General features: G+C 37.9%; 109 protein-coding genes (1 of these 109 only partly in view). 87 read left to right on the top strand and 22 right to left on the bottom strand.

What is annotated here, in order from left to right:
• The 17 genes from ACH6EI_RS15370 to ACH6EI_RS15290 form a co-directional block, all read left to right on the top strand.
• Positions 1 to 157, top strand: the final stretch of a protein-coding gene (locus ACH6EI_RS15370) for a DUF3870 domain-containing protein (RefSeq protein WP_098112817.1). It extends 185 nt beyond the left edge of the window; the window shows 157 of its 342 coding nt (coding positions 186-342); its start codon lies beyond the left edge, outside the window; it ends in the stop codon at positions 155 to 157.
• A 225-nt stretch (positions 158 to 382) separates the two neighbouring features.
• On the top strand, positions 383 to 1,318 hold the full coding sequence (glaH, locus tag ACH6EI_RS15365) for a glutarate dioxygenase GlaH (RefSeq protein ID WP_028413735.1): 936 nt from the start codon (positions 383 to 385) through the stop codon (positions 1,316 to 1,318).
• A 28-nt stretch (positions 1,319 to 1,346) separates the two neighbouring features.
• Positions 1,347 to 2,564 (top strand): L-2-hydroxyglutarate oxidase, encoded by a 1,218-nt coding sequence (lhgO, locus tag ACH6EI_RS15360; protein ID WP_034264638.1) that lies wholly within the window; start codon positions 1,347 to 1,349, stop codon positions 2,562 to 2,564.
• A gap of 265 nt (positions 2,565 to 2,829) precedes the next feature.
• Complete coding sequence (locus tag ACH6EI_RS15355) at positions 2,830 to 4,260, top strand: sigma-54 interaction domain-containing protein (RefSeq protein WP_051137090.1); 1,431 nt, start codon at positions 2,830 to 2,832, stop codon at positions 4,258 to 4,260.
• A 369-nt stretch (positions 4,261 to 4,629) separates the two neighbouring features.
• Positions 4,630 to 5,778, top strand: a complete 1,149-nt coding sequence (locus ACH6EI_RS15350) for an acyl-CoA dehydrogenase family protein (protein ID WP_028413733.1) — start codon at positions 4,630 to 4,632, stop codon at positions 5,776 to 5,778.
• A 54-nt stretch (positions 5,779 to 5,832) separates the two neighbouring features.
• Positions 5,833 to 7,458 (top strand): long-chain-fatty-acid--CoA ligase, encoded by a 1,626-nt coding sequence (locus tag ACH6EI_RS15345; protein WP_034264635.1) that lies wholly within the window; start codon positions 5,833 to 5,835, stop codon positions 7,456 to 7,458.
• Complete coding sequence (locus tag ACH6EI_RS15340; protein WP_108674610.1) at positions 7,448 to 8,329, top strand: 3-hydroxyacyl-CoA dehydrogenase family protein; 882 nt, start codon at positions 7,448 to 7,450, stop codon at positions 8,327 to 8,329. Before ACH6EI_RS15345 ends, ACH6EI_RS15340 begins: the two co-directional genes overlap by 11 nt.
• A 49-nt stretch (positions 8,330 to 8,378) precedes the next feature.
• Positions 8,379 to 9,236: a 3-hydroxyacyl-CoA dehydrogenase family protein gene (locus tag ACH6EI_RS15335; RefSeq protein ID WP_028413730.1), complete on the top strand. Its 858-nt coding sequence runs from the start codon at positions 8,379 to 8,381 to the stop codon at positions 9,234 to 9,236.
• A 30-nt stretch (positions 9,237 to 9,266) separates the two neighbouring features.
• On the top strand, positions 9,267 to 10,415 hold the full coding sequence (locus ACH6EI_RS15330; protein ID WP_028413729.1) for an acyl-CoA dehydrogenase family protein: 1,149 nt from the start codon (positions 9,267 to 9,269) through the stop codon (positions 10,413 to 10,415).
• A 23-nt stretch (positions 10,416 to 10,438) separates the two neighbouring features.
• Positions 10,439 to 11,626 carry a thiolase family protein gene (locus tag ACH6EI_RS15325; protein WP_108674611.1) on the top strand — a complete coding sequence of 396 codons (1,188 nt, stop codon included), beginning with the start codon at positions 10,439 to 10,441 and terminating at the stop codon, positions 11,624 to 11,626.
• 22 nt (positions 11,627 to 11,648) lie between these two features.
• Positions 11,649 to 12,812: a thiolase family protein gene (locus ACH6EI_RS15320; RefSeq protein ID WP_108674612.1), complete on the top strand. Its 1,164-nt coding sequence runs from the start codon at positions 11,649 to 11,651 to the stop codon at positions 12,810 to 12,812.
• A gap of 28 nt (positions 12,813 to 12,840) precedes the next feature.
• Positions 12,841 to 13,623 (top strand): enoyl-CoA hydratase/isomerase family protein, encoded by a 783-nt coding sequence (locus ACH6EI_RS15315; protein WP_051137089.1) that lies wholly within the window; start codon positions 12,841 to 12,843, stop codon positions 13,621 to 13,623.
• 18 nt (positions 13,624 to 13,641) lie between these two features.
• Positions 13,642 to 14,046 carry a PaaI family thioesterase gene (locus ACH6EI_RS15310; RefSeq protein WP_028413725.1) on the top strand — a complete coding sequence of 135 codons (405 nt, stop codon included), beginning with the start codon at positions 13,642 to 13,644 and terminating at the stop codon, positions 14,044 to 14,046.
• A 16-nt stretch (positions 14,047 to 14,062) separates the two neighbouring features.
• Positions 14,063 to 14,824 carry a 3-oxoacyl-ACP reductase FabG gene (gene fabG / locus ACH6EI_RS15305; RefSeq protein WP_108674613.1) on the top strand — a complete coding sequence of 254 codons (762 nt, stop codon included), beginning with the start codon at positions 14,063 to 14,065 and terminating at the stop codon, positions 14,822 to 14,824.
• Between the two features lie 364 nt (positions 14,825 to 15,188).
• The gene (locus ACH6EI_RS15300; RefSeq protein ID WP_397377572.1) at positions 15,189 to 16,466 is read left to right on the top strand and encodes an MFS transporter; all 1,278 of its coding nucleotides are present in this window, start codon (positions 15,189 to 15,191) and stop codon (positions 16,464 to 16,466) included.
• A gap of 150 nt (positions 16,467 to 16,616) precedes the next feature.
• On the top strand, positions 16,617 to 17,600 hold the full coding sequence (locus tag ACH6EI_RS15295) for an NAD(P)H-dependent flavin oxidoreductase (protein ID WP_034264623.1): 984 nt from the start codon (positions 16,617 to 16,619) through the stop codon (positions 17,598 to 17,600).
• Between the two features lie 16 nt (positions 17,601 to 17,616).
• Positions 17,617 to 19,227: a long-chain-fatty-acid--CoA ligase gene (locus ACH6EI_RS15290; protein WP_226313287.1), complete on the top strand. Its 1,611-nt coding sequence runs from the start codon at positions 17,617 to 17,619 to the stop codon at positions 19,225 to 19,227.
• A 59-nt stretch (positions 19,228 to 19,286) separates the two neighbouring features.
• Here the strand turns inward: ACH6EI_RS15290 and ACH6EI_RS15285 are convergent, their stop codons facing one another.
• Together ACH6EI_RS15285 and ACH6EI_RS15280 are read right to left on the bottom strand one after the other, a co-directional pair.
• Entirely contained in the window at positions 19,287 to 19,412 is a 126-nt protein-coding gene (locus ACH6EI_RS15285) for a hypothetical protein (RefSeq protein ID WP_013056562.1), read from the bottom strand.
• Between the two features lie 65 nt (positions 19,413 to 19,477).
• A complete protein-coding gene (locus tag ACH6EI_RS15280; RefSeq protein ID WP_013056563.1) occupies positions 19,478 to 19,900 on the bottom strand; it encodes a CBS domain-containing protein in 423 nt (140 codons plus the stop codon).
• Positions 19,901 to 20,120: 220 nt separating this feature from the next.
• Here ACH6EI_RS15280 and ACH6EI_RS15275 point away from each other — a divergent pair, with 220 nt between their 5' ends.
• From ACH6EI_RS15275 to ACH6EI_RS15245, 7 genes are all read left to right on the top strand, one after another.
• On the top strand, positions 20,121 to 20,585 hold the full coding sequence (locus ACH6EI_RS15275) for a hypothetical protein (protein ID WP_028413721.1): 465 nt from the start codon (positions 20,121 to 20,123) through the stop codon (positions 20,583 to 20,585).
• A 584-nt stretch (positions 20,586 to 21,169) separates the two neighbouring features.
• On the top strand, positions 21,170 to 22,108 hold the full coding sequence (locus tag ACH6EI_RS15270; RefSeq protein ID WP_108674866.1) for a cytochrome ubiquinol oxidase subunit II: 939 nt from the start codon (positions 21,170 to 21,172) through the stop codon (positions 22,106 to 22,108).
• Between the two features lies 1 nt (position 22,109).
• Positions 22,110 to 24,077 carry a cytochrome aa3 quinol oxidase subunit I gene (qoxB, locus tag ACH6EI_RS15265; RefSeq protein ID WP_108674615.1) on the top strand — a complete coding sequence of 656 codons (1,968 nt, stop codon included), beginning with the start codon at positions 22,110 to 22,112 and terminating at the stop codon, positions 24,075 to 24,077.
• Position 24,078: 1 nt separating this feature from the next.
• Entirely contained in the window at positions 24,079 to 24,678 is a 600-nt protein-coding gene (cyoC, locus tag ACH6EI_RS15260) for a cytochrome o ubiquinol oxidase subunit III (protein ID WP_108674616.1), read from the top strand.
• The gene (gene cyoD / locus ACH6EI_RS15255) at positions 24,679 to 24,975 is read left to right on the top strand and encodes a cytochrome o ubiquinol oxidase subunit IV (RefSeq protein WP_033578712.1); all 297 of its coding nucleotides are present in this window, start codon (positions 24,679 to 24,681) and stop codon (positions 24,973 to 24,975) included. It begins immediately after the preceding gene.
• A 150-nt stretch (positions 24,976 to 25,125) separates the two neighbouring features.
• Positions 25,126 to 25,620: a universal stress protein gene (locus tag ACH6EI_RS15250; RefSeq protein WP_026106550.1), complete on the top strand. Its 495-nt coding sequence runs from the start codon at positions 25,126 to 25,128 to the stop codon at positions 25,618 to 25,620.
• A 351-nt stretch (positions 25,621 to 25,971) separates the two neighbouring features.
• On the top strand, positions 25,972 to 26,856 hold the full coding sequence (locus ACH6EI_RS15245) for an SDR family oxidoreductase (RefSeq protein WP_108674617.1): 885 nt from the start codon (positions 25,972 to 25,974) through the stop codon (positions 26,854 to 26,856).
• Between the two features lie 44 nt (positions 26,857 to 26,900).
• Here ACH6EI_RS15245 and ACH6EI_RS15240 read toward each other — a convergent pair whose 3' ends face one another.
• Positions 26,901 to 27,803, bottom strand: coding sequence for a COX15/CtaA family protein (locus ACH6EI_RS15240; protein WP_014460550.1), 903 nt, complete (start codon positions 27,801 to 27,803; stop codon positions 26,901 to 26,903).
• 391 nt (positions 27,804 to 28,194) lie between these two features.
• Here ACH6EI_RS15240 and ACH6EI_RS15235 point away from each other — a divergent pair, with 391 nt between their 5' ends.
• From ACH6EI_RS15235 to ACH6EI_RS15225, 3 genes are all read left to right on the top strand, one after another.
• Complete coding sequence (locus ACH6EI_RS15235) at positions 28,195 to 29,631, top strand: NAD(P)-binding domain-containing protein (protein WP_108674618.1); 1,437 nt, start codon at positions 28,195 to 28,197, stop codon at positions 29,629 to 29,631.
• A gap of 37 nt (positions 29,632 to 29,668) precedes the next feature.
• Positions 29,669 to 29,995 carry a Na-translocating system protein MpsC family protein gene (locus ACH6EI_RS15230; protein ID WP_014460548.1) on the top strand — a complete coding sequence of 109 codons (327 nt, stop codon included), beginning with the start codon at positions 29,669 to 29,671 and terminating at the stop codon, positions 29,993 to 29,995.
• Positions 29,996 to 30,250: 255 nt separating this feature from the next.
• A complete protein-coding gene (locus tag ACH6EI_RS15225) occupies positions 30,251 to 31,627 on the top strand; it encodes an NCS2 family permease (RefSeq protein WP_049164121.1) in 1,377 nt (458 codons plus the stop codon).
• Positions 31,628 to 31,706: 79 nt separating this feature from the next.
• Here ACH6EI_RS15225 and ACH6EI_RS15220 read toward each other — a convergent pair whose 3' ends face one another.
• Positions 31,707 to 33,041 (bottom strand): ArsB/NhaD family transporter, encoded by a 1,335-nt coding sequence (locus tag ACH6EI_RS15220; protein ID WP_013082773.1) that lies wholly within the window; start codon positions 33,039 to 33,041, stop codon positions 31,707 to 31,709.
• Between the two features lie 456 nt (positions 33,042 to 33,497).
• Here ACH6EI_RS15220 and ACH6EI_RS15215 point away from each other — a divergent pair, with 456 nt between their 5' ends.
• From ACH6EI_RS15215 to ACH6EI_RS15160, 12 genes are all read left to right on the top strand, one after another.
• A complete protein-coding gene (locus tag ACH6EI_RS15215; RefSeq protein ID WP_033578716.1) occupies positions 33,498 to 34,490 on the top strand; it encodes a thiamine pyrophosphate-dependent dehydrogenase E1 component subunit alpha in 993 nt (330 codons plus the stop codon).
• Positions 34,491 to 34,508: 18 nt separating this feature from the next.
• Positions 34,509 to 35,543: an alpha-ketoacid dehydrogenase subunit beta gene (locus tag ACH6EI_RS15210; RefSeq protein WP_028413711.1), complete on the top strand. Its 1,035-nt coding sequence runs from the start codon at positions 34,509 to 34,511 to the stop codon at positions 35,541 to 35,543.
• Positions 35,544 to 35,568: 25 nt separating this feature from the next.
• Positions 35,569 to 36,795 (top strand): dihydrolipoamide acetyltransferase family protein, encoded by a 1,227-nt coding sequence (locus ACH6EI_RS15205; RefSeq protein ID WP_108674619.1) that lies wholly within the window; start codon positions 35,569 to 35,571, stop codon positions 36,793 to 36,795.
• Between the two features lie 16 nt (positions 36,796 to 36,811).
• Entirely contained in the window at positions 36,812 to 38,191 is a 1,380-nt protein-coding gene (lpdA, locus tag ACH6EI_RS15200; RefSeq protein ID WP_108674620.1) for a dihydrolipoyl dehydrogenase, read from the top strand.
• A gap of 264 nt (positions 38,192 to 38,455) precedes the next feature.
• The gene (locus ACH6EI_RS15195; RefSeq protein WP_108674621.1) at positions 38,456 to 40,333 is read left to right on the top strand and encodes a sigma-54-dependent Fis family transcriptional regulator; all 1,878 of its coding nucleotides are present in this window, start codon (positions 38,456 to 38,458) and stop codon (positions 40,331 to 40,333) included.
• Between the two features lie 128 nt (positions 40,334 to 40,461).
• Positions 40,462 to 40,644: a hypothetical protein gene (locus ACH6EI_RS15190; RefSeq protein WP_176544759.1), complete on the top strand. Its 183-nt coding sequence runs from the start codon at positions 40,462 to 40,464 to the stop codon at positions 40,642 to 40,644.
• 145 nt (positions 40,645 to 40,789) lie between these two features.
• Positions 40,790 to 42,004, top strand: coding sequence for a cystathionine gamma-synthase family protein (locus ACH6EI_RS15185; RefSeq protein WP_028413707.1), 1,215 nt, complete (start codon positions 40,790 to 40,792; stop codon positions 42,002 to 42,004).
• Positions 42,005 to 42,236: 232 nt separating this feature from the next.
• The gene (locus tag ACH6EI_RS15180; RefSeq protein ID WP_028413706.1) at positions 42,237 to 42,809 is read left to right on the top strand and encodes an HTH-type transcriptional regulator Hpr; all 573 of its coding nucleotides are present in this window, start codon (positions 42,237 to 42,239) and stop codon (positions 42,807 to 42,809) included.
• Between the two features lie 194 nt (positions 42,810 to 43,003).
• Positions 43,004 to 44,101, top strand: a complete 1,098-nt coding sequence (locus ACH6EI_RS15175) for a GerAB/ArcD/ProY family transporter (RefSeq protein ID WP_108674622.1) — start codon at positions 43,004 to 43,006, stop codon at positions 44,099 to 44,101.
• A complete protein-coding gene (locus ACH6EI_RS15170) occupies positions 44,088 to 45,611 on the top strand; it encodes a spore germination protein (RefSeq protein WP_108674623.1) in 1,524 nt (507 codons plus the stop codon). The genes ACH6EI_RS15175 and ACH6EI_RS15170 overlap by 14 nt, the downstream gene beginning before the upstream one ends.
• The gene (locus ACH6EI_RS15165; RefSeq protein ID WP_226313289.1) at positions 45,611 to 46,771 is read left to right on the top strand and encodes a Ger(x)C family spore germination protein; all 1,161 of its coding nucleotides are present in this window, start codon (positions 45,611 to 45,613) and stop codon (positions 46,769 to 46,771) included. Before ACH6EI_RS15170 ends, ACH6EI_RS15165 begins: the two co-directional genes overlap by 1 nt.
• A gap of 87 nt (positions 46,772 to 46,858) precedes the next feature.
• Complete coding sequence (locus ACH6EI_RS15160; protein WP_323874009.1) at positions 46,859 to 46,987, top strand: DUF3231 family protein; 129 nt, start codon at positions 46,859 to 46,861, stop codon at positions 46,985 to 46,987.
• 631 nt (positions 46,988 to 47,618) lie between these two features.
• Here ACH6EI_RS15160 and ACH6EI_RS15155 read toward each other — a convergent pair.
• Both ACH6EI_RS15155 and ACH6EI_RS15150 read right to left on the bottom strand, forming a co-directional pair.
• Entirely contained in the window at positions 47,619 to 48,758 is a 1,140-nt protein-coding gene (locus ACH6EI_RS15155; protein ID WP_108674624.1) for a hypothetical protein, read from the bottom strand.
• 900 nt (positions 48,759 to 49,658) lie between these two features.
• Positions 49,659 to 51,089, bottom strand: a complete 1,431-nt coding sequence (locus tag ACH6EI_RS15150; RefSeq protein WP_028413700.1) for a hypothetical protein — start codon at positions 51,087 to 51,089, stop codon at positions 49,659 to 49,661.
• A gap of 376 nt (positions 51,090 to 51,465) precedes the next feature.
• Here ACH6EI_RS15150 and ACH6EI_RS15145 point away from each other — a divergent pair, with 376 nt between their 5' ends.
• Positions 51,466 to 51,816 (top strand): VOC family protein, encoded by a 351-nt coding sequence (locus tag ACH6EI_RS15145; protein ID WP_028413699.1) that lies wholly within the window; start codon positions 51,466 to 51,468, stop codon positions 51,814 to 51,816.
• A 61-nt stretch (positions 51,817 to 51,877) separates the two neighbouring features.
• Here ACH6EI_RS15145 and ACH6EI_RS15140 read toward each other — a convergent pair whose 3' ends face one another.
• A complete protein-coding gene (locus ACH6EI_RS15140; RefSeq protein WP_025751972.1) occupies positions 51,878 to 52,969 on the bottom strand; it encodes an AI-2E family transporter in 1,092 nt (363 codons plus the stop codon).
• 110 nt (positions 52,970 to 53,079) lie between these two features.
• On the bottom strand, positions 53,080 to 53,274 hold the full coding sequence (locus ACH6EI_RS15135) for a twin-arginine translocase TatA/TatE family subunit (RefSeq protein WP_047751147.1): 195 nt from the start codon (positions 53,272 to 53,274) through the stop codon (positions 53,080 to 53,082).
• Positions 53,275 to 53,793: 519 nt separating this feature from the next.
• Here ACH6EI_RS15135 and uxaC point away from each other — a divergent pair.
• The 17 genes from uxaC (at position 53,794) to ACH6EI_RS15050 (ending at position 75,377) form a co-directional block, all read left to right on the top strand.
• Positions 53,794 to 55,215, top strand: coding sequence for a glucuronate isomerase (uxaC, locus tag ACH6EI_RS15130; RefSeq protein WP_397377561.1), 1,422 nt, complete (start codon positions 53,794 to 53,796; stop codon positions 55,213 to 55,215).
• 47 nt (positions 55,216 to 55,262) lie between these two features.
• Positions 55,263 to 56,645 carry a glycoside-pentoside-hexuronide (GPH):cation symporter gene (locus ACH6EI_RS15125; RefSeq protein WP_108674626.1) on the top strand — a complete coding sequence of 461 codons (1,383 nt, stop codon included), beginning with the start codon at positions 55,263 to 55,265 and terminating at the stop codon, positions 56,643 to 56,645.
• Positions 56,646 to 56,747: 102 nt separating this feature from the next.
• Positions 56,748 to 57,761 (top strand): LacI family DNA-binding transcriptional regulator, encoded by a 1,014-nt coding sequence (locus ACH6EI_RS15120; RefSeq protein ID WP_099330862.1) that lies wholly within the window; start codon positions 56,748 to 56,750, stop codon positions 57,759 to 57,761.
• A gap of 117 nt (positions 57,762 to 57,878) precedes the next feature.
• Positions 57,879 to 59,342 carry a tagaturonate reductase gene (locus tag ACH6EI_RS15115; protein WP_099330863.1) on the top strand — a complete coding sequence of 488 codons (1,464 nt, stop codon included), beginning with the start codon at positions 57,879 to 57,881 and terminating at the stop codon, positions 59,340 to 59,342.
• A gap of 12 nt (positions 59,343 to 59,354) precedes the next feature.
• Complete coding sequence (locus ACH6EI_RS15110; protein ID WP_034264545.1) at positions 59,355 to 60,845, top strand: UxaA family hydrolase; 1,491 nt, start codon at positions 59,355 to 59,357, stop codon at positions 60,843 to 60,845.
• 42 nt (positions 60,846 to 60,887) lie between these two features.
• Positions 60,888 to 62,285, top strand: coding sequence for a glycoside hydrolase family 28 protein (locus ACH6EI_RS15105; RefSeq protein ID WP_397377557.1), 1,398 nt, complete (start codon positions 60,888 to 60,890; stop codon positions 62,283 to 62,285).
• Positions 62,286 to 62,895: 610 nt separating this feature from the next.
• The gene (locus ACH6EI_RS15100; RefSeq protein WP_108674627.1) at positions 62,896 to 64,845 is read left to right on the top strand and encodes a beta-galactosidase; all 1,950 of its coding nucleotides are present in this window, start codon (positions 62,896 to 62,898) and stop codon (positions 64,843 to 64,845) included.
• Positions 64,846 to 64,940: 95 nt separating this feature from the next.
• Positions 64,941 to 66,305 (top strand): glycoside-pentoside-hexuronide (GPH):cation symporter, encoded by a 1,365-nt coding sequence (locus tag ACH6EI_RS15095; protein ID WP_108674628.1) that lies wholly within the window; start codon positions 64,941 to 64,943, stop codon positions 66,303 to 66,305.
• 117 nt (positions 66,306 to 66,422) lie between these two features.
• Positions 66,423 to 66,668, top strand: coding sequence for a DUF2164 domain-containing protein (locus tag ACH6EI_RS15090; RefSeq protein ID WP_013082790.1), 246 nt, complete (start codon positions 66,423 to 66,425; stop codon positions 66,666 to 66,668).
• 242 nt (positions 66,669 to 66,910) lie between these two features.
• Positions 66,911 to 68,407, top strand: a complete 1,497-nt coding sequence (locus ACH6EI_RS15085; RefSeq protein WP_108674629.1) for a CoA transferase — start codon at positions 66,911 to 66,913, stop codon at positions 68,405 to 68,407.
• Positions 68,408 to 68,751: 344 nt separating this feature from the next.
• Positions 68,752 to 68,949 carry an IDEAL domain-containing protein gene (locus ACH6EI_RS15080; RefSeq protein ID WP_108674630.1) on the top strand — a complete coding sequence of 66 codons (198 nt, stop codon included), beginning with the start codon at positions 68,752 to 68,754 and terminating at the stop codon, positions 68,947 to 68,949.
• Between the two features lie 226 nt (positions 68,950 to 69,175).
• Positions 69,176 to 69,595 carry a universal stress protein gene (locus ACH6EI_RS15075; RefSeq protein ID WP_028413689.1) on the top strand — a complete coding sequence of 140 codons (420 nt, stop codon included), beginning with the start codon at positions 69,176 to 69,178 and terminating at the stop codon, positions 69,593 to 69,595.
• Positions 69,596 to 70,142: 547 nt separating this feature from the next.
• Positions 70,143 to 71,519, top strand: coding sequence for a sensor histidine kinase (locus tag ACH6EI_RS15070; RefSeq protein ID WP_047751142.1), 1,377 nt, complete (start codon positions 70,143 to 70,145; stop codon positions 71,517 to 71,519).
• A gap of 1 nt (position 71,520) precedes the next feature.
• Positions 71,521 to 72,201, top strand: coding sequence for a response regulator transcription factor (locus tag ACH6EI_RS15065; RefSeq protein WP_047751141.1), 681 nt, complete (start codon positions 71,521 to 71,523; stop codon positions 72,199 to 72,201).
• Between the two features lie 119 nt (positions 72,202 to 72,320).
• A complete protein-coding gene (locus tag ACH6EI_RS15060) occupies positions 72,321 to 72,653 on the top strand; it encodes a metal-sensitive transcriptional regulator (protein ID WP_013056612.1) in 333 nt (110 codons plus the stop codon).
• Positions 72,654 to 72,667: 14 nt separating this feature from the next.
• Positions 72,668 to 72,874 (top strand): copper chaperone CopZ, encoded by a 207-nt coding sequence (copZ, locus tag ACH6EI_RS15055; protein WP_013082796.1) that lies wholly within the window; start codon positions 72,668 to 72,670, stop codon positions 72,872 to 72,874.
• An 85-nt stretch (positions 72,875 to 72,959) separates the two neighbouring features.
• Complete coding sequence (locus ACH6EI_RS15050; RefSeq protein ID WP_108674631.1) at positions 72,960 to 75,377, top strand: heavy metal translocating P-type ATPase; 2,418 nt, start codon at positions 72,960 to 72,962, stop codon at positions 75,375 to 75,377.
• Between the two features lie 137 nt (positions 75,378 to 75,514).
• Here the strand turns inward: ACH6EI_RS15050 and ACH6EI_RS15045 are convergent, their stop codons facing one another.
• Positions 75,515 to 75,943 carry a YhfM domain-containing protein gene (locus tag ACH6EI_RS15045; protein ID WP_033578736.1) on the bottom strand — a complete coding sequence of 143 codons (429 nt, stop codon included), beginning with the start codon at positions 75,941 to 75,943 and terminating at the stop codon, positions 75,515 to 75,517.
• 228 nt (positions 75,944 to 76,171) lie between these two features.
• Between ACH6EI_RS15045 and ACH6EI_RS15040 the strand changes: the two genes are divergently transcribed.
• The 4 genes from ACH6EI_RS15040 to ACH6EI_RS15025 all read left to right on the top strand — a co-directional run bounded on the left by ACH6EI_RS15040 (position 76,172) and on the right by ACH6EI_RS15025 (position 79,165).
• Positions 76,172 to 76,729, top strand: coding sequence for a YdhK family protein (locus tag ACH6EI_RS15040; RefSeq protein ID WP_034264504.1), 558 nt, complete (start codon positions 76,172 to 76,174; stop codon positions 76,727 to 76,729).
• Positions 76,730 to 76,941: 212 nt separating this feature from the next.
• Positions 76,942 to 78,237: an MFS transporter gene (locus ACH6EI_RS15035; protein ID WP_033578738.1), complete on the top strand. Its 1,296-nt coding sequence runs from the start codon at positions 76,942 to 76,944 to the stop codon at positions 78,235 to 78,237.
• A gap of 287 nt (positions 78,238 to 78,524) precedes the next feature.
• Complete coding sequence (locus tag ACH6EI_RS15030; RefSeq protein ID WP_033578739.1) at positions 78,525 to 78,704, top strand: hypothetical protein; 180 nt, start codon at positions 78,525 to 78,527, stop codon at positions 78,702 to 78,704.
• A gap of 140 nt (positions 78,705 to 78,844) precedes the next feature.
• A complete protein-coding gene (locus ACH6EI_RS15025) occupies positions 78,845 to 79,165 on the top strand; it encodes a 2Fe-2S iron-sulfur cluster-binding protein (RefSeq protein ID WP_048021341.1) in 321 nt (106 codons plus the stop codon).
• Between the two features lie 224 nt (positions 79,166 to 79,389).
• Here the strand turns inward: ACH6EI_RS15025 and ACH6EI_RS15020 are convergent, their stop codons facing one another.
• Positions 79,390 to 79,956, bottom strand: a complete 567-nt coding sequence (locus ACH6EI_RS15020; protein ID WP_033578741.1) for a peptidoglycan-binding domain-containing protein — start codon at positions 79,954 to 79,956, stop codon at positions 79,390 to 79,392.
• A 551-nt stretch (positions 79,957 to 80,507) separates the two neighbouring features.
• Between ACH6EI_RS15020 and ACH6EI_RS15015 the strand changes: the two genes are divergently transcribed.
• Both ACH6EI_RS15015 and ACH6EI_RS15010 read left to right on the top strand, forming a co-directional pair.
• Positions 80,508 to 81,500, top strand: a complete 993-nt coding sequence (locus ACH6EI_RS15015) for a YibE/F family protein (RefSeq protein WP_034264529.1) — start codon at positions 80,508 to 80,510, stop codon at positions 81,498 to 81,500.
• Entirely contained in the window at positions 81,497 to 82,279 is a 783-nt protein-coding gene (locus ACH6EI_RS15010; protein ID WP_028413678.1) for a YibE/F family protein, read from the top strand. Before ACH6EI_RS15015 ends, ACH6EI_RS15010 begins: the two co-directional genes overlap by 4 nt.
• A 168-nt stretch (positions 82,280 to 82,447) precedes the next feature.
• Here the strand turns inward: ACH6EI_RS15010 and ACH6EI_RS15005 are convergent, their stop codons facing one another.
• Positions 82,448 to 83,149, bottom strand: a complete 702-nt coding sequence (locus tag ACH6EI_RS15005) for a hypothetical protein (RefSeq protein WP_033578742.1) — start codon at positions 83,147 to 83,149, stop codon at positions 82,448 to 82,450.
• 72 nt (positions 83,150 to 83,221) lie between these two features.
• The gene (locus ACH6EI_RS15000; RefSeq protein ID WP_224980083.1) at positions 83,222 to 83,908 is read right to left on the bottom strand and encodes a hypothetical protein; all 687 of its coding nucleotides are present in this window, start codon (positions 83,906 to 83,908) and stop codon (positions 83,222 to 83,224) included.
• Positions 83,909 to 84,198: 290 nt separating this feature from the next.
• On the opposite strand from ACH6EI_RS15000, the gene ACH6EI_RS14995 reads away from it, so the two are divergent.
• From ACH6EI_RS14995 to ACH6EI_RS14980, 4 genes are all read left to right on the top strand, one after another.
• A complete protein-coding gene (locus tag ACH6EI_RS14995) occupies positions 84,199 to 84,549 on the top strand; it encodes an ArsR/SmtB family transcription factor (protein ID WP_033578743.1) in 351 nt (116 codons plus the stop codon).
• Positions 84,550 to 84,564: 15 nt separating this feature from the next.
• Complete coding sequence (locus tag ACH6EI_RS14990) at positions 84,565 to 85,863, top strand: arsenic transporter (RefSeq protein ID WP_108674632.1); 1,299 nt, start codon at positions 84,565 to 84,567, stop codon at positions 85,861 to 85,863.
• A 265-nt stretch (positions 85,864 to 86,128) separates the two neighbouring features.
• Entirely contained in the window at positions 86,129 to 88,282 is a 2,154-nt protein-coding gene (locus ACH6EI_RS14985) for a DNA topoisomerase III (protein WP_108674633.1), read from the top strand.
• A gap of 117 nt (positions 88,283 to 88,399) precedes the next feature.
• Positions 88,400 to 88,798 (top strand): PaaI family thioesterase, encoded by a 399-nt coding sequence (locus ACH6EI_RS14980; protein ID WP_098626762.1) that lies wholly within the window; start codon positions 88,400 to 88,402, stop codon positions 88,796 to 88,798.
• Between the two features lie 4 nt (positions 88,799 to 88,802).
• On the opposite strand, the gene ACH6EI_RS14975 is transcribed toward ACH6EI_RS14980, so the two are convergent.
• Positions 88,803 to 89,429: an NUDIX hydrolase gene (locus tag ACH6EI_RS14975; protein WP_098999862.1), complete on the bottom strand. Its 627-nt coding sequence runs from the start codon at positions 89,427 to 89,429 to the stop codon at positions 88,803 to 88,805.
• Between the two features lie 139 nt (positions 89,430 to 89,568).
• Between ACH6EI_RS14975 and ACH6EI_RS14970 the strand changes: the two genes are divergently transcribed.
• The gene (locus ACH6EI_RS14970; protein WP_226313324.1) at positions 89,569 to 90,258 is read left to right on the top strand and encodes a DUF421 domain-containing protein; all 690 of its coding nucleotides are present in this window, start codon (positions 89,569 to 89,571) and stop codon (positions 90,256 to 90,258) included.
• Positions 90,259 to 90,377: 119 nt separating this feature from the next.
• Positions 90,378 to 90,557: a hypothetical protein gene (locus ACH6EI_RS14965; RefSeq protein ID WP_108674634.1), complete on the top strand. Its 180-nt coding sequence runs from the start codon at positions 90,378 to 90,380 to the stop codon at positions 90,555 to 90,557.
• Positions 90,558 to 90,580: 23 nt separating this feature from the next.
• Here ACH6EI_RS14965 and ACH6EI_RS14960 read toward each other — a convergent pair whose 3' ends face one another.
• Entirely contained in the window at positions 90,581 to 92,098 is a 1,518-nt protein-coding gene (locus ACH6EI_RS14960; RefSeq protein ID WP_098626763.1) for an alpha/beta hydrolase, read from the bottom strand.
• A gap of 256 nt (positions 92,099 to 92,354) precedes the next feature.
• On the opposite strand from ACH6EI_RS14960, the gene ACH6EI_RS14955 reads away from it, so the two are divergent.
• The 4 genes from ACH6EI_RS14955 (at position 92,355) to ACH6EI_RS14940 (ending at position 97,581) form a co-directional block, all read left to right on the top strand.
• Complete coding sequence (locus ACH6EI_RS14955; protein WP_033578749.1) at positions 92,355 to 93,266, top strand: AEC family transporter; 912 nt, start codon at positions 92,355 to 92,357, stop codon at positions 93,264 to 93,266.
• Between the two features lie 125 nt (positions 93,267 to 93,391).
• Entirely contained in the window at positions 93,392 to 94,891 is a 1,500-nt protein-coding gene (gene zwf, locus ACH6EI_RS14950) for a glucose-6-phosphate dehydrogenase (RefSeq protein WP_176344177.1), read from the top strand.
• A gap of 149 nt (positions 94,892 to 95,040) precedes the next feature.
• A complete protein-coding gene (locus ACH6EI_RS14945) occupies positions 95,041 to 96,096 on the top strand; it encodes a tartrate dehydrogenase (RefSeq protein WP_098112512.1) in 1,056 nt (351 codons plus the stop codon).
• 273 nt (positions 96,097 to 96,369) lie between these two features.
• Positions 96,370 to 97,581: an MFS transporter gene (locus ACH6EI_RS14940; protein WP_028413667.1), complete on the top strand. Its 1,212-nt coding sequence runs from the start codon at positions 96,370 to 96,372 to the stop codon at positions 97,579 to 97,581.
• 118 nt (positions 97,582 to 97,699) lie between these two features.
• Here ACH6EI_RS14940 and ACH6EI_RS14935 read toward each other — a convergent pair whose 3' ends face one another.
• Positions 97,700 to 98,023, bottom strand: a complete 324-nt coding sequence (locus tag ACH6EI_RS14935; protein WP_014460492.1) for a winged helix-turn-helix transcriptional regulator — start codon at positions 98,021 to 98,023, stop codon at positions 97,700 to 97,702.
• A gap of 362 nt (positions 98,024 to 98,385) precedes the next feature.
• Here ACH6EI_RS14935 and ACH6EI_RS14930 point away from each other — a divergent pair, with 362 nt between their 5' ends.
• The 3 genes from ACH6EI_RS14930 to ACH6EI_RS14920 all read left to right on the top strand — a co-directional run bounded on the left by ACH6EI_RS14930 (position 98,386) and on the right by ACH6EI_RS14920 (position 101,342).
• Positions 98,386 to 99,129, top strand: coding sequence for a GTP cyclohydrolase II (locus ACH6EI_RS14930; RefSeq protein ID WP_033578753.1), 744 nt, complete (start codon positions 98,386 to 98,388; stop codon positions 99,127 to 99,129).
• A complete protein-coding gene (gene ribD / locus ACH6EI_RS14925; RefSeq protein WP_033578754.1) occupies positions 99,126 to 100,217 on the top strand; it encodes a bifunctional diaminohydroxyphosphoribosylaminopyrimidine deaminase/5-amino-6-(5-phosphoribosylamino)uracil reductase RibD in 1,092 nt (363 codons plus the stop codon). The genes ACH6EI_RS14930 and ribD overlap by 4 nt, the downstream gene beginning before the upstream one ends.
• Positions 100,218 to 100,466: 249 nt before the next feature.
• A complete protein-coding gene (locus ACH6EI_RS14920; protein ID WP_014460489.1) occupies positions 100,467 to 101,342 on the top strand; it encodes a helix-turn-helix domain-containing protein in 876 nt (291 codons plus the stop codon).
• A 303-nt stretch (positions 101,343 to 101,645) separates the two neighbouring features.
• On the opposite strand, the gene ACH6EI_RS14915 is transcribed toward ACH6EI_RS14920, so the two are convergent.
• Complete coding sequence (locus ACH6EI_RS14915) at positions 101,646 to 101,792, bottom strand: hypothetical protein (protein WP_013056671.1); 147 nt, start codon at positions 101,790 to 101,792, stop codon at positions 101,646 to 101,648.
• A 12-nt stretch (positions 101,793 to 101,804) separates the two neighbouring features.
• Entirely contained in the window at positions 101,805 to 102,029 is a 225-nt protein-coding gene (locus ACH6EI_RS14910) for a DUF3892 domain-containing protein (protein WP_013056672.1), read from the bottom strand.
• Between the two features lie 104 nt (positions 102,030 to 102,133).
• Between ACH6EI_RS14910 and ACH6EI_RS14905 the strand changes: the two genes are divergently transcribed.
• From ACH6EI_RS14905 to ACH6EI_RS14890, 4 genes are all read left to right on the top strand, one after another.
• Positions 102,134 to 102,814, top strand: a complete 681-nt coding sequence (locus tag ACH6EI_RS14905) for a class I SAM-dependent methyltransferase (RefSeq protein WP_028413664.1) — start codon at positions 102,134 to 102,136, stop codon at positions 102,812 to 102,814.
• A 65-nt stretch (positions 102,815 to 102,879) separates the two neighbouring features.
• The gene (locus tag ACH6EI_RS14900) at positions 102,880 to 103,008 is read left to right on the top strand and encodes a YuzL family protein (protein WP_108674636.1); all 129 of its coding nucleotides are present in this window, start codon (positions 102,880 to 102,882) and stop codon (positions 103,006 to 103,008) included.
• Positions 103,009 to 103,374: 366 nt separating this feature from the next.
• The gene (locus ACH6EI_RS14895; protein WP_285852074.1) at positions 103,375 to 103,653 is read left to right on the top strand and encodes a CD3324 family protein; all 279 of its coding nucleotides are present in this window, start codon (positions 103,375 to 103,377) and stop codon (positions 103,651 to 103,653) included.
• Between the two features lie 135 nt (positions 103,654 to 103,788).
• Positions 103,789 to 104,433, top strand: a complete 645-nt coding sequence (locus ACH6EI_RS14890; RefSeq protein ID WP_028413662.1) for a FusB/FusC family EF-G-binding protein — start codon at positions 103,789 to 103,791, stop codon at positions 104,431 to 104,433.
• Between the two features lie 75 nt (positions 104,434 to 104,508).
• Here ACH6EI_RS14890 and ACH6EI_RS14885 read toward each other — a convergent pair whose 3' ends face one another.
• Positions 104,509 to 105,351, bottom strand: coding sequence for a sulfurtransferase (locus ACH6EI_RS14885; RefSeq protein ID WP_028413661.1), 843 nt, complete (start codon positions 105,349 to 105,351; stop codon positions 104,509 to 104,511).
• 245 nt (positions 105,352 to 105,596) lie between these two features.
• Between ACH6EI_RS14885 and ACH6EI_RS14880 the strand changes: the two genes are divergently transcribed.
• Both ACH6EI_RS14880 and ACH6EI_RS14875 read left to right on the top strand, forming a co-directional pair.
• Positions 105,597 to 106,346 carry a Cof-type HAD-IIB family hydrolase gene (locus tag ACH6EI_RS14880; RefSeq protein WP_028413660.1) on the top strand — a complete coding sequence of 250 codons (750 nt, stop codon included), beginning with the start codon at positions 105,597 to 105,599 and terminating at the stop codon, positions 106,344 to 106,346.
• Positions 106,347 to 106,481: 135 nt separating this feature from the next.
• Entirely contained in the window at positions 106,482 to 107,177 is a 696-nt protein-coding gene (locus tag ACH6EI_RS14875) for a peptidoglycan-binding protein (protein WP_098112516.1), read from the top strand.
• A 122-nt stretch (positions 107,178 to 107,299) separates the two neighbouring features.
• Here the strand turns inward: ACH6EI_RS14875 and ACH6EI_RS14870 are convergent, their stop codons facing one another.
• Together ACH6EI_RS14870 and ACH6EI_RS14865 are read right to left on the bottom strand one after the other, a co-directional pair.
• Positions 107,300 to 107,464: a hypothetical protein gene (locus ACH6EI_RS14870; RefSeq protein ID WP_013056680.1), complete on the bottom strand. Its 165-nt coding sequence runs from the start codon at positions 107,462 to 107,464 to the stop codon at positions 107,300 to 107,302.
• A 464-nt stretch (positions 107,465 to 107,928) separates the two neighbouring features.
• On the bottom strand, positions 107,929 to 108,660 hold the full coding sequence (locus ACH6EI_RS14865) for a polysaccharide deacetylase family protein (protein ID WP_028413658.1): 732 nt from the start codon (positions 108,658 to 108,660) through the stop codon (positions 107,929 to 107,931).
• Between the two features lie 160 nt (positions 108,661 to 108,820).
• Between ACH6EI_RS14865 and ACH6EI_RS14860 the strand changes: the two genes are divergently transcribed.
• The 3 genes from ACH6EI_RS14860 to ACH6EI_RS14850 all read left to right on the top strand — a co-directional run bounded on the left by ACH6EI_RS14860 (position 108,821) and on the right by ACH6EI_RS14850 (position 110,343).
• Positions 108,821 to 109,231 (top strand): hypothetical protein, encoded by a 411-nt coding sequence (locus ACH6EI_RS14860; RefSeq protein WP_028408813.1) that lies wholly within the window; start codon positions 108,821 to 108,823, stop codon positions 109,229 to 109,231.
• An 84-nt stretch (positions 109,232 to 109,315) separates the two neighbouring features.
• On the top strand, positions 109,316 to 109,504 hold the full coding sequence (locus ACH6EI_RS14855) for a hypothetical protein (protein ID WP_014460480.1): 189 nt from the start codon (positions 109,316 to 109,318) through the stop codon (positions 109,502 to 109,504).
• Between the two features lie 638 nt (positions 109,505 to 110,142).
• The gene (locus ACH6EI_RS14850) at positions 110,143 to 110,343 is read left to right on the top strand and encodes a hypothetical protein (RefSeq protein ID WP_223260161.1); all 201 of its coding nucleotides are present in this window, start codon (positions 110,143 to 110,145) and stop codon (positions 110,341 to 110,343) included.
• A 719-nt stretch (positions 110,344 to 111,062) separates the two neighbouring features.
• On the opposite strand, the gene ACH6EI_RS14845 is transcribed toward ACH6EI_RS14850, so the two are convergent.
• Positions 111,063 to 111,308, bottom strand: a complete 246-nt coding sequence (locus tag ACH6EI_RS14845) for a hypothetical protein (RefSeq protein ID WP_033578760.1) — start codon at positions 111,306 to 111,308, stop codon at positions 111,063 to 111,065.
• A 103-nt stretch (positions 111,309 to 111,411) separates the two neighbouring features.
• Between ACH6EI_RS14845 and ACH6EI_RS14840 the strand changes: the two genes are divergently transcribed.
• Complete coding sequence (locus ACH6EI_RS14840) at positions 111,412 to 112,137, top strand: hypothetical protein (RefSeq protein ID WP_028413655.1); 726 nt, start codon at positions 111,412 to 111,414, stop codon at positions 112,135 to 112,137.
• Positions 112,138 to 112,339: 202 nt separating this feature from the next.
• Here the strand turns inward: ACH6EI_RS14840 and metA are convergent, their stop codons facing one another.
• Positions 112,340 to 113,251, bottom strand: a complete 912-nt coding sequence (gene metA / locus ACH6EI_RS14835; protein ID WP_098112517.1) for a homoserine O-acetyltransferase MetA — start codon at positions 113,249 to 113,251, stop codon at positions 112,340 to 112,342.
• 351 nt (positions 113,252 to 113,602) lie between these two features.
• On the opposite strand from metA, the gene ACH6EI_RS14830 reads away from it, so the two are divergent.
• Positions 113,603 to 115,291: a formate--tetrahydrofolate ligase gene (locus ACH6EI_RS14830; RefSeq protein WP_098112518.1), complete on the top strand. Its 1,689-nt coding sequence runs from the start codon at positions 113,603 to 113,605 to the stop codon at positions 115,289 to 115,291.
• Positions 115,292 to 115,343: the final 52 nt, after the last annotated feature.

The following is a 115,343-nucleotide window of genomic DNA, read 5'->3' as shown; positions in this document are numbered from 1 at the left end:
TCTAGAAGCTATTATAAAAGAAATTGAAGAACATTATTATGGCAAGGCTCAATCTGCATTAGTTGCTGCAGTAAAAGATGCTTACAAACAGTACAATCAAATTAATTTAAATGAAAAATTAGAATTTTCAAAAATTAAATTGACAAATAAGCATTAACTTTGTAAACTAGAACTATCAAATTACTCCTAGAAAGGTTACCCTTTCGTGGTCAGTAATTTATTATTCTACTAGCATCTTAAATTAACTGTTAAGTCTATCGGACTTCATACCAGAAGCCATCAGTAGACCGTAGCCAGTAATATTATTTCTCTATGCATATGTATGCGCAGAGATGATATTACTGGCTATTTTTATTGCTTTGATTAAAAAGGAGGAGAAAACATGAATGTGACTCAAGAGGGAACAAAGTCTTTCATAGGAAAATACGATACATTTGAGGTAAAAGAACACTGCCATCACCAGCGCCTGTATTCAATTGAAATGAATAACGAAGTAATAGGTGCATTTTTAGAAGAGAATCAAGATGTAAATACACAGCAGTTAGAGTATGTACCCTATATGAGATTAGTACTAGCTGAGCGCTTGCAAAACGTAGCGGGCAAAACGTTTGTTGAGAAGATACGCGCTATTTTACATGATCGAACATCAGGAGGTTTTACAATTGGTATGCAGAATCAAACTACGAGTGATCAAGATTACGTCAAATTTTCTACAGCGCTTACTCATTTAGTAGGAGGAGTTAATTTTGATGCCATGTCTAACACCTACTACGCAAGATTTACTGTAAAAGATACGGATAGCAGTGATTCATATTTAAGGCAGGCTTATCGTTTATTTACATTGCATACAGATGGTACATTTGTCGATGAGCCAACGGACTGGTTATTAATGATGAAATTTGCCGAAGAAAATGCAGTGGGTGGAGAATCAAGATTACTTCACTTAGACGATTGGGAAGACCTAGGGAAATTTGCAAACCACCCATTAGCCACTTGTCGTATAGAATACAGAGCGCCTTCAAGTAAAAATGTCAGCCAAAATGTTTATAACCAAACATTCTATGAACAGAATGGGGAACCTTGTATTTGTTTCATTGACCAATTTGCTTATCCGGCTACGTTAGAACAAGCAGCGTATTTAAAAGATCTTTCTGATTCAATGGAAAACAGCTCGGCTACCATTGCCTTGCCCCTTCCAGTAGGGGATGTAGTGATGATTAACAATCGTTTTTGGCTCCATGGAAGAGCACCATTTGAAAAAAATTCAAATCTACATCGTGAGCTGTTAAGACAAAGAGGCTACTTTGCAAAAGTCTAAAATAGATTCGTATATGAGGAGGGAAAGGATGAAAGACATTGTTATTATTGGAGGGGGCATCGTGGGGTTATCAACGGCTTTCTCGCTAAGTAAACGTTTCCCTCACGCTCGCCTTGCAGTGCTGGAAAAGGAAAGTAGTTGGGCTAAACATCAAACTGGAAATAACAGCGGCGTTATCCATTCAGGAATTTATTATAAACCCGGGAGCCTAAAGGCGAAATTTGCAAGAGAAGGTAGCCGTCAAATCATTCAGTTTTGTCAAGAGCATGGAGTGAGTTATGATCAATGTGGAAAAGTAATTGTTGCGACTAAACAATCGGAGTTGCCACTACTAGAAAATTTGTTTCAACGCGGCTTAGCAAATGGACTTGACATTTCAACTATAGGCAGAGAACAACTACAGGAAGAAGAACCGTATGTTAAAGGAATAAAAGCAATAAAAGTACCACAAGCCGGGATTATTAATTATAAACAGGTTTGTGAAAAGATGGTAGATTATTTAAGAACACGCGGAGCAGAGCTGAATTTAGAAACGGAAGTCAAAAAAGTTCTGGAGCATGATGATAACGTCGAGATTATAACAGAAAATAAAACATTTACTGCAAACTATGTAGTGAATTGTACAGGACTGCATAGTGATCGAGTAACAAAAAGAGCTGGGGTCGAAATAGATTTGCAGATTATTCCGTTCCGAGGAGAATATTACGAACTAAAACCTGAAAAACACCATCTTGTCAAAAATCTTATATATCCCGTTCCTAATCCTGATTTCCCATTTCTAGGTGTCCATTTTACAAGAATGATTGGAGGCGGAGTAGAAGCTGGCCCGAACGCTGTGCTAAGCTTCAAAAGAGAAGGGTACAAAAAGACGGATATTAATATGAAGGACTTTTCCGAAGTTATGAAATATAAAGGGTTTTGGAAACTTGCCTCTAAGTATTGGCAAGAAGGCGCCAAGGAAATGTGGCGCTCTTATAGTAAAAAAGCTTTTGTCAAAAGTCTGCAAGATCTTATTCCGTCTATTCAAGGAGAAGATCTTGTGCCTGCTTCTTCAGGTGTAAGAGCGCAGGCACTTAAGTCCGATGGAACGTTAGTGGATGATTTTTATATTGTCTCAAGTAAACGCAGTATTCATGTATGCAATGCGCCATCTCCAGCAGCTACAGCGTGCCTTCCAATTGGAAAAGCCATTGCTAATAAAGTACCAGAAATTGAAATCAATCCACAAATTTTTATTCCTTCATAGTATTTGTCTCAATAACGTAGAGCTCAGTTTTTAACAATGGGCTTTGCGTTATTTATGTTTAGTAGAGACACCTCTAAACTGTATTACATAATGAGGAAAGCGTATTTTAAAAAATAATAAGTTCACTTCGAACCAAAGGTGTTAGGCAAGTTTGTAGAAGAAGAGGAGCTCTTTACTGCAGGAATTTGAAAACTTTTGGAGAAATAAGGAGAAATACTAATAAGTTTGTCGAAACTTTGTTGCTAATAAAAAGGGTGGGATTTGCATGAGCACCGAGTTATCAAAATTAGAACAAGTCACGCAAGAACTGAAAAAGTTAAAAACACTAAACCGTGAATTAGAAGCAATTATTGAGAGCTCGTACGACGTTATCTATATCACTGATAAAAATGGAGTTACCTTAAAGACAAACTCTGCAATTGAAAGGATTACAGGTATTCCAAAAGAATATTATGTAGGTAAAAACGTAGATGCTCTTATGAAGAGAGGCATTTTAAAAAGTTCGGTTACACATAAAGTGTTGAAACAAAAGCGTTCTGTTTCTACCATTCAATACAATTATTCAGGAAAAGAAACTCTTATTACTGGTAATCCAGTCATGAATGATGAGGGGGAAATAGAAAAAGTAGTCACAAATATTAGAGACCTGTCTGAATTAAATGAGCTCCAAACAGCTTTAAAAAAAGCAAATGAGCTAAATAATAGTTATAAACAAGAGATTGAAAAGTTAAAGAGTTCAACAAAGAAAGAAGAAGATGTTATTATTACAAATCATCAAATGAAGCTCATTTATGAAATGGCTGAGCGTATTGCAGATGTAGATGCCACAGTATTGATTCTAGGTGAGACAGGTGTAGGAAAAGATGTATTGGCTAAATTTATTTATAGCAAAAGTACGAGAGCGAAGCAAGGGAATTTTATTAAGCTTAACTGCGGAGCTATTCCGTCTAACCTGTTAGAATCAGAATTATTTGGGTATGAAAGCGGAGCGTTTACAGGAGCGAATGCTAAAGGGAAACCAGGGATGTTTGAGCTGGCAGATAACGGCATACTTTTTCTCGATGAAGTAGGAGAATTATCATTTGAATTGCAGGTTAAGCTCTTAAGAACACTGCAAGAAAAAGAAATACGCCGAGTCGGGGCAACTAAAACGAAAAAAGTGAACGTACGTATTATAGCGGCGACGAACAGAAACTTAAAAGAAATGGTGCTTAACGGTGAGTTTCGTGAAGATTTGTATTATCGATTAAATGTCATCCCTATATCTATTCCCTCTTTAAAAGAAAGAAGAGATGACATCTTGCCTCTCATTCAGTTATTTTTAACTCAGATAAATCACAGATATAAAAAAGATAAAAGAATTGATGTCAAACTAAACGATTTTTTTTATCGCTACAATTGGCCCGGAAACGTTAGGGAACTCTCTAACCTTATTGAAAGACTCGTGCTTACTACTCAAGAACAAGAAATAAAAATACAAGATCTTCCGTTAGAATATAGAGAATCCGAAAATTCGAGCTTAGCGTTTGCTGAATTAATGACGTTAAAAGAAGCAGTAGAGCTAGCTGAGGAAAAAGTTCTGTCGCTTGCGGTCCAAGCATGTAAAACAACATATGAAATAGCCGACGCATTAAACACTAGTCAGCCTACTATCGTAAGGAAGCTTAAAAAATATCATTTAAAAATAAAAGAGTAAAAACAAAAAATAAAGGTAATAAGGGCAGTAGCGTATATAATCCACTCAAAAATGAAAGCGTGTTCATTTCGAGGTAATAGAATAGCATATAAATGACAAAATGTGCTAAATTCGAAGAATTCAAAGATACTTATTAGTTCTTTGGATTCTTTTTTAATACAAAAAATCAGCTGATTCAAAAATAAATCAATTGATACATAGTTGAATTGAAAAAACGGCTATTTACCTCCTCAACACGTAGTTCTGATTCAAATTTGAATGTTCCTATTTTTTTATTTGTTAAAAAGTCTTATTAACTAGAGCTTGTGGTAGTTGGCATACTTCTTGCAGATAATATAAGTGAAACTTTTTTAGAGAGGAAGATGATCAATGACCGTAGCATTAACAGAAGAAATGCAGCAAATGAAAAGCATGATTCGAAACTTTGTGGAAAAAGAAGTGGAACCATTTGCACAGCAAATTGAAGAAGAAGACGCAATCCCGGAACACTTAGTAGAGAAAGCTAAAGATTTAGGGCTGTTTGGGATTAGTATACCAGAACAATATGGTGGAATTGGATTAAACACAGTAGAAAAAGCCACTGTATTAGAACAATTAGGAAGAACACATAACGGGTTTGTTTCATTAATCAGTGCTCATACAGGGATTGGAAGCACGGGTCTTGTAAAATTGGCATCAGAGTATTTAAAAAATAAGTATTTACCTGACATGGCAGCTGGCAATAAAATTGGAGCTTTTGCCTTATCAGAACCCGGTGCTGGATCTGATGCAACTAATTTAGCAACAAGAGCGGAGAAAAAAGGTAACTATTGGGTCATGAATGGCACAAAACATTTTATTACAAATGGTCCAATTGCCGATGTGTTTACAGTATTTGCATTAACCGATAGAGAAAAAGGAGCAAAAGGTGGAATTACAGCTTTTTTAGTAGAAAAAGATTTTCCTGGGTTAATTATTGGCAAGAAAGATAAAAAGATGGGTCTAAGAGGCTCTTACACATCTCAAATTATTTTTGAAGAATGTATTATTCCAGAGGAAAATGTAATTGGCGAAGTAGGAATGGGATATATGTCTGCTCTTAAAATATTAGGAGAAGGGCGTGTAGGCTTAGCAGCTAGAGCAGTTGGATCATGTGATAAATTAATTGAATTATCGGCGAGTTACGCAAAAGAACGTATTCAGTTTGGTAAGCCTATTGCTGATAATCAAGCAATTCAATGGATGCTAGCCGATATGGCAACAGAAACAGAAGCAGCAAGAACATTGACTATGATGGCAGCACAAAAAATTGATGAAGGAAAAAAAGTGGTTAAGGAAGCTTCAATGGCGAAATTATTTGCATCTGATGTGTTTAATAGAGTAGCAGATAAAGCTGTTCAAATTCATGGTGGAATGGGATATGTGTCAGACTATCCGGTCGAGCGCTTTTATAGAGATGCCCGCATTACAAAAATTTATGAAGGGACAAATGAAGTTCAACGTTTAATTATTGCTAGAAATGTTTTACAAGAGTGTTAAAAAAGAATACATCTACATGTATTAAGCTGAAACATAGAGGAAGGTGAAAGCTTTTTGCGCAATCTAATAACGCGGCCCTGGTCTACATTTTATGTAAAGGAAAAAGAACTAAGAGTTCCAGAAATTTCGTTGTACGCTATTTTAGAGAAAACAGCCAACCAATACGGGAAGCAAACGGCAATTATTTTTGAACATAAGAGAATTACGTATAGTGAATTAAAGCACCAAGTAGATTGTTTAGCCGCTTCTTGGAGAGATATGGGCGCTTACAAAGGGCAGCGAATAGGCTTAATGCTGTCCAATCATCCGGATTACATTATTTCTTATTATGCCGCCCAAGCGCTTGGGCTTATTGTTGTACAGGTAAATCCAATGTATACGCCAAGAGAACTCTTCCAAATTGTAAGCGATTCCAAAATGTCTTATCTTGTGACAGATTCAGGTGCATTAAACGCAGTTTGCGAAGTATACGAAAGCTATAAATTCAAGCATATTTTTGTATCCCAAGACCAGAAGAAGACTCAGGGTCATTTGTTCCATAGCCTAGAAGATTTAAAACGCTCTAGTCATCCCTTAGATAAACCTGCTGCTGTGTCTGTACATCAAGATGTAGCTGTTATTCAGTACACAGGAGGAACAACAGGACAAATGAAAGGAGCGATGCTAACACACTACAATTTGGTTGCAAACGTAGTCCAAAGTTATTGTATGTACGGAGAAAAAATGCTCTTAGGACAAGAAGTTATTTTAACTGCAACTCCTCTATATCATGTATATGCCATGACAAGTGCGATGAATTTAGGGATATATATTGGAGGAACGCTGCTACTATTTAAAAAATTTGAAGTAGATAACGTTTTGGAGTGTATAAAAACATATCGTCCAACTTTTTTCCCAGGTGTTCCTAAAATGTATAATGCTTTTGTGAATCATCCCGAAGTAGAAAGTTACGGACTGGAGTGCTTAAAACTGTGTTCCTGTGGATCAGCACCTCTTCCAATTGAAATTATTAAACGTTTTGAGTATTTAACAGGAGCGATAATTGGAGAAGGTTTCGGACTTTCTGAAGCATCTCCATCTACGCATCGAAATCCTACCAATGGCGTAAGAAAGATTGGAAGTATTGGAATTCCAATGCCTGGAACAGATTGTATGATTATTGACGATAATGCGCAAGAATTACCGCCTAGATGTGTTGGAGAATTACTCATAAAAGGACCCCAAGTCATGAAAGGTTATTGGAATAATGAAAAGGAAACGCTTCGCTCTTTGCAGGATGGATGGCTTTTAACGGGAGATTTAGCCACTATGGATGAAGAAGGTTACTTTTACATAGTTGGAAGAAAAAAAGAAATGGTTATTGTAGGGGGATTTAATATTTACCCTCAGGAAGTAGAGAGTATTTTGTACGAACATCCGGCTGTAAAAGAAGCAGCTGTAGTTGGTATTCCTGATCAATCGAACGGAGAGGTTATAAAGGCATATATTGTTCCAAAGGATGAGTGTCAAGTAGATTTAGAAGAATTAAAAGGACATTGTTATATGAAACTAACTCGTTATAAAGTTCCAAAGGAGTTTGAAATAAGGGAGTCTCTTCCTCGAAATGCGGTTGGCAAGTTATTAAAAAGACTATTGGTGCAAGAGGAACAAGAGAAGGAGGAACATAAAAATGCAAATTAAAGATATTAAACAAATAGGGGTCGTTGGATCTGGCGCAATGGGATCACAGATTGCTATGGTATGTGCCTTAGGTGGATACTCTGTTATTTTGCACGACGTTAGTGAAGAAAGTCTTACAAAGGCAAAAGAGTCTTTGCATGGCCATATGAATAGAAAAATAAGCAAAGGTAGATTAACAGAAGAAGAAGTAAATAATGCATTCGGCAGATTGATATTTTCTTCTTCATTGGAGGAGCTGAATCACACAAACTTGGTTATTGAAGCTATCGTAGAACGGTTAGATGCTAAGCGTGAGCTCTTTGCAAAGTTAGATAAAATAGTCCCGGAGCACGCAATCTTAGCAACAAATAGTTCAACTATTGTTAGTTCAAAAATTGCTGATGTAACAAGCAGGCCAGAAAAAGTGTGTAACGTTCACTTTTTTAATCCAGCACTGGTGATGGAACTTGTAGAGGTAGTGCGTGGACCTCATACGTCAAAAGAAACAGCTCAATTGGCAGTAGAATTTGTAAGAAATATTGGAAAAACACCGGTTCTTTTGAAAAAAGAAATTTCAGGTTTTATTGCCAATCGTATCTTAGGCAAGTTAATGGATGAAGCTGTTTACTTACTAGAAAATGGATATGCTGATCACGAAGAAATTGATCTGGTTTGTACAAAAGCTCTAAATCACCCTATTGGTCCTTTCTCACTTATGGATTTAACAGGAATTGATGTAAATTATTTTGTTCGGATGCAGCGATATCAAGAAAGTGGTAATGAAGCTGATAAGCCCGCACAAATTGTGCAAGACAAAGTGCATAAAGGAGAACTGGGCCGGAAAACTGGAAAAGGATTTTACACTTACAATCAAGCAAAGGTTCAAGCATAAGAAAGCTCACGAAAAAGAACTGTCTTAAGACAAAGAAAGGAGGATATCAATGGTTCAACACGTAAGTGTCATTGGCGCTGGAACGATGGGACGAGGGATTGCTTACACGTGTGCGGCAGCCGGACTTTCAATTGCTGTACATGATATTGATCCTCATATGCTAAAGACCTGTAAAGAATATATAGCTGGACAATTTCAAAAAGCTTCAGAAAAAGAGCTCCTAACTGTTGAACAGGCAAACGCTTATTCTGAAAATATTTTATATACTACAAGTCTCGAAGAAGCAACTGAGCAAGCAGATTTAGTAATTGAAGCTGTTCTTGAAATTATGGAATTAAAGATTAAGATCTTTAAACAACTTGATAAATTTGCTCCTAAGCATGCTATTCTGGCGACAAATACTTCTACAATGAGTCCAACAGAAATTGGAGCACAAACAAGCAGACCATCTCAATGTATTGCTCTTCACTTTTTTAACCCCGTTCCCAAAATGAAATTAATTGAAGTTATCTGCGGATTAGAAACATCGGAGGACACGGTAGCTAAAAGCTTTCAATTTGGAGAGAAAATTAAAAAAGAATGTGTCAGGATTAACGAGTTCCCAGGCTTCGCAGTCAGTAGAATGAATTGTTTAATAGGAAATGAAGCAATGAAAATGGTAATGGAAGGTGTTGGAAGTATTAATGATATTGATAAAGCTATGAAGCTAGGTTTAAATCATCCAATGGGTCCTTTAGAGCTAGCAGACTTAGTCGGGTTAGATACGAGGCTGCGTAATATGGAATATCTCTATAAAACACTAGGTGAGACATATCGTCCTTGTCCTATTCTTACTAAGTATGTAAAAGCTGGAAGGTTAGGTAAGAAAACTGGAAGAGGATTTTATGAATATGATCATGAAAAGTAGCGAATTAGAAAATAGAAAGAAGGGTTGAGAATGGACTTTCGTCTAAGTGAAGACATTCAGTTTTTGAAAAAAAATGTGCGGGACTTTGTACAAACAGAAGTAGAAGCAGTAGCGATGCAGATAGAACAAGAGGATAAAATTCCGCAGCGAATTATCGACATGTCGAAAGATTTAGGCTTATTTGGACTAAGTATTCCAGAGCAGTACGAAGGGCTTGGAATTGGAATGGTTGGAAAGTGTGCACTATACGAGGAGATCGGAGCTACGCACAACGGATATACAACGTTAATTGGAGCACATACAGGAATTGGTACAGTAGGTATTGTAGAAATGGGCAACGACGAACAAAAACAAAGATATTTGCCCGCTATGGCTCGAGGTGAAAAAATTGGGGCGTTTGCGTTAACAGAGCCTAGTGCTGGTTCAAACGCTACGAATTTAAAAACAACTGCTGTGAAAAAAGGAGACAAATATATTTTAAATGGGACAAAGCACTACATTACAAATGCTACAGAAGCTGATGTGTTTACAGTAATGGCCATAACAGATCCAGATAAAGGGGCAAAAGGCATTACATCTTTTATTATAGAAAAAGATTTTCCCGGTTTTCATGTTGGAGCTGTAGAGAGGAAGATGGGGCTTAGAGGCTCACATTCAGCTGAAATTATTTTAGAAGATTGTGAAGTACCCGTTGAAAATGTATTGGGAGCAGAAGGTCAAGGATACGTTAACGCTCTAAAAATTTTAGCAAATGGACGTGCTGGATTAGCAGCACGCAATCTTGGTTCCTGCCAGAAGCTGCTTGATCTAAGTGCAGCGTATGCACAAGAACGAATTCAATTTGATGTTCCAATTATTGAACATCAAGCCGTATCACATATGCTTGCTGAAATGGCTGTAGACGTTGAGTCGTTACGATCATTTACATACCGCGTAGCATGGATGGTTGATGAAGGAATGAAAGTAATCAAAGAAGCGGCTATGCTAAAACTATTTGGTTCAGAAGCATACAATCGCGTTGCAGATAAAGCTGTACAAGTTCATGGAGGCATTGGCTATATTGCTGACTATCCAATTGAACGCTTTTTCCGAGATGCTAGAATCACCAGAATATATGAAGGAACATCTGAGATTCAGAAAAATATTATAGCTGGACAATTAAAAAAAGAATATAGTTAACGGTTAGTAAAGGAGGAGAAAAAATGCAAGAAGAAATCGTTATTGTAAGCGCTACCAGAACACCTATTGGGCGTTATGGAGGTGCTTTGAAAGAAGTCAGCTCCGGTCATCTAGCAAGTCTTGTTATCGAAGAGTCTGTAAAAAGGGCTAATATCGCGGCGGAACAAGTGAGTGAAGTTATTTTCGGAGAAGTAAGACAATCAACAGAAGCATCGAATGTTGCCAGAGTAGCGGCTCTAAGAGCAGGGATACCCGATACTGCACCAGCTTTTACCATCAATCGATTATGTGCATCAGGTATGCAGGCAATCGCCTCAGCTGTTCAGCAGCTACACTCAAATCAAGCAACAGTTGTGGTGGCAGGCGGAACAGAAAGTATGAGTCGTGCACCTCTTTATTTAAGAAATACACGTTTTGGAGGAGACAGATCTACTTTAGTAGATTCAAATACAGAAAATGGTCAGCAGCCTCAGGAGATATATGGTCAGCATCTAGGTATGGGAGTTACAGCGGAAAATGTAGCTGAAAGGTACCATATTTCAAAAGAAGATCAGGATGGTTTTGCAGTAGAAAGTCAACAAAAAGCTGCCAAAGCTATAAAAAATGGGGCATTTAAAGATGAAATCATTCCAGTTAAGATCCAACAAAGAAAAGCCACTGTTACAGTTGATCGAGACGAACACCCTCGCCCTCAAACGACAATTGAACAGATATCGAATTTAAAGCCTGCTTTTAAAGAAAACGGAACTGTTACAGCTGGTAATACTTGTGGACGAAATGACGGAGCTTCTGCATTAGTTTTAATGAAAAGAAGAGAAGCTGAGCGCTTAGAGCTTAAACCTCTAGTAAGAATTGTCGATTGGGCGGCAGCTGGAGTTTCTCCAGAAGTTATGGGAATTGGTCCTGTTCCAGCTGTAAAAAAATTATTACAAAGGACTGGAAAAAAAGTAGAAGACATTGGGCTTTTTGAGCTGAATGAAGCATTTGCTTCTCAAGCTTTAGCTGTTATTCGAGAGCTTAATTTAGACGTAAATAAAGTGAACGTCAACGGAGGGGCAATTGCTCTTGGTCATCCTGTTGGAGCAACAGGCGCTCGTATAGTAACCACTTTACTTCATGAGATGATCCGGAGACAGGAGAGATATGGAATTGCTACTCTTTGTGTAGGTGGAGGACAAGGTATGGCAATCATGATTGAAACCATTCTTTAAATGTTAATAAGGAGAGGATTTTATGAAACAGCCTGTTATCGTATCAGCGGTTCGAACCGCCATTGCAAAACAAGGAGGAACTCTTGCTAATATAGATCCCTCCGTTTACGGCGCTGCTGTCATGAAAGAAGCAATCGAACGTGCTTGTATTCAATCAACAGATATTGATGATGTCATCTTTGGAAATTGTCTGGCTGGAGGAGGAAATATGGCAAGGTTAACGTTACTCGAAGCCGGTTTGCCTCTAGCAATTCCTGGTATGACCATTGATCGTCAATGCGGTTCAGGAATTAACAGTATAGGTCTTGCCGCTGATCAAATTCGAGCAGGAAATGGAGAGATCTTTCTTGCGGGTGGAACAGAAAGTATGTCACGTTCACCATACTTACTTGCACCACAAAGCAGACCTTACGATCGAATGCCACCTCAATTTATAAAGCGAAAACTTTCTCCGAATCATATTGGAGATCCTTCTATGGGGATTACTGCGGAAAACTTGGCTGAAAAGTACGAAGTAACGAGAGAAGAACAAGATTTATTTGCTTTAGAAAGTCAGCAAAAAATGACCAACGCGATAAACAGCGGATACTTTAAAGAACAAATTGTACCTATTAATATTACGAATAGAAAAGGAGAATCTTATTTATTTAATCATGACGAACACGTTCGTCCGAGTACGACCATAGAAGATTTATCAAAACTTTCTCCCGCCTTTAAAAAAGAAGGAAGTGTAACGGCAGGAAACTCCTCTGGTGTTAATGATGGAGCGTCAGCAGTTGTACTTATGTCCGAAAATCGTGCAAACGAAGAGGGCATAGAAGTATTAGCGAAAGTAAAAGAGTGGGCCGTTGTAGGAGTAGATCCAAATATGATGGGGATTGGGCCAGTGCCAGCTGTTCAAAAAGTGCTTCAAAAAGCAGGCTTGTCTCTTGAAGATTTCGATTTAATTGAATTTAATGAGGCGTTTGCTGCTCAGGTACTTGCTTGTAATCGAGAGCTATCTATGAATATGAAAAAAGTAAATGTAAATGGAGGAGCAATTGCTCATGGTCACCCTATTGCAGCAACTGGGGCTATGTTAATTACAAAACTGGTGTATGAAATGAAAAGACGGGATGCAAAACGCGCACTCGTAGCAGCCTGCATCGGTGGAGGGCAAGGCATTGCTTTAATACTTGAACGATAAAATCATCAATAGTGGAGGTATCGTAAATATGATTACATTTGCAAATATAGACGTGCTGAAAAAAGGACAGCTTGCTTATATCGTAATTAATCGTCCTGAGCAGAGAAATGCATTGACAAAAGAAACGTTAGAAGAAATAACAGAAGCCTTAGAAGAAATAAAGAAAGATGAAACGGTAGCTTGTTTAGTTTTTACGGGGCAAGGAGATAAATCGTTTGCAGCGGGAGCTGATATTGGTCAGCTGCGTGAAAAAACAGTGCTTGATGCGTTAAGCCAAAGCGGTATGCAGCATGTGTACAATCTTATAGAAGGTTTTGAGAAGCCAACTATTGCTATGATTAATGGTTATGCTTTGGGAGGAGGCTGTGAATTAGCCATGTCCTGTGATATACGAGTCGCTTCTACAAGTGCCAAGCTTGGTTTACCAGAACTAAATTTATCAATTATTCCAAGTGCTGGAGGAACCCAGCGCCTAGTCAGAATTGTAGGGAAAGGAAAAGCACTGGAGCTAATTTTAATGGGGAAAATGGTTGATGCCGATGAGGCCCTTCGAATCGGCCTTGTATCAGAAGTTGCTAAGCCGGAAGAACTTGAAGCAAAAGTAGAAGAAGTCGCCAATCAAATTCTGTCAAAAGGCCCGTTAGCTGTGAAGTTAGCTAAGATTGCTGTAAATTTAGGGTCCGACGTGGACATGAAAACGGGGTTAATGATTGAAAAGCTTGCTCAAGCTATTCTCTTTTCATCAGAAGATAAAAGAGAAGGAACAACAGCGTTTCTAGAAAAACGGAAACCTGAGTATCAAGGAAAATAAGAAAGGAGGAAGCGTGAGTTGCCAATTACAGTAGAGGATATCCGCGAAAAATTTGAAGAGAACCCGTTCTTTATGCATATAGGGTTTGAGATTGTTAGATTTGAAGAAGGAAATGTGAATATAAAGTTAGATATTAAAGAACATTTACTTAATATAAATGGAACCCTTCATGGCGGTGTTCATGCGACAATGCTCGATTATATCCTTGGCATGGTTACTCGATCTGTAACAAAAGCAAAGGTAGTGACAACAAATTTAACTGTTCATTACCTTTCGAGCATATCTCAAGGAGAAATCTTTGCGGAAGCTAAAGTGCTGCAGGAAGGATATAAACTTGCTTTTACTGAAGGAGAAATTAAGGATGGTCAAGGAAATATTCTTGCAAAAGGGATTGGTACTTTCAAGCTGATTCGAGATAAATGAAAAGAGGAGAATAACAGTGGGTCAATTAAAAGAGAACGTAGCGTATATCACTGGGGGAAGTAAAGGAATTGGCAAGGCAATCGCCAAGACGTTTTCTCGTGAAGGAGCAAAAGTTTGTATTGTAGATCTTAATGAACAGGAACTCTATCAAACGATAGAGGAATTTCAAATGGAAGGACTGGACGTAACAGGTTTGGTCTGTGATGTAACGAAACGAGAGCAAGTAGAGAGCAGTATGGAAGAAATAGTCCGTACATTAGGGAGCATTGACATCCTTGTTAATAATGCAGGATTAACGAGAGATAATTCTTTTCATAAAATGACTGAAGATGATTGGGATCTTATTATGAATGTTCATTTAAAAGGAACCTATTTTTGTAGCCAAACTGCTCAAAAATATATGGTCCAGCAGCAATTTGGGAGGATTATAAATATTTCTTCAGTGTCTGCGTTAGGAAACAAGGGACAAGCTAATTATGCAACTGCCAAAGCTGGCATACAGGGGTTTACTAAAACTTTGGCAATAGAGCTTGGCAAATTTGGTATTACTGTCAATGCAATTGCCCCTGGATTCATTGAAACTGATATGACTAAAGCTACCGCAGAACGACTAGGCCTTAAATTTGAAGAGTTAATCGAAGAAAAGAAAAAGGAAATTCCCATGCAACGTACTGGAAAACCCGAAGATATTGCAAATACGGCACTCTTTTTTTCATTAAAAGAATCCTCCTTTGTCAACGGTCAAATCTTATACGTAGCCGGAGGGCCAAAATTTTAATAATAGTAGTGTAAGAGCAAATGATTGGTGAGTTGTTAATACCAATCGTTTTTTTATAAGATTTATAAAAGAACGTTTGATTTAAATATGAATTATGATTTTTCTTTGAATCACCGGCTTGTTTCAATAGATAAAGGAACGGGTCACATACTTAATGCATTACTAAATTTTTTATAAATATTTCTCTTATAAGAGTGGGGAGATTAAGGCTTTTGGAATGGCATAAAACTTGCATTTATTTATGGCAAGCTGAAGGAATACTGCAAATCCTTTTTCAAAAAAAGAAAAAAATGTACCACTGAACCATTTGATAAACGTTTTAGCTGAAAGTTCAAAAATAAAAATGAAGAAAAGAGGGATTCATATGCGATGGTTTGTTCTTCTAATGCTATTTTTCGGCGCAGTTATTAACTTTGCAGATAAATCAATTATAGGGCTTGCAGCTGTTCCTATCATGAAAGAAATGAACTTATCTTATGCCGAGTGGGGGCTTGTAGGGAGTAGTTATTACTGGCTTTACCCCATAACAGGTATTTTCGGAGCAGCATGGGCCGATCGGATTGGAGCTAAAAAAGTCCTTGGCTTTTTAATGTTAACATGGGCTTTTTTACAATTTGGTGTCTTAGCTATTGCTGCTTTACCACTACTAGTTATTTACCGAATTTTATTAGGGGCATTTGAAGGCCCATTTAGTCCAGTTGCCTATAACCATGCAGATAAATGGTTTCCACCAAAGCAAAGAGGATTTGCTAATTCTATCGTAGTTGCTGGCGGAACTGTAGGAGCTATGATTGCCGCACCGCTTCTTGTTTCTCTAATTACTCTATTAGGATGGAAGGCTGCTTTTGCTTGTCTTGGACTAGCGAGTATTGTGTGGTTTTTCTTGTTTCAATTCTTTACCAAAGAGAGTCCAGTGAAAAGGTATCAAAAAGTGCAAAAGAAAGCACAGCTAGAAAAAATAAATGTAAAAGATTTTTTAAAACTCCTTGGGTCTCCTTCAGCTTTATTTACAACGCTAGCCTATTTTTCAACATATATTTTAGTTGTTTGGTTTTCAGTTTGGTTACCTATTTATCTAGTAGAAGCAATAAAAATGTCTCCTGGCGAAATGGGGTATAGCGTCGCGATTATTGGAATTGTTTCTGTGCTCATTTATACAGGAGTTTCGATGCTGTCTGATTATTTGTTTAAGAAAAACGAAAGCTGGCAGATATCAAGGATATTTGTAGTAGCGGGAGCTATGATAGCAGGAGCTTTACTATTAGCGTCTATTACAGTCTTTCAAAATCCGCTATGGGTGGTTATCGCTATGTGTCTAGCCAAAGGTTTAACCTACGCTATTTTGCCAATTGGACCAACTATTATGATTAATGAGTGGCCTGAACGCGGTGCATTAATGACAAGTATTTTAACTTCTTCAGGTAATATCGCAGGAATTATCGCTCCCATTTTAACTGGTTATATCGTTGGGCTAGCTGGAGCAAACAAAATTGCAGGTTACAACTTATCAATTATCTCAATGGCAATTCTCGTTTTGGTTTTTGGGATACTATTTGCGTTTTTTGTCAAACCATCTGGAGCAAAAAAGAAAGCTTTAGATCACGATGATTTATCTGAAAATTCAAATATAAAATATTCATAACCTAAAACAATCGATTATTGCACAAGACAAACCTTCGCGACTAAGGATGGCATAGTCTTATGAGGCGACGCCATTTTAATCAACTAATTATTTTCTCATAAAGACGTTGAATATACCTAATATAAATGGCTATAAAAAGGAGGGTAAAAGATGAAAACCCGTATTACAGAGTTGCTAAATATTCAATATCCGGTTATTTGCGGAGGTTTATTTAGAATTGGACGAGCTCCTTTAGCTGCTGCTGTTTCAGAAGCTGGCGGGCTCGGTATTATTACATCGGCCACTTTTGAAACAGCAAAAGAGCTGCGGCACGAAATCCGAAAAGTAAGAGAATTAACGGATAAGCCAATTGGCATTAATATTAACTTATTTCCAAGTGTGAAGCGGATGCCAAACGAAGCCTATATAGATGTATTACTAGAAGAAGGTATACGTATTGTAGAGACCTCTGGCAGAAGCCCTGAGCCATATATGAAAGTATTAAAAGACAATAACGTAGTCGTTATTCATAAAGTTGCCGGAGTGAAATATGCAAAAACGGCTGAACGAGTAGGATGTGACGCTGTAACTGTAGTGGGATTTGAAGCGGGAGGTCACCCTGGAATGGAAGATGTGGGAAATATAGTTTTAGTCCCTCAAACAGTTGATGCACTAACTATCCCCGTTCTTGCCGGTGGTGGAATTGCGGATGGACGGGGATTGGCTGCCATGCTAGCTCTCGGAGCAGAAGGTATTGTTATGGGCACACGATTCCTAGCTTCTCAAGAGGCACTAGTCCACGACAACGTGAAAAAGTGGATGGTACAAGCTTCAGAAGGAGATACGGCATTAATTCAAAAAACAATTGGTTCAACTTCAAGAGTCGCTCGAAATGCGATGGCTTTACAAGTGATGGATGCTGAAAGTAGAGGGGCTTCACTAGAAGAACTGTTGCCACTAATTTCAGGGAAAAAGGCTGTGCGGGTATATAACGAAGGAGATATCGATGCAGGAATCTTTTCATGCGGTCAATCTGTGGCCAGAATTCAAGAGATAAAAACGGTACAAGAAATCATTTTAGGAGTAGTAAATGAGGCAAAAGCCACTGTGGAAAGAATGGGAAACAGGTGGAGCAAAGTTAATGAATTAAAATAGTTAAGGGGTGAGAATAGTGAACTGGATTGGGAATAGGAAGTACCCTGAATCTCTGCCTCAGGAAATTGAAATTCCTTCATTAACGCTATATGACTTGTTGGAGCATTCAGCTCATCGTTACCCGTTACGAGTAGCGGTGATAGAAAGAGAAAAGGAGCTAACTTATGTTGAATTAAAGACAGCCTGTGAGCGTCTTGCATCAGCTTTACATCAAAAAGGATTTTGTAAAGGAGATCGAGTCGCTGTAATGTTACCAAATTGTACGGAATATATTATCTCCTACTATGCAGTTCAACGCTTAGGAGGAATTATTGTACAGGTAAACCCCATGTATCAAACGGATGAACTAGATTATATTTTACAGGATTCTGAAGCCGTATGGTTTATTAGTCGTGAAGACCAAAGGACAAAAATAGATCAAATAAACTTGAAGACTCCACTCAATTTTATTTCAACTAACAACAAGCAAAATGAAGAAGATAACCTTTATTTTTTGATTAAAAAAGGAGAGAAAGAACTTCCAAAGCTTAAAATTGAACCCAAGGAAGACTTAGCGGTTTTGCAATATACAGGAGGAACAACAGGTAAGTCTAAAGGAGTCATGCTGACTCATTCTAACTTGTTCTCCAATGTCTATCAAGATCTTTCCTGTACATTAAACGTTCTTCCACATCAAGAATCACCTGAACGAATGCTAGGTTTAGCGCCGTTATTTCATGTATATGGCATGGCTCGTATGAATTGTTCTATCTTTTCTGCTTCAACGTACATTGCTGTAGAAAGGTTTGAGATAAATGAAGTCATAAATTTAATTCGAAAGCACCGACCAACCATTTTTCCAGGTGTACCAACTATGTATGTAGCGCTACTTAACCATCCAGATTTAACAGCTGAGGATTTATCATGCTTTAAATATTGCAGTAGTGGTTCAGCGTCTCTCCCTATAGAGATCCTTCAAAGATTTGACCAAAAGTTTAATCTACCCATTTTCGAAGGGTATGGTATGACGGAAACGTCACCGACCACTCATAGAAATCCAGTTGTAGGAAAAAGAAAACAAGGAAGTATTGGTCTTCCCTACCCAAATACAGATGCTAAAATTGTAGATATTGAAAAAGGCATTACAGAATTGATGCCTGGTGAAGCGGGAGAGTTAATTATTAAAGGCCCCCAAGTAATGAAAGGTTACTGGAGGAAAGAGAATGAAACAGAAGCGGTAATACGACATGACTGGCTATATACAGGAGATATTGCTACTATGGATGAAGACGGTTATTTCTATATTGTAGGAAGAAAAAAAGATATGATTATTGCTAGTGGATATAACGTTTATCCAGTGGAGATAGAAGATATTATTTATCAGCATCCAGCTGTAAAAGAAGTATGTGTGTTTGGAGTACCAGATTTTTATCGAGGGGAAACCGTTAAAGCTGCGATTGTTTTAAAAACTGATGCATCTGCTACAGAACAGGAATTAGAAGAATGGTGCAATTTAAGGTTAGCTAAGTACAAGGTCCCTCGCTTGATTGAGTTTAAAAATAAGCTGCCTAAGTCCACGGTAGGAAAAATTTTGCGCCGCACATTAGTGGAAGAGGAAGAAGAGAAAAGAAAGAAAGAAACAGATTAGGATTTCACTAAAAAAAGGATTACAACCGAGCCTCTGCCGATTGTAATCCTTTTTTATTCTTACTTTTTCTTTTGGCTTTTTGCACGATTAGCGTCAAGCTCAGCCGCATATTCTTCTTGAGACTTTCCTTGCTTTTGACTCTCAGACTGAATCTTTTTAAATTTGTTATCGTTTAAATTTGGCATATTAGCACCTCCTTGCAGACAGGGTTATTTTGTACAAACATTAAGGATTTATATGCTAAAAAGTTTTAATGAACTTGATTAGAAATTTCGCTCAATGCTGCACCGGCTTCATCAACATATACGTTCACGGTCGCAAGGTCACCGATTGCACAGATTCCAACCATATTATTATTCTCCACTACAATAATGCGGCGAATTTGATGATCGGCCATCATACGTGCACATTCATGAATATCCGTATCTGGAGAACAAGTAATCACATCTTTAGTCATACAATCATGGCAATGCACAGTGTTGCAATCTTTTCCATCCGCCACGCAGTTTAACACGATATCACGGTCTGTGATCATTCCCATTACTCGATTTTCTTGACACACTGGCACAGAGCCACAATTAATATCACGCATTAATTTTGCTGCAGCTGTTACTGGGTCGTGCGGTGCACAAGCTTTCACATCTTTAGTCATAACTTCACGTACTGTAGTCATTTTTAATTCCTCCTTTTAATTAAACATTCACCTCCGTATTTTCTCCATGCACATGCAGAATATGAGAATCAATAATTTCCTGAAAGCAAAAAATCTTGTAATAAAAGACGAATAAAAGAACGAACGCAGTGTAATAAACACATAAAAAAGAGCCTATTACACAAACTAAAGAGAATATGGTTTAGCTTACATTTTCGTAACGGCAGGAGTTGGGTACATAATGAAAGGAAAGTTAACGCTTTTGGCAGTACTTTTATTGCCTTGGCTGTCTATAATAAAAGTTGATAAATTTGTCTTTAAAAGATACCTACCTGTTTTGACATTTAGTTCATTAGTTATTGCTTTTATCAGTGAGTTATCTAAAAGCTTTACATGGTGGAAAGTGAGGAAACCTCTTTTCCCTAAACTTTCAAGCGACGTTTCTTTTATATTTGGACCGTTTTTTATAGCTAATTTTTGGGTATTCAAGCTGACCTATGGGAATTTCAAAAAATATTTGTTAATTAACATCCTATTTGACTATCTATTTGCTTATCCCTTGACCAGTTTGGCAGAAAAATTAAAGGTATACAAAATGGTCAACATGACGCGTTTTCAACTTTTTGTGATCTCGATTGCCACTGCTCTTATTAATTATTTCTATCATTATTTTATAGAAGATGTATTAAGGAAGAGAAGGCAATAGCTGATAGTTCGTTAACGTGAATTACTGCAAAATGATAAGGAGCCTCGCACGTTTATCATTCAGAGCTCTCTTTTATCGCTAGAGAAAATCAATACTCTCGCACAGACCAAAGAGCTAGAGGAATATAAGGAAGTCGTGACTCTCTTAACAAAAAATGATTGATTGGATGTTTCAGCAAGTAAAGCAAACAAACTAGTAAGAAATAAAGCTCCATACTTCATTACTCCCAAAAAGCTCTTCCAGTTAATAAGAACTGGAAGAGCTTTTTTACTTTTATCAGAATCTACGCGCTAGGAGAAAGATATTTCACACCACATTTAACCAAATATGTGACGAAATTATGGTAAAGCCATTTAAACTAAATAAAAATCGCTTCAAGTGTGAGAAATATCACACCTTTTAAACATACAACATGATAATTTTTTAGGAGTAAGCAATATGTCATGACAAACTTCAATATGTTAGGAGGTTTTTAGCCTTTTAATCTGTTGAGATGCATCTCTAATATGAACGTTTATATACCATTATTATGTACAGAGATTTAGAGGAAGGGAGCCTGAACTTAGGTGAGAAAGCAAAAATCAATGCATATTGTCAAGTTAATCATTCTCTCCGTATTCATCACAATTTTTTTAGCAGGCTGTGATAGTCGTTATTTGATTTTAAATCCACAGGGGGCGGTAGCTCAAAAAGAATACCAGTTAATTATTTTTTCCATAATTTTATGCGCAATTGTCGTTATTCCTGTTTTAGGTCTGCTTGTGTATATCGTTTTACGCTACCGTGATAAGCCTGGAAACAAGGCTCCGTATCGACCAGATTGGGACGATAGCAAGCGTCTTGAATTTATTTGGTGGGGCATCCCCATTATTATTATTGGCATTTTAGGTTTCGCTACGGCCAAGACGACTTATGAATTAGTAGATCCGCCGAAAAAAGATGTAAAGCCGCTAACGATTGAAGTAACGTCTCTTGATTGGAAATGGTTATTCCAATATCCGGATCAAGATATTGCGACAGTCAACTATGTCGAAATTCCAAAGAATGTGCCCGTTCAATTCGTGCTAACGTCAGATGCACCTATGAATTCCTTTTGGGTACCCCAGCTAGGAGGACAATTATATACAATGCCGGGAATGGCCATGGGGCTTTGGCTACAAGCTAATCACAAGGGAGAATATTTTGGTTCGGGTGCTAATTTTACGGGTGAAGGGTTCGCTCATATGAACTTTAAAGTTAAATCTACATCGACAAAAGAATTTAATCAGTGGGTAAAGCAAGTGAAAGAAACATCACCAGCTTTAACAAAAGCTGATTATAACAATCTTGCCAAACAAGGTCTTTCCTTGGAAAAATCGTACTCTACCATTCCTAAAGGTTTGTTTCAAGAAATTGTTATTAAAAACGGTGGTCAATATTATAGTCAGCATCACCATATGAAAAATGAAGACATGAAGACTATGAATGTGGCTTCTGAAGAACAAGCACATACACAGCATGAGCACCAGGAAGGGGGAAACTAAGTTGTTAGACAAATTAAAAGATTTTTCATCTCATTTTTTTGTGACAGGGGAGCCAATGATTTACGGAGCCGATGTCGCCATATTGTTAACACTAGCCGGTATTATTTTTGTTCTTACGTATCTTAAAAAGTGGAAGTGGCTATGGCGTGAGTGGCTCACAACGGTGGATCATAAAAAAATTGGAATCATGTATATGCTTTCTTCATTGTTAATGCTGTTTCGAGGCGGAGTAGATGCATTATTAATGCGTATGCAGCTAGCATTTCCCCAGTGGCATTTTCTAGATTCTAATCATTACAATGAAATTTTCACTACGCACGGAACCATTATGATTCTATTTATGGCAATGCCGCTTATGTTTGCTTTCTTTAATATCGTTGTGCCGCTTCAAATTGGAGCAAGAGATGTCGCCTATCCTTTTTTAAACGCGGTAAGCTTTTGGCTATTTTTCTTTGGCGCCATGCTTTTCAATTTGTCGTTTGTAACCGGAGGATCGCCAGATGCAGGGTGGTTGAGTTATCCGCCGCTTTCTGGCATGCAGTTCAGTCCTGGACCAGGTCAAGATTTTTATATTTGGGGCATTCAAATATCAGGTATTGGCAGCTTGGCTTCTGGAATTAATTTTATTATGACCATTTTAAAAATGCGTGCGCCTGGCATGAAACTTATGCATATGCCGCTATTCACGTGGTCTGTTCTAGCAAGCTGTATTATTATCATTTTCGCATTTCCTGTATTAACCGTAACGCTTGCTTTATTGTTTATCGACCGCTTCTTTGACGGACACTTGTTTACCATGACCGGCGGTGGAAATCCGATGATGTACATTAACTTAATTTGGATGTGGGGACATCCTGAAGTGTATATCGTTGTACTTCCTGCATTTGGCATTTTTTCTGAAATCGTTGCAACGTTTTCTCAAAAGAAGATATTTGGCTATAAATCTATGGTTTTTTCAATGATGATTATTAGCGTTCTATCGTATTTCACATGGGTGCATCATTTCTTTACGATGGGTGCAGGTGCTAATGTAAATGTGTTTTTTGCTATTACGACGATGGCTATCGGAATTCCAACGGGTGTTAAAGTGTTCAACTGGTTATTTACAATGTTCCGCGGCCGTATTCAAATGACCCAGCCGATGCTATGGACAATTGCTTTTATCCCGTGCTTTGTTGTGGGAGGAGCAACGGGTGTTATGCTTTCAGCAGCTCCCGCAGACTATCAGTATCATAATAGCTACTTTTTAGTTGCACACTTTCACCAAGTGTTAATCGGAGGCGTTGTATTCGGTTTTTTTGCAGGTTTGTACTATTGGTGGCCAAAAATGTTTGGCTTTAAGTTAAATGACCGTCTTGGCAAATGGGCATTTTGGACGTGGAATATTGGTTTTTATGTATGCTTCATGCCTCAATATGCACTAGGGTTTATGGGAATGACGCGCCGTATTTATACGTACGATTTTGACATGGGATGGGGACCGCTGAACGTTATCTCTACAGTGGGAGCCTTCTTTATGGGAATAGGGTTTATCTTTCAAGCATGGCAGATTCTTCATGGCATTAAGTACGGAGAACGAGATGTAACAGGAGATCCTTGGAATGGCCGCACATTAGAATGGTCCATTCCTTCACCTCCGCCGCACTACAATTTTGCAGTGATTCCAACAGTAACCGGGCAAGATGCGTGGTGGACGATAAAAGAAGAAAGAAAAAAGAAAAAAGCGAAGGAAGCAGCGGCTTTTTCTCCAATTCATATGCCAAAGAATTCAGGTATCCCGTTTATTATGTCAGTTTTTTGGTTCATTGCTGGTTTTGGCTTAACGTTCCACTGGGTATGGATGGCGATATTCGGTTTGACAGGAGTCGGAGCTTGTTTACTAGCTCGTTCTTTTCAATACAACTCGGATTATTATATTCCCGTTGATGAAATTCGACATACAGAAAATTCAGTAGGGAGGGTCGGGTAACATGGCATATGCGACAGCGCACCACGAAGAACATCATCATGAACATGATGAAGAAATCAAAGTTATGGGTTTTTGGCTTTTCCTCGTAACGGACTGCATCTTATTTGGAGCATTATTTGCTACGTATGCTGTTCTTGTTAATCATACTGCAGGAGGCCTTACGGGAAAGGAATTTTTTGAAGTCCCAGGATTTGTTTCTGAAACGTTTATCTTATTAACGAGCAGCTTTACGAGCGGATTAGCTGTATTAAGCATGCACAAAGGAAAAATAAAGTCTTTAATTGGCTGGCTAATCGTAACTCTGCTTTTAGGTGTATGCTTTGTTGGCCTTGAAATTCATGAATTTCAAACAATGGTTCACGAAGGAGCAACCATTTCCACAAGCGCATTTTTTACGGCTTTCTATACACTAGTTAGTACACACGGGCTGCACGTTTCGGTTGGAATCATTTGGATGATTTCAATTACAATCCAGTTAAAACGATACGGAATTACCTCTGTAACAAAACGAAAAGTGACGATTATCAGCTTATACTGGCATTTTCTTGATGCTGTCTGGATCTTCCTTTATACGGTTGTGTATTTAATGGGGGTGATGTAGATGGAGAACCATGGGTCGTTAAAAGCTTATACAACCGGATTTATTTTCTCAATTATTTTAACCGTTATTCCTCTGCTGCTGGTATTAAACCACGTACTTGCTAAAAATATATTACTAGCTAGCATTCTAGGAATGGCCGTGCTTCAATTTTTCGTTCAATTGTTTTTCTTTATGCATATTAAAGACGGAGAGAAGCCTCGTTATAATGTGATGGCTTTAATACTTGGAATCGTTTTTGTTATTACGATTGTAGCAGGATCTATTTGGATAATGACTTTTAACTCTCAAGTTCAATAAAAATGGAGCCGTGTACGATGTGCGCGGCTCCATTTTTTATTAATTTCTATAACTTGTGATAAAAATCACATACTTTCGCTTGCGCAAGAAGTACAATAAAAGTGTAGCAAAGAAAGTTCTTTATAAACGAATGTTAAAGGAGAGATTATGATGAATATGGCTTATCGTAACATCCTCGTAGCAGTAGACGGTTCTGTAGAAGCGGAGTGGGCATTCAAAAAAGCAGTTAACAGTGCGAAAAAAAATAACGCTCATTTGATAATTTGTCACGTTATCGATATACAGGCGTTAAGTCCATCACCTTATGCATTTTATACGGATACACGCTTTCAAGATGCAGAGAAATTTGCTGAAGAACTTTTAACCAACTATAGTAACCTAGCCATTAAGGCTGGAGTAACGAAAGTCGAGACCTTAATTGAACACGGTTCTCCTAAAACAAAAATATCTAAAAAAATTGCTCCCGATAAGCACGTTGATTTAATTGTATGCGGTGCAACCGGGTTAAACGCGGTAGAGCGTATCTTAATCGGAAGTGTATCTCAGCATATTTTACGCTATGCCAAATGTGATGTGTTAATCGTTCGCACGCCTAAAGAAGCTGAAGAGGAATCAAAGCCTTTACAAGTAGAACTAACAGAGTAGCAGGCACAGACGAGAAATAAAACTTGTTGTGTACAGCAAAATACAAAGCTCTCACCATTTCATTTATTTAAAGAGTGGGGGGAAACGTATTTTAGTTAAAAGAAGATCCGAACAAGGAGTCAAGGTTCTCAAGAGAGAACGTGACTCGTTCGGATTTTTTTATTGTGATGGTGAATGTAGTTTTCATGTATCCAGCTGTTTCTAGCTGTTGATTGAAAGGGAATAGCAGAAAGAAAGGTGAGGATAGTAGAGCACATCAAACATGTTTATGAAAGAAGAAGAGGGGAAGAACAAGCATATAGAAAACTTTTCCTTAGTTGGTTAAGGTTGATTTATAAAGGAGTGACGAATATGTCAAAGTTAAATAATCCATTAACTCAATATTTCCATGAAGACTATCCAAAGCAGTATCAAGAACCGCCTGGTGTACAAAAAGACATGAACGTCATCCCAGACTGCGGGGAGAACAGTTACATAGGTGCAGGTAAATTAAAAGGCAGAAAAGCTCTTGTAACAGGTGGGGATTCAGGTATTGGCCGAGCAGCAGCTATCGCTTATGCAAGAGAAGGAGCGGACGTTGCGCTTAATTACTTGCCACAAGAGCAAACTGATGCAGAAGAAGTAAAAAAGCTTATTGAGGCAGAAGGCAAAAAAGCAGTACTCATACCTGGTGATGTAGGCGAAGAATCTTTTTGCAAGGAGCTAGTAGAAAAAGCTTATAAAGAATTAGATGGATTAGACGTTTTAGCGCTCGTAGCAGGTAAACAGCAGGCAGTAGAAGATCTTGCTGATTTAGAAACGGATCAGCTGCGCAAAACCTTTGAAGTAAATGTATTCTCTTTATATTGGATCGTAAAAGCAGCGCTGCCTTATTTACCGGCAGGTGCTTCTATTATTACCACAAGTTCTGTACAAGGCTATAGCCCAAGTCCTAATTTATTAGATTATGCAGCTACAAAGTTTGCCATTAACGGATTCACTCGCGGACTAGCCAAGCAATTAGCTCCAAAAGGTATTCGCGTTAACTCCGTTGCTCCAGGACCTATCTGGACGCCGCTTCAAATTTCTGGAGGGCAGCCAAGCGACGCTATTCCAAGCTTTGGACAAGATACACCTTTGCAGCGTGCTGGTCAGCCGGTAGAGTTAGCAAATGTATACGTATTTTTAGCTTCAACGGATGCAAGCTACGTAACAGCTCAAGTTTACGGAATTACAGGCGGAATAGAACTAGCTTAAAACAAAAAACACGTGCAGTTATGAACTGCACGTGTTTTTTTGTTTTATCGTCTTTTACCTTTTAAAGTTTGTACACAAATGTAGCTAAGCGTAGCGAATAATGCTGTAATAAATGCCGAGTGAGACAGTGTAGCAAAGACATTTAAACGAGACATGACAACAAAGATACCGCTAAATATTTGAGCAAAGGTTAAAGCAACTGCAATGATGGACGCGTAGTAAATATCACGGCGAGTTTCTTTATACTGTTTGATAGCAGATACCATAATCCAAATGATAAGAACAAACAGCACAAGAGCAGCAAATCGGTGAGCAAAGTGAATGCCTGTTGTTCCTGATAGCTTTGGAATAAGAGTGTTGCCATAACAAGCCGGAAAGCTTGTACACGCTAAGCTTGCACCTTTGTGACGCACATATGCACCTAAATAAATATCGCAGTAGGTAAATATAAGCGTAAACCATGCGAGCCATCTAAATTTGCCTGTAACGGCTCCTTTAATAAAATGATCCGAACGGTCCTTTTGAATAACAAATATTGAAAGTAAAAATACACCGGTAAACGCAATAAGCGAAAGACCGAAATGCAGGGCTAGCGCCTCAGCTGACTGAGGCCAGATAACGGCAGAAGCCCCGAGCAACGACTCGATAACGATAAATGCAATACTCATGATCGCTAAAATTTTCACTTCACGGTTTCTGCGATAACGAATCCAAGCCCAAATAGAAAATGCTAAAACAAGAAGACCTGCAAATGCGGTAATCAAACGATGCGTATATTCAATCATTGTTGCTACTGCGTATTCGGGTATTAACTGCCCGTTACACAATGGCCACTCGTTTCCGCACCCTAATCCAGATCCTGTGGTTGTGACCAGACTGCCGGCAATCATTAAAATAAACATAACAATCGTTGTAAATATAGCTGTTATTTTAAATAAATTTCTCATACGTTGACTCCCTTTGTTGAGTTACTAATTATGACTATAGATTTGATGAATACGATAGTCAAGTAGTAGAGCGTAATTAACAAATAACTGTCACAAACTCGCACATGTTTTCCTTAAAGTTGATGTCAGAAAAGCTTTCTTCACTAAGCTTTGTAATGGTTTTTTCCTTTTAAACAATGTAAATATGCTTTCATACATAAGATATAAAAAATTATATTAGTGATTTTATACAATTTGCAAAAAAAACTTTAGAGAGAATGGAGATACAATCATATTCCAAAAGTGATAATATAAATATAAATCAAATGATGTTATAAAACCTATCATTTTATGTTAGGTATAAAATAAACTTTTTTATCACGGAGAAACTTTATTGAAAGGAGAGATAACGATGAGCTTAGAAGCTTTAAATAAAAGAGTAGAAACCGATCTTTCTTACCTTTCTTTCAGGAAACCAACAGAAGTACAGCCAATTATCCCTAAAAGTGGACACGTATACGATGTAATCATTATTGGAGGAGGTCAAAGCGGTTTAGGAACGGCTTTTGGCTTGCTGCGAGAACGCGTGTCAAATATTCTTGTTATTGATGAAAACCGTTCGGGTTTAGAAGGTCCGTGGGAAACGTATGCACGAATGATTACGCTGAGAACGCCCAAAAACTTAACATCTATCGATTTAGGTATGCCTTCGCTTACGTTTCAAGCGTGGTGGGAAGCACAATTTGGCTCAGAGGGCTGGGAAGCTCTTGACAAAATTCCAAAAGGAGACTGGATGAATTATTTACGCTGGTACCGGAGTATTCTTAACCTTCCTGTGGCAAATGAAATAAAATTAACGTTAATTGAGCCGACGGAAACAGGTATTCATCGCTTGCATATTGAAGGAAATGGAGCTGCATGTCCTACACTGATGGCACGTAAAGTTATACTAGCTACAGGAATTCAAGGAGGAGGAGAGTGGCATGTCCCGCCTATGATTTCTGAAAAATTGCCGCCTCATCTTTATTCTCATACTTCACAAACGATTGATTTTACTACGTTAAAGAACAAAAAAGTAGCTGTTTTAGGAGGAGGAGCTTCGGCGTTTGATAACGCCAACTATGCGCTTTCCGAAGGAGTTGCTGAAGCTCATGTATTTGTTCGACGAAAAGAACTTCCGCGTATTAATCCAATCAGACAAATGGAAGCTTCAGGAATGATTGAGCGTTTTCATGCTCTGTCAGATGCTGAAAAATATGAAGTAATGGCTCATTTTTTCGAATACAATCAGCCGCCTACGAATGATACATTTGGACGCGCTTCCTCATGGCCAGGTTTTCATTTGCACGTACATGCACCGTGGCTCGATGTCGAGGGAAAACAGGACAAAGCAGTTGTAACAACTCCTCAGGGAGTCTTTACATTTGACTATTTAATTATTAGCACAGGCCTTCTAACAGATCCGGCTCTTCGTCCAGAATTACGTCTTGTTGAAAAACACATCGCCCGCTGGAGCGATCATTACAAAGCACCGCATGAAATTGCCAATCCAGTATTGGATGCCCACCCTTACCTTAGTAATGGCTTTGCTTTTTCAAATCGCAATGGGGAAGGTCAAAAAATGGTATATGGCCTTTTTGCTTTTAATTATTCTGCTTTAATTAGCTGTGGAATTTCTGCTTCCGCTCTTTCAGGGCTGAAATATGCGATACCGAAGCTCGTATCAGAAGTCGCCAATCAGCTTTTTATTGATAACCGCCATGAGAATTTAACCAATTTCTTTGACTATAATGAGCCTGAATTTATCGGCAGCTGGTCAAAAGACGCTAATCAAGTGAAAACAACATAATAAAACTACATTTTTAACAATGAAAAAGGTGAAGCATATGGAGCCGATCTCTAAAAAGAAGATAGCTACTTTGTATACTCAAATTAGCCAAGAAATTTTTAATGTAGGCGTGAATACTCAAAAAATAGATATTATTGATAATAAAATTCTTATACTAGCTCAATCAAAAAGAATGCCAGCGCTAGACGCCCTCAGTGAAGAATATAAAGAATTAGTGATGTCTCTTGATGCGGCTTTGTCGACTAAATATAAAAAAATGCTAAAGCAAAAAGTGGAGCTATTATTCGATATCCAGGTCACTTCTTTATTTAGAGATTATGATCCTGCTACTGAGAATTCTTGTACGGTTATTTGCTTTAAATAACTTCTCTATATAAATGGCAAAACGTTCGATGAAATCGTTTGTTTTGCAAAAAACGTAAAAGACGGATGCTTATCTTCTGTTTACAGAAGCAAAGAGCCGTGAAGATAGAAGGGTTTCCTTCTGTTTTCACGGCTCTTTTTATACATATTTTCATAAAAAAGGAGTGGGGAAATGACTGAATATACACTTGTTGATAAAGCGGCTGTAAAAACTAGTTAAAAAAATCCAATCGATCATTAAAGGAGTGAAAAGCAAGTGGCGATGAATGAAAAAATGGAAACTCAGCATATGGAACTAACAAAAAAATCAGCACCTAATCCTTCATGGGTAGATAAGCTGTTTCATTTAACAGAACGTAAAACAGATGTAAAAACAGAAATTCTTGCGGGAATTACGACTTTTGTGACAATGAGCTATATTATCTTTGTTAATCCGACGATTTTAGCAGATGCAGGCATTCCAAAAGAAGCGGCAATTGCGGCAACAATTTTTGCCACTGTTTTTGCAACTCTTTTGTTTGCACTGTGGGCGAACATGCCTATTGCAGTTGCACCAGGAATGGGACTAAACGCTTTTTTTACGTATACAGTGGTATTGGGTGAAGGGTTAACGTGGCAAACAGGTTTAGGAGCCGTATTTATTTCAGGGGTTGTATTTTTTATTTTAACCATAACAGGCTTACGCAAGAAGATTATTGAAGGGATACCCGCTATTTTAAAAAGTGCTATTTCCGTTGGAATCGGTCTATTTATTGCTTTTATCGGTTTTAAGCAAGCTGGAATTATTGTAAGCAACAAAGAAAATTTAGTAGCGCTTGGACAACTGACAAAACCGGGCCCATTACTTGCTTTATTAGGTTTTATCGCGGTAACTGTATTAACTGCTCGAAAAATTAAAGGAGCTGCTTTGATTAGTATTTTACTAGTATCAATTGCAGGGATGGCGCTGGGCATAGTAGAAGCACCTAAAAGCATCAGCAGCGTTGTGTCGTTTTCAATGCCAAGCATGTCAGAAACTTTTTTACAAATGGATATTAAATCTGCTCTCCATTACGGTCTTTTCTCTATTATTTTTTCATTTACGCTTGTGGAGCTATTTGATAATTTAGGATCGATGATTGGATTATCTAAAAAAGCTGGACTAATGGATGAAAAAGGAGAAATTAAAGGGTTAGATAAAGCGCTTATGGCAGATTCTCTTGCGACTGTAGCCAGTGCTGCTATGGGATCTACCGCAATGAACGCGTATGTAGAAAACGCTGCGGGAATTGCAGAAGGAGGCAAAACGGGTCTTAAAGCACTGGTTGTTGCCATGCTGTTTTTAGTCAGTATTTTGTTCACTCCATTGATCAGCATTATTCCTGCTTTTGCTACAGCACCTATTTTAATTATGGTTGGAGCTCTCATGTTAACAGAAATTAAAAACATTCCTCTCGACGAAATAACAGATGCTGTACCTGCTTTTTGCACCATTATTTTGATGCCGTTAACATTTAGTATCGGCGAAGGCTTAGCGCTAGGGTTTTTATCTTATACGTTCGTTAAATTGTTAGCCGGCAAGGCGAAAGAAATCCACTGGATTATGTACATCATTAGCGCCGCTTTTATTATCAACTTCATCTGGGCTGCTTGAACGCATATATCTAGAGCAAAAAAGACTTCTCAGCTGAGAAGTCTTTTTACTGTTCATGTAAATTTTAATTGCTCTTTCTTTACAGGAATAAAAGGTAGCGAAGAAAGATATATAACGTTGAAATCAAAAGAGATACAAGCATAATTGGAGCTCCAATTTTCAAAAAATCCATAAACGAAAATTTATGTCCTTTTTTTACAGCCATGCCAGCTACAATGACGTTGGCAGATGCTCCAATTAACGTACCGTTTCCTCCCAAACATGCTCCTAGAGCCAATGACCACCATAGTACATTGATTTGAGCAGAATCAGGGCTCATTCCCATTCCATGAGCCATATCTTGAATAAGTGGAATCATTGTAGCAACAAAAGGAATGTTATCAATAACAGCTGAGGCAATGCCACTAATCCACAAAATGAGATAAGCTGACAGTGCGATATTGCCGTCTGTAACGTTCAACGCGCCAGCAGCCAGCTTTTTAATAATGCCTACATCGATTAAGCCTCCGACAAGAACAAACAAACCTGCAAAGAAAATAATGGTTGTCCATTCAACAGAATCAAATGCGCTTTCTACTTCATCATGAGTTCTTAATCCAATTACCAGTAGTACAGCAGCACCTGTAATGGCTACCATAGCCGCATCAATGTGCAAAACAGAATGCAGGGTAAAACCTAGAATCGTTAATACTAATACAGTTAACGATTTTTTCATTAAAACAGAATCTTGAATATAATCTTTTTCATTTAAACTCATTAGCTCTTGCTTTTTACTATCTTCTACTTTTAACTTTTTACGATAGATAAGAACAAGAATCCCCAGTGTAACAACACCGATAATCAGTACTGCAGGAGTTAAATTTAATAAAAAAGCATTAAAATCAAGGTGAGGGTTCGCTGCCCCAATCATGATATTAGGCGGGTCGCCTATTAAAGTTGCCGTTCCTCCAATATTTGAAAACAGCACTTCTGATATAAGAAACGGAAAAGGATTAATGTTTAAGATAGTAGTAATCGAAAATGTAACGGGAACAATTAATAACACGGTTGTCACATTGTCTAAAAAAGCTGATCCGACGCCTGTTAAAATCGATAAAATAACTAGAATTCGAACCGGATCACCTTTAGCAATTTTAGCAGACTTGATGGCTGCGTATTGAAACACGCCTGTTTTGTTTGTGATGCCGACTAAAATCATCATACCCATAAGAAGGACAATTGTTTCCCACTGAATGTGTTCGGTAATAGCATTATTAAAATCGACAATACCTAACAAAATCATTAATATAGCACCTAAAAGAGCTGCTGAAGCGCGATTGATCTTCTCGGTCATAATCAAAAAATATGTAATGATAAATATAATAATGGCTGCGTATACATGAAAACTTGTAATGTGTTGAATTGCATTGTGCATAACAGTAACCTGGCGATATGTCATCTAGTGACGAGAACTTTGGATGTTGTCCAGGTTTTCACCTCATCTTTCATCGTTTAATTTACATCCAACTTTACGGTGAAACTTCTATAAAATCCGCTTTCCTTTAACCAACCTCCTTTAAAAGCTTTGGTGTTCTTCAAAATGAAGACGATTCCTTCAGCATTATATCATATTTACATAAAAGCTTTCTTGCTAATTATTCATGTGATTTTCAACCCACACGCTTATTATGCACCTTAAATTCAGTTTACATAATTGATTCCTCTAATATCGGACAAAGTTAGACAAAGTTGGAACAGTGTCCAATTTTGTCTAACTTTGTGAGAACAAATAAAACAATGGATTGCTAAGATAAAGCGGTTTTCATGTTGGCACGGTACTTGCAAGAGTAATTAAGTGAAGTTTGATAATCAAATGAGGAGGCTTACCATAATGAAAACTGCTCAAAATAAAACAGAAAAGCTTACGAAAGAAAAAGCCAGCTGGATGTATCAGAAAATGGTAGAAATTCGAAAGTTTGAAGATGAAGTACATCAAATTTTTGCAAAAGGTGTACTGCCTGGTTTTGTTCATCTGTATGCAGGTGAAGAAGCGATAGCGGTTGGAATGTGCGCTCACCTTAATGACAGTGACAGTATTACGAGCACTCATCGTGGACACGGTCATTGTATTGCTAAAGGCGGCGATTTAGATGGAATGATGGCTGAACTATTTGGGAAGGTAACCGGGTTAGGCAAAGGAAAAGGCGGATCTATGCATATCGCGGATTTAGATAAAGGAATTTTAGGAGCAAATGGAATTGTAGGAGGAGGATTTCCGCTTGCATGTGGTTCTGCTTTAACTGCTAAATATAAAAAGACAAAAGATGTAAGCGTTTGCTTTTTTGGAGACGGAGCGGGCAATGAAGGAACGTTTCATGAAGGAATTAACTTAGCAGCCATTTGGAAACTGCCTGTTGTTTTTGTTGCTGAGAATAATGGCTACGGAGAGGCAACTCCCTTTTCTTATGCTTCAAGCTGCAGCACGATTGCAGACCGTGCCGCATCTTACAATATTCCAGGCGTACGAGTGGATGGAAAAGACGTGATGGCTGTTTATGAAGCAGCTGCTGAAGCGATTCAACGAGCTCGCAGAGGGGAAGGCCCAACGTTAATTGAATGTGTAACGTATCGAAATTACGGGCATTTCGAAGGCGACGCACAAACGTATAAATCAGGCAGTGAAAAGAAAGAACATCTTCAGGAAAAAGATGCGATTGCTCTTTTTGAAAACTATTTGCTTTCAGAACAAGTAGTAACAGAAAAAGAGCTTAGAGATATTGAAAGTGACGTAGAAAAAGCAGTAAAACGCGCAGTTGAGCTAGCAGAAACAAGCGATTATCCTGATGCTTCCGAACTATTAACAGATGTTTATGTATCTTACTAATTAAAGGGGGAAAAGAAAATGACTAGAAAATTAAGTATGTCTGAAGCTATCAATGAAGCAATGAAACTAGCGATGCGAAAAGATGAGAATGTGATTCTGCTGGGAGAAGATGTAGCTGGCGGAGCGGAAATTGACCACCTGCAAGATGATGAGGCTTGGGGCGGTGTCCTTGGAGTGACAAAGGGACTTGTACAAGAATTTGGACGTGAACGAATTCTTGATACGCCTATTTCAGAAGCAGCTTATATAGGAGCTGCAATGGGAGCGGCAGCTACGGGGTTAAGACCGGTTGCAGAATTAATGTTTAATGACTTTATTGGCTGCTGCTTAGATCAAGTGCTGAATCAAGGCGCAAAATTTAGATACATGTTCGGAGGAAAAGCAGAAGTGCCCGTCACGATTCGAACGACTCATGGAGCTGGATTCAGAGCTGCGGCTCAGCATTCTCAGAGCTTGTATGCTTTGTTCACTAGCATTCCTGGCATTAAAGTAGTGGTGCCTTCTACCCCTTACGATGCAAAAGGTTTATTATTAGCAGCAATTGAAGACAATGATCCGGTTATCTTTTTTGAAGACAAAACACTGTACAACATGAAAGGTGAGGTTCCTGAAGGCTATTATACGATTCCATTAGGAAAAGCAGACGTGAAACGCGAAGGAACAGATTTAACTATTGTAGCGATTGGCAAACAAGTAAATACTGCACTTACAGCCGCAGATCAATTATCTCACAAAGGAATTGACGTAGAAGTAGTCGATCCGCGAAGTCTATCACCTTTTGACGAAGAGACGATTCTTTCTTCTGTAGAAAAAACGAATCGATTAATTGTTATTGACGAAGCTAACCCAAGATGCAGCATCGCAACAGATATTGCTGCGCTAGTTGCTGATAAAGGATTTGATATGCTTGATGCACCTATTAAACGAATTACAGCACCACATACACCTGTACCATTTTCACCTCCATTAGAAGATATTTATCTGCCAACACCGCAAAAAGTAATTGAAGTTGTATCGGAGTTGCTAGGAGATAAATCGCTTCTAAGCGTGTAAGTAAAGAGAAAGGAGGAGGAAGCAAATGGCTGAAGAGGTTGTAATGCCAAAACTAGGTATGGCAATGAAAGAAGGAACCGTTTCGACATGGAATAAAAAAGTGGGAGACTCCGTTTCAAAAGGAGATATGATTGCAAGTATTAATTCTGAAAAAATAGAAATGGAAATTGAAGCGCCGCAGGACGGTGTGATTCTTGATATCCTTGTGCAAGAAGATGTAGGTGTGCCTCCTGGAACGATTATCTGTTATGTTGGAAATCCAAACGAGCAGCTTACTGAGCAAAGCAGTTCAGCAAATGAGCTTCAGGCTCCTAAAAACGAGGTAGCCGCCACTATCTCTTTAGAAGAGCCACCAGCAAACGTAGCTTCATCAAAGAAGAGCAAAGAAACTGTGCGCATTTCACCAATTGCACGGAAAATAGCAGAATCTGAAAACCTTGACATTGAAATGATTAAAGGCACGGGACCAAAAGGAAGAATCACAAAAGCGGATGTAGAGAAAGTGCTGACAGAAAAAGCTTCAGAAACAAGTCATCTACCAGTTGAAATAGATAAAGCTACAAAAAAAGAAACGCTTCCAGTAGCGGGGATGAGGAAAGTCATTGCAGGCCGAATGCATAATAGCTTACTAAACAGTGCTCAATTAACGATTAATATGAAAGCTGACGTGACGGATTTGCTGTCTCTTCAACGAGAAATTAAAGAAGTGATTCAACAACGCCATAAGGTGAAAATCTCTCTAACTGATTTTATTGCTCGCGCTGTTGTTCTTTCACTTCAAGAACACAAGCAAATGAACAGTGCGTATATCGATAACGAAATTCATCTCTATCATCATGTTCATCTTGGAATGGCCGTGGCTTTAGAGAATGGGCTAGTTGTTCCTGTTGTGCAACATGCTGAAAAAATGCCGTTAGTTGAATTAGCTGCAGAGATAAAAACACGAGCAGCAGATGCTCGGCAAGGTCAGTTGAGTACTGATAGCATGCAAGGTTCCACATTCACTATTACTAATCTCGGTGCCTACGGAGTAGAGTATTTTACACCTGTATTGAACCCGCCTGAAACAGGAATCCTTGGTGTGGGAGCTACTGAAGATGTACCTATGTATATAGGAGAGAATTTACAAAGAAGAAACGTGCTGCCTTTAAGCCTGACGTTTGATCATCGCGTACTGGACGGAGCACCTGCAGCTAATTTCCTTGGAACTATTAAACAATACTTAGAGCAACCTATTTTACTACTCTTATAGAAAGGTGGTGCATTCCATGAAACCTTTAGTTGTCATTGGCGGCGGTCCTGCAGGATATGTGGCGGCAATCACTGCCGCCCGGCAAGGAAAACAAGTTACGTTAATCGAACAAAAAGATTTAGGTGGAACATGTTTAAATGAGGGCTGTATGCCGACAAAGTCATTATTAGCAAGCGCGGAAGCCTATGAGAAAATAAAGCAAGCTGAGCAATTCGGCATCACTCTTCCTTTAGAACAAGTGAAAATTAACTGGGATGGCGTTCAGCATCATAAAACAACCATTGTTAAAAACTTGGTCAGGGGAATTGGCTATTTGATGAAAAAGAACAGTATTAAAGTCATGAAAGGAGAAGCTTCTTTTTTGACAAATCATCGCCTAGCCGTGCGAAATGAAAATCAAGTAGAAGAAATAGAGGCTGAACAGTTTATTATTGCTGCAGGTTCAGAACCTGCTAGCCTGCCATTTGCTCCGTTTGATGGAAAGTGGATCATTCACAGTGGACAAGCGATGTCGCTGCCTGCTATCCCTTCATCTCTTTTGATAGTAGGAGGAGGTGTAATTGGGTGTGAATTTGCAAGCATTTACAGTCAAATGGGAACAAAAGTAACGATTGTGGAAGCGGCAGATCAGCTGCTTTCTGGTGAAGACGCCGATATCGCCTTTATGTTGCAGGAAAAGTTAGAGAAAAAAGGCGTAACGATTTATACATCCGCTTCGCTAACAGAAATGCAGCCAGAAGATAAAACGGCTCTATTTAAACATAAAGAAGAACTGCATGAACTGCAGGCTGACTATGCATTAATTTCAATTGGGAGAAAGCCTAGAGTGCTAGGTTTAGGTTTAGAAAAGCTTGGCATACATTTTTCAAAACAAGGAATTGATGTTAATGAGCATATGCAAACGAATATACCTAATATCTATGCTTGTGGAGATGTAGTCGGCGGAATTCAGCTTGCTCATGTAGCCTTTCATGAAGGCACAGTTGCTGCTTTGCATGCATGTGGAACAGATAAGAGCGTGAATTACCGAGCTGTACCACGCTGCATCTATACTCATCCTGAAATTGCAAGTGTCGGTTTGACAGAAAAACAGGCCCGAGAAAAATACGGTGATGTTCGTATCGGAGAATTTTCGTTTACGGCAAACGGCAAAGCGATGATTGCAAATGATTCTGTTGGAAAAGTGAAAGTAATCGTAGAACCGCAGTTTAATGAAATTATTGGGCTTTCCATTGTAGGTGCACATGCTACAGAATTAATTGGACAAGGAACCATCATGCTGCACGGGGAGTTGACCACGGATGTAATGGAAGACTTTATCGCTGCTCATCCTACATTATCCGAAGCGATTCATGAAGCTCTTTTGCATTCAGCGGGTCAGGCCGTTCACTCATGATTATACGAGTGCTCAAGTTATTAAGCTCTTTAAGAATGAAAAGTAAAAATGAATGATTCAAAAAGGTAAACTAGAGGATGAAGGAATCATGAAAGAGGGATAGGGGTTTTCCTGCATCCTCGTCTAGTTTTTCTATTAATTTTTACATAACGTGAGTTTAAGAATCTATCTTTGGTAATGATAACGTTTTCTTTGTGATTTATAATAATAGTAACAAGCCTTGATTTACTATATTCAATTAAGTTTATAGGGGAGAGGTAAGAAATGGAATCCACACTTTCTTTAAACACATGGAAACGTTTTGTAAACGAAGGAGCACTTGAATCTTCAAGGTTAAACGACATCATTGTAAAATCGTGGCACCGCTGTAAAAGCGCAGATGTTAACCCTTACCTAGATAAAGGCAGATCGATTTTAAGAAACGAAGATTTTCATTCTCGAAAACAAATGAACTCTTTATTTCTTGAAACGGCGTTGCCGCACTTAGAAAGAATCAGACAATCAGCGGCAGATTTAGGAATGGTTGCTCTATTAATTGACCCAGAAGGCTATATTTTATCTATTACAGGAAATAGACTTACACTGAATGAAGCAAGAAAAATTAATTTTGTGGAAGGTGCCTGTTGGACAGAAAAAGAAGTAGGAACAAATGCAATCGGGACGGCTCTGCAAACGGAAGAACCCATTATGATAACAGGTACAGAACATTATTCGATTGCTTCGCATCAATGGAGCTGTTCGGCGGCGCCTGTTCGAAATGACGACGGAAATTTAATTGGGATTATTAATATTTCCTGTCCCGTAAACAGAGCGCATCCTTATATGCTTGGAATGGTTACGTCCATTGCGTATACAATCGAACGGGAGTTAAGCATTCGAATGCACAAAGACGAAATTGAGTTGGTTCATGCTTCTATGAATTTTGTCGATAGCAAGCAGCTCTTGCTGCTTTGCAATTACAAAGAAGTGATTGTAGGAGCAAGTAAAACCGTTCGGGAATGTATACCTAAATGGTCAGGACAACAGTTGAATACGATTGTACAACAGGGATTTCGTATAGTGATGGAAGTGCCTGTCATTTCAAAAAGACACGGTCATTCTATTGGAAAGATTGTTTACTTATCAGAAGAAACGACTCATAACCAAATAACTAAACAGATCTCTGCTCAATCATTTTGTTTTAAAGGAGAAGCAGGCATAAGCCGATCCTTTCAGCGAACATTAGAAGAAATAAAGCAGGCGGCTCCTACGGATACAACGGTCTATATTTTAGGGGAAACAGGTACTGGAAAAGAAGTAGTGGCGAGAACGATTCATGAAAACAGTTCGCGTAAAAACGGGCCTTTTATTGCTCTTAATTGTGGTGCCATTCCGAAGGAACTTATGGAAAGTGAATTATTTGGCTATGCGGAAGGAGCCTTTACAGGAGCACGGCGTCAAGGATATCAAGGGAAGTTTGAACAGGCTAATCATGGTACGATTTTTCTTGATGAAATAGGTGAGCTTCCTCATTCTATGCAAGTTTCTTTGTTAAGAGTATTGCAAGAGCGCAAGGTCACGCCTGTGGGAAGCAATCAGGAAATTCCGGTAGACATCCGGATTATTACCGCTACTCATCGAGATCTTCGCCAACTTGTCAATGAAAGGAAGTTTCGAGAAGATTTATACTACCGGCTTCACGTGTACCCCGTGCATGTTCCGCCTTTACGGGAAAGAAAAGAAGATATTCCGCATCTTATGCGGTACTTTTGTCAAACGAATGATTGGAATATGAATTTCCCCAAGGAACTAGTAGATAAATTGATAGATTACCAGTGGCCCGGAAACGTTCGAGAATTATTTAATGTACTTGAGCGCTTGAAAATTTCACTAAACGCGGACACAGAAAAAGAGACAATATTGAGTTATTTGAGTTCTTTACATCTTGGTGGTCAGAGGAACATCTCTCACTCTGATACTTCACAAGAAATAGAAGAAAACGATTTTACGTCCCTATCCGCACTCACATTTCGTGAAAAAGTTCAAAAAGACTTGATGATGGATGCTTTACGTAAAACGCAGGGAAATGTGTCGCTTGCTGCTAAGCTGTTAGATATACCAAGAAGTACATTTTATAACAGACTAAAAAAATTCAATTTATAAGCTGAGAGTTTTTAGCTGTTTTAAATTTAGACGAAGTAAAAAATGAACCATTGATCAAGATTTTCGATTAGTGGTTCGTTTTTTTTTAGGGTGAACGTACGTTCGATTTGTTTAGACCCTTCTAGCAGTTGATTGGAGGGCAAGACGAAAACTCCTGCGGGAAAAGCGGAACAGGTGAGACTCCACAGGAGCGTATGCGACGAGAAGGCTCAGCGGCCGACTGCGGAAAGCGAAGTCTTGCACGGAACCAACTGACCTGTCACGAGCGTTCAGCTCATGTATCCTATTTGTTCGTCGTTAGATTGAATTGATTTCGTTATATCTCGATCTTTTTTAAATTTAATGAAGAATGTACGCATATTTTATTATCAGATTATTCTGTACTATATACAGTATATTGTATACAATATATAATTTAATCAATATCTAATTAACAAAACCAGAGGTGATGAGTGAATGACAGACAAACAGTTTAAAAATGTACAAGACGGAACAAAAGCGGTATGGGCAGGAGAAAAAGAATCGCTTGCTTACAATGCCACTCAAGTTCCCGTCGTCTTCAGCGTAGCTTACAATTATGATGATGTAGACGAATGGCAAGAAGTTGCGTTAGGAAACAAACCAGGCTATACGTATAATCGCATGAGTAATCCTACGGTTAAAGCTTTTGAAGAAAAAGTAAGGATACTCGAAGAAGCAGAAGAAGCGGTCGCATTTTCTTCCGGCATGGCGGCTATTAGCAGCACATTATACACGTTTTTAAAACCCGGAGACCGAGTCGTATCGGTAAAAGATACATATGGAGGAACAAACAAAATCTTCACTGAGTTTCTTCCTAACATTGGAGTGGATGTAACCTTATGTAATACGGGAAATCATGAAGAAATTGAAGCGGAAGTAAATAAAGGATGTAAAGTGCTGTATTTAGAGTCACCTACAAATCCTACGATGAAAATTATTGATATTGAAAGAATAGCGAAAGCAGGGAAATCGGTAGGGGCAGTGGTCATTATTGATAATACGTTTGCGACACCAATTAACCAAAACCCTCTTCAATTAGGAGTAGATCTTGTCATTCACAGCGCCACAAAATTTTTAAGCGGACATGCGGATGCCTTAGGAGGAGTAGTATGCGGCTCTAAAGAATTAATACAGCATGTGTATCACTACCGTGAGATCAATGGCGCGACCATGGACCCTATGTCAGCGTATCTTATTTTAAGAGGAATGAAGACGTTAAAATTACGTATACGTCAACAAGAACGAAGCGCTTTGGAAATTGCTAAATTTCTTCAAAAGAAAGAAGCTGTTGAAGCCGTCTATTATCCTGGATTGGAAACACACCCTCATCATCATATTGCCAAAAAACAAATGAAAGGCTTTGGCGGAATATTAAGCTTTGTGTTAAAAGGAGAAATGGAAGCTATTAAAATTTTGCTGCCAAAGTTAACGTATGCAAATAAAGCCGGTAATTTAGGAGCAGTTGAAACGATTTACGGTCCGGCAAGAACGACTAGTCACGTAGAATGTACGCTTGAAGAACGTAAAGCTCTTGGAATATCCGAAGGACTGGTTCGCATATCTGTAGGAATTGAAGATACGGAAGATTTAATTGCAGACTTAGAACAAGCATTTGCTCACTTAGAATCTGCATCACCTATTAGTAATTAAAAAGACATGTATTACTTTTTTAAATAAAAATAAGGTAAGCAACTCTTTTTAGTTGGTAGAAGTTTCTTCAAAATTGCAGAGATATTGTGGAATAAAGCTGAGAAATTAAACTGCACGTGTATTTTTTCGTCTGATTTTGTAGGTATACTGATAAATTAGATGAAATAAAAATGTTTTTACACGCTTTAAAAATAAACTAACTTACAATAGCCTACAAATAAGGAATGATAGTATGTCGAAACAAGAAAATGAATACACAATAAAAGATGCATCATTGTTTGGATTTAAATTAATGCAGGTAAGTAAAGCCATCTGGCGAGCTGCAGAAGATGATTGGGAGCAATGGGTGAAGCCTTATGGTCTGAATGTAAATGAGCATCATATTTTATGTTTGGCTAGCAGCACGGGAGAAATCTCGATGTCAGAGTTAGCTAACTTAGGAGCTATGCATATCTCTACAGCATTTAATTTTTCGAAAAAATTAGAAAATCAAGGGTATCTGTATCTATCCAAAAGAGAAAATGATAAAAGAAACACCTATATCAAACTGACTGAAAATGGAGAACAATTATTGCTTGACACGCTCAAAGGGTATGAACCACATAACAGTAAGGTGTGCAAAGGCGCACTTCCTTTAAAAACGTTATACGGAAAATTTCCCGATTTTCCAGAGCTCGTAACCGTTGTTCGTCACGTTTGCGGCGGCGACCTAGTGACCGTTGCTGATCAACCTTTTGTGAATATAGAAGAAGCGGGAATAGAAGAAAATGAAGATAAGAAAGAAGTCCAGCTAACTAGTAATTGAACGCGCTGAATAATGGGCAGAGAATAGGGCTTCGTGAAAATAAGTGAATAACAGACCGAGCTGTTTTATCCGTGAGAAACTTCACGTATAAAACAGCTCTTTTTTATTTTGTGAATAATGATTCTCCATTATATTATGAGAAATTTAGGATAAGCTACCAGTAGTAAATTTACCGGAGAGAAGGAGTAGATACCATGAATAAGTCAGACTCAATTTCTGTTTTTCAGCTGATCCTTCTTTCGATGACGTTTATTGGCTTAAAAACTCATGTGATGCTTATATCTCCATTAATTAAAACGGCAGGGCGCGATGCTTGGATCACTGTTCTTCTTACTTGTCTTTTAACACTCATATGGGTTCCTTTACTCGTATATGTAAATAAAAAAACAAACGGCGAACATCTTTTTCAATGGATGAAAAAACATATGAATAAGTCATTTACCAACGTTGTTATTTTTCTTATAATCGCTTATTTGGCCATTATGGAAATTGCCACCTTACGAGAGACGATTACGTGGATCAATATTATTTTTCTTCAGCGAACACCTTTAATTATACTCGTTTTATTATTTGGTTTTCCCTGTTGCTTACTTGCCGCTACGAGCATGAGAACGATTAGTATTGTAAACGTGTTTCTTTTATTTTTTATTGTACTATTAGGTTTTTTTGTTTCTTTTACAAACTTTCAATTTAAAGATTATTCTTTATTGCAGCCTGTTTTAGAAAATGGCTATTTTCCGGTTATCAAAAGTATTGTATTTCAAGGATCAGGGATGGTAGAGCTGCTGCTGCTGCTTTTCTTGCAGCACAAAGTACCGCAGCCTATACGCTATAAGCATTTAGCGGTGGCAGGAATTCTCTTAACAGGCCTTACAATTGGGCCTCTCATTGGGGCAATTACTGAATTTGGTCCTGTAGAAGCCTCTAAGCAACGTTTCCCTCCCTATGAAGAATGGGGAATTGCATCGCTTGGAAAGTTTATAGAGCATATCGACTTTTTATCTATTTATCAGTGGCTGTCGGGTACCTTCATCCGCATTTCGACCTTTCTTTTTATTATGAAAGAATTAGTTCCATTTCAAAAAGGCCACAAAAGGTTTCTTTTACTCATTTTAGTGGTTATCACTGTATGCACGCTGGCTCCTATAACAGACTTTACTTTTTCAAATCTTTTATTTTTTACAATCATACCGGCTACTTTCTGGCTGTTTGTTGCTTTTTCTCTTTTCTTAGTAGTCATAGTCTTTCTAATTTCTCATAAAACAAGGAGGGGTAAAAGTGGAATTTTTTAAGAAGCAAAAAGACTACAGCTCTAAAAAACAAGAGAGCGAAAGTCTTTTAAAAGAAAGTTCTTCTTGTTCTCAGATCATCAATGAGCGTACGTTAAGAGATTTATTTGGAAAATGCGGCGATATTAACTTCGAGACCGTTTATTTCTATAACAAACGAGTGCTTATGATTTATTGTACCGGTTTAGTGAGTACGGAAATGCTATATGGAATGATCCCTAAAAGATTAGAGGAATGCTGCGCTAAGTTAGAGGGGGAAGTAGAAGGAGACCAGATCATAAAATTATTAAACCTTCCCTCAGTTTCTATCGTTCAAAATGAAGAACAGGTAGTTTCGGAAATTTTTTCTGGGAAATTATTCATTGATTTTGGATTACCGAACGCTGTTGTGTCTATCGATATTTCTGACCGTCCTCAAAGAAGTCCAGAAGAAACGAAAAATGAAGTAACCATATTGGGTCCTAGAGATAATTTTATTGAAGACTTACCTGTGAATATTGCTTTAATTCGTAAGCGTCTTAAATCGGTTTCCTTGTTAACAAAATCTTCAGAAATTGGAAAACGAACAAAAACAAAAGTAAGCATTTTATACATGGAAGACGTAGCTGATAAGAAGATACTTGACGAAATTATGGAGAAGTTAGGGAATATCGATATCGACGGTATTTTCAGCGGAACACAGCTAGAAGAGCTCATTAATAAAAATCCGTATAGCTTTTTTCCTCGCCACGCTTATACAGGGAGACCTGATTTTGCGGTTCAATCTCTGTTAAATGGCCGGTTCATTATATTAATTGATGGCACTTCATATGCGTATGTTACACCTATTAACCTTTTTTACTTATTAAAAGGATCTGAGGATAAAGAAAATACATATTTATACAGCTCTTTTGAGCGTATTCTTCGAATCTTCGGGCTTTCTATCGCTGCTTTTTTGCCCGGTTTTTGGGTTGCAATGACGGCTTTTCATCAAAATCAGCTTCCTCTCAGCTTATTAGCTACGATTGTTGAAGCAAGAAGAGGTGTCCCGTTTCCTACCTCTCTTGAAGCAATATTAATGCTCCTTTTATTTGAATTGTTTCGAGAGGCAGGGTTTAGACTCCCGACTTCTGTCGGGCAGACACTCAGTGTAATCGGAGGGCTTATTATCGGTGATGCAGCGATTAGAGCCGGTTTAACAAGTCCTGCCATGCTGGTTGTCATTGCAGGCTCTACGATTGCTACCTTTACGCTAGCAAATCAGTCCCTTATAGGAACAATTTCACTGATCCGCTTTTTTAGTATTATCTGTGTTAGCATTTTAGGTTTTTTTGGCTTTTTTATTTCCATCTTTTTAGTCATGATCTATATTACAAACATTCGAACGTTTGGTGTGCCATATTTCGAATTAGCAACCCGATTAGATGCGAAAAATATTTTAAAATCTCTCTTCCGCCTGCCCGAAAGTAAAAAAGCAACGAGAGCTAGTATGCTTAACCCCAGCGATTCCACCCGCGAAGAAGGAGGAAGTTAGTGAAAAGGACCATAAGGAACTTACTTATATTTGCTATGAGCTCTTTTTTATTGTTTCTTTCGGGGTGCTGGGATACGAATGAACCGGAACAAATGGTATACGCACAGGGAATGGGGGTAGATTTTAAAGATAATCGTTACGTTCTTTACCTGCAGACAATCAATTTAAGTTTATTGGCAAAATCTGAGGCAAGCGGTGCTGGCGCGGGTCAAGTCAAAGTAGAAGTTGGCTACGCAACAGGAAAAACCATTGATGAAGCTATTTTTAGATATTATCAAATTTCTCAGCGTAGAATCTTTTTTGGGCACTTAGCTTTCCTTGTTCTAACGGACGATGCGTTAAAGCATGGTGCTGTCAAATCTGCGGTGGACTTTTTAGATCGTTATCGGGAAACGAGATATAACATTTGGATGTATGCTACGAAAAGCCCTTTGAAAAAAACGCTGTTAGCTACGCCGATGTTCGAAGTATCGAATGCTCTTTCTCGCTTGAGCGATCCTAAAGTGATTTTCAAGCAAAACTCCTTTATTCCACCAGTTGATTTAAGAGAGCTCATTATCCATCTTAATGAACCAAGTCACGAAGTAAACATCCCTTTAGTTCAGACTAAAGAACATTTAACAACGGATCAAAAAAGTGAAACAGCTATTCAAGTAAACGGAGCAGTGGCTATTACATCATCTGAATTAAAAGGAGTTTTTTCTGAAAGTAAAATCAAAGGGCTTAGATGGATAACTGATGAATTTGTACGAGCTGGTTTACGGGTAAGGCTACCTGATCATTCCGATATTGATCTTGTGGTAGACAAGAAAAAAGTAAAGATCGAACCTGTTCTAAAAGGTAGTAATCTAACCTTTAATATAAAAGTTCGGGCAAAAGCAACGATTTTAGTTATGCCGCAGCACGAAAAACTATCAACTATAAAAAAAGAAGCTGAACAGAAAATTAAGAAACAAATTATTGAAACATACGCGCAAGGCTTAAGTATAAACAGCGATGTTTACAGGCTTTCTCATGTTCTTTACAAAAAAGAACTGCGTAAATGGAAAGCTGTTCAAAGCAACGGGGCCATTCCTCTAACAAAAGACTCAATAAACGTGAAGGTCAACGTACAGGTTAAGCACGGAAACAAACAGCGAATAGGTCCGACTATAGATTGAAATACTGAAAACCTGCATTTCTCACCTAATAATGTTAAATCAAAAGTGTAAGAATAGATAAAATAGAAAAGACCGACCTAAAAACAAATCGAATATGGAAAATCAATGACAAATATCTCGAGGTTTGTAAAAGATGCAGCGGATATTATGATGGAAAACGGCTGGATGGAAACACCACCGGCAGCCGTAGATAGAAATCATTTAAACTCCAACTAATTAAATGACTTGCCTTAAAATATGTAAAAGCTCTTAACCTATATAGCTTGAATGAGTAAAAAACACACAAAACAAATCTCCAAATTTTGTGTGTTTTTTATTTGAAGAGAAAAAAGCTGTAAATCCTGTTTTTATATTTGCTGCTCATTAAACTAAAGCAATTTATGATTACAATTTGTATATGAGCTTAATGTCTCTATGTATAAAAAATGTTATTTATTTGCTGCTCATTATTTTATAGAAATTACTATACATTTATAAGAGATTAAAAAGAAATTAAAGAAATTATAAACATTGCTAAAACTTATATGGACAAAAGCCTTCTGCTGACTGAGGTTATAGGGAATGAAGCAATCAAAAAAACTGCAGATTACTACAAGAATTTTCACGAAAAAATATAGGATTTTTTTATAACAGCTATATTTTCTACGCAGTCGATCGGAAAATAACGTTTATTTATTGTATTTTTTGTTCATTTAGTTGATTTTTTTCATGAAAACGAAAATCATTATCATTTAAAGAGATTTATTATAGCTGAGAGACAAATATGTTTTAGTAAGTTAAAGAGAAAAGAAGAGTAGGAGGGAAATAGAGTAGAGATGAGGAAAAAAAGGCATAACAAAAAAGAGTATTATAGAGCGTTAATTTTTGCCTGATAATACCCGTTGGCAATTTTGCGGATATACGTAAAGAAGTTTGACTCCATTTCATGCACAAGAGGGCGAAATGCATCCATACTTTCTTCTATGTAAGTTTGTTGTAGGTAACGCTGAACGGACGTTAATGATTTTTCGATTATATCTAAACCGAACTCATGCACAATGGAATGAATATCTTCTTTTTTAATAGAATAATGGCCAAAAGATTTAAAGAAATTCTTAAACTGAGCAAATGCATGCTCTCCACGGATTTTTTCGATTTCTTTTTGTTTTTTACTATCATGAGCACCAGTTAAATTGAAACTTAAAATAAAACCATCCTTGATTTTTTCAATAATCGATTTTCTTGGCTGCTTTTCTTCTAATAATGTTTTGACACAATCATCTTTTTCTAGTACATCGATACGGAAAATTTCACTTAATTTACTAGCCATTTCTTTAATAGCAGCTTTATAGCCAATGTATTTCGGAAGAATATGTTTTACCTCGGTGTAAGATAAAAGGGCTTCTGAATCTTTCTTTACGTTTACATCAGATTCGTATACATACAAAGCACGTAAAGCCAGGCGCAGCATGTTAATATTTTTGATAGCCAGCAATTGATAAATCACTTCCATTGAAACAGAAGTGTAACCACCTTTTGAAGTATATGTATTGTGATCTTTATCAAGCATTTCCGGAGTATATGATATGTTTTGAGCATCAGCAGCTTCTTTTATATGTAAATCTAAAAAATCCTCTAAATAGTTGTTTAAAGAAACTTGAATATAGTCTCCCCATAAACGATCCCAGCGAATGATGTCATAGTCTTCTAAAAGCTTATTATTATTTTGAACGGTCCGAACGGAACATTGGATTGTATTAGCCAGTTCTTGCTCAGAAATAATTGAAATATGACCTTGGCTGTTACATTTGGCTACGTAAGCTAAAATTTGCTTCATCAGAGAACCCGTCCACTTTATGTCTACAAAGTTTTTTGCTAGACCAAATGAATGTTTTTCATAGTAATAGCTGTTGTCTCGTTTCGTCTCTCTATTTAAACCACTCATGACAATCAGCAGCTTGTTTGCTATCAGAGTGTGCCGTTTTAGTGCCAGCTTTTGTATACTCATGTAGTTACCTCCTTTCCAAAACTATATACGTCATCTTTTACAGTATAGACACAGTCATATAGGCTGTAAAATGACATATTTGCACGGAAAAATGGTGCATTTTTTTAAAAGACTAGTGATACCAAGGGACGAGACATCTATTTACAAGGTGACATATTTGCACGGAGATGTGGAGCAAAAATAGCGTTACATTTCATAAACGTTGATAAAACAGCATTCTTAAGACAAATGTCGTATTATGACGGATGAAATACACGTAATGTGACAAATTCAAAAAAAAATTTGATGTAAAAATGACATATTTGCACGGAGAATAGGAGCAAAAATGATAAAAATAAAGATTTGGGCAACAAAGTGACACATTTGCACGGAAAATAGGGACATAAAACAAAAAAATGCCCTTTTTTAGACACAGAAAGTTCACATTTTTACAAAGAATAAATGAACATTTGCAGAAAAAATCGCGCTTTTTTAAAAAAGTGGCATGTTTGCACGGAAATCTAGAGCAAAAAACACTTTTGCACGGAGATTTGGAGCAAAAAATGCAGAAAACGAAGGGGGAAAGTCGCTGTCTCAAGAAAAATTATGTAAAAGTGGCATATTTGCACGGAAGATTGGAGCCAAACTTATAGTAAATGCAGTATAGAAAGAAAAACGACACTTTTACACGGGAACCTGGAGCAAAAATTAGTTATAACACTTCTTTTAGACACAAAAAGTTCACAAAATGATAGGGAAGGTGAAGTTTAATAACTATATCAGCAGGGGAAATAGTATGTTTATATGGAGAATTGGAGCAAAAAAACACTTTTGCACGGAAATGTGGAGCAAAAAATGCAGTAACTAATGGTAGGCAGATAAAAAGAATGCTCTTATAAAGATCATAAGAGCATTCTTTTTTTAGCCTATAGAACTTGTTACGTTTTGATAGATAGAAAGGGGAGCATATTCGTAATCACCGGCTAATAAGTCTTTTACTTCACTTTCTCCCACAGGAATAAAGGTGATCTGAAACACTTGGCCCACTCTTTTATAAGATTGGACAGCTAGTTTTTGTTCGACTAGCTCATCTAAGGCTGTTTCAATTTCGACAAGGTTTTCTTTTTTGCGTCTTTTTCGAAAGCGGACTCTTGTCGAAAAATATAAATAATCTCTTGTGACATTGTATGAAGATTTTGTTTCATAGCAAATGAGACGCTCTTTTTGCATAACGAATAGCAAATGGTAAGCGGCGTCTAAACTTAATTTTTCTACTTTATTTTTGTAAATACGCACCGTTTGGCGTTGAATATAGTCTCTATATATCACTTCATTGACGTGAATTTCAGCAATTCGCGTTCCGTTTGGCATCGTAGTAATATCCACAAAGTCAAAAATACCATAGGCAATTGTCTTATTATGCTGTACTTTTGACATGCTGTAGTGCTTCATTTTTGTAATTCTTTCTTCTATCATCTGATAGTTGCGCTTACTGTCTGTTTTATAAAGTGCTTTCACAAGGTCACCAATCTTTACATTAATGATTTTTTGTGTAGCGAACAACTCGTCGCGTTGGCTCATGATCTCTAAAAACACTTTATAATCAAACCGATCTAAATCACTAATTTTATTTCCATTTTCTTCAGCGTATTCTTTTTCTATTAACAATTCGTAATCTGTCCCGTCTTCAGAGTTATAAGTACTTAAGAAATATTCTTTTCCTTCTTTCTCTAATAGGGGTTGCTCGACGAGAAGCTTTGCTCTTGAGTTAGAGAAAAAAGGGTTCTCTACAGTTGAAAAAGGGCTTTCAATAATACTATGGTTTCCGTTTTGGAAGCTAGGGTCCAGTATAGTCAGCCCAATAATAATAGATATATCCGTATGAATTGCTTTTTCTCGCTGCGTTTTGGTTTTTTGATGAATATAAGGATAATCAGTTAAGAAGAAGCTATCTTCTTGACTCCATTCACGTAGGATATCAATTCGTTTATTAATGACTTCTTCCGGAGACGGTATGTTTTCAAACTGTTTGCAAAAGAGTTCTTTTCCGTTTGTTTTATAATAAGCTGTTAGCGCTCTGTATTCCCCAATCAGCTCTTTATTCTTCTTGGGCTTTTTTTGCTCATAGTCGCGTATAGCAGCATCTAACCACCTGCGTTTCGTACGATTGAGAAAGTCTTTTTTTAAAATCCTCAACGCTTCGTTTACATCTTTATTTTCAAAGTGCTGCTGATAAAGAGGGAGGATGGTGCTCTCTAAATCACCTTTTATACTTTCGTTATAAACGGATAAGAGGCGTAATTTAGATACTCTATCAATGACTTCGCGTATGAGTAAAGATGAATAATCCATACACATCTAACCTCCTTAATCTTAAGTTAGTCATTTTAATCCTTAGTTGGATAGTAGCTTTAAATCTATTGTAATGCACGAAAGTTCGATGCCACAAACAAAAGACGGCTACTATCTATAGTCTATTTTTCATTATACACGTGCAAAGGGGGCGAAGGGGGGGATTTTCTTATTTTCTTTTTTCGTAATCTAAATTTGGTCATGAAGTATATACATTTGCTGCGTAGCTTATGTAAGGAGGGTAACTCTGTTCGCAAGACTGCTAATTCTGCTGCGGAGTTTACTGGATGAATAGCAAGCAATTTAAAATAAAAGGATATCAGCGGTTAAAAGAGAATACTTTCTAAAACTACTAAACATACCCTGGAGGTCATGAATGAACCCTATATTAAATGAAGTAGGCACGATTTTTATTCCTGTAGAAGATATACAAAAAGCACGAGACTGGTATTGTGACGTGCTAGGTTTGCCGGCAGATGGAGACATTTTATATGATCATTTATATGTGATACCTATGAATGGAACAGGAATTGTATTAGATAGCAAAACTTATTCAAAAAATACGCTTTTTAAAACACCGGCTTTTCATTTGAATACAAACGATATCAAAGAAGCTTATGAGTATATGAAACAGAAAAAAGTAGAGCTAACGACAGGAATTGAACACGATCACTGGTTTATATTTAAAGATCCAGATGGAAATCATCTTATGGTGTGTGAATGCTGAACCTATGGAATAATAAAAGGACCTTCAAGAGAAGGTCCTTTTATTGTATTGCCTTTGCATTTTATAACTTGATAGATTTGTTTCTGAATTGAATCATTCTTACAATATTTATCACAATTGTTTTTGTTACAGCATAAGCCGGAATCGCTAAGATCATTCCGAGTATTCCTGCAATATTACCCGCAACAAGCAATAAAATAATAATCGTTAAAGGATGAGTGTTTAATTTCTTTCCAATTACCAGCGGAGAAATAATGTTCCCATCGAGCTGTTGAACGATTACGACGACGATAATTACTAATATCGCTTTTGTAGGAGAGTATAATAAGCCTACGATTAAAGCGGGTGCTACGCCAATAAAAGGGCCGACGTACGGGATAATATTAGTAAGGGCTCCTATTAGTGCGAGTATTAATGCATAAGGCAACCCGATGATGAGGTAACCAATGAATGTACTAATACCGACAAACAAACAAACGAGCATTTGGCCTTGAATATAAGTAGCTAGCGTATTTGTTGTTTCTTTCATTGTACGTAACGTTTCTTTTCGATAAGAAGCAGGAACCATACGCAGCGTATTTTTACGAAGTTTATGGCTGTCTTTGAGCATATAAAAAAGAATGAAAGGAACGGTTACAACCGTAAGAGTAATATTTGTTACGACGCTTAAAACAGATGAAATACTGTTTGTGAGATTCGTAGGTAAAGTAGACGCGTAGTTTAAAAGTGACTCTTCAATATGATCGAGCGACACATATTTTTGTTCAACCAGCCAGTTAAACCATCTTGAGTTAGATAAATCATTTATGTACTCTCTCGTTTCTACAATGTAAGACGGAATATTCTTAGCCAAATCAGTTAATTGTTTAGATAAGGTAGGTCCCACACCGCCCACAATAGAAGCAATTACGCCGATAAAAACAACGTATAATAGTAAAATGGCCAGTGTTTTTGGCACTTTTTTTCTTGTGAGAAATGACACAATTGGTTCGAATAAAAAGAAAAGAAAACCAGCTACAAGAATAGGAAAAAACAAAGTGGAGATAAACACACCGATTGGTAGAAAAACAAACGAAATATGTTTACAAATGTAAATCAGTAAAGCAATCATTAATAGTTCTAATGTCCAAAAATGCAGTTTCGATTTAAACAAAAAGTTACCCTCTTTCTTTACTATTTTTTACTATCATACATCAAAAAAGAAACCCACTGCACGTTAAAAGTGGGCTTTTTTAGTCTGTATAACTTTCATTTAAATAAAAATTAGGCTTTTTCCTCTTTATCTTTAGTGGTATCCTCTGGAGTTTTTTTGTCGTCATCTTGTATAATTCCTTCTGCTGCATTTTTAAATTCTCGCAGGGAATGTCCAAATGCTCGTCCTATGTCCGGCAATTTACTTGGTCCAAATACAATTAAGGCAGTAATCCCGATTACGACCATGCTTGTGGCTCCTGGCATGATATCCTCTCCTTTAAAAGCAATGAATATATGAAAATTAAAAAGAGATAGTAAATAAAGTGCATGTTTATACTATTCACTTTTCTCTTTAAAATTCCTTTATTTTAAATGATACGAAAACAAGGTGGAGCGGCTATGTATGATTTAAATGCTTGTAGTGATATTTTTTCCTTTCGCATCCGACGCTAATTATAGCATTAAAGATAGCTATTCGTCTTAGTAACCTTATAAGCTCTATGTAAAAAAATTTGCTTTAATTCTTATGGAATCATGTCAGAAATCGTGTTTTTAAAATTAAAGAATCAGTATATGAAAACAAGAAAAGAAAAAAATCGAAAAAATATAAAGATAAATTGTTGTAAAATTTAGAAATAAGTAATAGAATTAAATAAAATGTTAACGTTAACATTTTTGTTGTTGAAGATTATATCTTATTAAAATATTTATCTATAAATAAGATTATTTATCCTCATATAAAATTTTGTTAACGTTAACAAAAAAGTAAAGGAGTAGGTAGAAATGAAACAGTTTATGGATGACCATTTTTTATTAACAAATGAAACAGCAGCACACTTGTATAATACTTACGCAAAAGATATGCCGATTATTGATTATCATTGCCACTTAAACCCGCAGGAAGTTTATGAGAATAAACAGTTTAAAACGTTAACTAACGTTTGGCTAGATGGAGATCACTATAAATGGAGACTGATGAGAGCGAACGGAATTGAAGAAGAAAAGATAACAGGATCAGCGAGTGACTATGAAAAATTTCTCGCGTGGGCTAAAACAGTTCCGATGACGATTGGGAATCCACTATATCATTGGACGCATCTAGAGTTAAAGCGTTTTTTTAATATTGATGAGATATTAAATGAACAGACGGCACCGTTTATTTGGGAAAAAGCAAACGAGAAATTACGCAGCGGTAAGTTTGGTGCAAGAGATCTTATTACACGTTCTAACGTAAAAGTTATCTGTACAACGGATGACCCAACAGATTCATTAGAGTATCATATGAAACTAAGAGATGTCCAAGGTTTTGAGACCCAAGTACTTCCAAGTTTTCGTCCGGATAAAGGGCTTGAAATCAACCAAGAAGGGTTTAAGAGCTGGATTGCAAAGTTGCAAGATTGTTCAAACCGCTGCATTCACACCTATGAGGATTTGTTAAAAGCTCTTGAAAGTCGAGCTCGTTTTTTTCATTCCATGGGAGGGCGTTTATCTGATCACGCACTAAATAAAATGGTATATACGAAGACTTCGAAAGAAGAAGTTTCGGAGATTTTCTTAAAAGCCTTAAAAGGTGAAGGCGTAAGTACTGAAGAAGAAAGTAAATACAAGTCATATACGTTAATCTTTTTAGGGAAGCTGTATAATGAGCTAGGTTGGGCAATGCAATTTCACCTTCATGCTCTTAGAAACAATAACACCAAAATGTTTCGTCAGTTAGGTCCAGATACAGGGTATGACTCGATGTATGACGGACAAGTGGCAGAGCCTCTCGTACAGCTTCTTGATCAAATGGACGTACAAAATAGTTTGCCAAAGACGATTTTATATTCGTTAAATCCAAAAGATAATTATGTATTAGCAAGTATAATTGGCAGCTTTCAAGGAGACGGTATTCCTGGCAAGCTGCAGCTTGGCACGGCTTGGTGGTTTAATGATCAACGAGAAGGTATGTTAGAACAAATGAAAGCGTTATCAAATATTGGGTTGTTTAGTCGGTTTATCGGTATGTTAACAGATTCCCGAAGTTTTCTTTCGTATACAAGGCATGAATATTTCAGAAGACTAGTATGCAGCTTAATTGGTACGTGGGTAGAAGAAGGGGAAGTACCTAATGACCAACAGCTGCTTGAGCAAATTGTAAAAGGAATATGTTATGAAAATGCTAAAGACTACTTTAGCTTCCCAGCCTATACGCTGCAAAAATAAAGGGGCAAAATAGTTTAAAGAATTGCAAGGGGAGAAGGGGGATTACCATGAGTGTTGTGGCAACAGAAAGAAAGGTTGAAATAAAAGTAGAAAAGAAAAATCTTAGTGTAAAAGAAAAAATATCTTATGGTATGGGTGATTTTGGTAACGGTTTCATGTTTGATTTAGGGCAGCTTTATTTGTTGAAGTTCTTTACAGATGTGGCAGGCATCCCTGCCGCGGCTGCGGGAGGGATTTTTCTAGTAAGTAAGTTATTTGCAGCAGTTTGTGATCCCATTGTTGGTTCGTCCATTGATTACCGAAAAAACATCGGAGCTAAAGGAAAATTCCGGCCGTATTTACTATTCGGAAGTATGGTGTTAGCCATTTTAACCGTACTCACGTTTATTTCGCCAAATCTTTCACCGGCGGGTAAATTAATTTATGCGTACGCTTCTTATATGATTTGGGGAATTGGCTATTCATTTGTCAATATTCCATACGGATCGCTAGGCGCATCCATGACTCAAAATACTTCTGATCGCACGTCTCTTGCTGCTTTTCGTCAAACAGGATCATTAGGTGCACTGTTTGTAACCAGCATTGCTGTTGTACCGCTCATTCTGTTATTTCCAAATGAAAAAATCGGTTATCCCGTTGTCATGGGAATTATGTCGGTCATTGGCATCATCGCTTTTTATGTATGCTATCGCAATTGCAAAGAACGCATTGTCGTAAAAGAGAGTCCAAAAGAAAAACTATCAGTTAAGTCTATTTTTAAAACGTTTGTAAGTAACAAACCTCTTTTAATTTTAGTGTTTATGACGGTATTTACCATTTCAGCTTACAATATTAAATCAGCTATGCTTATTTACTTTGCACAGTATAATTTAGGAAATGTTAAATTGATGGCTTACATGAACTTTATTATTATTGGTTCATCCTTTCTAGGAGTCATTATGCTGCCAAAGCTTGTTAGCCGATTTGGAAAAAAGCAAGCTGCAATGATTGGCTTAGGAATCAGTATTGCAGCGGACACAGTAAATTTCTTTATGCCTTCTAACGTCATAATTTTTACGATTTTAGCAAGTATTGCCTTTATAGGTATCAGCATTCCTAACGGGATTACATGGGCATTTGTATCAGATATTATTGATTATGGTGAATGGAAAACAGGCGAAAGAAAAGAAGGCACAACGTATTCATTGTTCAACTTTTCTCGAAAGCTTGCTCAGTCGCTATCCGGCTTCTTATCAGGTATTGGTTTAGGGTTAGTTGGGTATATCCCAAACGTGGCACAAAAGGCAGGTACATTAGTGGGAATTAAAAGTTTGCTGTTACTATATCCTGCTATTGCTTTATCCATTGCTGCAGTGATTATTGGTTTTATGTATAAGCTAACGGATAAGAAACACGCGGAGATTGTCCAAGATATTCATGCTAGGTCTTAGTCAAAACTGTCATAACATTCACCATTTGCTTATTATTCCTACTAACTTGTGATATCCTTATAATAAAAATCGATACTGATTCATTAAAGGAAGGTAAATGAAATGGGTGTTACAATTAAGGATATTGCAAAACTAGCAAACGTATCACATACAACGGTTTCACGTGCATTAAACAATAGTCCGCTTATTAAAGAAAAAACAAAAAAGAAAATTTTAGAGATTGCAAATACGCTTAACTATATTCCTGATTATCATGCGAAAAATTTAGTGCTTCAAAAATCTCATACAATTGGATTGTTTTTTACGAGCATGGCAAACGGTACGTCACCAAGTTTTTTAGTAGATAGTATTAGAGGGGTAAGTAAAGTAATTGATGTTCAGTATAATTTATTTGTAAGAGGCATTGACGATTATGATGATTATACGTACATCAACAATAAACGCTTTGATGCGATTATTTTAATGAGTCAAAGCGACCGTGATAACGCTTTTATATATAACGTAGTAGAAAAAGGCATCCCGTTGATTGTGCTCAACCGTCAAGTTGACGATTCATCGATTATTAATATTTTGTCAAATGACAAAGAAGGAGCCTACAAAGCCGGCGAATATTTGATTGAATTAGGTCACAGGCATATTGCAATCATAGAAGGAATAGAAGGTTTTAAATCAACTCAACAGCGTAAGGAAGGATTTCTTAACTCGTTAATTGATCACAATGTTTCCATTCGCCAAGAGTATATGATTCAAGGAAATTACGATATGCAAAGCGGATATGAAGGAATGAAAGCACTGTTAAGGTTAAAGCAGCCGCCTACTGCTGTTTTTTGTTCAAATGATGATATGGCAATCGGTGCTATGAACGCCGCATTCGAGTCTGGGCTAAACGTACCGAGTGATATCTCAATTATTGGATTTGATGATATTGAATTAGCCAAATACACCACTCCTTCACTCACAACCGTTAAAAGACCAATCGAGAAAATCAGCATGACCGGAGCAGAAGCAGTTTTATCATTAATGGACAAAGATGACAAAAAGATGCTGCAAAATAAAGTTTTAATTAATACCGAATTAATGGTTCGCCAGTCTGTAAAGTCACGCTCATCTATGTAGCCGGTTATTTAGTATAACCGGCCCAAAAATGTTAACGTTAACATTTTTAAGAAATAAAACAATATAAAAAGCTATAAAAATAACAATGTTAATGTGTGCAAAAAAGGAGATGCTAACATGAAGTTAAACCGTCAGATGCAAGCTAACACACGTATATACCCAGAAAAAGTACTGCAGTTTGGAGAAGGCGTATTTCTAAGAGGGTTTGCTGATTGGCAAATTCATCAAATGAACAAACGCACTGCATTTAAAGGCAGTATAGTAGCTGTCAATCCGAGAATTACGGGAAATGCAGGTAAATTGAATGAGCAAGACGGTTTGTTTACGGTTTCTCTTCAAGGAATTCAAGACGGTAAAGCAGTCAAAGAACATGAAGTAATTGAATCTATTAGCCGAGGTCTAAATCCATATGAAGATTATGAGGCGTATATGCAATTAGCGGAGAAAGAAGAGCTAAGATTTCTTATTTCTAATACAACAGAAGCAGGTATCGCATTTTTAGAAGAAGACCGCTTGGAACATGCACCGCAAACGAGTTTTCCTGGTAAAGTTACGGCATTTCTATATAAGCGGTTTCAAGCTTTTCAAGGAGATCCAACAAAGGGACTTATTATCCTTCCTTGTGAATTAGTGGAGCGAAACGGGGATTTGTTAAAGAAAATGGTATTGCGCTATGCCGACAAATGGAATTTAGAGAAAAAGTTTACCGAATGGATACACGAAGCAAATGCTTTTTGCTGCACGCTTGTTGACCGAATTGTGCCAGGTTATCCAAACGATGAAAATCTGCTCAATGAACTGAGTTATGAAGATGAGTTTTTTGTGATCGCAGAGCCATTTTACTTATGGGTTATTGAGGGACCTGAGTGGGTAAAAGAAGAGTTTCCCGCGGAAGAAGCTGGTTTACATGTGAAATTTGTGGACGACATTGCACCATATGCGCTGCAGAAAGTCAGAATTTTAAATGGGATTCATACTGCTATGATGCCTGTTGCGTATTTAGCGGAACTAAATACGGTCAGAGAAGCAGTCGAAGATGATGTAATCGGAACGTTTATTCGAAAGTGTCTGTATGAAGAAATTATTCCTAGTTTACCAGTTTCGGAAGAAGAGTCTTTGCCAGTTGCTAAATCTGCATTAGAACGCTTTCAAAATCCGTTTATCCACCACGCATTAATGAGCATCTCTTTGAACAGCATGACAAAGTTTAAAACGCGAAACATCCCAACTCTTAAAGAGTACGTTGAAAAGCAAGGAGCGCTGCCGGCTTTGCTTACATTTTCTCTCAGTGCCCTCATTTCTTTTTATAAAGGAAAAAGAGAAGGAGAAAAAATTGAACTATCAGATGACCCTGCAGTTCTAGAAATGTATGAATCTCTTTGGAATACGTTTGACGGTACTGAAAAAAGCATTTCTTACATTGTAAAAGAAGTACTGGGATATAAAGAGCATTGGGGAGAGAATTTAAATACGATTCCTAGCTTAACAGAAGCCGTAACAAATGGAGTCTTAGCCATTGAAACTCTCGGAATGAAACAGGCAATAAAAGAAATTCTCTATGTAACCGCAACTAAACAGTAAGAGGTGAAGCATATGAAAGAAGTAATTCGTATTCATGAGGAAGATAATGTAGCAGTAGCTTTACGAGATTTTTTAGCACAAGAGAACCTTATGGTTGATGGAAAAGAAATTTCTCTAAAAGAAGAAGTGAAACGGGGCCATAAAATAGCTCTTACGCCAATTTCAGCGGGCGGCAACATTATAAAATATGGTTTTCCAATCGGGCATGCGACGCACTCTATTTCACCTGGTGAATGGGTGCATACGCATAACACAAAAACAAATTTAAATAATGTTAACGAATATGAATTTCATCAAAAGTTAGCAGCTCCTAAAGAAAAAAAACAATCGCTAACGTTTAAAGGATATCGCCGCAAAAACGGAGACATTGGAATTAGAAATGAGCTTTGGATTATTCCAACGGTAGGGTGCGTAAATGGTATAGCCGAACAAATGATTAAACAGTTTCAAAAAGAAATAGGTGATATCTCGCCTTTTGAACATGTAACCGTTTTAAAACACAATTACGGATGTTCTCAGCTCGGTGATGATCACCTTAATACAAGAACCATGCTTACGAGAATGGTACAGCATCCAAATGCTGGAGGCGTATTAGTATTAGGGCTTGGATGTGAGAATAATAGCTTAACAGAATTTAAACAAGCGCTAGGTACAATTGATGAAAGCAGAGTGAAGTTTTTACAATCTCAAGACGTCGAGGATGAAATTGAGGCAGGAGTCACTTTGTTAAAAGAAATTTATGCTGCTGCTAAAGATGATAAAAGAGAAGACGTTGATATTTCCAGGCTGAAAGTAGGTCTTAAATGCGGTGGGTCAGATGGATTATCTGGTATTACAGCAAATCCGCTGCTCGGTAAATTCTCTGACTGGCTCATTGCTCAAGGAGGCACAACAGTTTTAACAGAAGTACCTGAAATGTTTGGTGCAGAAACCCTGCTAATGGAAAGAGCTGTTGATGAACAAACATTTGATAAAATTGTTCATCTGGTTAATGACTTTAAAACGTATTTTCTCAATCATAAACAGCCGGTGTATGAAAATCCTTCTCCCGGCAATAAAGCAGGCGGCATTACAACGTTAGAAGATAAATCACTTGGCTGTACTCAAAAAGCAGGCACGGCCCCAGTCGTAGACGTGTTAAATTACGGAGATCGCTTACAAACTAACGGTTTAAATTTACTAAGTGCTCCTGGAAATGATTTAGTTGCCTCAACTGCTTTAGCGGCTTCAGGGTGTCATATTGTACTGTTTACAACGGGACGAGGAACGCCGTTTGGAACGTTTGTGCCCACTATAAAAATTTCTACAAACACCGCTCTTTATAACAAGAAGCCGCACTGGATTGATTTTAATGGAGGGGTACTGGTTGAAGGTGACACAGAAGAAGCTACGTTAGAAAGCTTTATTGAGTACATGATCGGGGTTTCTAGCGGAGAGCTTGTAAATAACGAAAAAAATGATTTTAAAGAAATGGCCATTTTTAAAACAGGCGTTACTTTATAAATAAGTCGGTTACTAGATTGTTAAACGAAAGGGGAAAAGCTAGTGAAAAAATATGTGCTTTCTTTGTTTGTGATGACTCTGATGCTTATTTTACCGTTTTCTGCCCAAGGAGAAGCTCTTTCAGCAAGTGAAAAAATAACAGCAGTTAAAGAACAAATTCAGCCTCCTTCATTTCCGAACCGTACGTTTAATATTAAGCGGTACGGAGCAGCAGGAGATGGAAAGTCTGATTCAACGGCTGCTTTTAAAAAAGCAATCGAAGCGGCTAACAAAGCAGGAGGAGGGCGCGTTGTTGTTCCACCAGGAACTTATGTTACCGGTGCGATTTATTTAAAAAGCAACGTAAATCTTCATGTAATGAAAAAAGCTACCATTAAGTTTAGTCAAAATCCTGACAAATACTTACCTGCTGTCTTAACAAGATGGGAAGGCGTGGAGCTATATAATTATTCACCGCTTATCTATGCTTATAACGAAAAAAATATTGCGATTACAGGAGAAGGTACGTTAGATGGACAGGGTGATAACGAACATTGGTGGCCCTGGAAAGGAAAAAAGGAGTTTGGATGGAAAGAAGGCGAGCCCAATCAACAGCAAGATCGCGATTTGCTGTTTAAAATGGCAGAAGAGAAAGTTCCTGTTAAAGAGCGCGTATTTGGCAAAGGGCACTATTTGCGACCTAGTTTTATTCAGCCTTATCACAGCAAAAATATCATGATAAAAGGTGTAACCATTTTAAATTCGCCCATGTGGCAAATCAACCCTGTCTTAAGCGAGAACATTTTAATCGATGATGTAAAAATTATAGGTCATGGTCCTAATAATGATGGAGTAGACCCTGAATCGAGTAAAAATGTGCTTATTAAAGATTCTTATTTTGACAATGGAGATGATTGTATTGCGATTAAGTCGGGGCGTAATGCAGATGGAAGAAGAATCAACGTACCAAGTGAAAATATTATTATTGAAGGAAACGAAATGAAAGATGGCCACGGGGGCGTTGTGATCGGCAGCGAAATATCAGGAAGCGTCCGGAACGTATTTGCTCAGCACAATGTTATGGACAGTCCCAATCTAGACCGGGCGCTGCGTATTAAAACAAATTCAGTTCGCGGCGGAACGATTGAAGATATCGACTTTAGCAACAATACGGTCAAAAGCGTTGGCAGTGAAGTGATTCAAATAGACATGTACTATGAAGAAGGAGACACAGGGAATTTTACGCCCGTTGTTCGTAGTATCAACATAGAAAATTTGCAAAGTAATGGAGGGAAATACGGCTTATGGATTCGAGCCTATGAACGTTCTCCCGTTACAAACCTAACAATTCGTCATTCTAATTTCCAGCATGTTGCAACCCCATTGTTAATGGAGAATGTAAAGAACCCTGTGTTTGAAGAGTTTTGTATAAATGGAAGCTGCATGAATACAAATCCGTAAAAGGGCGTGTTCATAATCAGCTGCAAGTAAGAGGTAGAACAAACGTATTTTAGCCCAAGAAGTATCCGCACAATGAATCGAGATTATCGATTCATTGTGCGGTCTTTTTTTTGTCGTGATGGTGAACGTAGGATCAATGTGTTAATAATGGTAAAAACCTGCTCTGGAATTTTTACTATTTTATAGATAAGTCAAATGACTCTTACTAATTGATAGATAACATGTATGAAAGAAATGACTTTTGAAGAGTGTTTTCTAAGCAATTTATTACCTAAATGTGGATGTGGGGAGTGTGAGGGAAGATATATAAAAGAATTATAAAAACATTTGTCTTTGTAAGCGTTTTATTCTTTATTTTAATAAAGAGCAAAAAAAGGATGTTTTTCTCTAAATTTTTACCATTGAATATTTTGAATAAAGTTCATAAAATAAACTTGTAAGCGTTTTAAAAGATTAGAAAGTATGTATCTTAAAAGTTGAATAGAGAATTATTTATGAAGACAGGAAATGTGATTTTTTTGCTTTTGATCACCGTTTCCAAGAATACCTTAACAAGTAACAGCAAAACGTTCATTTAATGAAATAAAGAAATAGATAGGAGTAGAGAAAAATGTACATCGGCGTCGATTATTACCCTGAACATTGGCCAGAGAATATGATAGAAGAAGATATCCAAGGTATTAAAGAGTTAGGATCAAATATGGTGAGAATAGGGGAGTTCGCTTGGCATCTTATGGAGCCTAAAGAAGGGCAATATGACTTTTCTTTTTTTGATAGCGTTATCAATAAGCTTAAAAAACAGAATATTGACGTTATGTTTGGTACCCCTACTGCCACTTTTCCGGCTTGGCTTGCGAAGCAGCATCCTTCTATTTTATCAAAAGATGAAAATGGGGCGGTCAGAGCATTTGGAGGAAGACGTCAATATTGTTTTAATTCTCCTCTTTACCGGCAGTATAGCGCTCAGATTACAGAACAACTAGTAAAGCACTACTGCTCAGAAGAAGCAATCGTAGCATGGCAAGTTGACAATGAATTTGGCCATGAAGGCAGTGATATGTGTTACTGCGAACAATGTCATAAAGAGTTTCAGCAGTTTTTGGAAAGAAAATATAAAGATATTAATGAGTTAAATGAAAAGTATGGCACTATTTTCTGGGGACAAACGTATAACGACTTTACCGAAGTGCCTATGCCTGTAAAAACAATTACGACACACAGCCCTTCGTTAAAGCTAGACTGGGCCCGCTTTCGCTCTTTTTCGTTAAACAGATACGCTCACGAACAAACAGCGATTGTGAAGAAATATAAAGGTGATCACCAGCTGTTGACCACGAACGTATCAGGAGGCTTTTTTGATAAATGGTTCGATCATGAAGAAAACCTAGAAGTAATGGACTTTGTATCCTATGATAATTATCCGGTATGGGGCGGTCAAACAGAGCCAATTACCCCGGCTCATATTGCACTAGGTCATGATTTTAATAGAGGCTTGTTACATAAAAATTTCTGGATTGTAGAGGAATTAATGGGTGCTCAAGGTCATGATATCATCGGTTATCTACCGCGACCTAATCAGGCAAAAATGTGGTCTTATCAAGCTTTTGCTCATGGATGCACGAATATGCTGTATTTTCGCTGGCGCGGAATGACAAGAGGAGCTGAGCAATACTGCTACGGAATTGTAGGTCACGATAATCACTATGGAAAACGTTACAAAGAAGTTCAGTCGTTATTTAGTGAAATCGTTCATTACGAACATGTGCTTGAGTCTGATATTAAATCGGAGATTGCCGTTTTATATGACTATGAAAATATATGGTCATGGCGTTTTCAGCAGCAAAGTGAAGGATTTGACTTTACGCAAGAGCTTCTTAGAGGATATACCCCGTTTTATAAGTTGAATACACCAATTGATGTTATTCCTGCTACAAGAGATTTTTCAAGCTATAAAGTACTGGTTGTTCCGGCTTTGCAAATCATTGATAAAGAACTAGGTAAAAGATTTACTGAATTTACTGAAAACGGAGGCGTCATCGTTTTTACGTTTAGAACCGGCATTAAAGACAAACAAAATAATATTCACTTTAAACAGACGCTACCCGGATATGTAAAAGAAATAACAGGGATTGAAATTCATGAAGTGGAAGCACTGTCTTCTACTCAAAAAGCAGCTATTAAAGGAAAAGGACCGTATGAAGGAGAACAAGCAAGTGCGTCCGTGTGGAGAGACATTATCACACCTGTAACAGCTGAAGTGCTGTATGAGTATGATGATCCATTTTATAATCAAGCGGCTGTAACAAAAAATCAGTTTGGTCGCGGGACGGTCTATTATGTAGGCTGTGGAATTGAAGGGCAAACGTTTGAAAAAATGGCGCTTGATATTGTAACAGAGCAGCAGATTGAGCATACGGAAAGTGAAGATGGAGTTGAAGTATATCCTCGCAAGCTTGGAAAGACAAGTTATTACTTCCTTATGAACCATACGCCAGAAGTAAAAGTATTTAAAGATATTGTTCTGCAGCCTTATGAAAGTCGTATTGTAGAAAACATGTAGTAGCAATAGGACACTAGAATCTCATAAAGCAATGAGATTCTAGTCACTCATAATATGATATGAAAGCGTTTTATAGGAGAAGGGAGTTAGGTTATATGAGCATGGGGGTACAGTCAAAAGTTTCTCTCAAAACCGTATTATCATACGGAATGGGGAGTTTTGGAAACAATATTATTTATGCATTAACAAGTACATATTTAATGATTTTTTATACGGATAGTGTAGGATTAAATGCTGCAGCCGTAGGAACTTTATTTCTTATTGCTAGGATATGGGATGGGATTGCGGACATTATTATCGGAATGATTGTTGATAATACAGAAACGAGATTTGGTAAGTTTAGGCCCTATCTTTTAATAGGCGGATTTTTTGCAGCTGTTGCTACAGTCGCGTGTTTTATTAGTCCGGATCTTTCTCACACAGGAAAATTAATTTATGCTTATATCACTTATATCGCGTGGGGAACAAGCTTTGCTATCATGGATATTCCTTATTGGTCGCTTTCAGCAACGATTACACAAGATGTAAAAGAACGAAATAAAGTTGTAGCTTTTCCTAGAACAATTGCAGCAGTAGGGTCTTTATTTGCTAGTTTATTAACTCTTCCACTAGCTCATTATTTTGGAAACTGGTTTATGCTTAGTCTTATTTATGCGTGTATCTTAATGATTACAATGATCATCACATTTTCAGGAGTAAAAGAAAACTATACCGTAAAAAGACAGGAAAAGCAGACGCCAAAAGCAGTTTGGAACTTATTTATTCAAAATAGACCGTTGCGCTACCTGATTTTCTCAATGCTTTTAGTTGAAACAATTTTAACGATTCGAACTACGTTTTCTATTTACTATTTTAAATACAATTTAAATGCAGAGAACATCGCGTCTCTTTATTTAACCTTATTTTTCACAGCACAAATTGTAGGAGCGATCGCGTCTCCTTTCATTTCAAATAAATTTGGAAAGAAACGTGCAGCAATAGGGGGAATTGCCCTAAATGCTGTAGCCACTCTTACAATGTTTGCAACGGGTTTCCACGTTATGCCAGTGATGATTTTAAGCTTTTTAGCTTCTTTTGGCGGTGGGGTTAGTAACATTGCTCAAACATCTATGCTCGCTGACTGTGTAGAATACGGCGAATGGAAAACGGGGAACCGAGCAGAAGGAATGGTGTTTTCTACGAATATTTTCAAAACAAAGGTCGCTTCAGCAGTGGGTGGAGCAGTAGGTGGGTACATCCTTTCAGCAGTAGGGTACATGCCAAATCAAATTCAGTCACACAGCACGCTCATTTGGATTGCTTTAATCTTTACGATTATTCCGGGTATTCTTTGCTTGTTATCACTTGTCCCACTCGTAAAATATGAGTTGACGGAAAAGAGATATTTAGAGATTTTACAGGATATGAAAAAACGCTCAAGCCGCATAAAAGAAAAACCGGCTATGAAAGTGTCTAGCTAATTCAAATCAACACAAGCATTGTACACAAAAATCACAAGAAAAAAAGACTGCATTTTCTCAGCTCCTCTTGCTATGATGTCAGGTAGACAGATATCAATGTAAAGAGGAGTTTTGTTTATGTTTATTAATTTTTCAAAAGAAGACAAAGATAAAATGCTGAATGAAATTCAAACGTTTTTTTATAACGAACGAGATGAAGAAATTAGTGAATTTGCAGCGGAAAATGTATTGGAGTTTATTAAAGAACATATAGGTCCTCATTTTTATAACCAAGCCATTAAAGATGCGGAAGATATTATGAACCAGGTCATGCTTTCTGCAGAAGAAAATTTACATGCATTAAAAAAACCAATCGAAAAGTAGTTCGAAAAAGAAAATATGAAATAGGAAAAAGCGTTTTATGTACAAAAACATAAAGCGCTTTTGTTTGTTTATGAAACAAATTATTTGTTCGCCCAAGTGATATATGATACATTCGTTTTAAGATAATATTAACGTTAACGTAAAGGTTATATTTAAAGTGTTTTTATTTAACTCGATGAGAGCATAACTTCAGCAAGCAGGGACATAATGAGGTAATTATATGAGGAAAGAAGGGACTACACATGAGCAACATTACGAAAGGTCAGCTAACAAAATCTATTGTGAAAGCAAATGAAAATCGTTTAACGGATAATAGTGATTTTGATATCTATCAAGAGCTGGAAAATGTGCTTCAAGGAGTCGGCTTATCAGCAAAAGACAGCGGAGGAAACATTACATTTTACGGAGAAGATCCGATTGTTCCTAGTACGCTGCGACTTGCCTCAGCAGCAGCTATTGCACTGGTTGCTAAGTCAGTAGCTGTCTCAAAAATTTGGAGAATACGCGGAGGAAAAGGTCAAGATATTCATATGGATTTACGAAAAGCGATCCGAAGATTATCACCTTTTTACGATAAAAAATGGGAAAAGCTTAATGGGTATGCCCCGAGTAAAGCAAATGATCCTTATAATCCATTAGGCTTTCGCTTTTATCAAACAAAAGACGGCAAATGGGTAATGCCGCTGAATCCGTATCCACGCTCTAAGCATGAAACGCTCAAGCTATTAAATTGTATAGAAGACCCTGATGCAGTGGCAAAAGCGATTCGCGGATGGAATGCAGAAGAATTGGAAAAAGCTGCAGCGGAGCGAGGAGTGATCATGCCTGTTGTGCGGACAATTGAAGAGTTTATGAAAGAAGCCGCGTATGAAGAAATAGCTCAGCTTCCTTTAATTGAAATTGAAAAGATTGGAGAAAGTGAGCCGATTCCTTTTTCCAAGAATCCTAAAACGCCGCTAGATGGTATTCGAGCATTAGGGCTTGGTCACGTTATTGCAGGAGCAGGATTCGGTAGAGCTCTCGCTTTACACGGTGCGGACGTCTTAAATATTTGGAAGCCAACGGATTGGGAGCATGATACGATTTACGCTACGTCTAATGTCGGTATGCGCTCTTCAACGCTGGATATCGGTGAAAAAGAAGGAAAAGAAAAAATGGTTGATCTTCTAAAAGAAGCCGATATCTTTTTTGGGAACCGTCGCTACGGATTTCTAGAGAGATACGGTCTAACAGCTGAAGAGTGTGCAAAATTAAAACCTGGAATCATCCACTGCACCGTTAACCTGCACGGGACGCAAGGAGAGTGGGCAAAAAGAAATGGATTTGACCAGACAGCGGGAAGCGTAACGGGAGTCATGGCGTTAGAAGGATCGCCAGAAAATCCTAAGCTGCCTCCTATTGTAGTTGTCAATGATTATGCAGTTTCTTGGCTGCTTGAAGTTGGTGCTTTAATGGCACTAGAAAGAAGAGCAAAAGAAGGAGGCAGCTACCGCGTGCGTGTATCATTAGATCGCGTATCTTTATGGATTTTATCAATGGGCATCTATGATAAAACATATGCTCATCAAACAGCTGGTTCGTCAGAGAAGCATGAGTACATTGCACCGGATCTCTTTACAGCCCAAACACCTTTAGGATTGTACCAAGGGCTTACAGAACAAATCGAAATGTCGGAAACTCCAGGGGAATATAAGACGGTTCTCGTTCCTCGAGGTTCTTCACGCCCAGAGTGGTTGTGATAACAAGAGGCTGAGACAAAATTATTTTAGTGGAAAGAAAATCCGAACGATGAATTGAGATTCTTGATAAAGGATCCAACTCGTTCGGATTTTTTTGTTATTGTGATGAACATAGGTTTCGTTTATGTGGGTAGATGCTTCTAGCGCTTGCACGGAAATCAACAGCGGTGTCACAAGCGGTTCAGCTCATGTATCCAATTTGTTTGTCTTTAGATTGAATTAATTTCGCTATGTCTTAATCTCGGTTTTTGGGGGTCAAATTTAAAATGAAAAATAAGAAAAAATATTTGAATAATTATATGATTTCTTATATAATAGCGAAAAGGATGAGGAGTTGACTTGTAATGGAAAACTATACGTCCCGCAAAATGACACGAGAAGAAGTAAAAGTATCAGACGCGACAGCAGCTCAACTAGTGCTAAACAAATCTCTTTGTGACTTTAAAAAAGCACAGCTTTTACTGCAAATCGATCAGTCTTTAGAAAAAAGAGATAAAGAAACTTTTTTACGTTTAACTGAAGAGTTAAAAGAAGTTTGTTAAATAACCTACTAACATAAACAATCAGCCTTTGCTTCTAGTGAGCAAAGGCTTTTCATATGGAAAAAAACGGATAAATGTTTTGTTTTTTCTGAAAGCGGTAAAAGTATAGTATGGATGATAAAGCAAAAATCAAGAAGTCTCTTACTTTATTATTTTTTGCTTTATCATCTAAAGCATCTAGATGGTAATACATCATGAAAGAACAAAAAGAGAGAGGGTTCTTGATATGTATAACAAAATCTTAGTCGCCTTTGATGGTTCCGCACCTTCTATTCGTGCTCTTCAACATGCAAGTAAACTAGCTGAAAGCGTAAATGCTAATAAGCTGACAATTGTACATATTAAGGAAAGAATTCACTTGCAGCAGCCTGTTTTTAGCGTTGACTTGGACGCACTGATAGAAGAAGAAAACCGCGATATTTTATCTGAAGCTCACAATCATTTAACTCAATCAGGTATTCCATATGAGGCATACGGTGTAGAAGGCACTGCTTCAAAGAAAATTATTGAATACGCACGTGATAATCAACAAGACGTCATTGTAATAGGAAGCCGAGGAAAGGGCTTTGTTAAAGAGACCTTTCTAGGAAGTGTAAGTCACGAAGTTGCTCAATCCGCAGAATGTCCTGTTATTATTGTTAAATAAAAAGAGGCTGGGGTAAAAGTAGTTTAGTTAAAGAAAAATCCGAACGATGAATCGAGATTCTTGATGAAGAATCCAACTCGTTTGGATTTTTTTATTGGTATGGTGAACGTAGGTTTCATGTATATAGTTGCTTCTAGCAGTTGATTGGAGGGTAAGACGAAGACTCCTGCGGGGAAAGCGGAACAGGTGAGACCCCGCAGGAGCGTAAACAACGAGGAGGCTCAGCGGCCGCCCGCGGAAAGCGAAGTCTTGCACGGAAATCAACTGCGGTGTGACCAGTAATTTATACTAGCTCCCTTATCCAATTCGTTCGTCTTTAGATTAGAGTGATTTTGTTATGTCTCAATCTCTTTTTGCTTTTGGATTATGTATTGCTGCACGCTTCGTAAGTTCGAAATTTGCTGTATGATAAACTTACTTCATACGCTAAGCTGTCAGATACCCGTGGTAAAATGTCAAAGAATAATCGTTATTTAATTAGGTATGTTTTATTCTGCACAGTTTCTTCATTTATTACTTTTATAATGAAAGCAAGGGATGTGAATAAATGAATCGTATTTCTATTAAGCTTGGACTCTTGTTTTTAATGTTCATTTTACTAATTGAAGCCGCTCTCTTTTTCTATTTATATAGCGGTCTTGCCAATACACGAATTTCAGAGGAGCTGCAAAGCTTGCGTTTAAGAGGAAACAGTCACCGGGAAGTATTAGAGAAGCATCATGATTCTGCTACGCTTAACCATGTTGCACTGATGGAATCAGAAGCAGAAACTGATGTTATCATAACGGATAAAACAGGAAAAATTATCAGTTCATCTAGACCTTTAATTCAAGGTGCAAGAAAAGCAGTAGAGAAATGGAAAGGAAAGTCTCTTACATATAAAGGTGAAATTATGCAAGGCGACTGGAAAAGCAAACCTTATATCGCCACGGCATCACCTATTAAAGAAGGCCATCAACAGTTCGGAACGGTTTATATGTTCAAAAACACAAAGGATATTCACGAAATGATTGCGAGACTACAGCATCATTTTTACGTAGCGGGAGCTGTGTCCGTTTTATTTTCCATTGTGACTATTTTTGCTCTGTCTAAATTTATAACCGCTCCTTTAATCAAAATGAAAAAAGCAACAGAGAAGCTGAGTCAAGGAGATTTGTCTGTGAAACTTGGCGCTCATTCAAGAGATGAACTTGGACAATTAGGAATGTCCATTCAGTCGTTAGCGAATGAGCTGCAGCGGTTACGAAAAGAGAGAAATGAATTTTTAAGCAGCATTTCACATGAACTTCAAACGCCTTTGATGTATTTAAAGGGCTATGCAGACGTAGCAAGAAGGCCTTCTAATACACCGCAAGAACGTGATAAGTATCTTGCTATTGTGGAAGAAGAAGCAGGAAGAATTTCACAGTTAGTCAAAGATTTGTTTCAGCTGGCGCAGCTGGATCAGCATACATTTTTTATTCAAAAACAAAAAGTAGAGCTAGCTACGTATTTGCACACCGTATGCGCGCATTTTCATTTAGCTTTAAAAGAAAAGGAGATGGAGCTGGAGATAAGCTGCCCTCAAGGTCTTTACGTTTCACTAGATCCTGAAAGATTTCAGCAAGTGATTATCAATTTACTTGATAACGCAATGAACTATTCAAAAGAAGAGACCAAAATTGATTTAAGTGTAAAAAAATCAGCTGAATCATTGACAATAACTCTTAAAGATCAAGGAATAGGCATTCCAGAAAAAGATCTACCTTACGTATTTGACAAGCTGTATCGAGTGGAAAAATCCCGCTCGAGAAAAAGCGGAGGCTACGGATTAGGCTTATCAATTGTAAAGGAGATTGTAGAAGCTCATGGAGGAGAAATAACAATCACAAGCGAGACGGGAAAAGGTACGACTGTAGAGATTGTATTAAGAGAGGATGGATAGGATGGCAACTATTTTATTAGTAGATGATGAAGCAAGGATGCTGGATTTACTAGAACTTTATCTGCTGCCAAACGGATTTACATGTATAAAATTTGAAAAAGGCACAGAAGCGCTGCGCTATCTTTATGAAGGTAACAAAGCAGATTTGATGTTATTAGATATTATGATGCCAAGCGAAGATGGGTGGGAGATTTGTCAAAAAGTAAGAAAAATGTCTGATCTACCGGTCATTATGCTCACAGCCCGCAGCCAAACGTTAGATGTAGTAAAAGGATTAAATATAGGGGCAGACGACTATATTACCAAACCGTTTAGCGAAGAAGAATTGGTTGCACGCATCGGTGCCGTTCTTAGACGTTCGTTAAAGGAAAAACATGAAATCACCTACAAAGGGTTAGTATGGAGCAAGGAAAATCACGTATTACAATATAAAGATCAGCAGATTCAAGTAACGCCTAAAGAGTTTGAATTGGTGGGGTTACTTCTTCAGCATTTAAATCGTGTGTTCAGCCGAGACGACTTGCTTGTGTTAGTGTGGGGATATGAGGCGGAGATTGGAGACCGTACTATTGACTCTCATGTGCGAAATGTTCGGGATAAGCTTAGAAAAGCGGGCTTTCCCGTAGACGAATACTTGCAAACCGTATGGGGAATAGGCTATAAGTGGGTTGATGTTAGTTGAAAATGATATGAGCATAGCTACTGAAATTGGTGAAAAGATAAAGTAAGCAGAAGCCAGCTTTTCGCTTTACATAGGGTAGGGGGGTATAGTATCATGAAGTTATGAAGGGAGGATGTTAGATGGTCGAAGCGAATCACATGAATAGTGAAGAAAAATGTTGTACGATAAATAGTGAAAGAAAAAGTCACCATTCTCCAGAAGTGAAAAAAAACCTAACAAGCCGATTAAATCGAATTGAAGGACAAATTCGAGGAATTAAAGGATTAATTGAAAAAGATACGTATTGTGACGACGTGATTACTCAAATCGCAGCTGCGCAGTCTGCTTTGAATAGTGTAAGTAAAATTTTGCTTGAAGGTCACTTGAAGCATTGCATTGTAGAACGTGTGCAAGATGGTGATGAAGAAGTAGTGGATGAATTATTAACAACCATTAAACGATTAATGAAATAAAGGAGATGCTAGAAATGGAAAACGTAACATTATCAGTACAAGGAATGTCTTGCGGTCATTGTGTCAAAGCTGTTGAAGGCGGCGTAGGCGAACTTAATGGCGTTAAAAGCGTAGAAGTAAGCTTAGAAGATGCAAAAGTAACGGTTGCATTTGATCCAAGTCAAGTAACGGTCGAAGATATTAAAGAAGCTATTGATGACCAAGGTTATGACGTAGCATAAACAGCATCGCGTGCGAATACCTTCGCACGCTTGATTTAGGAGAAAAATATACCCCTTGTAGGTATATAACAGGAGGCGAAACGCGGTGAGTGACAAACAAAAAGAAGCCACCTTGCAAATTACGGGTATGACATGCGCAGCGTGTTCTAACCGGATTGAAAAAGGGTTAAAAAAAATAGAAGGTGTAAAAGAAGCAAACGTGAATTTGGCTTTGGAAAGATCTACTATCATATTTGATCCGTCTAAAACAAGTCCACAGGCCTTTGAAGAAAAAATCGAAAAGCTTGGGTACGGAGTTGTAAGTGAAAAAGCCGAATTTGCTATTACGGGCATGACGTGCGCCGCTTGTTCGACTCGTATTGAAAAAGGGTTAAACAAATTAGAAGGCGTGACAAAGGCAAGTGTTAACCTTGCTTTAGAAACGGCTTCTGTTGAATACAGCCCTTCTCAAATAGATCCGCAAGACATAACGCAGCGAGTTGAAAAGCTTGGATACGGAGCCAAGCTAAAGTCAGAAGAAAAAGAAGAAGAGCAAAGCTACAGAGAAAAAGAACTGAGTAAACAAAAAGGAAAGTTTTGGTTTTCATTTATTTTAAGCGTACCGTTATTATGGGCAATGGTTAGTCATTTTACGTTTACGTCGTTTATTCCTTTGCCTCATATGCTGATGAATCCATGGGTTCAGCTCGCTTTAGCTACGCCTGTTCAATTCGTCGTAGGGAAGCAATTTTATATAGGTGCATTTAAAGCTCTTCGTAACAAAAGTGCCAACATGGATGTTTTAGTAGCACTAGGTACAAGCGCAGCTTATTTCTATAGTTTATACTCTTCTCTTAAATCGCTTGGCTCATCTGCTCATACTACTCAGCTTTACTATGAAACGAGTGCTATATTAATTACGCTGATTCTTTTAGGGAAATTATTTGAAGCCAATGCCAAAGGCCGTTCTTCAGAAGCAATTAAAAAGATGATGGGTTTACAAGCTAAAACGGCCGTTGTAGTAAGAGACGGAGCGGAAATTGAAATTCCAGTGGAAGAAGTGCAAAAAGGCGAAGTTATTTTTATTAAACCCGGTGAAAAAGTACCTGTAGACGGAGAGATTATTGAAGGACAATCGGCTTTAGATGAGTCCATGCTGACAGGGGAAAGCGTACCGGTAGATAAAAGCATTGGAGATAAAGTAATTGGAGCCACACTCAATAAAAATGGTTTTCTAAAAATAAAAGCTACAAACGTTGGAAAAGAGACGGCGCTTGCGCAAATTATTAAAGTAGTAGAAGAAGCGCAGGGATCTAAAGCCCCTATTCAGAGATTAGCTGATTATATTTCAGGTATATTCGTGCCAATTGTGGTTGGAATTGCTCTTCTTACGTTCTTTGTCTGGTACATTTGGATTGTGCCTGGCGAATTTGCACCGGCTTTAGAAAAGCTTATCGCCGTATTAGTGATCGCATGTCCATGCGCATTAGGTTTAGCTACTCCAACTTCCATTATGGCGGGGTCGGGCCGCGCAGCAGAATTTGGTATTTTGTTTAAAGGCGGCGAGCATTTAGAAGCGACGCATAAAATCGATACGATTCTTTTAGATAAAACGGGAACTGTTACAAATGGAACGCCTGAGCTAACCGATGTACGTATTGCACAGGGCTACGAAGAAAATGAGCTATTACAGTTAGTTGCATCAGCTGAGCGTTTATCGGAGCATCCTCTAGCTCAAGCACTCGTAGCAGGTATAAAAAATAAAGGTATAGAAATTCAAGATCCGTTATCTTTTGAAGCGATTCCAGGGCATGGAGTAAGGGCAACTGTACAAGAACGAGAGCTGTTAGTAGGAACAAGAAAGCTTATGAACCAACATAAAGTGAATATTGATGCAGCTTTAGAAGAAATTACAAATTTAGAACGAGAAGGAAAAACGGCCATGCTCGTTGCTCTTGACGGAAAATATGCCGGCATGCTTGCTGTTGCAGACACTATTAAAGAGACTTCTAAAGAAGCAGTTTCTAGGTTAAAAGAGATGGGCTTAGAAGTGATGATGATTACCGGAGATAATCGTCAAACAGCTCAGGCTATTGCGATGCAAGCGGGTATTGAGCACGTTATAGCAGAAGTGTTGCCAGAAGGCAAAGCAGAAGAAGTGAAAAAGCTTCAGCAGCAAGGTAAAAAAGTCGCAATGGTAGGAGACGGTATTAACGATGCTCCTGCACTTGCGTTAGCTGATATTGGAATGGCCATCGGAACAGGAACGGATGTAGCGATGGAAGCCGCTGATATTACGCTGATGCGAGGAGACTTGATGAGCATTGCAGATGCGATTGAAATGAGTAGAAAAACGATTTCTAATATCAAGCAAAATCTATTCTGGGCGATGGGTTATAACACGCTCGGTATTCCAATTGCAGCAGTTGGGCTGTTAGCTCCTTGGGTTGCTGGTGCCGCGATGGCTTTTAGTTCTGTATCGGTTGTATTAAATGCACTGCGATTGCAGAGAGTGAGGCTATAAGGTATGAAAAAGTGGATCATCTCAGCTATTTTGTACGTGCTTGCTGTTATAGCAGTATATGCTGTGTGGGAAATATAAAGTGAAAAATATTTGGGTCACCAAGCCATTTTCGGTGAAAGTGATGTAAAACAAAGCTGCTAAAGAATATTCTTTAGCAGCTTTGTCAGGTGCAAGGAATTTTTTTGATTCAATTCATACCCTTTAAGATGAAGGTCTTCTGGATGCTTTTGCTGAGCAATTAACACATCACGTCCATCATCCATAATCCAAATGAAATAATGACGGCTAGAACCATCTCCATAGGTAATGGTCATTTTGCAATCGATGCTCCCAGCAGACTCTTCATCTAAGAGAAGTTTCATGCGCTCAGCCTTTTTTATACTATTGGTGAATGTATTCATATCTTGTTCATCGATAAACGTTTTGAGCGTTTTCATTTTAATGGACGTTACTTCTATCTTTTGTACGCTAGGTGAGAGCGTGGACTGTGCGGAAAAAGAGGGGACTCCCATCACCAAGCTAACTACAAGTAAGAGTGAGGATAGAGCAAAGCGTATTTTTAGCATGTTTCTTTCCTCCTTTTATTTTTATACTTTTTCCTAGTGGTAAGTGTTTCATACGAAGGCCTTTTTTAGGCATAGGAAATTTTCGTACCTAATTACCTTCATCTTCACAAAATCTGCACAAAGTCTGGCTACAATAAAGAAAAGAAGAAGAGTATGCAAAGATAAGTTGTTTCTAAGGATTAAAGGATTTTTATTTTAAAATTTATTAGGTGGAAAAGAGGGACTGTCATGAAAAAACAGCTATTTATTCTTGGTGCATCTGTCATTATTGGACTAAGCGGATGCGGAAACGATTCTAGTCATGAAAAACCTTCAGCTGACAAAAATGAATCCATGCACGATCACTCAGAGATGAATCACTCTAGTTCAGGAGAGGTTCCAAAAGGATTAAAGCAAGCTGAAAATCCAACATATAAAGTTGGAGATAAAGCCATTATGAAAGCTGATCATATGAAAGGCATGAACGGGGCTGAAGCAACGATTGTTGGTGCTTACGATACTACGGCCTATACCGTTTCGTATAAGCCAAAGACTGGCGGGGAAAAAGTAAAAAATCATAAGTGGGTTATTCAAGAAGAAATAAAAGATGCGGGTAACGAGCAGTTAAAGCCAGGCAGCGAAGTGACGCTTGAAGCAGATCATATGAAAGGTATGAAAGGGGCAAAAGCAACGATTGATTCAGCCGAAAAAACAACGGTATATATGGTAGACTACACGCCGACTACAGGCGGAGAGAAAGTGAAAAATCATAAGTGGGTAACGGAAGATGAGCTTTCAGCAAAATAGACTGTTAGCGAGAAAAAAGGCTGGACAGAAGTATTTTTGGTGAAAGAAGATCCGAACAATGAATCAAGATTCTTGATTGAGAATCTCGATTCATCGTTCGGATTTTTTATGGGTAGGGTGAGCTTAGGTTTTATGTAGTGTCTTCTAGCTGCGGTATTAAGTAGAATGCTACGGTAATAAAACGAACAAACTACTGATGAAAGGAGCTAGCTATGAGTGAACATACAGTAAAGCGAACAGGACGCACACGATGGTTCATTTCATCTTTGTTAAGCAGTATGATTATTTTAAACTATTTTGATCGTGTAGCGGTGTCAGTGGCCGCTCCTGCAATACAAGATGCATTTCACTTAACGGGAACAGAGCTTGGAATTGTCTTTTCTATTTATACGTATTCTTATACGATCATGCAAATACCTGCGGGAAGCTTGCTTGATCGGTTCGGAGTAGCATGGGTGACAAGAGTCGGTATGGTGATTTGGAGTTTATTAACGATGTCGATGGCCTTTTTGCAAGGAAAACTTCTTCTCTATATTGTCCGATTTTTAATAGGAATAATGAGTGCTTCTGCATTTCCGGCAGCATCAAAAGCTACGTCGCTATGGTTTCCTCCAAATGAAAGAAGCTTACCAAATTCTTTGTTTGATTCAGCGGCCAAATTTTCGAATGTACTTGGCGCGCCTCTTGTAGCGTTTCTCATCACCAAATTTGATTGGCGCACAGCATTCTTATCTATTGGAATTATAAACGTGCTGTTTACGCTGCTGTTTTGGTTTTATTACGAAAAGCCAGAAAAGCATAGACGCATATCAGATGATGAGCTGAAGTATATTCAAGAAAATAATTTAAATGCAAACGATGAGCAAACATCAAAATTTTTACATACCTTGAAAGTATTATTTACGAATCGAAAAGTTTGGGGGCTAATGATTGGGTTTACAGGCTATGGATATACGTTTAATTTACTGTTAACGTGGCTGCCAACTTTTTTAAAAGAAAAATACGGTATGGATATCATGTCATCGGGCCTGCTTACGGCAGTACCTTGGCTAATTGCTACATTTGCTGGCATTTTAGTAGGCGGGTGGCTTGTTGATTACCTCATAAAAAAAGGTTATGACAGTCAAAAAGTATATCGCACCATCATTGTTATAGGATTATGCTTAGGGTTTGTTTTTTTAGGCTCTATTTTCACTAATAGTGTCGTCTTAGCGATGATTTGTATCTCGATTGGACTGGCAGGTATATCTGCAACCGCACCAATCGGCTGGTCTATTTCTGCAGAAATTGCACCTGCAGGCTCTATTTCCCTTCTTAGTTCTATTGTTAATTTAGCTAATAATTTGTTTGGAGGAATTATAGCTACAGCTTTAACAGGGTACCTTTTAGATAAAACAGGTTCTTTTAACCTAAGCTTTATGGTAGCGGGAATTGTATTGTTGCTAGGCTTAATTTTTTATATTTATGTGCTAGGAGATATTAAACAAATTAAAATTCCAAAAAATTAACGTACGAAGTAAAACCCCATGACTCGTTATGGGGTTTTACTTTTGATTATAAATAACGACCTTGCTTGTGCGTTTAGCGATGTGAGAAACGCTATTAAGAAGGGAAATAAGGTAAATTTGTTTGTTTAAAACATATGATAGAGACTTATTTTAAAACAGAATTGTTAGTATAGCATGTTCTTAAAAAGGTTAAGATGGTTTTTATGAAGAAACCTTGTGTCTAGTTTTGTTATTTCAGCAGAAGTAGATACGAACCGCACTATAAAAAAATAGAAAGGCAGAGGAACATGAATCATAAAGAAAGTGAAAGCAATACTGAGTTAAATCAAAGTCATTTGTTAAAGGAGCCTCAGCGCATAGAATTATCTAAGTATCAAATTTTAAAGGCACTGATACCTGTTATTATACTTGGGCTTGTCGTTTTAGTGGCCGTATTACAAAATGATGGTCTTCTTAATTGGATTTAGGCATGTAAAAGGAGCTTATAACGTACAACAGACGTCGCAATCAGTAGAAATAATGGATTGCAACTTAGGCATGCAACAAAAAAACTGCATAGAGTGTAATTCAAATCGCTTGGATACAGTAGAGGGAAAGAGGGAGATATATGCCAAGAGTAACCGTTTTAGGATACGGCAGTTTTGAAGTGGCAAAAGGAAAAAAGCTTGTCTTGGCACTCGAAGACAACGGTATAAATATTCTTCATCGGTGCGGTGGGAAAGCTAAATGCACGACTTGCAGGGTAGAAGTGCTCGAAGGTGAATATTGTGATTTAACACACGCGGAGAAAAATGCATACTCAGAAAGTTCAATTGAAGATCATTTGCGCTTATCGTGCCAAATTCGTGTAAATGAAGATGTCACCGTTCGGCCAATACTAACGGTAGAAAGCTCAGGACGAGAAGCAGGACCTCGACCCACAGAGTAGTCATGTAATTGCAAAAAGCAGCGTGTGGAATGTTTACATGCTGCTTTTTGTATGTTTACTTAAAAAAATAACAAGAACAGCTAAGGGGAGTAGCAGCTGTTCTTGTTCAAGTAAAATACCTACGGAATGATTCCTTTAAATTTTAGCATTCTGTAAGGCGGGCAGTAAATCACTCAAAAGAGTGATTATAAAGGCTTTTTTCGAACGGTTATCTGCAAATAGATTTAATTGGATTCTTCAATCACATCTCCACTTTTGTAAATATGATACCAGCCTATGGTACCTGATCCCCCTTGATCCATCCAGTCTTTATTTTTTGCTACGAATCTATAGTAAGCTTTATCGTTGTTATCTTTCCGTAAGCGGTCGTCTGTACTGAAGACAATGTTGTCACCGAGTTCTTTTTTACCGAATGCAATAGCCGTGCTGACAGGAAATTGCTTTCTTTCTACCTTGTTCTCATCTAAAGCTGCCCATGTTAAGGGGCCAACAATACCATCTGGAGACAAGCGGTGATCGGTTTGAAATTCTTTTACTACATTTTGCGTTCGCGTACCGAAAATTCCATCAACTGATGTGTTATACTTCACATCCTTTAAACTTTGCTGTAAGTCTCTTACGTAGCTAGAGTGGGAACCTTTACGAAGCGTAGGCCTCGTTTCTGCTTTAGCTTCAATTTTTTGTGAGTAGGCATCTTTAGCAGCTGCTTCAGTAGTTGGAGTGCTGAATGCTACGCATGTTGTTGCAAGCGTAAGAGTAGAAAGCATGACAAGTGTTTTTTTCGTTAACATGAAATAACCTCCTTGTTTTTAGCAACTATTTGTCGCTTTTCATGAGCTTTATAACTAATTAGTAGCTATAAAGTCAACTTATTATAGCGCAGCCAGTTTTCTATTTGTTTTTATATTCCTATGATTATATAAGATAGTCATAAAAAACTAGTGAAGTAGATAAATCGTTCTATGTTTTCACTATAATTTCATTTTTCTCTGATACAGTACGGAAGGGAAAAAACAGTAGGTTTAAGCGTCTTGTGTACTTGGAGTATGTCTTGCTCTATAACGCTCATAATAAACGAATGAAAAGACTGCAAAGGGAATTTGGATCTCTTTGCAGTCTCTTCATGTTCAAAAGCTCTGCGTTCAACTGATAACCAGAAAGGAAAGTATTTATGTCTACTTTGTATGCTCAGCACATAAGGAACCTTTTTTCGAAAATAAAGTCCAATAAATCATCACGGAAACAAATTTTTCTCTACATATTAGGGATTTGCTGTTTGTGTATAGCGCTCATTGTAACAAACCACAATTATTCTCTTTATAAAAAACCAATAGCTGAGGTAGTGAAGACGAATGTTGTAGAAAAAAACAAATCTGCTGATTTAAATCATAACAAAGATACCGTATACTCTCAGGAAATTGTTGCTAAAATAATGAACGGAAAATATAAAGGAAGGCTTATCCATTTAGAGAATACGTACTCATATTCAGGTGCTTATGATCAAAAGTATACTGTCGGAACAGATCTTTTTGTCTCCTTAGAAAAGAATTCACAGCATGCTCTAAATGGAACGATTGAAGGAGTGAAGCGGGACAAGCAGGTTACCGCTGTCGCTGGTTTATTTATATTAATTTTGCTGGCTATTGGAAGAAAACAAGGTTTTTATTCAATCATTAGCTTATTTATTAATATTGTTCTTTTAATCGGGGCCCTCAATGTATATTTAGCACTAGGAAATGTGAGCTTGCTAGCTGTATGTATTGTTGCGGTCGTTCTTTTTACGGTTATTTCTTTGTTATTAGTAAGCGGTAATAAAGAAAAAACGCATGTAGCAATTATTTCAACTTTAATAGGTACATTTGTTTCTCTTTTAATCGCGTATGGTGTCATGCAACTAACAGATTCTAATGGCCTTCATTATGAAGGAATGGAGTTTGTGACGATTCCTCCTCAAAAAATATTTATGAGTGAGGTATTAATAGGATCTTTAGGAGCTGTTATGGATGTAGCGATTACGATTACTTCTTCTGTCTATGAACTATATGAAAAAAATAAAGAGATTGCGCGCAAAGATTTACTGAAATCAGGCAAAGAAATTGGTGGAGACATCATGGGAGCTATGACGAATATTTTATTTTTTTCATATATAAGCGGAACAATCCCAATGGTTCTTCTTTATTTAAAGAATGGCTCTCCTTTAGGATATACGTTTTCGATGAATTTCTCCTTGGAGTTAATCCGTGCTCTTACTGGCAGCATTGGCATTGTTTTAACGATTCCCATTACACTCTATCTTTCGATTCTTTTTATTTTTAGAAAGGGGAACAGAAAGTGAACGTTTTACTATTGCTTGCTCTTATTTTATTTATTCTGATGAGTATTGTGGGCGGAAAAAAAGGAATCCGGTCTTTCCTTGCGCTGTTCTTGAATTTTGGCGTTATTTTTCTCACCATTCTCTTTATGCTGTCTATAAAAAATACGATTGTTGTTACGTTGATCGCTTGTACAATCATTAGCTGCATTAATTTATTTTATATTAATAAATTCAATCATAAAACGCTTGCTGCGTTTGTTTCAACGATTATTACCTTAGCTGTTTTAGTACTCTTTATTTTTATTATTGAACATCATGCAATGATTCAAGGATTTGGAGAAGAACAGGAAGAAGAAATTAACGCTTTTTCACTTTATGTTGGAATTGACTTTGCTAAAATAGCCATTTGTACAATTATTATGGGTGCCATAGGAGCGATCATTGATATTTCGCTATCTATTTCGTCTTCTATGAATGAATTATTTGTTCATGATCCGTCCGTAACTAAAAAGAATCTCTTCAATTCTGGTTTGAAAATCGGAAGAGATATTTTGGGCACCACAACCAATACACTGTATTTTGCCTTTGTAGGCGGATATTTGACGTTAATTATCTGGTTTAAGAGATTGTCGTATTCGTTTGGAGACATTATCAATTCAAAAACCTTTTGTGCAGAAGTCATTTCTATTTTAAGCGGAGGCATTGGTGTAGCCATTATTATTCCGATTACCTCTTGGATTAGTGCCTCTATTTTCTTACAAAAAAGAGAAAAAGGGAAGCAGTACAAGGAAATAAAGTAGAGAAGCGTATGGACAAATAAAAACAGAAAGTCATAAGAAACTGCCCCTCCAATGGTTAACCATTGGAGGGGCAGTTCAAATTAACCTCGGCCTATTTGTGGGATTTTGAGAGAAAACTAGGTGGAGGATGGGAGTTGTAATAGCATTAAGGATTACAATCTGTTTTTCTTACTGATAGATAATACGAAAAGGCCAAGAAGCAGAATTTACAGGAGAAGCAGCTTTTACAAGGACCGTCTCACCATTAGCTGGAAGCAGATTCTTAAAAGCATAAATTCTACGTTCACCTCTTGGAGATCCACGTCCTCGAGAGGTCTTTTGAGGTATAATATTTCGTTCATTTTTTGGGTCAAGTATCCAGTGTACGTACCAAATCTGACGTAAAAATTGTCTATTTGTACTTTGTGGACGTTCATCAAATATACAGTGATTCACTTGGCCTGTCCAATATAGATATCGCCCGTTTCCTATATGCCATTCATCTTCTGACCGATATCTGATTCCTACACATTCACCGGGATAGATAATATCAGGGATGTTGTAATGACTTTCTCTTTGACAGCTAGGGTCACTATATTGTGTATAAGGTGTGACTTCTACCTTTTCCAATTGATTTTTTCTAAAATACAAATATTGCTGCGTGACTTGCCCTGTCGTTCGATTTACGGCTCGGTGACTTAGAAGAATACCATTATAGGTCTGTAACTTTGTGTTATCGATGCTTCTTGTAACCGTTAAGGTACCGGCATTTGAGCTTATGACGCCGCCTACTAATCTTCCATTATGAACACAGTACCCGTTTCTGCATGATGCACCGGCATTAGCTCGATATAGAACTCCTACGCATGTCCCACTAGTAATTAGAGTCAATTATATTCACCTCACATTTCAACGTTGTTTATAGAAATAGCTTTCGAAAGTACTCTTCGTTTGAAGTGATTTCTATAGATCATCCGGGCCATATCGATAGGAAGGCTGTGTTTGAATAAAATAGCCATTTCGTACTTGAGCTACCCAGTTTTGAAATATTTCTCTCCATTCAACACGGTTAAAAAACTCATCAAGCGGCTTTGAAGAATCCCATTCAATGATAAAGAACGGAACTACTGATGGATTCCATACGCCTATACTATTGACACCTGCTTCTTTGATAAGAAGTAAAGGCAGGCCTCGTTGATAACCCATGCTTGGCTCTATTTGTAAAAATGGAGCACCTTCCCATGATGGTGGCGGAGGTGTACCGCCGGGAATATTCGTCATGGTATAATTGGCGAAGACTTGCTGCATATTCACCGCAATCAATCCATAGCTAGAGAGGATCATTCGGCGAACGCTTGTAATCGTTTTATTAGGATATTGCTCCGTATCAGGCAGTGTACGAGGGAAAAGAAGAGCACGTTCAATTTCATCAATTAAACGATTAAGAAATCTTGTTTGAGTAGCATTAAGCATAGAAGGGTGGCTGAGGAATACAGGAATTTTATAAGCTCTGTCGGCTGTATTTTTTAAAGGCATTTTAGGGGCAGCAGAGGGGGATACTTTATCGTCTCTAAGAGAGTAAGGCTTGTCTACATAATATTTACCATCTTGCGGATTATAATAGGAATAATGTTTTTTAATCGTAATCATCCTTTCTTATTTTTCTCTATATTTTATTCAGATAAACAAAATAAGTATGTATGTTTGTCCAAGGACATTAGTAGCATTTTTACGAGAAAACATATCTATATTATCGCATGTTAGATTTGACTTAAATTAGTAGGGAAAATAATTCCTTAAATCCAATCCTTAAACAACTACTAAATCACTCTTAGTTCACTAAAAAATTGTAAATCAGTTAAAAATCAATTATAGTAATGAAGCATTAATACATAAGCCCATTTATACATCAGCTGAAAGGGAGTAGGAGGTGTTCATTAATGAGTACAAAATCTATAGATAGTATTGAAAAGGCAGCTCAAATCTTAAAATTATTGGGAGATAAAACAAGGCTTTCGATGGTGAAATTAATAGAGAACAATGAATGCTGTGTGTGTGAGTTCGTGGATATCTATCAAGCTAGCCAACCTTCAATTAGTCAGCATTTGCGAAAATTAAGAGATGCTGAGCTTGTGAAGGAAAGAAGAAAAGGGCAATGGGTTTTTTATTCTCTTAATAAAGAAAGCCGGTACTATGAGTTTGTTCTAGGTATACTTGAATCTGTACCAAGTCAGGACGAACGTTTAAAAGAGCTAGAAAAACAAGGACTGCGTATTAGTTGTTGTGAATAATTGGAGGTTTAAAAAGTGGCATCAGTTGTACTAGCATCATTGATTTTTTTAGTAACACTAATTTTTGTCATTTGGCAGCCGAAGAATTTGTCAATCGGCTGGTCGGCTTGCGGGGGAGCTATCCTTGCTTTACTGGCAGGCGTTGTTGATTTTCAAGACGTCCTTGAGGTAACCAGCATTGTGTGGAATGCGACTCTTACGTTTATTGCTATTATTATTATTTCTTTAATTTTAGATGAAATTGGTTTCTTTGAATGGGCAGCGCTTCATATGGCTAGAGCTGCAGGAGGGAACGGCGTGCGTATGTTTGTCTACGTGTCTCTTCTTGGAGCCGTTGTAGCAGCGCTATTTGCTAATGACGGAGCAGCTTTGATTTTAACACCCATTGTTTTAGCCATGGTTCGGGCATTAAAGTTCGACGACAAAATGGTTTTTCCGTTTATCATCGCAAGTGGATTTATTGCGGATACAACTTCGCTGCCGCTTGTTGTTAGTAACTTAGTGAATATCGTATCAGCCGACTTCTTTGGCATTAGCTTTTCTGAATTTGCATCACGCATGATTGTTCCAGATTTAGTTTCTCTGTTTGCAAGTATTATGGTCTTGTATCTGTATTTCCGCAAAAGAATTCCTAAGAAATACAATGTAGCAGATTTGCAGAAGCCAGTGGATGCCATCAAAGATGAAAAGATGTTCCGGCTATCTGGAATTGTCTTAGTTTTGCTAGTGCTAGGCTATTTAATTGGAGAATTCTTTAGCGTCCCCGTTTCGATCATCGCAGGTATTATTGCTATTCTGTTTTTGATGATGGCAAAAAAAAGCCGAGCGGTTCATACAAAAAAAGTGCTAAAGGGAGCTCCATGGGCGATTGTCTTTTTCTCTATCGGCATGTATGTCGTTGTATACGGCTTGCGTAATGCTGGTTTAACAGAAATTCTGGCTGATGTGATCCAAGCAACGGCTAGTCATGGACTGTTTGCGGCAACAATTGGCATGGGATTCACTGCCGCTATTCTTTCATCAATTATGAACAATATGCCAACCGTTATGATTGATGCACTAGCAATCGATGCAACACACGCAGCTGGCACAATCAAGGAAGCGCTCGTTTATGCAAACGTCATTGGATCGGATTTAGGTCCGAAAATTACCCCGATTGGTTCTTTAGCAACGCTTTTATGGCTTCATGTTCTGTCAACAAAAGGCGTGAAAATTTCATGGGGAACGTATCTTAAAACGGGTATTATTTTAACGATTCCGACATTGTTTATTACGCTTGCTGGTTTGTATATTTGGCTATTAATTATTTCATAACATGTCCTAAAAGAGATGTGTTTCAGTCAATAGGATAATCGCTGTTATTAGAAAATTTCAGATGTGTATCGAAGCTGTAGAAAATAATCTACAGCTTTTTCATTGAAAAAGTATAACGGACACTGACACGCTTTTAAAATGGGATATGTATTTCTCATTGAAACTACTTTTCTCCCCATTCATACTCCAACAGCTCTTTCTATGATAAAATAATAAAACTGAATAAGTTTCACATGGAAATTTGAAATGTAAGGTGATTAAATACATGAAGTTAATTATTGCAGAAAAGCCGGATCAAGGATCGACGCTCGCTTCACAGTTCAAGCCGAAGCGTCACGACGGCTATTTAGAGATTCCACCGAATGAAGTGTTTACAGACGGAGCATATGTAACGTGGGCAGTGGGGCATTTATGTCAGCTTGTGAGCCCGGAAGATTATAAGCCGGAGTGGAAAAAGTGGTCAATTGACACGCTGCCGATGATTCCAGACCGTTTTCAATATGAAGTGACGCGCTCAAAAGCAAAGCAGTTTCAAGTGGTGAAAAAATTGCTTAAAAAGCCGACGGTCACAGAAATTATACATGCGGGAGATGCGGGACGCGAAGGAGAATTAATCGTCCGTAATATCATCCAGCTGTCAGGTGTGCATAAGCCGATGAAGCGATTGTGGATTTCTTCCTTAACGCCAAAAGCCATTTATGATGGGTTTCAACAGTTAAAAGACGAAAGCGATACGCGTAATCTTTATTATGAAGCCTATACAAGAGCATGCGCGGATTGGGTCGTTGGGATGAATGCTTCACGCGTGTATAGCATCTTATTGAAAAAGCATGGCATGTCAGATGTTTTTTCAGCAGGGCGCGTGCAGACACCAACGCTTGCTTTAATTGTAAAGCGTGAAAAGGAAATTGATAATTTTAAATCAGAGCCTTTTTGGGAAGTGCTTGCTAAGTTTGATATTGAAGGAAAAAAGTATGAAGGCAAATGGCATCAAGACGGAGAGTCGCGTCTTAAAGAAAAAGAAATGGCGTATAAAATTGCTCAGTTTTGCGAAGGAAAAGACGCACAAGTTCATGAACTCGTAACGGAGCGAAAAGAGTTCCAGCCGCCTTTATTATTTAACTTATCATCACTTCAAGCAACGGCGAATAAAGCGTTTAAGTTTTCACCTAAAAAGACGCTTGATGTGCTGCAAGGGCTATACCAGAAAGGAATTGTTTCTTATCCACGATCAGACTCAAACTACGTAACAGAAGGCGAAGCGGAAACGTTTCCTGAGATTTTAGAAAAGCTGAGTGCTTTTTCTGAATATGAACATTTATTTCCGCTTCCGTACGCTTCAATTTTAGGAAATAAACGCTACGTAAATGCAAAAAAAGTGAGCGATCACTATGCGATCATTCCAACGGAACAAGTGAAGGACCCTAGCAAACTGTCAGGAGAGGAACAGAAAATTTACGACTTAGTCGTAAGACGGCTAATTGCGGCACACTACGAAAAAGCGATTTTCGACTACACAACGATTACGACACTTGTGGAAAAGCGAGCAGCTTTTATTTCAAAAGGAAAGCAGCAAATTCAAGAAGGCTGGCGCAAGGTAATTTTTCAAAATGAGAAAGACGACGATGTCATTCTTCCGAATGTTCAAGAAGGCGAAGAAGGTAAAGTTATTAAGGTAGACGTAAAAGAAGGCAAAACACAGCCTCCAAAACGCTACACCGAAGGTCAGTTGATTACACTGATGAAGACAGCGGGTAAGCATTTAGATAACGATGAGCTGGAGAAAATTCTAGCAAAATCAGAAGGCTTAGGAACAGAAGCTACGCGCGCTGGAATCATTACAATGCTTAAAGATCGTAAATATATTGATGTGAAAAAAAACCAAGTGTTTGCGACTGATAAAGGAAAGGTATTGATTGACGCGATTGGAGATAAAATTTTAGCTTCACCAGAAATGACGGCTAAGTGGGAGCAGCGTTTAGCTGAAATTGGGCAAGGAGCAGCATCGGCCGCTACTTTTATGGAACAAACAAAGAAACTTTCAGCTAAAATTATCGAAGACGCTGTCGAAGCAGAAAGCAAGTGGAATTTCAGCGGATACGACACTGAATCCATTCAGCGAAAAGGCAAGGGAAAAGGTAAAAGTTTTTCCTCTAAATCGTTTGGTCCATGTAAGCTTTGCGACGGAAAAGTAGTCGATAAAGGTTCATTTTACGGATGCTCAAACTATGCAAAAACAAAATGTACATTTACCGTATCGAAAAAGATTTTAGGTAAAACAGTTACTCAAGCTAATTTAAAAAAACTGTTAAGCGAAGGGCAGACAGACTTGATTGAAGGCTTTAAAAAAGGTGATAAGACCTTTAATGCGAAGTTAGAATGGAAAGAAAACAAAGTGCAGTTTTTATTTGAAAAGTAGAGAAATAAAAAGCGCTTGCTAAAGATAAAGAGCAGGCGCTTTTTGTATGTAAAAACAGGAGTTTTCCAGCCTTTCTAGAATTTCCTACATAGCTTATTTATGTAAAGGATGAGATTAATGAAACGAACGAGTAAAGGGATGATTCCGTTTTGGGATTATATTGGCATTGAAGAAACGCTGCTTGAAAAAGGATATGCAGAGTTGAAAATTACGATTCAACCGCAGCTTCTGCAAGGAAGAGGAACGGTTCATGGAGGCGTTATTGCCACGCTTATCGACGCGGCTGTTGGTTCGGCTGTGCGTTCTTCTCTTTCTGAGGAGGAAAGTGCCAGTACAGTTGAGTTAAAAGTAAATTACACAAGGCCGGGTATAGGCGAATATTTAGTTGCAAAGTCTACATTGTCTCACCGCGGCAAAACGCTTGCTGTTGGAGAAGTGAAAATTGAAGACAGCAGCGGCAAGCTTGTTGCGCTTGGCAGTGCAACATATATGATTTTTTCAGCAAAAAAAGCTTAGGATTCTAAGCTTTTTCTGCTGAATTCAGCTGCTGACTAATACATGCAATAATTGTTTTATAGTAAGCTTTGGGATGGGGAGCAAATTCACTTTTATGTGCTGTACGGTGAATTGGCTCTTTTTCATTTGTTATCCCTTCAATGATCAGTTCTGTTTGATTTCCAAGCCACAGTTCGCAAAAGTTAGAAAAAGGCGCTTTTACAAGTCCTGATACTTCTTCTTGCTGCAACGTAAACGCACTAAGAGGGTGAGAGCTGTAGTATAAAAATACATGTGCAAATTCTTTATCAACATAGTGCGGCTGAGATACTTCGTATTTAAAGACATCTAAAGGAAGCAATTCATCAAATGAAATGTTGACGCCGAGCTCTTCGTGAATTTCTCTTACACCGTCCTCAGCGGTTTCTGTATGAAGCAAATGTCCGGCAGCTGTGATATCGAGTGCACCGGGGTAATCTTGCTTTTGCTCGCTGCGAATTTGGAAATAAATATAGTCTATATCATTTTCGCGGCTGACAAACCAGCAGTGAAACGCTTCGTGCCAATAGCCTTTTTCGTGAACTTCTTTGCGAGACGCGGTTCCTATGCGCTCCTGTTGGTTGTTAAATATGGTTAACACCTCATCGTTCATCGTAAGTCCCCCAATTTTTTTCCTACTTCTTTCTACTCTAACCTGCCGTGAAAGGTATGTAAATAATGGAAGATGAAAATCTGCTTTGATACATACAAATATGCACAAAATAAAAGATACATCAATTTTAGTAAAGAAGGTGCATGCGTTGAATCATTGGATGGAAGTAGTACTTCGTTCAGTGCTGATTTTACTTGGCTTGTTTTTTATTACAAAGCTGTTAGGAAAAAAACAGTTATCCAAACTTTCTTTTTTTGAATATATCGTTGGCATTACGATTGGTGATATTGCGGGAACCATTTCAATGGACGTAGATTTACAGGCAAGTCATGGGGTAGTCGCGATTTTAGTGTGGGCATCGTTTCTTATTTTTGTCTCAAACGTATCGTTAAAAAGTATTAGCTTTCGAAAAGCGGTGGAAGGGACGACGACAATCCTCATTAAAGAAGGAAAAATTCTTGAGGAAAATGTAAAAAAAGAAAAATATACCGTAGATGAGCTCGTGGAACAGCTTCGCAAAAAAGACATCTTTTATGTGGAAGACGTCGCTTTTGCCATGCTCGAAACAAACGGCGAATTAAGCGTGCTGTTAAAAAAAGAAAAGCAGAACGTTACAAGAGAAGATTTATTAATAAAAGGAGAGGCGACGAGATTACCTCAAACGATTATCATGGACGGAAATATAATGAAAGAAGCGGTTCATGAGCTGGGGTATAGCGTAGCGTGGGTTAAAGAACAGCTCAAAGAGAAAGGTGCTGCAGTCGACAAAGTATTTTTAGGGCAAGCAGACTCAGCGGGTCATCTCTATCTTGATTATTATGAAGACTGAGGCTAGGACAAACGTATTTTAGCCCGAGTGAAAAACGAACCACTAATCAACATGTTGATTAGTGGTTCGTTTTTTTGTGATGGTACATATCGTTTTATCTGTTTCGTTCCCTCTAGCAGTTGATTGGAGGGCAAGGTGAAGAATCCTGCGGAAAAAGCGGATCAGGTGAGACCCCGCAGGAGCGCAAGCGACGAGGAGGCTCAGCGGCCGCCCGCGGAAAGCGAAGTCTTGCACGGAAATCAACTTCGGTGTCACAAGCAGTCCAGCTCATGTATCTCATTTGTTCGCCTTTAGGCTGAATTCATTTCGTTATGTCTCAGCCTCAGCGGGGATCTACTTCTCGTCCAGATTTTATGTCGATGACTTTAAGGCTGTCTTTTGGTGCTTTAATATCTTTACTTGCAGGCGCTGCTTTTTTATTTTCTACCCAGTCTACTAACAAATCAAAAGATTGATGAGCATATGGGAGCAGGGGCTGAAGCTCTTGATTTGGATCCGTTTGTTTATTCCACACTAAGCTATCAACGTGATTTCCGTTTTTCACAGTATAAAGGCGATGAAGATTTGCCTTGCCAGCTTTTTTAACGAGTTTTTCATAGCCTTCGGCGTGAATAGACGGGAAGATAAGTGAATCGAGAGAGCCAGTCATACTGATAAGAGGCACATCGATATCGCCCGTATTTTCTACTTTTGCTACATTTTCTTTTACGCTTTTTGGACGGGTTTGATAGCGATAATTTTCAAAGATATAGTCCCATGAACGGTCGCGCAGGCCTGATGAAGTAAAGTTTAAATAGTTGTGCCAGTTTGTTCTTCCTGGAGCTGTCGGATCAAAATGGTCACGGTAAATGTTTAAAGTAACCGCCCAGTACACTTGATCATGGTAATTCCACAGTTTTTCTGATCCTTTGGGAAGGCCGGCTTTATACATTTGTTTAATAGCTTTTTTCTGCTCTTTTCCCGTTCCGTACAGCGCTTCTTCCGCGTTGTTTACAACCGGTGTTAGTGAGCTGATTAAATTTGGCGCTTTTGCACTCCACAATACGCCTTCCCAATCGACGCCTCCATCAAATAAACGAGGCTCTTTGGTTTGTTTTGGATCGTCGTGTTCAAGTGCGTATCTGACAACGTATCCGCCGTTTGAAATGCCAATTGCATACGTGGGTACTTTATGATCGTTTCGAATCAAATCGCTTGCAGGGTTTTTTCGATTAGCCGGATTGATTAGTTTGTCTGAGTAATGAGTAGTCAAGTATTGCTGAGCTGCTTTTGTCATTTGACGATAGCGCATATTCCATTCTGCTACGCTGTCGTCATCGTTAGCAAGCGCATTTTTTACTTTAGCAAAAGGATCGGTAGGGTCACTTTCTCCTTGCGTTCCTTTATCAATCGCGGCAAACGCATAGCCTTTTTTAAGAACGTAATCGCTGAATAATAAATCGGTGGACGTTTCGTTGCGCGTAGCAGGAATGCCGGCTACCACAAGTTTTCCATTCCAGTTATCAGGAACCCGGATGACGAACTGAGCGTCTTCAAAAATTCCATTTACTTGCGTTCCTTTAACCGCAGCGGGCTGATTGATTCGATACCAGCCTGATTCATCTTCAGCTTTTCCCCAGTTATAAGGAGTAAGCCCGATGTTTCCATAGAGCGTAGCCAGCTGATATTGAGCGGGGTTTTTAGTCGTCAGCCAATTCCCGTTCGCTCCGTCAAAATAGGTTTCTGCTGATTGATCAGCATTTGGAATGACATCTGTTTTGTTAGCAGCTTCAGCAAGAGATCCTGAAGCGGAAAAACAAAGAGCAGCAGAAAAAGTAAGCGCTATCATTTTTCGTTTCACGTTTCTTCCTCCTCATGAAAATACTCATACCTTTTAAGTAAATTCCATAAAAAAGAAAAATGTCCTGTTTTAAAATCAATTTAGAAAAAAGTTTTTGCGTTTGTTTCTAAGCTGTTTTTGTCTGACAAATAGGTAAACTGCATCCAATTCTCTAGTTTCTTTTTAGGCTGCTTATATTATAATGAAACAAGGATTAAAAAAGACAGGGTAAAACAATCGATTAAATAAGTATAAAAGAAGGTAAGGGAGTAGGTCTATGAGTAGCTTTAACAGTCAGTTTTTGTATTCCATTACAATTATTCTATTAGGATACATACTAAAACGAACAAACCTCCTTCAGCAAAAAGACGGGGAAGCTTTAGCAAGAATTATTTTTAATATTACAATGCCTTGCTTGATTATTGTTACATTCAGCAGTATTAAAATTGATGGATCGCTTATTTTACTATTAGTTATTGGGATTGTCTATGGCTTGCTGTTAGCTGCAGTCGGAATTTTTGTTTTTCGAAAAGATGAGCGAAAGGTGAAAGGCATGCTGACGATGATGATTCCAGGGTTTAATATTGGAATGTTTGCCTATCCATTAGTGGAAGGCATTTGGGGAAAAGAAGGGCTTAAATACTTTGGTATGTTTGATGTCGGAAATGCTTTTGTTATTTTTGTTTTATGCTATGTAATTGGCAGCTACTATTCAGGGGACGATATTGATATTGAATTTAAAAAGATTTTATACAAAGTATTAAAATCGATGCCGCTTCTGACCTATGTAATCATTTGTCTTCTTGCGATTATAGGCCTTCATTTACCATCATATATTTTAGACGTCTCAGGTATTATCTCTAAAGCGAATATGCCGCTTTCTCTTTTGCTTTTAGGCGTATATTTAAATTTTTCGTTCCAAAAAAGCTACTTAAAAAAAATTATCATGTTTTTAAGCATTCGCTATGTGATCGGACTTGGCGTAGGAATTGCGCTGTTTTTCTTGCTTCCATTTGAAGATATGTTCCGGTATACAATTTTAGTTTGTTTCATTCTACCCGTAGCGGGATCCGTTTTACCTTACGCAGTAGAATTCAAATACGATCAGAAATTTGTCGGGACCGTTTCAAATATGACGATTTTGCTGAGCTTTTTGCTGCTGTGGGGAATGACAAATATTTTAATGTGAATAACAAAGGACGCTCGCACTTGTGAGCGTCCTTTTTGATGAAAAAAGGATATTCCCAAATAAACAGAGGTAAGCTAGGAGAAGAGAAAATCCATCATACATACAACCTGACGGGAGGAAAAAACGTGGAGTCCTTAACTTTTGTTTTATTTGGCGCAACGGGTGATTTAGCAAAAAGAAAAATCTTTCCTGCTCTTTATAATTTATTTACAGACAAAAAGCTCCCTGATGCTATTTCTATTATTGGATCAGGGTACGAGCAGCTATCTCATGAGGATTTTAAAGAGCGTGTAAAGCAATCTATAAACGATTTTTCGAGACGGAAAATGGAAAGTAACGAGGAAGATTTTTTGTCGCTGTTTCATTACCAAGCAGTAGACGCAAGCAAAACAGAAGATTACAAACAGCTGCTAAATCTTGTGAATGAGCAAGAAACAACTCATAGAAGTAAAGGAAATCGTTTGTTTTATTTGTCTGTAGCACCAGAATACTTCGATGTAATTGCGCTGCATATAAAAAAAAGCGGCTTGGATCAAACCGGAGGCTGGAAGCGTCTTATGATTGAGAAGCCGTTTGGACATGATCTTGCTTCAGCAAGAAAGCTTAATGAAAAGTTAAGCAGTACGTTTAAAGAAGAAGAAATTTATCGAATTGATCATTATTTAGGTAAACCGATGGTACAAAATTTAGAAGCGCTTGAATTTACGAACCCTGTACTGCAATCATTGTGGAATAACAAACACATTGCGAATGTCCAAATTACAGCAAGTGAAACAGTCGGTGTTGAAAATCGTGCAGGGTATTATGATCATACGGGAGCCATACGCGACATGATTCAAAATCATATGCTGCAGGTTCTCATGATGACAGCCATGCATCTTCCAAAACGAATTTGCTCAGAAAACATTTTAGAAGAAAAGCAAAAAGTAATGGAGTCACTGAGGAAAATTCCAGCACAAGAAGTAGCTCGCGATGTTGTACGAGGACAATACGGAAGCGGAGAAATTGATCACAAATCTGTTAAAGGATACAAAGAAGAGCCCGGCGTAGAAGCAAACTCTAAAAATGACACGTTTGTAGCCGCTCGCTTATGGATTGATAATCCATTTTGGAAAGGTGTTCCTTTTTATATTCGAACGGGTAAACGAATGAAAGAAAAATCAACTCGTATCGTCATTGAATTTAAAGATTCGTTAAAAGGTCTGTATGAAACTCCTTATGATAAAGTAGCGCCAAACTTATTTATTATTGAAATTAGCCCAAGCGAAAACGTCGCTTTGCAGCTTAATAGCAAAAATCCATTAAAAAATGGTGTGATTGAGCCGGTTCGTATTACGTTTTCAAGAGAAGAAGAAAGTGTGCCGGAGGCATATGAACGAATTATTTACGACGCATTAATCGGCGACTCCACATTTTTTGCCCATTGGAAAGAAGTAGAGCTATCTTGGCAGTGGGTACAGCCAGTATTAGATGCATTCGAAGCTGATATGCTGCCGCTTTATGAATATCCATCTGGTTCACAAGGCCCTGAAGAAGCACAAAAATTAGTTGCACAGGAAGGCTTTAAATGGTGGCTCGATGACGATGAACATGGGGAAGCACCTGGAGTGTTTTTGCCGATTTGAAAAAGACATCTCTTTGAGGGATGTCTTTTTCACGGTTTGTATATTCTGAATTTTCTTGAGATGATTATTTTCCCTGCGTATAATCAAAAGAGTATAATCCATGAGGTATTGTGTATAGATCTATATAAAAAGACGCAGGGGGACTTTTGATGAAAACGTTAAAAATAGCGAATATACCAGGAGATGGAGTAGGGAAAGAAGTTGTTCCAGAGGCAGTTAGAGTTCTTCATACGATTGCAGAGCTTCACGGGGAATTAAAATTTGAATTTACAGAATTTCCTTGGAGCTGTGATTATTATTTGAAGTACGGACAAATGATGCCGGAAGATGGGCTACAGCAGCTTCAAGACTTTGACGGAATTTTTTTAGGAGCCGTAGGAAATTTAAATCTTGTGCCAGACCACGTGTCGCTATGGGGTCTGCTTATTAAGATTCGTCGAGAATTTCAGCAGGTAATTAATATTCGTCCGGCCAAGAGGCTAAAAGGCATCGCATCTCCACTAACGAACCCAAAAGACTTTGATTTAATTGTTGTTCGTGAAAATAGTGAAGGGGAATACAGTGAAGTAGGAGGCCGGATATATCAAGGAGAAGATCAAATTTCGATTCAAAATGCGGTTTTTTCTCGAAAAGGAACAGAACGAGCGATGCGCTATGCCTTTGAATTAGCTTCTAAAAGAAAAGCCAAAGTTACAAGCGCCACGAAGTCAAACGGAATTGTTCATTCCATGCCGTTTTGGGACGAAGTGTTTCAAGATGTTGCAAAGAGTTATCCTCATATTGAAACAGATTCCCAGCACATCGATGCGCTGGCGGCTTTCTTCGTAACAAATCCAAGTCGTTTTGATGTCATTGTGGCAAGCAATTTATTTGGAGATATTTTAACAGATATTGGAGCTGCTATTATGGGGAGTATTGGCGTTGCTCCTGCTGCAAATATTAATGTGAACGGAAAATATCCTTCGATGTTTGAACCGGTGCACGGGTCTGCTCCTGATATTGTCGGAAAAGGAATTGCAAATCCAATCGGACAGATTTGGACGGCTAAAATGATGTTGGATCATTTCGGTGAACAAGAATTAGGCAGTCATTTGTTAGAGGTTATTGAGCAAGTGACGGAATCGGGTATCATTACACCAGATGTTGGAGGCAGCGCAACTACTAGTGAAGTAACGGATCAAATTATTTCTCATTTAAAAAAGTGACGCTTCTAAAAGAGGCTGGGATAAAAGTAATGTAGTTGAAGGGAAATCCGAACGATTAATCGTTCGGATTTTTTCATTGTGATGGTGAATGTAGGTTTCATTTATCGATTTGTTTCTATAGAAAAATGAAATCGATAAATACATGTTGACACTTACATATATGAACCCTATAATAGTTTGAGTTGAGATAATTCGTATACATATTATTTATGGACTATGCTTTAGTTTGTTTTAATAAATAGGTACGAATGAAAAGATAAAAGGAGGAAAATCATGCAGAAATCGAAATTATGGACAAAAGATTTTTTAGCGGTCTCACTGACTAGCTTTTTTGTTTTTGTCATTTTTTATATGTTAACTGTCACATTGCCGCTGTTTGCAACGGATGAACTTCATGCAAGTAAGCAAAGCTTAGGGTTAATTGTGACAATTTTTTTAGTCTCCGGCATTGTGTTCAGACCGCTAGCCGGTAAGTGGATGACAACATTAGGACAAAAGAAAGTCCTATTAATAGGTGTCTTCATCTTTTTAATTGGTTCTATTTTATATATGAATATCCACTCATTATCAGCGCTGCTGCTGCTGCGTGTGCTTCATGGTATTGGTTTTGGAATGAGCACAACTGCTACAGGAGCAATTGTTGCAAATGTAATCCCTGAACAGAGAAAAGGAGAAGGGATGGGATACTATGCGACGTTCATGAATTTAGCGATGGTAGTGGGTCCGTTTGTAGGCTTAACGTTAACAAATACTTTGGGTCATACAGCGGTCTTTACCGTTGCGATTGTATCTTCTGTTTTAGCAGCATTATGCAGTTTAGTACTTCGTGTACCTGAGGTGGAGCCAGCTTCTTCTGCAACAAATAAAATACAGCCAGCTAAAGGTCTTGCGGCGTTTTTTGAATACCGTTCGCTGCCTATTTCTGTTGCTGGCCTTGTGGTAGCTTTTTCATATGCAAGTGTTATTTCGTTTGTGTCTATGTATGCAAAAGAAATGGGCTTTACGCAAGCTTCAAGCTTTTTCTTTGTTGTATACGCGGTGTGCTTATTAGCTTCTAGACCTTTTACTGGAAAATGGTTTGATCAATACGGAGAAAACAGCGTGGTATATCCGTCCATTTTATCTCTAGCTATCGGTATCTTTTTGCTTAGCCAAGCGACAACAAGCTGGGTGTTTTTATTAGCTGGAGCATTGATTGGATTAGGATTTGGAACGATTACATCAAGTTTTCAATCCATTGCTGTAAAAAAAGCTTCTCCTCATCGCCGAGGTGTCGCCACGGCTACGTTTTTTGTGTTTTTTGACTCTGGAATGGGGTTAGGGTCCTTTTTATTAGGTATTTTATCTACAGCAGCCGGATATAAAGGAATGTATGTATTCTGTTCCATTGTTGCTCTTTTAGCTATAGCAGTATACCTTGTATTGCACGGCCGAAAAAGCCAGAAACAGCGTATTATTTCTCAAAATGAATCATTAGGAAAATAATATAAATAAAAAAAGGCGTGCTCAAGGGGAGCATGCCTTTTTTATTTATGGAGCTCTAAAGAAAACGGTTGTGAGCACATCGATATTGAAGCCTTCCTGATTTCTTTAGAGATTTCTTTTATTCCACTTCTTCTTTTGTAATCCACTCACTGGACCATGTCTGAATTTCCTGAATTACCGGCGCCAGTGCTAATCCTTTGTCGGATAGCGAATACTCGATTCGAACAGGAGTTTCCGGAATAACCGTACGAATGACGATTCCTTCATGCTCTAATTCTTTTAAGCGCTCGGATAAGAGCCTTCCGCTTACTGGAAGTGCTTCTTGCATTTGAGAAAACCGCTGTGAGCCGGAAAGTAGCTGAAAAATGATCAAACTCGTCCAACGTTTCGTTAGTATAGTAACAGCCTTTTCAAAACGCGGGCAGAGTGCTAAACCGTCCATGTTATTACCTCCATTCTCTTCCTATATTATAAAACAAAGTCAGCATTTTATCTAGTGTTGTGTAATTTAATTACTTAAAGAACATAAATTACTTTACGTTTTTATGTTTTAATTATATAATTTATATAATTAAAGAAGTTAATTACTAAAAGTAACAAAGAGAACATAAAAGCTTTACAAGATAAATGTATCGTCATATAATACTTTAAGCAAGTAAAGTTACTTACTTTTAGTAAGCTAATACATCAATTAAAAAAGATAAATGTAGTGAAGTGCTAGAAAAAATATTTGTTCATGTGAGAGATTGAGCACAATGTGAAAAGAGTAGATAAGTGAAAGACACATAAGAGGAGGAAATGACTGTGATTAACGAAAAAGTTGTTTCAATTTTAAAAGATAAAATTAATGTAGTAAAAAATGATGATCATTTTATTTATATAGTAGGACCTATCACGCTTCCGGTGAATCTAGATGGAGAGACACAAGTATTTAGTTGGTATTCATGGTTGCGTTCTGATAATGTAAAAGAAGGATCTTTAAGTACGGAAGAGCTTATTGAAAAAATGCAAGGAGCTAATTTAGCTGACATGCAGCAATCGAGTGTTCTTGTGTACGGAGATTTTCAAGAATCGCATGAGGCACTCATTCGTATGCACAGTATCTGCCATACGGGAGACATATTCGGAAGCAAACGCTGCGACTGTGGTTTTCAATTAAAACAATCGATGAAAATGATTGTCGAAAATGGAAGCGGAGCGCTATTTTATTTAGCAAATCATGAAGGACGCGGCATTGGCCTATTCAGCAAAGCAATGGCATACGTTCTTCAAGAAAACGGATTTGATACGGTAGAGGCGAATGAAGGGTTAGGATTTGAAGATGATACTCGCAGCTATAGCGAGGCCATCAGTGTGTTAAAAGTGCTGCGTCAAAAACCTGTTACGCTGATTACGAATAATCCGAAAAAGCTAATCGCACTTGAGAAAAACGGTGCACTTTTATCAGGGCGCGTTCCACTTTGGGGAGATGTATCTCAGTTTAATGAAAAGTATCTAGACACCAAAGTTAAACGTTCAGGACACTTAAAAGAGGAGGTTCTTCTTTGATCAATCACGAATTTTATATGAATATAGCTTTACAAAACGCAAAAGCAACAAAAGGACAAACAGATCCAAATCCGCTTGTAGGATCTGTCATTGTAAACGATAATCGAATCGTTGGAATCGGTACGCATTTAAAAGCGGGAGAGCCTCACGCTGAAATTCATGCGCTGCGAATGGCTGGCGAACAAGCACAAGGAGCGACTGCTTATGTAACGCTAGAGCCTTGTTCACACCATGGACGTACAGGTCCTTGTGCTGAAGCGCTGGTTGAAGCCGGTGTAAAAAAAGTGGTCATAGCAACTTTAGACCCCAACCCTTTAGTAGCAGGTAATGGAGTTGAAATTTTAGAAAAAGCAGGCATTGAGGTCATAACAGGTGTATGTGAAGAAGAGTCACGTCAAATGAACGAAGTCTTCAATAAGTATATTGTAACGAAGAAGCCGTTTGTTTCGTTAAAGTCAGCGATTACGTTAGACGGTAAAATAGCTACTGCTTTTTCTCACAGCAAGTGGATTACGTCTGAGGCAGCTCGTTTGGATGTACATCAGCTTCGTCATGAAACGGCGGGTATCTTAGTAGGGGTGAACACGGTCATTAAGGACAACCCCGAGCTGACAACTCGCATCGAAGGCGGCCGAAGCCCGATTCGTATTGTGATGGATTCGAAGTTGCGTATGCCCCTTGATTCCAAGCTAGCAACGGATTCTTTAGCCCCAACATGGGTATTTACAAGTCAGGGCTATTCAAAAGAAAAAAAAGAACAGCTTGAGAAACAAGGCGTCGAAGTATTTGTCACAAGCGGTGAGGACAAAGTAAATCTTGAAGATATGCTTTCTATACTAGGTGAGAAATTTGTGTCGTCTCTTTTAATTGAAGGAGGCGGCGAAGTGAATGCCGCATTTCTAGAAAATCGTTTAATTGATAAATTGGTGCTGTATATGGCTCCAAAGCTTTCAGGAGGAAAAGAAGCTCCTACTTTTCTAGAAGGAAAAGGCGTAGAAAAGATGTGGGATGCAGTGGACGTGGAGCGTCTTTCTGTTACTTCAATTGGTAAAGACTTTAAATTTGTTGGATATCCTGTTTATAAATGAAAAATGTAAATGAGGCTGGAACAAAAATATGTTAGTTGAAGGAAAATCCGAACGATTTATCGTTCGGATTTTTTAGAGAAGAAAAATAATACACTATTTTACTCTTATAGATTAATTTGCTATTATAGGGAATGGTCAATTTCGAAACAGTGTATAAATTTTTAACGTGTTTACAGTTGACTATCTAAATAAAAGCACTATATGTTTATAGAGAGAATATATTATGTGAAAGTAAGGGTGAGAAAAGAGATGAGAGAGTATAGAATTGGGAGTGTTATGAGAGACCTTCGCAAAATGGCAGGGTTGACACAACAAGAATTATCAAGAGACATTTGTACACAAGCGCAAATCAGCAAAATTGAAAATGGTGAAGAATATCCATCAAGCATTACCCTCTATAAAATTTCTAAGCGCCTTGGCGTAGATGTTAACTACTTTTTTGATAGTGTAGAATCACCTCGACTTGATTACGTAGATGCGGTTCAATCGTTAATTCGTCAATATATTCGTCAGAGAGATTATGATGCTATTCATAATATCATTGTAAAAGAAAAAGAAAGTCCCCTGTTTCAAAATCCGCTGAACAAGCAGTTTTTAATGTGGCACGAAGGTATTTGCGTGTATTACATTCATCACAACAAAGAAGATGCGCTGTCTAAAATGTACCAAGCGATCGAGCTTACTAAGCAATCAGCAACGTTTTATAAAGAAAGAGAAATTGAAATTTTAAATAGCATTGGGATTATTCTTTATGAAGAGAAAGAGTATGAACAGGCTCTAGATACATATCAAACAGCACTCAAAAGCTTAAATGAGCTGCCCCAAACAAAAGACGAAAATATAAAAATTAGAATTTTAAATGCACTTGCCAAAACGCTTGGAGATATGAGTAACTATGATGAATCATTGATATATAGCAACCGAGGAATCGATTTGTGCATTAGTAATGAATCAATGTATTTATTTGGAGAACTTCATTACCAAGCAGGAGAGAGCTTAATCAAATTAGGTAAAATTGAACAAGGTAAAGAATATATGGAAAAGTCTATGACCATTTTCACCTTGCAGCGAAACGAGCGATTCGTCAAGCTAGTAGAAAAAGAACTTGAAGCTCTATTTGTTTAAAATATTCCTATCATTATAATTTTTGAGAAATTTCTATCAAAATGGAGGAAATCCATGGTTTTAAGGTGATAAATGCTGATAGAAAGGAATTCATCTACTTTTATCCTGTGATACACTAGAGTCAAATCAAAGAAAGAGGAGGAAATAATTATGAAAAAAGTATTAGTCGGTATGGCATTAGCGTTTACATTAGTAGCAGGTGTTGCTTCAGTTGGAACAAGCGTAGCAACAGGAGATTTTTCAACATTAGGTCTTCCAAGCCAACATTAATAAAAAAAGCCGTGCTAAAAAGCACGGCTTTTTTTATTGTGTTTTACTAGACTGATCTTTGTTGCGTTTGTTTCCCTTTGAATTATCCCCGCTTGAAATTTCTTCACCCATTTCAACAAGGTGGTGCTGCGTTTTTGGATTACTTTGATTAGCGCTTCCTTTGTTATTCTTTTTTGTCATATCCATTCTCCTTTAAAACGATGGCAATGCATCGAGATTATTTGTTTTGTCATGGTCAGGAATGCTGCGAATATACGTACCGCCGTCTTTCCCTACAAAGGTACTCACATGCTCAACGTCCCCAGCTTCTACTTTCTTTAACGCTTCTTCATAGGTTAAAACGTCTCCTGAAGCCGTTTGGAATTCTAAGAGGTCACCGTCTGCATTTTTACGTACTGCAACGAAACGTTCTTTCATACAAATAAACACCTTCCTTTACATCTATATGGTTGCTGAAATAGTCGTTTTTATTCATTATAAAAAGTGATAAGGTAAAGAAAAGAGTGCAAAGGGGATAAAAAATGACAACATTTAATTGGCATGATCAAGCTCAAGACGAGTGGAACCAAAAAGTATCATTTTGGAATAGCCGAAGTGAAGAAATGTGGAAAAACGGAAGTCGGAAAACAGTGATTCCATTTGTTCAAAAACATCTTAAATCAGGTGGTATAGTGGCAGACGTGGGCTGCGGTGATGGGTTTGGGACATCTCTTCTAGCTGCTTCTGGATACAAAACAATCGGTCTTGATTTATCGGAAGAAATGATTCAAAAAGCATCGCAGCTGCATAAAAGTGAAAATTTGTCGTTCGCTCAAGCTGATATTATGAAGCTCCCGCTGTCTTCTGAATCAGTAGAAGGGGTTATGGTAATCAATGCGTTAGAATGGACTGAGCATCCTCGATTAGCTTTGAAGGAATTGTACCGAGTTGTAAAACCAGGAGGATATGCATGCGTAGGTATTCTTGGGCCAACTGCTCAGCCTCGTACCAACAGTTATCAAAGGCTATATGGGGAAGACGTTATTTGCAATACGATGATGCCGTGGGAGTTTGAACAGCTTGCAAAAGAAAATGGTTGGGAAGTAATCGATGGCGAAGGTGTATATAAGCGAAATGTTACTGATAAGCTGATTGGACAGCTCCCAAATGAATTAAAGCAAGCCTTAACGTTTCTATGGCTATTTATGCTCAAGAAACAATAAAAACAGCACGCGTCTCCTTATATGTAGCTGTACAAAGGGTACACTACAAACTGGAGGTGAGTGACATGAGTAAAATTAAAAAAGACCGCTCAAAATCAGAGCTAGGTTCACCAAATGTAGAAGGACAAGGGACGACCACTTCTGAACAAGATGTTCAAAGCAGTTCAGCTAACAAAAAGCAGAAGCGTTCATAACAAAAATAAAACGAACTTGCAGGGAGAACAACGAGCTCACTGCAAGTTCGTTTTATTTACGGTGTCATCTTTATAAGTAAGAAGGTATTGTCTGCAAGATTGCAGATAGCTTATAATAAAATCTGAGCCAATAATTGTAATTTTCTACAAGCTTGGTTTCCATTCGATGTAAAGCGGAGGTGTAATAAATGGTGAATAAAAGATATTTACCGGATACTGCAGCGTCTCATGCAAAGCCTGATATTAGAGAGGCGATACTTTGCATGGGGTGGACGGTTTAGTAATAGACATCGCCTAACCGAGCATATCTCATTTCTAATATATACGGCTTTGCCCCTTATTGTATAAGCAAAATCACATAAGGAGCTGGCAGAAATGACGTATGTAAAAGCAACAAATATTTTACCTGAAGAGCTGATTAGTGAAATTCAAAAATATATTCAAGGAGAAACCATTTATATTCCGAAGCCGCAGAAGGCAAGGAAGAAATGGGGCACTTGCTCTGGTGGAAGAAAGTTGATTGACGAGCGAAACGAACAGATTAAGACGTTGTTCAAAAAAGGAGCTTCAATCGAGGAGCTAGCCCGTGAATACTTCTTATCAACCGAAACCATCAAAAAAATTGTATATAAAAAGCAACGGTAAAAATCAAGCGCGGGCGACTGAATGCCCGCGCTTTTTTAGGTATAGTTTATTTCTGATTTATTTTTTACATTTCGTAAAAGGAATCCATACGGTAAAGTAAAAAGTAGCTGATTACCTGAAGAAGGAGTGAAGATCGTGGAAGCGTTTATAAGAAATGATCAATATAACTTTATCAAAAGCCAAACGCAAATTCTTATCAATGGGTATGGAACAGTGAACAATTCCGATGTGCTGCAGGCTTTAAAAGCTCTTGCAAAAGAAAAAGTATTAAACGCGTTTGAAGTTCTTACTGAGGAACAGGAAGAGTTATTGCTACCGGTTGCTGAAGTTAAAAATAAAGAACAAGCAGAGGTGTTTTTAGAAACGATAAAGCCTTACGTGATTCCATTTAAATCGTTTACAGAAGCTGGCGTGAAAAAATTGTTTCCGAAAGTGAAAAAGTTAAAGATTCCTTCAGTTGATACCATTGATCTAGGGAGCATTTCATATGTTAGCTGGGTCGATAAAGGCTCAAACAAAAAGTTTATCGTAGCGCAGGATCTCTATACTCAGAAGCTAAAAGGTATTCAAGGAACGTTTAAACCTATCAACCAGAAGGGAATATGCACGCTTTGTCACAGCTACGAAGAAGTCGGTATGTTCACTGCTGAAATCAAAGGAACTGTTCAAGGAACATTTACCCAACGAGGAAATTATATTTGTCAAGATAGCGAAGCGTGTAATCAAAACTTGCTTACCTTAGAGCGGCTTCATGATTTTATGTTGAGGCTTAGTAAATAACATGAGGCTAATAAGAAAAATACAAAAAAAGAAGGTTCAGTCTCTATACTTTTGGTGAGACTGAGCCTTCTTTGTCTATCTGTTTTTCTCGATTGGATTGTCACGATAGCTAATCCAATCGCTCCAGCTGCCGGCATATAATTTTACATTTGGAAAACCTGCTGATTTTAAAGCTAAAACGTTAGGGCAAGCAGATACACCCGATCCGCAGTATACAATGATTTCAGCGTGAGAATCAATAGCTGAAAACATCTCCTTCCACTCTTTATCTGTTTTCCATAAACCTTCTGAAGTTAACACATCTTGCCAAAAAGAATGAATGGCGCCTGGAATATGTCCTGCTATAAAATCAATAGGTTCTTCTAAGCCTAGATATCTCTTTTTTTCACGAGAATCGATAAGAACGACATTAGGATTATGAAGGTTTTCTTTTACGTATTCAACTCCTGCAAGTCCCCAGTCTTGTTGAACGAAAGGTACAAAAGTTTGAGGAGAAGCTGCTGGAACGCTCTTAGTTGTTTCATATCCCGATTTTTTCCAGTTAGTAAAACCTCCATTTAAAATTTGTACGTATTCAATTCCTATATATCGCAGTAGCCACCATGCTCTTGAAGCCATCATTCCGTTTTGTTCATCATAAACGACGACTCTGGAATCAGCATTAATTCCTAAGCTGCCGAGCTTCTGAGCGAGCTTTTGAACATCGGGCAGCGGGTGTCTGCCTCCGTGAGAAGTAGCCACAGAGGACAAATCTTTTTCTAAATCCAAATAATGAGCATCCGGGAGGTGCTCATTTTGATAAGCATCTGCTCCTGCCTCAGGCTTTCCAAGGGTAAATCGGCAGTCAAGCAACACAATGGAGTGTTGGGGTTGCTGTAATGCAGTATGTAAGTCAGCCGGTGAAATAATAGTGTTCATAACATTCACATCCTTTTACCAAAATTCTAGTTGAAATAAATAAAAATGAAAAGCTTTAAATATAAATTACGGCAAAGGTATGCTGCTTTCCTTCAATTATTCCCCATAGAATAATTGACCATTTTAGCGCTTATCTGATGCAGAGTGAAATGCTCCTGTGCTACAGTTATAGTAAGAGTTACATAGTATAAGCCAAATGCTCACCGTAAGGTCATACTTACTATTGATGAGAAGGAGAGAGAAAGATGCAAACAAATGAAAAGAAAGAATTTAAACTGATTGCACTAGATATGGATGGAACCCTGCTGAACGATCAGCAAGAAATTTCTGAAGAAAATCGTGCGGCCATTGCTAAAGCTCAAGAACAAGGTGTTCATGTGGTATTAAGCACGGGGCGATCTCTTTTAACATGCCGTGAATACGCGCAGTCTCTTCAGCTGTCTTCTTACCTTATTACAGTAAACGGAAGTGAAATTTGGGATGAATCTGGACAGCTTGTAGAACGAAAGTTAATTGATGCTTCACACATTGAGAAAATGTGGAATCTAACGCAAGAGCATAAGCTTAACTTCTGGGCTGTGACGACGGATAAAGTATGGAGAGATGAATTTCCAGAAGATATTGCTTCACAGGAATGGCTGAAGTTTGGCTACGATATTCCAGATGATGCTTTACGAGAAGAAGTGCTGAAACAAATAGCAGGCATTTCAGATTTTGAAATCAGCAATTCTAGTTTAACGAATCTAGAAATTAATGCACTTGGTATTAACAAAGCAAAAGGGATCATGACTGTATGTGAACGTTTGGGCATTTCAATGGATGAAGTCATTGCAATGGGAGACAGCTTAAATGATATGGCTATGATTGAAGCGGCAGGTTGTGGAATCGCCATGGGAAATGCTCAGGAAGCTGTAAAAGAAGCAGCGGACTGGGTGACAGATACAAATGTCAACAACGGAGTAGCGAAGGCTATCAGCCACTGGGTACTGAAATAACAGCAGCTCTACACAGCAGGCGGCACTGTTGCACCATTTTACTACTTCTCGCATAAACTGATACTGGATGCCTCCCTTAGAGTTTGTCTTATACGTATATATAAGGAGAAGCCATCTAGTTAAGGAGTGGGGAGTATGAGCGATTTATCATTAGACAAGCTGTTAAAAAAAGCAGAAAATAAGCTGCAGAATGTACATGAAATAGTGCAAGAAAAAGCGTACGAACTCATTAGGCAAGCATATAAAGAAAGTATATTTATTGTGATCACTGAAGGATTTAGATCGATAGAGCAGCAGCATAAACTATATTCACAAGGCCGAACAACACCAGGAAGTATCGTGACTAATGCCAAAGGCGGCTATTCTTATCATAATTATGGACTAGCTATTGATATTGCGCTGCTTGATAACAACGGAGAAGTTGACTGGACCATTGATCGAAGATGGAACAAAGCGGGAGAGGTAGGAAAAAGGATCGGGTTGGAATGGGGAGGAGATTGGAAAAGCTTAAAAGATTATCCTCATTTTCAATATACATTCGGTTTATCTTTGTCGGAGCTTCGAAGTGGAAAAAAACCTGAGAAACAGACGAAAAAGGCTTCAAGAGTGCTAATTGAATACGGAGATCGAGGAAATCACGTACAGTTAATCCAGCGTATGCTTATTCACTTAGGTTATTCTCTTTCTGGAGGCGCAGACGGTATATTCGGGTCTGCCACTCTCAAAGCGGTAAAAGCTTTTCAACAAGCACTTTATCTGCAGGTAGATGGAATAGTTGGACCGAAGACACTAGAAAAACTCTATAGCAATTTTAATAAAACTATGTTCTGAATAACCATAAAAAACGATAACGAGAAAAGGAAGAAAAGAGATGGATGGAAATCGTCTCTTTTCTTCCTTTTCTGTAGTTATAGTAGAAAAACTGAAATTTATAAAGAAATAAAAAGGATTTTCTAAGCGTAAGAAACGTTCACGTGATCTAACTGGATAACATTGCTCAACAACACGATATCTTTATATATTTCACTTTTTACAGAGGCGTTTGAACAGTTTTGATAGTCTTTCAACAAGCGGCCAAGTTCTTTAATAAATAACAACGTCTCTTGTTCATTAATCATAGTCAAAACTCCTTGTTTAGAAATGAATCCAGGTCATTATATAGGAATTCTATCATATCTATACGCACCTGTTGACAAAAAAAGTTCGTCAATTTTTTTGTGAGAAGAAGAAATTTAGGGATATGTGGAATGCGTTCGACTCTCTCATTTTATACATATGCAGCTTGTCTAAAAATATGAGAGTAGTTATAGTAATATTTACTCCTAATCATGCAACTTAAAACCTATTTTAGAGGTTATCCTTAAATTCCCTCTATTGTAGAGCGATGGAACAAAAAAAGAATGCCTCATTTTGTATCTTTAGTATGATAACGTTTTGAAGAAATAAGGCATATCTTTGAGTTTTAAGATGGATTTGAATTAGATCTTTTGACACGCACTTTTTGTAGGAGGGGCATATTTACTTTCTATTAAGGGAAATCGTAAAGCTCCAACGAGTTTCTATATCAGAAACTCGTTGGAGCTTAATTTTTTGGATAAGGGATGTGCAAAAGTTCTGGGACGGTCACAAAATGATATCCTTCTTGTTTAAGTCTAGGAATGATGGTATCCAGCGACTTTGCGGTGTTGGAAAGGTCCATGGTCCAATGGCCTCCGTCGTGCATCAAAACAATTGTTCCGGCGTGCATGTTCTTAAATACATTCTTGGTGATTTCTGCTTCTGGGATTTGCTTCCAGTCTAATGAATCAGAAGACCAGTTAATCGCATAGACATTTTCATTTGGCAGCTCGCTGATCATTTCTTGCGTTAAATTTCCATATGGAGGACGAAACAGCTGTGTTTCAAAACCGGTAATGTTTTTAATAATAGCCTGAGTTTTGGCAATTTCCCAGTGAAACTTTTCAGTCGATTCTTTTAGTAAATTGGGGTGCCAATAGGTATGAATTCCAACAGCATGACCTTCAGCTACCATTCTCTTCACCAGCTCAGGATGTTCATGAGCTTTTGCCCCAATAAGAAAAAAGGTTGCTTTAATACCATGCTTTTTCAATTGATCCAATACATGTGGAGTAAAGCGCGGATCTGGTCCATCATCAAATGTTAGGGCGGTTTCCTTTAGGTGGTTATTACCTTGATAAAGCAAACGGTCACGCACAGCTATATTTTTTACTTGTTCCGCTTTACATAGTGCAGGAAGGGCTCCATTCAATAAGAAGCACAGTGTGAACAGCAGTATACTAATTCTTCGTATCATGTACATGCACGCTCCTTTCTAGGGCAAAGTATAACGTTATGATACCCGATTAAAAATTTTGTATGAAGCTGAAATGCCCTTTTGTGTCAAAACGTATGATATGCATGAAACAGCGCACTATAATAAACAGTTACTATTAGGTGAAGAAAGGAAAAAGCAGATGAAAAAAATAATGATTGCCGTAGCATTGATTTTTTCGCTAAGTTTATCTCCCTTAGCTGAATATATTTCCTATCACGACGACTATAACGTAAGTGCAAGGTCGTATCGTTCGGGGAAGCGGTCGTTTAATAGACAGCCAAGCGTTAGACAAAATGAGCCGAGATCTAATTTTTCAAATCGCAGAAATGGAACTGTAAATCGAGGCGTTACCCGTTCAAAACGAGGAGGATTCGCTCGTGGACTGCTGTACGGCGGTCTGGCAGGGATGTTATTTGGCGGTTTGCTTGGTCATATGGGTGCACTGGGCGGGATTTTTGGGTTATTAATTAACATTTTGGCTATTGTGCTTATAATTAATTTAATTCTGCGTTTATTCCGCCCTTCTCGTCGCGACAATAATTGGAGATAGACCGTAATTGCTGTCATAAACTAATAAGAAAGCTCCATATAAATAAGAAAACGCTTTCTATAGTTAATCGAAAGGATGAAACGTATGTCAGCAAACAGACAGCGCAGCAAATACCTGGCGTTTTGCACAGAATGCGGTCTCCCAAACAGGTTAACATTGTTTCTTTTAAGACAGTACGTTGCGACAGACGAATATAGCGGATTTTATTGTGGGAATTGCGGAATTCGAAACGAATTTCCAGATTCGGTCATTGAATATATTAAAGAACTTTAAAGAGGCTGAGACAAACGTATATTAGTTGAAGAAAAATCCGAACGGTGAATCGTTCGGTTTTTTTCATGGATAGGCTGAACGTAGACCTTATGTATGTAGCTGATTCTAGCGATTGGTTGAAGGACAAGGTCTAGAAAAGCTAAATAGATAAGAACTCGCCGCAGGAGCGCAAACGGCGAGGAAGCTCAACATCATCCTATAAAAAGTAAGGTATTGCACCGAAATCAACAGCAGTGTCATAGGCGATTCATACTCGATTTTTTATCCCGTTCGTTTCTTCTGGGATTGGATTGATCTCGTGATGTCTCAATCTCTTTTCTTTATTTGATAAAACTATGTTCTAAATACAAACTACAAGACATGGCCGCTTACAAAGAAGAAGTGATGCCTGAATGCTTCACCTTATTCAGGGCGATTAAAAAACTCCCGTTTTAAACTTACTAGGTAGGGGAGTACAAAGGGTTTACGAGAAGAACATATATGAATTTAGTGGCGATAGATTTAACGAACATGTTAATTGCAGAAAATCAATTGAACCATACTTTAAACGGACGCATATACTACATTAAAATTTTAGAAAGCGGAGGAATGGACTAATGCCTGTTTCCGTCATTTTCAACCAAATAAACGTGGTAAGTATGGTGTCCAATTCAGTAATTGCTTCAGGTCAAAATAGCCAGCCAGATTGGAATTCCCAAGGTAAATTTAACTTAGGAAACGGTTTTGCTATAAATTCAGCTATATTGGGCAGCACGAATATCATTAATGATCAGGATGTTTGTGATACGCCAATTACTCAGCCTGAAAATATTAATCCTCAGCCAGTTTCTCAGTTCTAGGAAAAAGAAGATGAAAGAAGTTGAGAAAAGTTGATTATAAAATTTACTAATCTTAATGTTACGTATATTTCTAATAACTCTGGTATTTTCACAGGAGAAAATACTCAATCAGATTGGGAAGTGAATTGGAAAAGTAATACGGGGTTTGGTGAAATAATTGGCTATAATAACTTTGCCTCTCAAATGGTAAATGTTATTAACGATAATGACGTCGTTGATTCCAATTTTTCTGAACACATAGATTTCAACAATGCTCCTGTTACACAAAGTTAAAGAAGTAAAAGTAATTAGGCATTCTATCAATCGGTTATTTTGGCAGAGTGGGGAGGATATATGAGTAACAGGCTTAAACCATCTTTTATACAGATGGTTTTTTTGCTAGCTTATTTTAGAGGAATAACACTCAAGAGTAATGAGAGGAATACTTTTATAGTAAATGGAGTAAATATCATAGAAAAGGCGTAAAAGCTTAAATGATTAAAGAGACGAAGCAGATAAGAATTTAAACATAAGATCATGTATTTGAGTTTTATATGGTATTAACTGAAATAAATTGCTGTCTGTGAGGTGTTTTTATGGCGTTAATATTCAATATAAATGGAGTCATAAAAGTCAAATTTCTGACGGTTTTGGAAAAATAGTTGGTCATTCTAATAAAATTTTAAATAATACCACCGTGGCGAAAACCCCTAAAAAAAATGATGAGTAAAATCGTAGAGTTAAGCTTCTTTTGCGGCCTGCTTAAAAGAGTCATTTACATCATCTTCACCAAGAACAAGATGTGTATTGTAGGATAGTTGATTATCATCTCCCGAAATTGTGCCAAAACCTGAATTGCTGCTGCTGATTGTAGTTTCCCAATTTTTTTGCATATTTTTTCCTATAAATACTCCTGCGTTGTTTTTAACCGTATTTACGGTGAGGTCATCAAAAATGATTTGCGGAGAACGGAGATCTATTTTCATAATTCCTCCCGATACATATGAGACATTAATTAAAGTTATCTAATACACTACTATATGTTGTAAATGGGCTAAAAGTGTTAAAACAAATGAGGGGTCAAACTCTATGGATGAAAAGGTGTTGAATATACTCAAAAACATTGAAAAAAGGCTCGCAAGCTTAGAAAAACACGTAAATGAACTTTCAAAAGAAAAGGTCCAATCTTTTCATTTAGACATAAAGAATGTTGAAACACTGAACTTGGACGAACTGTCTTATTATTTAGAACATATTGATGTAAAGGAACTTAGTGGAACTTTGAATATTGGTAATACTTTTCCTGCGCAAACGAATCAATATCAAGCGCCGAGAAAGAAAGGTAAGAAAACAACAAATGACTCTGATGTTAATCGGAAATCGGGTAGTCAGAATAATAAAGCCAAAAATAAAGAAAAGGGTCCTTCTGAAATATCAGTTAAAATTAATGAAAGAAGTGTCCCTTACAAACTAATCCATACAGAAAAAATGAGGGAGTCTAATCAGGCTCTAGAATCAATCTTTAGCATAGGTGACATTCATATTGGTACAATCGAAGATGCTTCAGCTGTAAACTTTGGTAATAACTTTCCGACAAATTTTAGAAGTCATAAAAAAGTGAGTCAGGGATTTGGCAATATTTTGGGCAATCAAAATGATATACATGACATCTTATCCTCTTTAGAGGAAAAAGATGCTTCAGAAGTATACAATGAAAACCAAGGTGAAAAGCCGCCTGAATGGCTGGACACAATGATAGAAGAACAAAAGAAGGAAATGGATGAAACAAAGCTAGACGAGGATGAAGAAGGATGAGGAAGAGAGTAAAAACTTTGGATTCTCAAATCATTGTTGTCGAAGCTGGATTTCTGAAAAAAAAGCTTTAATTAGGAAATAAAATAGAAAACCTGCGCTCTAAACGAGCGGCAGGTTTTCTATTTTATTTCTAGGCCGCTGCAGTTTCAACATGAAAAAGAGCATGCGTAATTTAATTGAACACTGGGATAGATCGGTTCTTTCATTCCCACAGATATGGAGTCTCTTGGTAAACATAATAGTTTAACCAATTCATAAACAGCAGGTTGGCATGAGAACGCCATGTTTTTAAAGGTTTTTTGTCAGGATCATTGTTTGGGAAATAGTGTTCCGGAAGCTTTGGTTCTAGTCCTTTTTCTGTATCTCGAAGAAATTCTTCTTGCAGTGTTTGAACGTCGTACTCTGGGTGGCCTGTCACGAAAACAAACTTTTCGTCTTTAGACATCGCCATATAAACACCAGCTTCTTCAGAGTAGGAAAGAAGCTCAAGGTCAGGATGATTTTTCACTTCATTCATGTCTACATCAGTGTGACGGGAATGAGGAGAATAAAAGACATCATCAAATCCTCGCAGCAGCTTAATGGGCTCTTCACTCGATACAACATGTGTAAATACACCCGTGCATTTATCAGAAAGAGGTCGCTTGTCAATCCCAAAGTGATGATAAAGTCCGGCTTGAGCTCCCCAACAGATATGAAGGGTAGAAGTCACATTTGTTTTACACCAATCCATAATTTCTTGAAGTTCTTTCCAGTAGTTTACTTCTTCAAATGGTATATGTTCTACAGGTGCTCCTGTAATAATCATTCCGTCATATTTTCGTTCTTTAATTTGTTCAAACGTTTTATAAAACTGATCTAGGTGATTTTTACTCGTTGTTTTTGCTTTATGGCTTGCCGTGTAAAGAAGTGTAATATGCACTTGCAGCGGTGAGTTCCCGAGTAAACGTAACAATTGCGTTTCAGCTTTTTCTTTTTCCGGCATTAAGTTTAGGATAACAATATTAAGCGGGCGAATTTCTTGGTTAACAGCGCGCACGTCGTCCATGATGAAAATTCTCTCTTTTTCTAAAATTTCTTTTGCCGGAAGATCACGTGGAATATTAATAGGCAATAAAATTCCTCCTATTCGATTTCGAAGTAATGACGCGTATAAATGTTCTTTCTCACGTGAAGATGAGGTTCAACATTTATGTACAATATACTATTATAGGAATATACAGAATATTAAGCAATTGAATTTTGAAAAAAAAGAGCATTAATATGCGTAATGGCTAAAATGAAATGGTACAATAAGGTTAAATTGGAGCGTTGCTATGCTTTTTTAGCATGACTGAAACTCAGTAAAATTTATAGAGCAGTCGTTCCTGTATTTATTAAACTTCATATCTCCCCCAGAAAACGGATTTTATCCTTTTTTGATGAAGTGTTTAAAAAGAATTCTCAGCAGAAAAGGGGTTTTTATATGACAACTAAGAAGCAAATAAAAAGTGATTTGCAAATTGCACAAGAGGCAACGATTAAACCGATTAAAGAGATTGCCGAGCAGCTCGATATTTTAGAGGACGAGCTAGAGCCGTACGGACATTATAAAGCCAAGCTTTCTTTGTCCGTTATGGAACGTTTACACACAAAACAAGATGGAAAAGTGATTTTAGTTACAGCTATTAATCCAACTCCAGCAGGAGAAGGGAAGTCGACAGTGACGGTTGGCTTAGCTCAGGCATTACATAGATTAGGTAAAAAAGCGATTGTCGCCATGCGTGAACCTTCTCTTGGTCCGGTAATGGGAATTAAAGGAGGTGCCGCTGGAGGTGGCTATGCTCAAGTGCTACCAATGGAGGATATTAATTTACACTTTACTGGAGACCTGCATGCCATCACAACAGCTAACAACGCGCTGGCAGCCATTTTAGATAACCATATACATCAAGGTAATGAACTGCGTATTGATACACGTAAAATTACGTGGAAACGAGTGGTGGATTTAAACGACCGCGCGCTGCGTCAGGTTGTCGTTGGATTAGGTGGTCCGATGCAAGGTGTTCCTCGAGAAGATGGATTTGATATTACGGTTGCGTCAGAAATTATGGCTATTTTCTGCTTAGCGTCAGATTTACAAGACTTAAAGCGTCGCTTAGCGTCTATTGTGGTAGCTTATAACATAGACAATGAGCCTGTAACGGTTGCAGACTTAGGTGCACAAGGAGCGCTTACCCTTCTTTTAAAAGATGCGATTAAACCAAACCTTGTACAGACGTTGGAACATACTCCAGCCCTCATTCACGGAGGTCCTTTTGCTAATATTGCCCACGGCTGCAATAGCGTCATTGCAACAAAAATGGCTGCAAAACTAGGCGACTATGTAGTAACAGAAGCGGGATTTGGGGCAGATTTAGGCGCAGAAAAATTCCTGAATATTAAAGCTCGTATGGCAGATATTAAACCAGAAACGGTAGTAATCGTTGCCACAATTCGCGCTCTGAAAATGCATGGGGGTGTTCCTAAAGAGCGTTTAAATGAAGAAAACATTGAGGCTTTAGAAGCGGGAATTGAAAATCTTGAAAAACATATTGAAACGATTCAGGCATTCGGCGTTCCTTATGTGGTAGCCGTGAACCGTTTTGTAACAGATTCAAAAGGTGAAGTAGAAGCGCTTATGAATTGGTGCGCTTCAAAGAATGTTCCAGTTGCTTTAACAGAAGTATGGGAAAAAGGTGGAGAAGGCGGCGTCATGCTTGCTGAAAAAATTCTTGAGGTCATGAACGAGACAGAAAGTCAGTTTTCTCCTCTTTATGATGTGTCAGCTTCGATTCCAGAAAAAGTAGAAGCTATTGCTAAAACCGTATACGGAGCACAAGGCGTAGAGTTTGCTCCAAAAGCGTTAAAGCAAATACAGCAATTTGAAGCAAACGGATGGGATCACCTGCCGATCTGTATGGCCAAAACGCAGTATTCGTTAAGTGACGATCAGACGAAGCTTGGACGACCAACGGATTTTAAGATTACGGTAAGGGAATTCCGTCCTTCACTCGGAGCTGGGTTTCTCGTTGCGCTAACAGGTTCAATTATGACAATGCCTGGACTTCCAAAAAAACCTGCTGCGCTCAATATGGATATTGACGAGAATGGACATGCACTAGGTATTTTTTAAGAGAAAAGCGATGCCTTGGCATCGCTTTTCTTATGAGATAAAACAAAATAAC

Source organism: Priestia sp. JSM ZJ58 (assembly GCF_044383985.1).
GTDB classification, from domain to species: Bacteria; Bacillota; Bacilli; order Bacillales; family Bacillaceae_H; genus Priestia; species Priestia zanthoxyli.
The sequence above is the reverse complement of the archived record's forward strand: the minus strand, read 5'-3'. Positions and strand labels throughout refer to the sequence as shown.

Bases quoted from the DNA above. Each gene is read 5' to 3' on its own strand.
- ACH6EI_RS14920 (WP_014460489.1), top strand. From the start codon at position 100,467: ATGAGAGAGTATAGAATTGGGAGTGTTATGAGAGACCTTCGCAAAATG.
- ACH6EI_RS15185 (WP_028413707.1), top strand. From the start codon at position 40,790: ATGACAGACAAACAGTTTAAAAATGTACAAGACGGAACAAAAGCGGTA.
- ACH6EI_RS14860 (WP_028408813.1), top strand. From the start codon at position 108,821: ATGAAAAAAATAATGATTGCCGTAGCATTGATTTTTTCGCTAAGTTTA.
- ACH6EI_RS15195 (WP_108674621.1), top strand. From the start codon at position 38,456: ATGGAATCCACACTTTCTTTAAACACATGGAAACGTTTTGTAAACGAA.
- ACH6EI_RS15030 (WP_033578739.1), top strand. From the start codon at position 78,525: ATGAATCATAAAGAAAGTGAAAGCAATACTGAGTTAAATCAAAGTCAT.
- cyoC (WP_108674616.1), top strand. From the start codon at position 24,079: ATGGCATATGCGACAGCGCACCACGAAGAACATCATCATGAACATGAT.
- uxaC (WP_397377561.1), top strand. From the start codon at position 53,794: ATGAAACAGTTTATGGATGACCATTTTTTATTAACAAATGAAACAGCA.
- ACH6EI_RS15205 (WP_108674619.1), top strand. From the start codon at position 35,569: ATGGCTGAAGAGGTTGTAATGCCAAAACTAGGTATGGCAATGAAAGAA.
- ACH6EI_RS15080 (WP_108674630.1), top strand. From the start codon at position 68,752: ATGGAAAACTATACGTCCCGCAAAATGACACGAGAAGAAGTAAAAGTA.
- ACH6EI_RS15095 (WP_108674628.1), top strand. From the start codon at position 64,941: ATGAGCATGGGGGTACAGTCAAAAGTTTCTCTCAAAACCGTATTATCA.
- ACH6EI_RS15210 (WP_028413711.1), top strand. From the start codon at position 34,509: ATGACTAGAAAATTAAGTATGTCTGAAGCTATCAATGAAGCAATGAAA.
- ACH6EI_RS14905 (WP_028413664.1), top strand. From the start codon at position 102,134: ATGACAACATTTAATTGGCATGATCAAGCTCAAGACGAGTGGAACCAA.
- ACH6EI_RS14935 (WP_014460492.1), bottom strand. From the start codon at position 98,023: ATGGACGGTTTAGCACTCTGCCCGCGTTTTGAAAAGGCTGTTACTATA.
- ACH6EI_RS15325 (WP_108674611.1), top strand. From the start codon at position 10,439: ATGCAAGAAGAAATCGTTATTGTAAGCGCTACCAGAACACCTATTGGG.
- ACH6EI_RS15320 (WP_108674612.1), top strand. From the start codon at position 11,649: ATGAAACAGCCTGTTATCGTATCAGCGGTTCGAACCGCCATTGCAAAA.
- ACH6EI_RS14830 (WP_098112518.1), top strand. From the start codon at position 113,603: ATGACAACTAAGAAGCAAATAAAAAGTGATTTGCAAATTGCACAAGAG.
- ACH6EI_RS15125 (WP_108674626.1), top strand. From the start codon at position 55,263: ATGAGTGTTGTGGCAACAGAAAGAAAGGTTGAAATAAAAGTAGAAAAG.
- ACH6EI_RS14885 (WP_028413661.1), bottom strand. From the start codon at position 105,351: ATGAACACTATTATTTCACCGGCTGACTTACATACTGCATTACAGCAA.
- ACH6EI_RS15215 (WP_033578716.1), top strand. From the start codon at position 33,498: ATGAAAACTGCTCAAAATAAAACAGAAAAGCTTACGAAAGAAAAAGCC.
- ACH6EI_RS14845 (WP_033578760.1), bottom strand. From the start codon at position 111,308: ATGAAAATAGATCTCCGTTCTCCGCAAATCATTTTTGATGACCTCACC.
- ACH6EI_RS14985 (WP_108674633.1), top strand. From the start codon at position 86,129: ATGAAGTTAATTATTGCAGAAAAGCCGGATCAAGGATCGACGCTCGCT.
- ACH6EI_RS15110 (WP_034264545.1), top strand. From the start codon at position 59,355: ATGAAAGAAGTAATTCGTATTCATGAGGAAGATAATGTAGCAGTAGCT.
- ACH6EI_RS15075 (WP_028413689.1), top strand. From the start codon at position 69,176: ATGTATAACAAAATCTTAGTCGCCTTTGATGGTTCCGCACCTTCTATT.
- ACH6EI_RS15155 (WP_108674624.1), bottom strand. From the start codon at position 48,758: ATGAGTATACAAAAGCTGGCACTAAAACGGCACACTCTGATAGCAAAC.
- ACH6EI_RS15230 (WP_014460548.1), top strand. From the start codon at position 29,669: ATGGAGCCGATCTCTAAAAAGAAGATAGCTACTTTGTATACTCAAATT.
- ACH6EI_RS15330 (WP_028413729.1), top strand. From the start codon at position 9,267: ATGGACTTTCGTCTAAGTGAAGACATTCAGTTTTTGAAAAAAAATGTG.
- ACH6EI_RS14945 (WP_098112512.1), top strand. From the start codon at position 95,041: ATGAAAACGTTAAAAATAGCGAATATACCAGGAGATGGAGTAGGGAAA.
- ACH6EI_RS14870 (WP_013056680.1), bottom strand. From the start codon at position 107,464: ATGATTAATGAACAAGAGACGTTGTTATTTATTAAAGAACTTGGCCGC.
- ACH6EI_RS14975 (WP_098999862.1), bottom strand. From the start codon at position 89,429: ATGAACGATGAGGTGTTAACCATATTTAACAACCAACAGGAGCGCATA.
- ACH6EI_RS14880 (WP_028413660.1), top strand. From the start codon at position 105,597: ATGCAAACAAATGAAAAGAAAGAATTTAAACTGATTGCACTAGATATG.
- ACH6EI_RS15025 (WP_048021341.1), top strand. From the start codon at position 78,845: ATGCCAAGAGTAACCGTTTTAGGATACGGCAGTTTTGAAGTGGCAAAA.
- ACH6EI_RS15135 (WP_047751147.1), bottom strand. From the start codon at position 53,274: ATGCCAGGAGCCACAAGCATGGTCGTAATCGGGATTACTGCCTTAATT.
- glaH (WP_028413735.1), top strand. From the start codon at position 383: ATGAATGTGACTCAAGAGGGAACAAAGTCTTTCATAGGAAAATACGAT.
- ACH6EI_RS15070 (WP_047751142.1), top strand. From the start codon at position 70,143: ATGAATCGTATTTCTATTAAGCTTGGACTCTTGTTTTTAATGTTCATT.
- ACH6EI_RS15145 (WP_028413699.1), top strand. From the start codon at position 51,466: ATGAACCCTATATTAAATGAAGTAGGCACGATTTTTATTCCTGTAGAA.
- ACH6EI_RS14900 (WP_108674636.1), top strand. From the start codon at position 102,880: ATGAGTAAAATTAAAAAAGACCGCTCAAAATCAGAGCTAGGTTCACCA.
- ACH6EI_RS15180 (WP_028413706.1), top strand. From the start codon at position 42,237: ATGTCGAAACAAGAAAATGAATACACAATAAAAGATGCATCATTGTTT.
- ACH6EI_RS14980 (WP_098626762.1), top strand. From the start codon at position 88,400: ATGAAACGAACGAGTAAAGGGATGATTCCGTTTTGGGATTATATTGGC.
- ACH6EI_RS14910 (WP_013056672.1), bottom strand. From the start codon at position 102,029: ATGAAAGAACGTTTCGTTGCAGTACGTAAAAATGCAGACGGTGACCTC.
- ACH6EI_RS14995 (WP_033578743.1), top strand. From the start codon at position 84,199: ATGAGTACAAAATCTATAGATAGTATTGAAAAGGCAGCTCAAATCTTA.
- ACH6EI_RS15065 (WP_047751141.1), top strand. From the start codon at position 71,521: ATGGCAACTATTTTATTAGTAGATGATGAAGCAAGGATGCTGGATTTA.
- ACH6EI_RS14850 (WP_223260161.1), top strand. From the start codon at position 110,143: ATGGTGTCCAATTCAGTAATTGCTTCAGGTCAAAATAGCCAGCCAGAT.
- ACH6EI_RS15355 (WP_051137090.1), top strand. From the start codon at position 2,830: ATGAGCACCGAGTTATCAAAATTAGAACAAGTCACGCAAGAACTGAAA.
- ACH6EI_RS14865 (WP_028413658.1), bottom strand. From the start codon at position 108,660: ATGATACGAAGAATTAGTATACTGCTGTTCACACTGTGCTTCTTATTG.
- ACH6EI_RS15100 (WP_108674627.1), top strand. From the start codon at position 62,896: ATGTACATCGGCGTCGATTATTACCCTGAACATTGGCCAGAGAATATG.
- ACH6EI_RS15300 (WP_397377572.1), top strand. From the start codon at position 15,189: ATGCGATGGTTTGTTCTTCTAATGCTATTTTTCGGCGCAGTTATTAAC.
- ACH6EI_RS15240 (WP_014460550.1), bottom strand. From the start codon at position 27,803: ATGAGAAATTTATTTAAAATAACAGCTATATTTACAACGATTGTTATG.
- cyoD (WP_033578712.1), top strand. From the start codon at position 24,679: ATGGAGAACCATGGGTCGTTAAAAGCTTATACAACCGGATTTATTTTC.
- ACH6EI_RS15035 (WP_033578738.1), top strand. From the start codon at position 76,942: ATGAGTGAACATACAGTAAAGCGAACAGGACGCACACGATGGTTCATT.
- ACH6EI_RS15335 (WP_028413730.1), top strand. From the start codon at position 8,379: ATGGTTCAACACGTAAGTGTCATTGGCGCTGGAACGATGGGACGAGGG.
- ACH6EI_RS14855 (WP_014460480.1), top strand. From the start codon at position 109,316: ATGTCAGCAAACAGACAGCGCAGCAAATACCTGGCGTTTTGCACAGAA.
- ACH6EI_RS15000 (WP_224980083.1), bottom strand. From the start codon at position 83,908: ATGATTACGATTAAAAAACATTATTCCTATTATAATCCGCAAGATGGT.
- ACH6EI_RS15045 (WP_033578736.1), bottom strand. From the start codon at position 75,943: ATGCTAAAAATACGCTTTGCTCTATCCTCACTCTTACTTGTAGTTAGC.
- copZ (WP_013082796.1), top strand. From the start codon at position 72,668: ATGGAAAACGTAACATTATCAGTACAAGGAATGTCTTGCGGTCATTGT.
- ACH6EI_RS15220 (WP_013082773.1), bottom strand. From the start codon at position 33,041: ATGCACAATGCAATTCAACACATTACAAGTTTTCATGTATACGCAGCC.
- ACH6EI_RS15115 (WP_099330863.1), top strand. From the start codon at position 57,879: ATGAAGTTAAACCGTCAGATGCAAGCTAACACACGTATATACCCAGAA.
- ACH6EI_RS14915 (WP_013056671.1), bottom strand. From the start codon at position 101,792: ATGACAAAAAAGAATAACAAAGGAAGCGCTAATCAAAGTAATCCAAAA.
- ACH6EI_RS15350 (WP_028413733.1), top strand. From the start codon at position 4,630: ATGACCGTAGCATTAACAGAAGAAATGCAGCAAATGAAAAGCATGATT.
- lhgO (WP_034264638.1), top strand. From the start codon at position 1,347: ATGAAAGACATTGTTATTATTGGAGGGGGCATCGTGGGGTTATCAACG.
- ACH6EI_RS15235 (WP_108674618.1), top strand. From the start codon at position 28,195: ATGAGCTTAGAAGCTTTAAATAAAAGAGTAGAAACCGATCTTTCTTAC.
- ACH6EI_RS15245 (WP_108674617.1), top strand. From the start codon at position 25,972: ATGTCAAAGTTAAATAATCCATTAACTCAATATTTCCATGAAGACTAT.
- ACH6EI_RS15340 (WP_108674610.1), top strand. From the start codon at position 7,448: ATGCAAATTAAAGATATTAAACAAATAGGGGTCGTTGGATCTGGCGCA.
- ACH6EI_RS15150 (WP_028413700.1), bottom strand. From the start codon at position 51,089: ATGGATTATTCATCTTTACTCATACGCGAAGTCATTGATAGAGTATCT.
- ACH6EI_RS15090 (WP_013082790.1), top strand. From the start codon at position 66,423: ATGTTTATTAATTTTTCAAAAGAAGACAAAGATAAAATGCTGAATGAA.
- ACH6EI_RS15020 (WP_033578741.1), bottom strand. From the start codon at position 79,956: ATGTTAACGAAAAAAACACTTGTCATGCTTTCTACTCTTACGCTTGCA.
- ACH6EI_RS15060 (WP_013056612.1), top strand. From the start codon at position 72,321: ATGGTCGAAGCGAATCACATGAATAGTGAAGAAAAATGTTGTACGATA.
- ACH6EI_RS15270 (WP_108674866.1), top strand. From the start codon at position 21,170: ATGCATATTGTCAAGTTAATCATTCTCTCCGTATTCATCACAATTTTT.
- ACH6EI_RS15315 (WP_051137089.1), top strand. From the start codon at position 12,841: ATGATTACATTTGCAAATATAGACGTGCTGAAAAAAGGACAGCTTGCT.
- ACH6EI_RS14840 (WP_028413655.1), top strand. From the start codon at position 111,412: ATGGATGAAAAGGTGTTGAATATACTCAAAAACATTGAAAAAAGGCTC.
- ACH6EI_RS15280 (WP_013056563.1), bottom strand. From the start codon at position 19,900: ATGACTACAGTACGTGAAGTTATGACTAAAGATGTGAAAGCTTGTGCA.
- lpdA (WP_108674620.1), top strand. From the start codon at position 36,812: ATGAAACCTTTAGTTGTCATTGGCGGCGGTCCTGCAGGATATGTGGCG.
- ACH6EI_RS15175 (WP_108674622.1), top strand. From the start codon at position 43,004: ATGAATAAGTCAGACTCAATTTCTGTTTTTCAGCTGATCCTTCTTTCG.
- ACH6EI_RS14955 (WP_033578749.1), top strand. From the start codon at position 92,355: ATGAGTAGCTTTAACAGTCAGTTTTTGTATTCCATTACAATTATTCTA.
- ACH6EI_RS15285 (WP_013056562.1), bottom strand. From the start codon at position 19,412: ATGCCAAATTTAAACGATAACAAATTTAAAAAGATTCAGTCTGAGAGT.
- ACH6EI_RS15275 (WP_028413721.1), top strand. From the start codon at position 20,121: ATGAAAGGAAAGTTAACGCTTTTGGCAGTACTTTTATTGCCTTGGCTG.
- ACH6EI_RS15295 (WP_034264623.1), top strand. From the start codon at position 16,617: ATGAAAACCCGTATTACAGAGTTGCTAAATATTCAATATCCGGTTATT.
- ACH6EI_RS15085 (WP_108674629.1), top strand. From the start codon at position 66,911: ATGAGCAACATTACGAAAGGTCAGCTAACAAAATCTATTGTGAAAGCA.
- ACH6EI_RS15120 (WP_099330862.1), top strand. From the start codon at position 56,748: ATGGGTGTTACAATTAAGGATATTGCAAAACTAGCAAACGTATCACAT.
- ACH6EI_RS15250 (WP_026106550.1), top strand. From the start codon at position 25,126: ATGAATATGGCTTATCGTAACATCCTCGTAGCAGTAGACGGTTCTGTA.
- ACH6EI_RS14940 (WP_028413667.1), top strand. From the start codon at position 96,370: ATGCAGAAATCGAAATTATGGACAAAAGATTTTTTAGCGGTCTCACTG.
- ACH6EI_RS14875 (WP_098112516.1), top strand. From the start codon at position 106,482: ATGAGCGATTTATCATTAGACAAGCTGTTAAAAAAAGCAGAAAATAAG.
- ACH6EI_RS15040 (WP_034264504.1), top strand. From the start codon at position 76,172: ATGAAAAAACAGCTATTTATTCTTGGTGCATCTGTCATTATTGGACTA.